Origin of the sequence: Duganella sp. CF458 (genome assembly GCF_900113115.1) — a bacterium.
Taxonomy (GTDB): Bacteria; Pseudomonadota; Gammaproteobacteria; order Burkholderiales; family Burkholderiaceae_D; genus Rugamonas.
The window spans coordinates 1-115,343 of record NZ_FOOF01000008.1 but is presented as its reverse complement, the minus strand read 5'-3'; the positions used below and the strand labels follow the sequence as shown (position 1 = coordinate 115,343).

The window sequence follows — 115,343 nt, the reverse complement described above, 5'->3', positions numbered from 1 at the left end:
TTGAGAGTGAACGCTGCATGCAAGGCCGGATCGTCGTGGTATTGATTGCACCCGCCAAAGGCCGTATCGTAGGAGATCGGCTTCGTCACGAAAGGCAGGGGTGGCGTCACCTTGACGTTGAACATGCCGAGCTCCCAGCGGCGCTGGCCCACCACCGCAAAACTCTTGTGCCAGTCGCCGACGCGCAGGCCAACCGGAACCCGCAGTGCAGGACGGCCCTCCGGGGCGTACGCACTACCAGTCAACAACACATCGCAAAGCCGCTTGTGCGGCGCGAAATCGGCCTCGTCGAGCGGCGCGGTCAGGCCGGGCGCGCCGGTAAACGTGTCGGCCATGATGAGCGGGACCTGTTCCTCATGCAAGCGGGCCACGGTTCCGTCGTGCGGCAGGGTAAAGGTACCCTTGACCACTACCACCAGCGATTCCCGCCCCGAGGGTTCGGTGCCCATCGTATAGCCTGCTACCATGTCTGTGGCATTGATCACTTCCATCACATTCCGTCTCAGTTCAGGTGAACCGAGCCGCCTTTGACATGGTTCGCGCCCGATGAGCGGCTCAGGATATAGCTGCCGCGGATCAGCACCTTGCCGGCGCGGGTCAACGTGATGCTCGCCTTACCACAGCGCAAGACCAGTTCCTCCTTGGCCGACACAATCAGGCGTTCCCCATCCGCATCGACTTCGACCTGGCCCGGCTGCTCATCGAGCGGCCAGCCCTCGCTGCCGCGCAGCAGTCCCATGATGATCGGTTGCGCCGGATCGCCTGCGGCAAACACCAGGACCACTTCGCTTCCCACCTGGTGGGCGCGCAAGTCGATCACCGATCGGGCGCGCATGGCGGCACTTCCAGCTTGCCCTGGATAGAGCACCAAGGGCGTGCGCCCGTCGTCCGCCATGCCGATCAGCTCTCCTATCACCACGCCTGCCTGGGGCCGGAGCGCATGCGCTCCGGATGCCCCGCTTTCGCGCGCCATCAATTCGCCGGCAATCACGTCCCTGCCACTCATATTCAACCTCCGTACCGGATAGTTAGCCTGCCTGTCAGTTCTGCAAAATCTTCGATCCCTTCATCACGATATCGCTGGTTGCCTTGGCGTTGATCTTGCCCGAACCTTCGACCGTGATGTTTTTTCCTTTGATGTGAACCGTTCCATCCTTATGCATGGTGATGCTGGAATTGCCGGTCTTGATCGTGATGGTTTCGCCGGCTTCGATGACCAGGTTCTTGCCAACGTTCAGTGCGTCGTCATCCCCGACCGACGTCGCGCGCGCATTCTTGATGGTGCTCGTTTGCGATCCGCCGACGCTCTCGCTCATGTTCGCGCCTACATCCAGGCTCTGGTTGGCGCCCACGTCGACCGACTGGTTGATGCCAACGTTTACCATCTGGTTGGCGCCGACCGTTACCATTTGCATGGCACCGATCGTTACTTCCTGCGCGGCGCCGACAGTGATCGTTTCGTTGATGCCCACGGTGTGCGTGCGTTGAGCAGCCACCGTCGCCGTCTCACAAGAGCCGACCGTGATGGTGCGATTCGAGCCGATGGTGATCGTCTCGTTAGTCCCAACATTCTCGGTGCGGTTCGCGCCTATCATGATCGTTTCGTTGACGCCGACCGACTCGGTCCGGTTCGCGCCGATGGCAATCTTCTCGTTGCTCCCCACCTGCTCAGTGCGGTCGACGCCGACTGTGATCGTCTCATTGTTCCCGACGGTTTCGGTACGGTCATGCTTTACTTCGGTCGTCTCGTCGTTGTCGACCGTCTTGCGGCGGTCATGTCCGACAAAATGGGTCTCGTCGTTCTCGACCTCGATATCCTGGTTCTTTTCAGCGTGCAGGTAGACCTGCTCCGCGCCCTTCTTGTCCTCGAAGCGCAGCTCGTTCGCATTGGCACCCGTGCCGGACTTGGAGGACCGGCTCAGGATCCCGGTCTGGGTCATATTGGCCGGCAAGGCATAGGGCGGCATCTGCTCGGCGTTGTACACCCGGCCGGTGATGATCGGACGGTCCGGATCGCCTTCCAGGAAATCGACCACCACCTCTTGGCCGATACGCGGGATCGAAACCATGCCCCAGTTCTTGCCGGCCCAGGGATGCGAGGGACGGATCCAGCACGAGCTGTTCTCGTTCTTTTTGCCGTAGCGGTCCCAGTGGAACTGTACTTTCACACGGCCGTACTTATCGGTGTAGATCTCGTCGCCGGACGGGCCCACCACAATCGCGGTTTGCGGCCCCTGCACGAAGGGCTTGGGCGTGCTGCGCTGGGGGCGGAATTGCTGGCGGCTGGCGAGCGCGGTGAAACTGCAGTGATAGCTGGCACCGGGAGCGGCTGCATCCTGGGTTTCGTAGGCGTTGTATTCCAGCTGGTGGACGGCGGCCGACACCAGATACTCGCGATTCTGGTCGGCGCGCGCCTGGCCGGTCAGCTTGAATACATGTCCGACACTCAGGCCGCGCGCATTGGTGTCGCCGCGTGCCAGTTCAAAGCCGCTTTGCAACTCATCGATCCTGGCCTGCACGTAGCGATTGCCGTCCGCCGCCTGCACGTAACACCCGGGATAGTCATAGATTTCGTAGTCGGCCAGCACATGTTCACGCGTCACCTTGGTTTTCACCGCCAGGTCCACCGCCGGCCGTTCGAAATCGAAATCCGTGATCACGCAGTGACCAGGATGAATTTCCCGGGCATAGCGCCATTGCTTGACGTACTCCTGTTCGGGACGCACTACCCGGTCGGAATCGATGAATGGCAGCGTGTCGCAGCCGGCGGCCGGCTCGTGGGCGCTGTAGGCATCGACCAGCACCAGCGTATGGCGCCCTTCCGCATGCGTGAAATAATAGTAAATCCCTTCGTTCTCCATCAAGCGGCTGACGAAATTGAAGTCGGTCTCGCGGTATTGAACGCAGTAGTTCCATTTATGGTAGCTGTCGCTCAAGTTGCTCTTGACGTCCGCCACCGAATGATCGTTGAACACCTGCTTGATGATGTCGGGAACCGTCATGTCCTGGAAAATGCGGCAATCGGCCGTCCGGCTCAGGAACCAGAGCCAGGGCCGCACCATGGCGCGGTAGACATGGTAGCGGCCCGACATTCCGGACTGGGCAAAGCGCGTCACGTAGCCGTTGAAATGGCGCACGCCATCGCCCTGCATTTCCAGTTTCACCGTCACGTTCTTGCCCAATATCTGGTCGAGATTGATGTCGCCCTGTTCGCTTAGTAGATCCAATTCGAACTCGCTCAGGCGCGACAACTCCTCGCTCGCATGCATGCGATGGAAGAGCAGTACGTCTTGCCCTAATGGCGTTACGATCTCGATCGCCCTGCGCATTCGGCACTCCCGGCTCAGTCGAAGCGATAGTCAAATTCCCCGTCCCGTACGGAGACCGCGATGCGGGCGATCCGCCCTTCCCCGATGCTGCGCGACAGCAGTTCGGCGCTGATCCTTGGCAGCATGGTGTTGGTCAATATCGCGTCGACCACGCGTGCCCCGCTTTCCAGTTCGTTGCAGCGCGCCGCGATCAATCGTGGCACCTCTTCGTCGTAGCTGAAAGCGATGCTGTGCTGTTCGGCTATGCGCTGGCCAATGCGATCGAGCTGCAGGCGGATGATATTGCCCAGCATGGCCTCCGACAGCGGCGCGTAAGGCACCACCACCAGTCGCCCGAGCAGGGCTGCCGGAAACACCTTCAGCAGCGGTTCGCGCAGGGCCTTGGCAATGCCATCCGCGGCCGGCAGCAATTCGGGATCCTTGTAAAGCTGCATCAACAATTCCGAACCGACGTTGGAAGTCAGCAGGATCAAGGTGTTCTTGAAGTCGATGTGGCGCCCTTCGGCATCCTCCATCCATCCCTTGTCGAAGACCTGGAAGAAAATCTCGTGCACATCGGGGTGCGCCTTTTCCACCTCGTCCAGCAGAACCACGCTGTACGGCTTGCGGCGTACCGCCTCGGTCAGCAGGCCGCCTTCGCCATAGCCGACATAGCCCGGCGGCGAACCTTTCAGGGTCGACACGGAATGGGCTTCCTGGAATTCGCTCATATTGATCGTAATGATGTTTTGCTCGCCGCCGTACAACGCCTCGGCCAGGGCCAGGCCCGTTTCCGTTTTACCGACACCGGATGGGCCGCACAGCAGGAACACGCCGATCGGCCGCTCTGGGTTATCGAGTTTGGCGCGGGAGGTTTGCACCCTGCGCGCGATGGTATCCAGGCCTTCCCGCTGGCCCACGACCCGCTGGTTCAGCGTATCGGCCAGTTTGAGCACCGCCTCCACTTCGTTCGCGACCATGCGTCCGAGCGGAATGCCGGTCCAATCGGCGGCCACCGACGCCACCGCCTGGGCATCGACGGCAGGCAGGATCAGGGGAGCTTCGCCCTGCAATCCGGCCAGTTGCTGCTGCAGCGCATGCAATCGGTCCAGAGCGGCTGCGCGGCCACCACCGCCTTGGGCATGCTCCGCCTGACCATCCACCGCAGTGCCGCCGGCGCGCAGCGTGGCCCTTAGCGCAAGGATCTCGTCGACCAGGCCTTTCTCCACCTGCCAGCGCGTCTGCAAGCCATCGAGGCGGTCGCGCTCTTCCCGCAGCTTCTGCTGCGCGCTAGCGCGCCGTTCCACCGCATCGAGGCCGATCGCCTGCTCCCGGCCGATGATGTCGAGCTCCGTTTCGAGGGCCTCGATGCGCCGCCGGCTGTCCTCCACGCCGGCCGGCGTGCCATGCTGGCTGATGGCCACACGCGCGCAGCTCGTATCGAGCAGGCTGATGGCCTTGTCCGGCAGCTGCCGTGCCGGAATGTAGCGGCGCGACAAGCGCACCGCGGCGTCGATTGCTTCGTCCAGCAGCTGGATGCGGTGATGTCTTTCCAGGGCGCCGGCCAGGCCGCGCACCATGAGAATGGCCTTTTCCTCATCCGGCTCTTCGACCTGGACCACCTGGAAGCGCCGCGTCAGCGCCGGATCCTTCTCGATGTATTTCTTGTACTCCGCCCACGTGGTCGCACCGATGGTGCGCAAGCTGCCGCGCGCCAACGCCGGTTTCAACAGGTTGGCGGCATCGCCGGTTCCCACCGCGCCGCCGGCGCCGACCAGGGTGTGCGCCTCGTCGATGAACAGGATGATCGGCCTGGTCGAAGCCTGGACTTCATCGATCACCTGGCGCAGGCGGTTCTCGAATTCACCCTTCATGCTGGCGCCGGCCTGCAACAGGCCAATGTCGAGCATCAGCAGCGATACATCCCGCAGCGGCGGTGGCACGTCGCCGCTGGCGATGCGCGCCGCAAAGCCTTCCACCACAGCGGTCTTGCCGACGCCGGCCTCGCCGGTCAGTATCGGATTGTTCTGCCGGCGGCGCATCAGGATGTCGATGATCTGGCGCACTTCAGCGTCGCGGCCCGTGACCGGATCGATCTCCCCTTGGCGGGCACGCTCGGTCAGGTCCACCGCAAAGCGCTTCAATGCGTCCTGTTTTCCCAGTTGCGCCGGTGCCATGGCCCCGCTGGACTCACCGGGCGCCGCACCCAGGCCGCTGCCGTCGCTGGCCAGCAGCTGCTGTTCCGGGGAGCCGGCAACAATCGCGGCGAAATCTTCGGTCAGGCTGTCCAGCTTGATGCGCTCGAACTGGACCGAAATATGCAACAGCGCGTTGCGCAGCGACGGCGTTTTCAAGATCCCCACCGCCAGGTAGCCGCTGCGCACGCGAGATTCGCCGAACATCAGGGTTGCATACACCCAGGCCCGCTCGACCGCATGCTCGATATGCATCGACAAGTCGGAAATGGAGGTCGAGCCCCGCGGCAGGTGGTCGAGGGCGGCCGTCATGTCGGCCGCCAGCCGCGATGCGTCCAGTTCAAAGTGGCGCACGATCCGGTGCAGGTCGGAGTCCGCTTCCTGCAGTATCTGTTGCAGCCAATGTTCCATTTCGACGTAGGGATTCCCGCGCAACTTGCACAGCACTGTCGCGCCCTCGATCGCCTTGTACGCCAGGCTGTTCAACTTCCCAAACAATGCAATCCGGCTGATCTCACCCATGGCGTTTTCCTTTTGACGATAGGCCCGCCTGCAGCCGCTCCGGGTCCAGCACCAGGTCCCGCGCATCCTGCTGACGTTCCCGGGTACCGAGCCAGGTGCTCCAGCCCAGGCGTTGGTGCTTCCCCAGCCGCGCGGCAGGAACCTGCTCGCGCTTGAGCAACAGGCGCACATCCCAATCCAGTTCGAGGCAGAGATACTGGCGCACCCAGGACACCAGCTTGCTCAGCGCCGGTCCCCCCGGCAGGAACTGTTCCAGCTGCGCCAGATCCAATGGACCAAGGCAAAGCCGGAACTTGTATTGCCGGTCCCATACGCGGCGGCCCAGCACCGCACCCTGCCCCACTGCCGCCTGCAGCGGCACGCGGCGCCCGCCCAGGCGGGTGCGCTCTTCGACCGGCAGTGCAAGCCAGTGGCCGACATAGGGCTCCAACGTCACAGGCACCCGGAAATAGCCGCTCAGCAGGGCCACCAGGCCATCGCTGTTGCGGATCTGGCGCGACAGCAGCCCGGCATAGAACAGCTTGGCGTTATCCTGTACGGCATCGCGCTCGCGCAAGCTGGCATCGCCCAGGCCGCACAGGGCGCCGACGTACAGCGAGAAGCGGTCGTCCCTGGGCCGGTCCAGGCTGACTGTCGGTTGCGCTTGCGCCCAGGCACGGTAGAACAGCGCCAGGAAGCGGTGGTGGAACAAGTCCAGGAAGCGCGTCAGCGCAAGGTCTCCCGCATGCTGTTCACGGCTGCGTGCGAACTCGGTCAGGTGCAGGGGCAGCGGCCCGTTGGGCCCGAGCAGCCCGAAAAAGCGCACCGCCAGCCGGGGTGCCGGCGCACCAGGCGCAAGACCGAAGGACGACAAGGTGGCCGGCGCAAAGTCCATGGCCGCTTCCTGCGCCAGGCGCAACGGCTCATCGGCCGGCCGCAGCGCCTGGCCGATGCGCGGCAATTGCGGGAACAGGCATTCGACGCGGCGCAAGGCCTGGAAGAAGTCGTGCCGGTACGGCGCAGTCTCCAGCGCCTGGAAATAGGTCAGATGATCAAGCCGGTCCCGCATCTGGGCTCCCAATGCATGATGTCACCGCGCCCGCTCGAGCGCAGCACGGTTTCGGCGAAGGAATTGATCGATACGTAGCGAGCGAAGAACTGCTCCATGACGCTGCCGAACAGGAACGCGCTGCCGCCCTGGAAGCCCATCTCGTCGACCTCCAGCTCGATCCGCAATCCGCGTCCGAATGAAATCGGACCTGCGCCACGCAGCCGGCGCACCACCGGCGCCGCCCGCACGGCTTGCAGCGCATCGATCTGGCGTTGCAGGCTGCCGCCCGTCGCGCTGGCGTACAGGGCCAGCATCTGGCGCAAGGCCTGCGCCCCTTCCCCCTCGTCAGTGTTCAGCAGCGACAGGTAGTTCAGCGACAAATGGCTGATGAAACGCCAGGCCGCCGCGCCTTCCCAAACCGGGGAGTAAGGCTTCGACGGTCCCTTGGCGCAACGAATCCCGGCAACCGGTGCCGCATGGTCCAGCACAAAGTCGGAAGCGCCCATGCCGAGGGGCAGGTGCAGCGGGAGATCGCGGTTGGTACACAAGGTCGTGATGGAGAGCTGGCGCAAATCGTGGCGATATGGCGCTTCGTCCGGATCGACCAGCGAGATGAAGACTTCGCTGCCGACATAGTTCGAGCGGAATCCAGTCCTTTTCTGCGTTTCCGACAAGACGCGCGGCTCGCGCTGGGTGGTGAAGTAAGCGTTATGCCGCCGGCCCTCCGCATGATAGGCCGCGTAGAACGGTGCGAAGCTGCGCTCGCTGTCGCTACCGACGCCATGGCCCGTCACGCTGGTCACCTCGTAGACTTCATAATCCATGGGCCGGGTGCGGTCGGCCACCACATGGTAGTCGTGGCTGCCATCGCTCAGGTGCACACGGTCGGCCCGCTTGGGAAACAGGTTGATGGCCGGCGCACAGAACAGGGAGAAATGGGAGGCATCGACCACGTTTTCCAGCCCGGCATCGCCGCGCTCGAACAGCAGCACCAGTTCCAGCTCCTGGCCCGCGTGCCGGCGCACGGCCGGCCCCAGCCCGTGCAGGTCGACGAACAGAAAACGCTGTGGAAAGGCGAAGTATTCCTGCAGCAAGCGATAACCCTGGAAGGAGCGTAAGCTGGCCGGCAACAACGCCTCCTCATCGCTGTAGCCCAGCGGCCGCACATGGGCCGCCGGAAGAAACGCATGCCAGGACCATGGATGCCCTGCAGGTGCGGCCAGCACCCCCACGCAAGAGCCGAGGCACAGCTCATGCAGCTTGTAGGCGACGTCGTCGCCGCCGGACAGGTAGATGGGCAGATGCTCAAGCCGCAATTGCTGGAATGGCAGCCCGGCGGTAGTCCTCAGCCGCAGCCGGACGCCGCCTTTGATGCGCTGTGCGACCGGCAGCGACGACAGTGGCAGTTCCGGCGCAAACGAAAAATAGCTGGCCGATGCTACTTCGATCGGCCACAGCGCAACATCGTGCGCTGTACGGAACTCGCAGGCGACATGGTCGCCATTGCCCGTTGCACCACGCAGGATGCTGCCGCGGGCGATACGCACGCCCTGCGCCAGGTTGGTGTCGTCCGGCTGGGGCCGGAACTGCCCCATCAGCATGGCGGGCGTGGGCGCCAGGAAGTTGGGATAGACGATTTCCTGCAAGCGGCGGGTAAAGCGTGGAAACTCGGCATCGAGCTTGAGCTGTACCCGCGCCGCCATGAATCCTACCCCTTCAAGCAGGCGCTCCACATAAGGGTCGCTGACTTCGATTCCATCCATGCCCAGCCTGGCGGCGATCTTGGGGAATTGCCGCGAGAATTCCGCACCCATTTCACGCAGGTGCTGCAGTTCTTGGTTGTAGTGGCGTAGCAGGCGGGGATCCATTTCAGGCGCCCTTGCCAAGGTCGACCAGCTGCACCACGCCGGTCTCCAGGTCCACTTCGGTGCGCAGGCATAGTTCCAGCGGCGCCGGCTGCGCCCACAAGTCGCCCCGGATTTCAATGCGCACGATGTTGTGCTGGTCCAGCATCGAATCGAGCGCCAGCGCCCTGACCTGCAGCGAGGACGCCATGATGCGGGGTTCGAAATCGAGGATGGCTTGCATGATGCTGCGCTCCATTCCCATCAGGTCCAGGGTGGACGCGGTTTCGCCCGACATCGCAGGTAGCCCGAAATTGAGCACGGAGCGCTGCACATGCTCGTAACGCGCCAGGCCGGTATCGACGCCCGGTCGCACGGCATTGAACAGCCAGGCAAGATCGCGCAGGACTGCGGCCCGCAAACGCTCCTTGCCAAGCAGCCGGCCCGCTTGCGTTTCCTGCTTCTGCTCCGGCGCATCGTCCACCAGGCGGTCCAGCAGGGCCGGTTGCAGCCGCTCTTGCGGCGTGAGTTCGGCCATGTGTCATCCTATCCTGATGCAGCGTATATCCATCAGCGGCAGCTCACCGGCATCGGTGGCGAGCATCCGTTGCCCCAGCCCCCGATACATGCCGGGCGCCGTCTCCAGCCACTCGGTCCTTCGCCCCAGAAGCAGTGCCCCATCGCCGCACGACTCGGAACCGGGGTAGCGGGTGGGGATCAGGCCAGCCGCTTCGCCGCCGTTGGTAAAGGCGAACTGCGCCGGGGTCCAGACCACATCGCGCAGATCCTCCGGCGCCTCGAAGGCAATCTCCTTCAAATGGGAGAAAGGCAACCAGTAGTACTTCCCGTTGATCACGGCCTCCAGCACGGGCCCCAGCCGCGGATCGGCATCGGCAATCCAGCTGAAGGACTGGCCGTCAATGGTGCCGCCGGAAACGGGGGCGCGCTCGAAAGCCATCTCGCGTAATTGCGCCGCCTGCTGCAGTTGGCCGCGGCCTGCCTGCAAGGAGGATTCAATCAGCAGGGCCAGCCATTCCTCGGGCTGGCCAAACACCATGGGCGATGTACTGCCGTCGAAGACGCGGGACCGCTGCGCTTCGCAGCGGATGGCATCGCCATACACCTGGGCCATCGCCAGCGCCGAGGCATCGAGTTCGGCCGCCACGCCCAGCTGGGTCAGCGCCCGGTCCCACTGGCCCAGCACCAGCAGGAGCTGGAACAGGAAAATCCGCAGCTTTGCATCGCCGGGATAGAGCCGTACAGACTCTTGCAACAATTGCAGGGCCGCGGCCGGATCGCCATTGCGCAGGCTCTGTTCGGCGCCCTCGATATCCCTCATGTGTTTCCCCTGGCGCAGCGCTTCAAGATTGGCCCTCGTAGATGTCCATTTCAAACGATGTGCTGCCGCGATAGCCGCCATCGGCGCCCTGCGGCTTATATTCCACCAGCAGTTTGCTGAACGCGATGCTCAGCTCTTCGGTCAGTTCGGCAAATTCGCCGGGCGGGCTCGATTGCAGGCTGATGGCCGCAATGCGGGCTTTCGTCATCCGCAGCGTGAAATACTCGACCGGGTCGGCGCCGCCGGCCTTGCGTACCGTCAGCGCCGCCTCCTTCAGCACTTCATTGCTGCGCAGTGCCGCCATCAGGGCGGTACTGGCGCGGTCGACCCGCTTGACCACCTTCAGCTCGCGCACCGCCGTCTTGCCGGTCGCCTGGCCATGCATGAAATTGCCTTCCATGCCCCAGGACCAGGCCAGCACATCGATCTCGTCCGCATGCGACGTGTCCTGTGCTTCGCCCTTGATGGCGCCTTGCCTGGCGCCATCAACCTTCAGGAACATATCGCCTTGCGCCATCTCCTCTCCCCGCCTGGCCACTAGGCCTTGATGTTCTTCGCGATATGCCAGGCGGCTTCCACCGCCGCTTCGCCCGCGCCGTCCGATTTCTGCGGCGTGTACTCCACCTTGAATTCGGCAAAATTGAGCCTGATGTTCTCGGTCAGCCGGTCTTCGCCGCCGCTGCCGCCGGTTTCAATCGACGACACCAGCACTTCCTTCATCGTGATCTTGATGTATTCCAGCGGCTTTTCACCAGCCTTGCGAATGGTCAACTGGGCTTCCTTGTGGTGCTTGCCGTTGCATGCGGCCATGATCAGGTTGGGCGAGGACTTGTCGACGAACTTGGTCAAGTTCAGGTCGCTCACACTGACCTTCCCGGCACCACCGCCGCCGCCGGAGTGCATGGTGCCCGACTGGCTCAGGCCCCAGGTCCATGCCAGCACATCGATTTCGTCCTTATGCTTGTCGTCGCGCGACTCGCCTTTTATATCGTCCAGCTTCAAAAACATATCGACAGCCATGGCGTTTCTCCTTGAGTAAGTGCGTGTCGTTCAGGTCCAATACCCGGTTCATGCCGCTTTAGCCGACGGCAATTTCGAAACCAGGCTGAGCGACACGGTCAAACCTTCCAGCTGAAAATGCGGTCGCAGCGAGAATTTGGACGTGTAATAGCCCGGATTGCCCTCCACTTCCTCGACCACCACTTCGGCGGCGGCCAGCGGCTTGCGCGCCTTGGTGGTTTCCGACGAGTGCGCCGGATCGCCGTCGACGTAGTTCATGATCCAGTCCTGCAGCCAGCGCTGCATGTCTTCACGTTCCTTGAACGTTCCGATCTTGTCGCGCACGATGCACTTCAGGTAGTGCGCGAAGCGGCAGCAGGCGAACAGGTAAGGCAGGCGCGCCGCCAGGTTGGCGTTGGCGGTGGCGTCCGGATCGTCGTATTCGAAGGGCTTTTGCAGCGACTGGGCACCGATAAAGGCGGCGAAGTCCGAGTTCTTGCGATGCACCAGCGGCATGAAGCCATTCTTCGCCAACTCGGCTTCACGCCGGTCGCTGATCGCAATTTCGGTCGGGCATTTCATATCGACCCCGCCATCGTCGGTCGGGAAGGTATGCGCCGGCAAGCCTTCCACCGAGCCGCCCGATTCAATGCCGCGGATGCGCGAGCACCAGCCGTACAGCTTGAAGGAACGATTGATATTGACGGCCATCGCGTAGGCCGCATTGGTCCAGGCGTATTTGCTGTGGTCGGCGGCGCCCGTATCCTCCTCGAAATCGAATTCCTCGACCGGGGACGTCTTGGCCCCGTACGGCAAACGCGACAGGAAGCGCGGCATGGCCAGTCCGATGTAGCGCGCATCCTCCGATTCGCGCAGCGAGCGCCAGGCGGCGTATTCCGGCGTGGTGAAGATCTTGGTCAGGTCGCGCGGATTGGCCAGTTCTTGCCACGAGTCCATCTGCATCACGGTCGGCGAGGCCCCTGCGATGAAAGGCGAATGCGCCGCGGCCGACACTTTCGCCATTTCGCCCAGCAGTTCAACGTCCGGCGGACTATGGTCGAAAGCGAAGTCGCCGACCAGGCAGCCGAAGGGTTCGCCGCCAAACACCCCATACTCTTCCTCATAAACCTTTTTGAACAAGGGGCTCTGGTCCCATTTGGTGCCTTTGAAGCGCTTCAGCGTCTTGCCGAACTCCAACTTGGAAATATTCATGACGCGGATCTTCAGCATCTCGTCCGTTTCGGTGTTGTTGATCAGGTAGTGCAATCCGCGCCAACTGCCTTCCAGCTTCTGGAAATCGGGGTGGTGCATGATCAGGTTGATCTGCTCGGTGAGCTTCTCATCGAGCGCCGCGACAATCGCTTCGATCGATTTCAGGACATCGGTGCCGATCAGTTTGGTTTGTGCCAGGGCTTGCTCCGCCAGGGTGCGCACAGCTTCTTCGACAGCGGACTTCGCTTCATCGCTCTTCGGCTTGAACTCTCTTTGCAGCAGGGACGCGAATTCGTTCTCCGCCAGTGCGACGCGCTCGGATTTTTCGGCGATCAGTTCGGTATCAGACATTTGCATAGCTCCGGTAAACAAGGCGCGATTGATGGGATGCTCAGCTTGCCGCGCCGTCAGCCGGCGTGCCTGGCTTGGCATTGGCCGCCAGCGACTTGAGCAGTGCCGGATCGCGCAACACCTTGGCGATCAATTCTTCGGCGCCGGACTTGCCGTCCATATAAGTCATCAGGTTGGACAGTTGCTGGCGCGCTTCCAGCAGCTTGTTCAGCGCATCGGTCTTGCGCGCCACCGCGCCCGGAGAGAAGTCGTCCATGTTCTCGAAGCTGATGTCGACGCTGATATTGCCTTCGCCGGTCAAAGTGTTCGGCACCTGGAATGCCACGCGCGGCTTGATCGCTTTCATCCGGCTATTGAAATTGTCCACATCGATATCGAGGAACTTGCGCTCGTCCACCGGCGCCAGCGGTTCGACCGGCTTTCCGGACAGATCCGCCAGCACGCCCATCACGAATGGCAATTGGATCTTCTTCTCTGCACCGTACAGTTCCACGTCATATTCAATCTGCACACGCGGGGCGCGATTACGGGCAATGAATTTCTGACTGCTGTCTTTTGCCATGAGCTGCTCCTATCTATCAGGTCTTCTTAACGCCAGCAATATCCTGGATCCGGCCCAGACTGTCAGGGGCAAGGTCCTGGATGATTTCCACGAAACTCTTGTTCATCAGCCTTTGCGCACGCCGGATCAGCAAAGGCGCCGGATTGCCAGGCTCGGTTCTTTCGAAGAAAAGGCAGATCTTCTCAAGCTGCCGGATCGCGTCGTCACGATCGCGTATCTCACCTTGTATCGCCGGGTCTTCCGTGACGGGCTGGTCCCCGCCGCGCGGCGCGATACCCATTGCGTCGTCGTACGCCTGCGCGACCGCCTTTAATACTGCCAGCAGCTCGGCCATATCAGGCGCCGCCGCCGGATCCAGCTTTTCAAGAAGCAGCGCTCGAATTGCGTCGATGCCGGAGATGCCATGGCGCGCAGCCTCGAAGGCACTGGAATCCTTGGAAGCGGCGACTGTTATCGCCGCCGATATCTGCGCCAGCTGGGGCGCCGTTTCGGTGCCAGCTGGTTTGAACTTGCCTGTCGCAATCAACAAGTCCCGCACGCTGACCCGCCCCATCGCGCCGGACGGCACGATTAAGGCATTGCGCACATCGGCCAGCAATGCATTGCTATCGGACAGGAAAGCAAGCGTATTCAGTCGCACGGCAGGATCGTGCTCTCCTTCGATCTCAAGCTTCGGATGCACGTCGTCCCAATAGCGCTCGAGCATGGCGCGCACCAGCGACAAGCCTTCACTCAGGCCGCTTATGCCTTCAGTGCGGACCAGGGCGCGCGTCAGTAAAGCCGCCACCCGCAAGTCCTTGGTGCGTGAGAACAGATTGAGCGACTTTTGCTTCAGGTCCGACCAATCAGGCGGCTCGGCAGGAATGACATTGTCGCCAAGGCGTTGCTCCGCCTTGCCACCTGCAATGCGCTCAAGCTCCTGGTACAAGGGATCGTATTCAAGATAAGGTCCGCAAGGTGGGTGTTCAGTCACTTCCGCAAGCAACTCATTCATATCAAGCACGCAGTAACCCCCCACCTTCGATCGACACTACAGCGATGATCATCAGCTTCCTATAAAGCCTATAGGTAAAGCAGATTCTTCGAACATCCGTTGCGCAAATTGCGTGGCGTCTTCTGCAATTTTATCTCCGAAATATCATTCAAATCTCTCGCTTTGTCACCTCACTTTCCTGCACTCGAAACGCGACTAGTCGTTATACTTCCGCATAAGAGAATCAACCAGTCATCCAGGATCAACATGACCGACCACTCTTTCAGCGACAGCGATCAGACCGTGCTGAGACCCGGACGCGTGTCGCCGCATGCACTTGCTCCGGGCACCATGCTGGCGGAGTTCGAAATCAGGAGTGTGGTTGGCCAAGGTGGATTTGGTATCGTCTACCGCGCATACGACCATTCGCTCGGACGCGATGTCGCGGTGAAGGAATACATGCCGGTTTCGTTTGCAGGCCGGCAGGACAATACCCATGTGACCATCCTGTCCGAACACTACGCGGAGGCATTCCGCGTCGGCCTGCAAAGCTTCGTCAAGGAGGCGCAGCTGCTGGCCAAGTTCGATCACCCATCACTGGTCAAGGTGTACCGCTTCTGGGAAGCCAATGGCACCGGCTATATGGCGATGCCGTTCTACGATGCTCCCACCCTCAAGCAACTGCTCAAGCTGGAACGCACGCCTTTCACCGAGGAAGCCTGGCTGCAGAAGTTTCTTGGCCAGATCCTCGATGCCCTGCAAGTGCTGCACGATAAGCGCTGCTATCACCGCGACATCGCGCCCGACAATATCCTGATGATCGAGGGCCGCACGCCGTTGCTGCTCGACTTCGGTGCGGCTCGCCATGTGATCGGCGACGTCACGCAAACCCTTACCGTCATTCTGAAACCGGGTTATGCCCCGATCGAACAGTATGGCGACATGAACCACATCAGTCACGGACCCTGGACCGATCTGTACGCACTGGCCTCGGTGGCGTATTACATCATCACGGAGTCGGTGCCGCCAGCAGCCATGTCGCGCCTGTTGTCGGATTCAATGGTTCCCTTGGCTGTCAGCGCCAAGGACCGCTATAGCGCGCCGTTCCTTACGGCGCTCGACGCAGCGCTGAATTTGAGGCCGGAGCATCGGCCGCAAAGCGTCAGCCAGTTCCGCACCATGCTGGGATTGGAGCCGGTGCTGGATCAGGGCCCGGTTTCCATGCCATTCGCACCCGCTCCAATCGTTGAGACGCCGGCCTCTGTCGGACGCAGCGCGCCTGTTTCGATCCGGCCAACTCAACCGATCCAGGGAGTGCCCAACGCAGATGCGGAATCGACGATCGTTCCATTGGCGCGACCGATAATGCAGGCGCCGCAGGCCGACACGGAAGTTGCTTCCGAGGTCCCGCCGCCGAGCAAGGCGCGCTGGCCGAAGGTGGCAAGAATGTTCGGTGTATTCGTCGTACTTTGCCTGATCGCTGCGGCTCTGTTCTGGCCCTCACCCAAGCCGCGGCCACCAGCGCCCGTTGCAATCAAAGAGCTGCCAAAGGCGGCTCCCCCTGCTGCCCCCATGCCCGCCGCAGCTGCGCCAGCATCATGCACCCTGAAGTTCGACGATGGGTCGCTTGCTTGTCCCGCCATGGTCGACATTCCAGAAGGAAGCTACCGCATGGGAGCCATGCCTGGCGATACGCGAGCTGCCGGCGAAGAATTCGGCGCTGTCACCGGGAAGATCGCAGCTTTCAGCATCGCTGCGCAGGAAGTCAGCGTCGATCAATGGCAATTATGCGTTGCCGACCGGGCCTGCCCGCCCATCAAATCACAGGCAACTGCGCAAGGAAAACTCCCGGTCACGCAGGTGAGCTGGGATGCCGCCCAGCAGTTCGTCGCCTGGCTTTCGAGTAAGACAGGCCTTTCGTACCGTTTGCCGACCGAGGCGGAATGGGAATACGCGGCACGCGCCGGCGCCAGCACCGCCTATCCCTGGGGTGATGCGATTGGAGAGGATTACGCGCACTGCGGGCAATGCGGCAGCCACCTGCCGATTACCGGACCCGCTCCCGTTGGCAGCTTCAAGGATCATCGGGGCCTGTACGACATGGTGGGCAACGTATTCGAGTGGGTCGACGATTGCTGGTACGGCAGCCATGCCGACGCCCCCAGCAAGCGCGACCAAAGCGAATCCGCCTGCCGCAAGAAAGTGCAAAAAGGAGGCGCTTATGATTCCGTCGAAGCGGATGTCCGTCCCTCCGCCAGGACGTGGGACGACCGGGCCAACTCCGATGTGCGAGTCGGCTTCCGCGTTGCCCGCTGACCCTGTCCCATCGTTTCAGTGAGGCTTTTAATGAAACGCACTCATAGCTGCTTCATCTTCGTGCTCGCCGCCTTGTCGGCATGTACGCAAATGCAGTCCGCGCAACAGCCAACGCCGGCACCTACCGCCACCGAGCCGGTTACGCCCGCAGTGCCGCCCCCGCAGCCAGTGGAGAGCAAGCCTGAGCTCAATACAAAGGAGTTCGAGGAGGAGTCGCAACGCCTCCTGTCCATGCAAAAAAGCTACTTCAGCGTTTTCCGGATCGACGAAGCCAGTATTGGCCTGAAACCGCGGCAGAACGCAGTCGGCGTGTTCGACCTGCAAAAGCCCCCGCGCGGCGAACGTATGCGCCTGACCGTATCGCAGCAGGCAAAGAAGCCGGCCAGGCTTGCAGTCGGCACCTACACGGTGGTACTCGACACAGTCGTCGACTACATCGAAATCCAGACTTGCCAATCTGCCGCTTGCGCCGGGAAGCGGCAGCGTATCGTTCGATCGCTGCCTAAACAACTCCAGATCCAGATCTCACCACAAAACCAATACTTCGGCAGCAAGGACTTTTCCCTGGCCGAGCTTGCGAATGCCGAGGGCAAGGACAAGAACTACAAGAGCATGTACCAGAATGTAGTGGTCACCGTCAAACGCATCTCCGTGGTGCCGGTGCCTCCGGCGCCGGCATGAAATTAACGTGAGGTGATCCCATGTTCACAATTGCAGGAACCCCATATACGCTGTCGGAAGTGGCCAATCTCATCAAGAACGACGACAGCGCTGTTTGGCATCCAAAGTACATTTACTACCTGCCGAAGATTGAAAACTCCGGCTCGACAAGCTTCCCCAACCTGACCACATTGATCATGAACCTGGCGAGCTACTGCGTGAAGGAAAATTCGCTGGACGCCATCCAGCTACAGCGCACGCGTGGCACGGCACCAAGCGGGAATGTCGCCATCCGCAAGGGGGTAATCGATCGCAGCAAGGTTAACGAGGCGGATCGGATTGCCATCGCCCATCTCATGGCGGGCAATGAAGTGGGCAATGGCATCTCCAACAAATCGCGACACACGACCGATCCCGAAACGGGCAAACCCAAGGCATACAACGTATCAGTCAAAGAGTATTACGTTAACGGCGCGGACGGGCGCAGGGCCACCAAGCGCACCGAGGGTACCAAGGTAACCTATTACTATTCGGATAGCCACACCAATAACACCTATCAGTATCAGCTTCTGCTCTAAGCGAAAGCGGGCACCAAAGTGCCCGCCCGTTTCATTCCGGATCAGTCTTACTTGAGGCCCTCGAGCGCCGGACCGATCTGGGACACCAGCAGCGCCCTTTGCTTGGCGCGCACCCGTACGCCGTTGCCAATGCGCTTGGCATCGACCAGCGCGTCGGCCGAGAAATGCTCCTTGACGTAGGCTTCCATCTTGTCCGCATCGGCCGCGTTGACCGAGCTGGCGACGATGGCCGGATACATGCGGTTGCCCGCTACCGAATCCTGGTTCTTCAGCAGCGCCTCGCGATGCTCGACCGCGAAGGCCCAGGCCTGGTCGACGTGTTCAGCCGAGGCCACGCTTGGCACCACCATGCTGGTCAGCTGGATCGGCAGTTCCGGCAACAGCGCAATCCGCAGCGTGCGCTCGGACAGCTTGGGGTCGATTGCCAGCGCCAGGGACCGTGCGAAACGGTTGCGCTCTTCCACCGACTGCGCCTTCAACGCCAGGCCCTTGAGCGCGTCGTACGTCCCCTCGTCGGCGTAACGTCCCACCACCGACATCACGAAGCCCAGCGAGGAAGGCGGCAGGCTGGCCGGATCTGCCAGGTAGCGCTGGAAGCGCGCACGGGCTTCCGCGATCACCTTCTCGTCGCCCGTGCGGGCCAGCACGCCGGCCAGCGCGGTGCGCAATTGGCGATCCTCGACAGATTCGCCCGGCTTCTCTTCCCAGCCCAGCGCCTGGAATTTGGGCAGCACCAGCGCGGCGATGTAGCGCCCAAGCTTGGCGCGTTCCGGCGTGCCTTGCGCCAGGTTATAGAGATTGCCCAGGTTATTCAACATCGCACCCCAGGCGGCAAGGCGCGGCTCGTCCTTGAACTGGCCGGCCAGGGAAAGGTAACGGGAAAGAGGAATACGCTCGCTCACCACCATGGCCCAGGCGTCGCCCAACAGCTTGACGCGGCTCGCGTCCGGCAGCTTGGTGGCCATTGCAGCCAGCGCATTGAAGCTGGCGTCGTCGTACTGCACCCGGTAGTACCCGACACTGTCCGGATCGACGATCAACTGGCCATCGCAGCCGGCGCGGGTCACTGTGGTGCTGGCGCTCGACAGCATGGTGTACTCCGCCTTGCCGCCGACCGTTCCCAGGGCGACCGGAATGTGCCACAAGCGTTGCGGAACGGGGCTGCCGTCCAACACGAATGGCTGCTGCGTCAAGGTGATCTTGCGTTGGCCCTTCTCGCAGCTCTGCGCGACCTTCACGACCGGTACGCCGGCCTGGGTAGTCCAGTCGGAGGCCAGCGTCGCGACAGGCTTGCCCGATGCCTTTTCCAGCGCCGCCCACAGGTCGGCAGTCGTGGTGTTGGAGTACTGATGCTTGGCCATGTAGGCCTGGATGCCTTTGCGGAACGCCTCCTCGCCAAGGTAAGCTTCGAGCATGTGCAGGAAAGCCTGGCCCTTGCCGTAGGTGATCGCGTCGAACACGCTGTTGGCCTGCTCTTCGTTTTCCACCTTGGTCTGGATCGGGTGCGTGGTGGCGCGCGCATCAAGGTTCATCACGCCTTCGCGATCAACCATCGCATCGAGCTGGACGCGCCATTCGGGATGGAAGCTGGCAGTGGCTTTGGCCGCCATCCAGGAGGCAAAGCCTTCATTGAGCCAGAGGTTGTCCCACCAAGCCATGGTGACAAGGTTGCCGAACCACTGGTGGGCCATCTCGTGGGCGGTGACGGAATAAACGGTCTGCTTGGTGCTGTCCGGGTTCTTTTTCGCGTCGTATAGGAGGGCCGCCTCGTTGTAGACGATGCCGCCCCAGTTTTCCATCGCGCCGTTCATGCCGGGGATGGCGATCTGGTCCAGTTTGGCCAGCGGGTAAGGAACGCCGAAGTAGTTGTTGTAGTAATGCAGGAGCTCTTTGGAAGCATCCAGCGCAAATTGGGTAGACCCTTCCTTGCCGATGGTGGAGACCACGCCGATTTCGACGCCATCCTGCGTGGCCGCATTGCGCGCCATTTCACCAGCAACCAGCACGAACAGATAGCTTGGCATCTTCGGAGTGACACCGAAAGACACGCGTTGCAGGCCGTTCGGCAGGGTTTCCTGCTTTTCAGCCGGCGTGTTCGAGAAGGCCTTGAAGCTGGCGGGGACATCCACTGTCAGCTTGAACTTCGCGCGGAAAGACGGCTCGTCCCAGGTTGGCAGCAGGCGGCGCGCATCGGTCGGTTCCATGGTCGTCGCCAACAGGGACTTGTCGTCCGCACCGTTCTTGTACTTCAGGTAGAACAGGCCGCGCGGTTCGCGGTTGACGACGCCGCGGAACTTGAGCGCGAGCGTATATTTGCCCGGCGCCAGCGGCTTGGCCAGCTTGAAGCTGAGGGTCTGCGCCTGCTTGTCCAGCAACGGTTCCAGTTTGGTTTCCGCCAAGCCCATGCCGCTCAGGCTCGCCGCGTCGATTTCCATGTTCATGGCATTCAGCATGATGCTCGAAGTGGCCTTCCGGACCTCGATCTCCACCGACTCGGAACCGCTGAAGGTATTGTTCGCCACATCCGGCACCAGGTGCGCCGTATATTGAAGCGGGATCACGTCCTTGGGCAGCTTGCCCGGCGTGGCGGCAAAGTTGAAAGGTGTTTCAGCCTGGGCGCCCATGGCGGCCAGCGACAGTGCAAGTGCGGACAGCGGAAGTCTCATGGATTCTCTCTTTTGAAATGGCACGGATTGGCCAGCTTGAATTCTATGGAATGGGATGGAGCTGCCGTCCCCGGTATGCGACAAACGGTCGAATTCCTTCCTCGAATTGCCAAATATGCCACTCGAGCGGGTTGGCAACGGTAACATTTGCTTACCGCCGAAACAGTTTTTGCGTCACCGTATTCCCCTTCCCGGCCGTTCTGGATGTAAGCGCCAATCATGGCGAATTCAGGAAAGAAGAAAATGGAAAACAGCGCACGCACCAAGACTCACCCAATGATCATCCTTGCCGCCGCCTCGGTAGCAATCGTAAGCCTGGCTGGCGCCGCATCGATTGCGGGCCTCCTGCCAAACTCCAATGCGAACACGATGCCTGGCGCAGTCGCCGCACCGATTGCCGCCGCCGCGACGCCGGCTACCGAGGTAGCGCCAGTGCCTGAACCCGAAGTACGCAAGGTGGCGGAACGCAAGCCGGTGGCACATAGGACGTATGCGCCAGCCCCGCACGTGGCGGCAGCGGAACCGCAAGTGTCGTCGCCATCCACAGCGCCTGCGCCCGCACCCACACCCGCACCCGCGCCTGCACCCGTAGCGCAGAACAGCGCGCTGGGCATCGGTATCGGAGCCGTGGTGGGTGGTTTGATCGGTAACCAGGTAGGCGGCGGCAATGGCCGTAAGCTGGCCACCGTCGTCGGTGCAGTCGGTGGCGGTTATGTCGGCAACGAAATCGCCAAGCGCAACCAACAGCAACAACAGCAGCAGCAGCAGCAGCCACCGCAACAGTAACGAAACCGGCTTTGGTGCGCCACATCATTTCTTGCCGAAGCCTATAAGCAGGTCTTCGGCAAGAAGGGCTCAAATATGCAGCGCGTGCCCCAAGGCGCGCAGTGCGGCCTCCTGGATCGCCTCGCCCAAGGTCGGATGCGCATGGATCGTGCCCGCCACATCCTCGAGCGTCGCACCCATCTCGATGGACTGGCCAAAAGCGGCCGATAGCTCCGACACTGCCTTGCCGACCGCCTGCCAGCCGACGATCAGATGATTGTCGCGCCGTGCCACCACCCGCACGAAACCGTCCTTCGATTCAAGCGACATCGCGCGCCCATTGGCAGCAAATGGGAACATGGCTTCAACGCAATCGATCCCCTGCGCACGCGCCGCCTGTGGCGTAGCGCCAACCACCACCACCTCGGGATCGGTAAAGCACACCGCCGCAATGGCCGCTGGACTGAAATGCCTGCGCTTGCCGCTGATGATCTCGGCCACCATCTCGCCTTGCGCCATGGCGCGGTGCGCCAGCATTGGCTCGCCGGTCACGTCGCCGATGGCCCACACATCGCGCATCGAGGTGCGGCACTGGTCGTCCACCTTGATGAAGTGCCCATCCATATCGATGCGCAGTTTTTCCAGGCCGAAGCCGCGCGTGCTCGGGCGCCGCCCAACCGCAACCAGGACCTGCGCCGCAGGCAATGCCGACTCCGCGCCGGTGGCATCGCGGATGCGCACCGCATTGCCCTCCCCGTTCAGGCCGAGCACGGTGCAGCCAAGGTGGGTTTCAATGCCCAAGCCCTTGAGCGCAATCGCCACTGGGCGGGTCAGCTCCGTGTCGTAGGCAGGCAGGATGCGTTCCTGCGCCTCCACCACGTGCACTTCCGCCCCAAGCTTGGTATATGCAGTACCCAGTTCAAGACCGATATACCCGGCACCCACGACGACCAGCCTGCCCGGCACAGTCTTGGGCGACAGAGCTTCCGTTGCGCTGATCACCGGCTCGCCGAACGGCATGAAGGGCAGCTCGGTGGCGTGCGAACCTGTCGCCAGCAACAGGTGCTCGCAGCCGATGCGCTGCGGGCTTTCGCCGTCGCGGATCACTTCGACGGTCTTGCCGTCAACGATGTTGGCCCAACCCTTGACGACACGCACGCCGTTTTTCTTCAGCAATGCGGCCACCCCGCCGGTCAAGCGCCCGACGATGCCGTCTTTCCAAAGCACGGTCTGGCCGATGTCGATGCGTGGCGCCTGCACCGAAATGCCAAGCGCCGAACCGCTGGCGAAATGGCTGGCCTTTTCGAATTCCTCGGCCGCATGGATCAAGGCCTTGGATGGGATGCAACCAACGTTCAGGCACGTGCCGCCCAATTCAGCGGCTTCCACCAGGGTGGTAGGTATGCCAAGCTGGCCGGCGCGGATGGCCGCAATATAGCCGCCAGGACCGCCGCCGATCACCAGCAGCGTAGTGGTGTGTTGATTCATCGATTACTCCACAAATAGCATGGCCGGGCATTCGAGCAAGCCGCGGATGGTTTGCACGAATTGGGCGGCATCCATTCCATCAACCACGCGGTGATCGAAGGAAGACGAAAGATTCATCATCTTGCGGATAACCACCGCGCCTTGACGCACCATCGGCCGCTCCACGATCTTGTTGACGCCGATGATCGCGACTTCCGGATGGTTGATCACAGGCGTCGTGACAATGCCGCCAAGCGGCCCCAGGCTGGAGATCGTGATGGTCGAGCCGGACAACTCGTCGCGCGTGGCTTTACCGGTACGTGCGGCATCGGCCAGGCGCCCGATCTCGGCAGCGCTGGACCACATGTCGCGCGCCTCGGCGTGACGCATCACCGACACCATCAGCCCCGAATCGGTCTGGGTGGCGACGCCGAGATGGACAGCGCCATACTGTGTGACGACGCCGGCATCGTCGTCGAAGCGCGCATTCATCTGCGGGAACTGGCGCAACGCAACCACCAGGGCTCGCGCCAGCAATGGCAGAACGGTCAGCTTGCCGCGCTCCTTGCCCCATTGCTCGTTCATGCGCACGCGCAGGTTTTCAAGCTCGGTGACGTCAACCTCCTCGACGTAGGAGAAGTGCGGTATGCGGCGCTTGGACTCCTGCATCTTCTGCGCGATCTTGCGGCGCAAGCCGATTAACGGAATGGCCTGCTCCGCGTGGTTCTCACGGTATCCGCCCGTTGCCGTGGACGGCGAGCCGCCTTGCACGCCGCGCGCGGCATAGGCCTCAAGATCCGTGCCCAGGATGCGGCCAGCCGGGCCACTGCCGTGCACGAACTGGAGCTCGACGCCCATATCCCAGGCGCGCTTGCGCACGGCTGGCGAAGCAAGCGGACGTTCGCCGGCTTCGCGTGCCACACGGGCCGGCGCCGATGCGGGCGCACGCGGCGCCGCCGGGACGGGCACCGGCACCTCTGCCTGCGTCGCCTTGGCAGGCGTCGTGGGCGCCGCAACGGCGGGAGCGGGACTTGCGGCAGGCGCCGGCGGCGGTGGCGCTGCATGAGCAGGAGCCGCGCCTGCTTGCGCCTTCAGGTTGCCCGCGCCCTCCACTTCAATATGAATCAAGTCCGCCCCGACGGCCATTACATGGCCCGCCGCGCCGCCCAGCATGGCCACGGTGCCGTGGACGGGCGAAGGAATTTCGATCGTGGCCTTATCGGTCATGACATCCGCCAGGATCATGTCCTCGGTAACGGCATCGCCCACCTTGACATGCCACATGACCAGTTCAACTTCCGCAATGCCCTCGCCAATATCAGGCATCTTGATGACGTGAATACCCATCTTATGCCTCCACCGTACGTTTGAAGGCCGCGCCAACCCGCGCCGGCCCCGGGAAATACGCCCATTCCTGCGCGTGCGGATAAGGCGTATCCCATCCCGTCACACGTTCGATCGGCGCTTCCAGATGGTAGAAGCAGTGTTCCTGCACCAGCGACAGCAGTTCGGCCCCGAAACCGCAGGTGCGGGTGGCCTCATGCACCACCACGCAGCGGCCGGTTTTCTTGACCGACTCGACGATCGTCTCCAGGTCCAATGGCCACAGGCTGCGCAAGTCGATGATCTCGGCGTCGATTCCGGTCTCCCGCGCAGCCGCTTCGCATACCCACACCATGGTGCCGTAAGCGAGCACAGTGAGCTGCTTGCCCGGCCGGAAAATAGCCGCCTTGTCCAGCGGCACGGTGTAATAGCCCTCCGGCACTTCGCCCAAAGGGTTCTGCGACCACGGCACTACCGGCTTGTCGTGGTGGCCATCGAACGGCCCGTTATACAGTCGCTTGGGTTCGAGGAAGATCACCGGATCGTCATTCTCGATCGAAGCGATCAACAAACCCTTGGCGTCGTAAGGATTCGACGGCATGACGGTCCGCAAACCGCATACGTGGGCGAAGACCGCTTCCGGGCTTTGGCTGTGGGTCTGGCCCCCGTAGATGCCGCCGCCGCACGGGGTCCGGATGGTGATCGGCGCGGTGAAGTCGCCCGCCGACCGGTAGCGCAGGCGCGCCGCCTCGGACACGATTTGGTCGTATGCAGGATAAATGTAGTCGGCAAACTGGATCTCGATGCACGGCCGCAAGCCATACGCGCCCATGCCGATTGCCACGCCGACGATGCCGCCTTCGGAAATCGGCGTATCGAACACGCGCGATTTGCCATATTTTTTCTGGAGGCCCTCGGTGCAGCGGAACACGCCGCCAAAGTAGCCCACGTCCTGGCCGAAGACCACGACGTTATCGTCCTTCTCCATCATCACGTCCATCGCCGAGCGCAGCGCCTGGATCATGGTCATGGAGGTCTTTACAGTGTTTTCCGCCATATCAGATCCCCAGTTGCTGACGTTGCACGCGCAAGTGTTCCGGCATGTCCTTGTAAATGCCATCGAACATCTCCGCGGGACTGAAGGTATGGCCGCTGGCCATGGTGCCGTATTGTTCGGCCTCTTTCTGCGCCGCCAATACTTCCGCCTCCAGGCGTTTCTGGGTTTCCTCGTGCTCCTGTTCGGACCAGGCGCCGGCTTTGATCAGATACTGCTTCAGGCGCACGATCGGATCGCCCAAGGGGAAATGCGACCAATCGTCGCCGGGACGGTACTTCGACGGGTCGTCCGAGGTCGAATGCGGTCCGGCGCGATAGGTCACCCACTCGATCAGGCATGGTCCAAGGTTACGGCGCGCCCGGTCGGCGGCCCATTGCGACGCCGCATACACGGCCAGGAAATCGTTGCCATCGACGCGCAGCGAAGCGATGCCGCAGCCGACGCCGCGCGCTGCGAAAGTGGTGTCTTCGCCGCCGGCAATCGCCTGGAAGGTCGAGATCGCCCATTGGTTATTCACCACATTGAGAATGACCGGCGCGCGGTACACGTGGGCGAAAGTCAGGGCGGTGTCGAAGTCCGCCTCCGCCGTGGCGCCGTCGCCAATCCATGCCGAAGCGATCTTGGTATCGCCCTTGATCGCCGATGCCATGCCCCAACCCACAGCCTGGATGTATTGGGTGGCCAGGTTGCCGGATATGGAGAAGAAGCCAGCCTTCTTCACCGAGTACATGACCGGCAATTGCCGGCCCTTGAGCGGGTCGCGCTCGTTCGACATCAACTGGCAGATCATGTCCACCATCGGATAGTCGCGTACGACCAGAATGCTTTGCTGGCGGTAGGTCGGGAAGCACATGTCGTCAACATTGAGCGCAAGCGCCTGCGCGGTCCCGATCGCCTCCTCGCCAAGGCTCTGCATGTAAAACGACATCTTCTTCTGGCGCTGCGCCATCAGCATGCGGCTGTCGAAGATGCGGGTTTTCATCATGGCGCGCAAACCCTTGCGCACGACTTCGATATCGATTTGCGGGACCCAAGGCCCGACTGCATTGCCCTCGCCGTCGAGTACGCTGACCAGGGAATACGCGAGATCGCGCGTATCCATGGGAGCCACATCGACTTCGGGACGGCGCACGGCGCCGGCCGGCGATAGGCGCAGATAGGAAAAATCAGTTGCACAACCTGGACGTCCCGTCGGTTCGGGCACGTGCAGGCGAAGTGGTTCGCCCTTGCTCATTCAGATTCCTTCAATTGCGATGGTGACGCAGGATCAATCCCGGCGGGCCTGCTGCGGGTAGCGGCGGCCTGCCTGGACTTTGGAACCGCCCGCTGCGGATCGCAAAGCGGGCACGAAAAAACATTTCCTCAAAAGCAACGCTAGGGTAGCACGCTTTTTCGTGCCGAAGGGTCACAATTAAAGTTTCACCAATGAACTGCCGTTAAGTGGAAATGAGTTCCATTTCCTCACTCTCCAACTGCCAACCGGCCAGTCGCTACGGCGCCCCCACCGTCAGCCGGGGCAGCAATCCTGTCGTTGCCAGGCTCGACACGCCAGCGGCGTCCGCGCCCTCAACCATCGTCACACTGAGTCCGGAAGCGCTTGCCGCTGCCGCGACGCCCATGTCGACCAGCCAACGCTACCAAGACCTTGGGGCGGACATGCTCAAGCAGCTGGGTGCCGGTGCGGCCGTTCCGGTGGATCATGCCAAATTGCCCGATACGGTCGATAACAGGTTCACGCTGAGTATCACGACACGAAGCGGCGCGCAGGTCGACCTCACCCTGGCCAATGTCGATGACGACATGATCTATCAGGTCAGCTCAAGTGCAGAGCTGGATGACGATGAGCGTAAAGCCCTGACCAACCTGGCGGCGAGCTTCCAGGCCGCCATCGATGGGATGACGGGGCCAACCCCTCAAGTCCGTTTGAACGGCCTGACCCAGTTTGATAGCAAGTTTCTGGAGTCAATTGATTTCCATGCAGAAGTCGCTGGCCCAGATTCCACATCGCAGGCCTTGGATTTCCACATTGACGATTCGATGCGGAGAGTGAGCATTGGGGGCCCTGAAGGGCAAGCTGAAGTGAATGTGGACACCAGCACCCTGGAGCACCTTGGTACAAGGAAGCAGCAGGCAAAAGCGATCAACAGCTATCTGGCCCAATTCGACCAAGCCGTCTCGCGTGGACATGGCGACAAGAAGCTGATGTCCATGTTCAAGGACGCCTTTGCCGATATGAACCGGACAGCCGTCGCCGAAGAGCGCGACGATTTCCTCCGCACGCCATCGAAGTGGCAGTTGAACTCCGACGACCGCTCTGCGCTGACCGGCCTGTCGGATTTCAGCGCTTCCCTCAAGCAGACCCCAAAATCCAGTAACCCTCTCAAGGCTTGGGAACAGGACACGTTCTCCTATGACGTGTCACAGGCGACCAAAGTGGAGGGCACAAAGCCCGACGACCGCAAGATTAACCAAACGCAGCAATCGCACCTTGGCGCTCAGTTCCATACGGATATCGGAAAATCCAGCCCGCCGTGGTTCGACGGAACCTTGCAGACCCAAAACTATGAATACCATGAGATCGACGACAATGCGCTCAGCAATGTCTCGCTCAATTACAGGCTGGGCAAGCTGAAGAAGGCAAGCCTGGAGCAGATGGCGAGCCAATCGGAGAACGTGAAGACGATCATCCTGGGCAAGCTGCAGTCGGAAAAAACCATTCCGAGCCAGCAATCGCTGCTGCGTGACCTGCTGCCATCGCTCACCTCCTACGAGCACATCAAAGGTGAAGACACGCTGAACGAGAACATACCCCTGCTCAGTTCACCTGGCGAACTCGTGGCTCGCAACCAGCAATTCTAAGGCTCCTCCGTCGCGCGATGCTTGACCAGGAGACGGTGCGGGCCGGCTCCTTTCACGGACAGCTTGTCGAACGGGTTACGCAGCCGGCAACGATCGATCGAGAGGCATCCGCAGCCGATGCAATCGTCAAGCGTGTCCCGCAACTTGCGAAGCTGGGCAATGCGCTCATCCAGTTCCACCCGCCAATTGGCGGAAAGCCGTTCCCAATCCGCCCGGCCGGGAGCCCCCGTTGCGGGTAAGGTGGCCAACGCAGTTTGAATGTCCGCCAACGATATGCCCACCCGCTGGGCGACACGGATAAAGGCAACGCGCCGCAGCACGTCCCGCGAATAGCGGCGCTGATTGCCTTCAGTTCGAAAGCTGCTGATCAACCCTTTTGTTTCATAAAAATGTAGGGTGGACACGGCCACGCCGCTACGGCCGGCCACTTCACCGACCGACAGGTTGCGAGAGATTTCAGCTTCCTCAGTCATGACGTTCATTGCCCCCTTGACCTCAATTATACTTGAGGTTTTAGACTGCTTCTGCCGCGAGCAATTCGCACGCATTAAACAGGAGCTTTCTAGAAATGCCGGTGAATATCCAACTCAAACACACCATTGTCTGGTGCGCCGACAAGCGCAAACCAGCAGTCTTCCTTACCGAAATCCTGGGGCTCCCCGACCCGTCCCACCTTGGATCGATGCTCGTGGTTCTCACCGAAAACGAAGGCTCGGCCGCTTCCGAACATCACGCCTTTCTACTGAGCGAAGAAGAACTCGACCAAGTCTTCGCACAGGTCCAGGGCCGGAGACTCAAGTACCGGGCCTACCGCCAGGATGCAGGTCGAGGGATATATTTTGAAGACCCCGACGGTAATCTGCTCGAGGTCATGACCGGGCCTTGCTCGGCCACAGGAGTTGAGCGCCCACCCTCGGCAATCATCAAGACTGATCTTGCGGACGATATCGCGCCAGGATCGACTGGATAATGCCGCGCGCCTTGAGGGCATCGATCGCGTGGTTCAGGTCCTTGATACCAATCCTGCCTTGCGCGGGGACTGCACAATAGGTATCGAAATCCGTGATCTTCAGGTGGTTAGAGGCCAGCCGCGCCCGCTCTGGATGCGCCTTGCGCTGGTAATCAAAATAGATACGGTTCGTAAAAATGAAATCGAAACGCCCGAGCAGCAACTTTTCCAGGTTCTGGCTGTCGTTCGCGGCATTATCACGCTCGACCTTGGGCTGCAGGTGCTCAACCTCGGGGTAGCGGTAGCCCCGGATCGTCCCCACCCGCACTCCCGCGATAGCGTCCAGCGACGCCGGCACGGGTGTTTCACGACGCATGGCGACAATCATGCGGTTCGAGATGATCGCGTCAGACCAGAGAAAGGTCTGATTATCGAGCCACTCGGGACGCAAGTCGCATAGTACGTCGGCGTGCCCCCGCAACAGCGCGCCTTCGACCCTGGTACGCGGCAGGATCAGGTATCTTGGCTCCAGGTGCAATTGCGCACTGAGTGCATCTCCGAACTCCTTCAGTATGCCGCCCCTCAATTCTTCACCGCGAATGTCAGTCATGGGCATGCCGCTGCCGTTGGAAATCGCCATCACCAGCTCGGATGCAGCGACAGGCTTTACACATAGCAAAATGACGAGCAGCAAGTGTCGCGCAAGAGACATCGTGATCCGGTCACGTTTCATCAAAGTGCCATACATCAATTCAAGCATCCTTTCGTGCCTTGATTGTTCGCCGCCGGGGCCTTCGCAGGACAACCGCCCTTGAACCTGGCTGATCGATGATAAACCCAATGCGCTTTTTTTTAACCGTGCCGGGGTGGATTGCATGTAAAATGCGCACCAAACGTGAAAGGTGCCCTTCTGCTTGTCGGCTGAAGGGTGAAACGGGAAGCCGGTGACGTGCGGGATTTTCATCTCGCACCAGTCCGGCGCAGTCCCCGCTGCTGTAAGCCTGACGACTTTGATCAACCGCCACTGTGCAGCGCACGGGAAGGCACGATCAGGGAAGGATGAAGGTAAGCCAGAAGACCGGCCAGTCACGATGAATGTCCAAAGCCCGGGGTGTGGCTTTTGGCAGAAACGTATTTGCCGTTTCCATTTATAGCTTGAAGCAATCGCACTTGGTCGTTGTGCGCTCGCGCGTTCGCAATGCGCTCGCGTCATGCCGGCCGTTGCGCTGCCGCGTCACGCGTTTACTTACTGCAGAAATCCTTCCATGTTCTCATTCCGCCCAGCCAATTTGCCTTCCCTGCACCCAATCGTTGCCGCCATCGCAGTGCTTTACAACTCCGGTGCGTGGGCCCAGCAAACCGACATCATGCCAACCGTGACCGTGCAAGGAGCCATGGAGTATGAGGGATTGGGACTGGCGCGCCAAAGCGCTACGGCCAGCCGGTTGAACCTGACAGCGCAGGAATTGCCGGCCAGCGTTGAATCGCTCAGCGCAGACACAATGCAGGCGCGTGGCGACCTGCAGGTCAAAGATGCCATCACACGCACAACCGGCCTGACCGACACCAGTTCGCCGGGTAACGGCGTCGCCTATTCCGCGCGCGGCTTCGCGGGCAACGGCTCTATCGCACTGCTGGAGAACGGCCAGCGCCCGCAAGTAGGCTCCGGCACGGCCACCTATCCGTCCGACCCCTGGGGCTATGAATACATTGAGGTGCTGCGCGGTCCCGGTTCGGTCGTCTACGGCAGCGGCACCACCGGTGCGACCATCAATGCCATTCGCAAGGCGCCGCAGCGCCTCACCAGCTTCGAGGCAATGGCCGGCATCGGCGGCGGCAAGGCGCTGCGGGGCGGCGTTGGTGCCACTGGCGCCTTCGGTGAAAAAGGAGCGTTCCGCCTCGACGCCTATGCCGATCGCAGCGATGGCTTCATCGACCGCGGCCAGTCCCGCCACGGCAAGATCCTTTCCAGCATGGCTTACGCGCTGGCGCCGAACCTGGATGTCGACCTGTCGCTTGACCACCTGGAGCAAGAGCCGCAGCGGTACTTCGGCACGCCACTGGTCGGCGGTCGCATCTCGCGTGAGCTTCGCGACCAGAACTATAACGTCGGCGACGCAGACATCTCGTTCAAAGACGATAAAGCGGTCGCCCGCCTCACCTGGCGCGTCAACCCGGCGCTGAGCATCAGTAATGAATTGGCCTACATGAAGGCACATCGCAACTGGCGCAACGTGGAATACTATTCCTACGACACGCAAGCCAAGTTGGTCGAGCGCAGCGACTACATCGCCATCCAGCATGATCAGGAACAGACCGGCAATCGCCTTGAAGCGCGCTGGAACGCGAGTTCCAACCGCATGGTCGCCGGCTGGGAAGCGGCCACCATCAACTTCACCCATACCAACAATTCGCCTTACGGTGGTTCATCCACCGTGGCGCCGATTGGATTCAACCCGGGCGTGTTCGACAGCCCCGATCCCCTGCGCCCGAATTTCAACACCGATACCACAAGCCATGCGCTCTATCTGGAGGACGCCTACACCATTTACCCAAGCCTGCTGCTGCTCGCTGGATTGCGCCACGACCAGTACAAGGTCGAGCGCGTCAGCCTGCTGGGTGCCGCTGGTTTCACCTCCAGGCTGCATTCGAATACAGTACGACTGGGTTTGACATGGACACTGGCCGCCGATACCGCGCTGTATGGCCAGGTCAGCAGCGGCAGCGACCCGGTATCGAGCCTGCTTTCGCTGAACCTGGCCAACAGCCGCTACAAGCTGACCGGCTCGCGCCAGGTCGAGGCGGGCATCAAGCAATCACTGGCGAGCGGCAAAGCTGAATGGACTGCGGCGCTATACCGCATCAGCAAAGACGACATCATCACCCGCGACCCATCCAATCCAGCGCTGTCGATCCAGGGCGGTGAGCAGTCGTCGCGCGGCGTCGAGCTCAGTTCCAGCGTGAACCTCACGCAAGAGTGGCGTTTGGAAGCCAACCTGGCCTACACCGACGCCCGGTTCGACCAGTTGATCGAAGGCGGCAATGTCTCGCGCGCCGGTAACCGTCCGGCCGACGTACCAAAGATGTCGTCCAACTTGTGGCTTAACTACCGTAGCAACGGCTGGCGCATGGCAATCGGGGCGCGCTATGTGGGTGAACGCTTTATCGACAACGGCAACACGCAGGCGCTGCCGGCTTATACAACGATGGATGCCTCGCTGGGCTGGAACGTCAACCGCAACGTCCTGCTGCAACTTAACTTGCGCAATCTGGCCGACAAGCTGTACGCCAGCACCTCGTACAGCGACAGCCAGTACCTGTTGGGCGACCGCCGTCACGCCGAGCTGACCATTCAGTGGCGCTATTGACCATCAGCGCCATGGGATCGTGGAAACGCCAGCTACACCTGCTACACCGCTGGCTCGGAATCGGTGTCGGCTTGCTCGTAATCCTGTGGTTCGGCTCCGCCATCGTGATGATGTACGTGCCGTATCCAGCCCTTAGCGGGCAGGAACGCATGGCGTGGCTCGCACCGTTGGATCTCGCGCGGGTCAAGGTGAGCGCCTGGGATGCCTGGCAGTCTGCCGGGCAGGCAGGCATTCCAAGTGTTGTGAAAATCAGCACCGTAGCGGGCCGGCCAGCCTACCACTTCATGCGCGAGGGCCGCTGGTGGTCGGCCTGGGCCGACACCGGCGCCGCGCTGCACGTCACGCCGGACATGGCCCAGGCCTCGGCCAGGGCGGCCGCGCTTGAAGCCAAGAGCTTGACGGTACAGGCGATCGAGCTGGATCAGTGGTCTTTTGGTTCCATCCGCGTGCATCGGCCACTGTACCGGGTCGAGGCGGACGACACGGCCGGCAGTGTGCTGTACGTATCAGGCCGCACCGGTGAACTGGTAAGGGACACCACGCGCAATGAGCGCGCCTGGAATTGGGCCGGTTCCGTCATCCACTGGATCTACTTTACCCCACTACGCGAGCATGGACAGCCATGGCGGCAAGTGGTGCTATGGACTTCCGGCGCAGCCTTCGTGCTGGTGATGGCCGGCATGATCCTTGGCATCCAACGCGTGCGGCTGCGCCAGCGCTATGCCGGCGGCCGACGCTCACCGTATCGCGGTTGGCAGGCATGGCATCACTGGCTTGGCCTCGGCATCGGTACGGTGACGCTGACGTGGCTGTTCAGCGGCTGGCTTTCAGTCACGCCTTTCGACTGGCTGTCATCGCCGGGCGTGACGGCGAACGACCGCTTAGCCTTCGCAGGTGGTCCGCTGAGCCGCCAGGATCTGTCGGTCGATCTGGCGCAAACCATCCACGCCGGCGACAATTTTCTGGAGCTCGAATGGCGCAGGGTCGGCGGCAAGCTGTTTTTCGTGGCCCTTGATCGTGCCCGGCAAACTTTGCTGGATGCCGGCAGCGGCGCAGTGCTGCCGCCTATTCCAGAACAGGTACTGGTACAGGCCGTGCGCGCCACACGACCCGGCACACCGGTGCTGACGGCCGAGGTGATCGATACAGGCGACAGTTACTACTACAGCCATCATGGAGACCGTCAATTCCCGGTACTGCGCGTGCAGTTCCAGTTGAATGATGAGACCACGTTCTATGCCGATCCCGCGTTGGGCCAACTGGTTGGGCATGCCGACCGTAACAGCAAATGGAATCGCTGGCTGTTCAATGGTTTGCACCAGCTCGATTTCGCAGCGGCAATGCGTTCGCGGCCGATGTGGGATGTCCTGGTTGTGTCACTTTGCATGCTCGGTGCAATGCTGAGCATGACCGGGCTGGTTCTGGGCATCCGCCGCCTCAGGAGGGTACCATCCCCAGCAGCTATAATTGGGCGTGCACGGCAGAACCTACAGAAAAGCGAATGAGCAATATCGAACTACCTTTCCGCGCAACGACCAAGGAAGCCTGCGCCTGGCTGGCGCAGCAGACCGGCGCACCCTGGACCCTTGCCCGCCTCCTGGAAAACGGGCTGACGCCAGTAGTCTGGCTTGACTACGATCCTGCGTACCCTGAGCTGTTCGGGGATGCCAACGGCGGTTACGCGGCACCGATCTTCTTCCAAGACGATGTCGCCCGCCTGGTGGCCGGCAGTGAAGACGTGCTGATCACGTTCACGAAGGACGCCTACAAGCTTCCAGCCAGGCTCCCCGAGCCGGGATTTCGTCGCTCACTCGACGAACTGCGCTTCCTCAAAAAGGACCTCGAGCGCCTCGCCGGGAAGCTGAAGCACGAGGCAAGCTCCGCGCAGCAGCAAGCAAAGGGGACCGGCGCGAGCGAATCCCAGTTCGGAATCAGCAAGGCAGAGGTGCTGCTTGCATTCGCCGCTTTCGTGCGCCTGGACCTGGCTCGGCAACTGGATGAGGCTACAGGTATCTTTGGCGACGATGGCGCCCGCGTCAAAGCAAGCGCCCGAAAATCGAAGCGAAACGCGGTATGGAACCCAGTCACTTTGGCGTTGGGCCTGCATGACGTGTACCGTGTTCCGCTCGGCCCATTAAAGCGCACATTCAAATCGCACGACTTCCTCTACGCCTGGGAAAACGATTGGGAAGAGTCCCTGCGTTTGCTGGGCAAGTGAGCATTTCCAGCCGCGAAATCACCCAAATAGTGTATGCTGCCGGCATGAATCAAGACACCGACATCCAGCTCAGCGGCCCGTTCAAGGCAGTGGACGGCAGTGGCCGTACCATCGACATCAAATCCATTCGCATCTTCGACGAAGGTTACGGCGTGATCGACCTATATGTCGATCTGGCCGCACCGGCTGCCGATGGATTACACAAAGATCTCAAGCTGATCGCCGAAATCAGCGCTCGCCTGCGCGTGCTAGGCTACAACGGCCCTGATCTGGCACCAGGCGATCCGGTGATCCAGGAAAAGCGCTTGATCGTGCTCGACACGCCAGACGAGTTCCTCGCCTTTGCAGTGCGTAAGGGTTTCAAAGACCTGACTTCCGAATTTGACGACGAGTAAACACAAGGCAGGCGCCAGTCCCTTCCAAGTCCCGTTCTCAAGCCTCCGGAACGGACGTCGCCATTTGCACCACCACCTTCCCTTTCGCCCTGCCTTGCGCAAGGTAGGCCAGTCCCTCCTTTGCCTGGGCGAAGGGAAACACGGTATCCACCACAGGACGCAGGCGTGACGCGGCAAGGTGATCGCCGATATTTGCCAGTTGCCGGCCATCCGGACGCACGAATAGGAATGAGTAGCTGGCCTTACGCCGCTTCGCGAGCCGGATAATTTTCCCACTCAGCAGTTCGAACACGAACTTCATCGCGAAATTCATCCCACGCTGCTGTGCGAAAGCGGCGTCCGGCGGGCCGACCAACGATACGATCTTGCTGCCCGTCCCCACGACCTGCAGCGACCTTTCCAGCTCGCCGCCACGCAGCGTTGCAAGGACTACGTCGTAGTCGCGCAGCAGCTCCTCGAACTCCTGTTTTTTATAGTCGATTACTTCGTCGGCGCCGAGCTGGCGCACAAAGTCCACGTTGCCCGTGCTGGTCGTCGTTGCCACCTTGGCGCCAAGCAGTTTCGCCAACTGGATGGCAAAGCTGCCGATGCCTCCGGCGCCTGCCGGTATAAACACCTTCTGGCCCGGCTGCAACCGGGCCCGTTCTGCGAACGCTTGCCACGAGGTCAGGCCAACCATTGGAATAGAAGCCGCCTGCACAAAATCGAGGTTGTCCGGTTTAAGCGCTGCAGCGTGCTCCGGCACCGCTGCATATTCGGCAAGCGTACCGACGCCAAGGTCAAAGGTGCTGGCAAAGACCGCGTCGCCGACTTTGAATCGAGTCACCGCACTGCCGAGCTCCACGACAACACCCGCCAGGTCGCTACCCATGGTCGCGGGCAGTTGGAGTTTGATGATCGGTTTGAAGCTGCCCGTCGCAATGATGTTATCGACGGGATTGAGGCCTGCCGCGTAGACCTGGACCAATATCTCGTCCGGCTTGATTGTGGGCCGCGGAAGGTCCGCGAACTCAACATTATTTGCGCCGCCGTAGCGCTTCAAGACTAGTGCCTTCATTTCCATATTCCTTGTTTATCAGCGAGATGAACCGAACGCCTGAATGGCGCTAGGCCAGGCTTAGGTCCTTGCGTAGCCCGGCGTCCACCAGGCCGGTCGGCGCGAATGAGCGCAGCAGCCGGAGGCGCCTTGCCAGGGTTCCGGCGGTGTAGCGCAGTCGCGGCTTGCTTGCCAGCGCTGCTTTCAATATGGTCTCCGCTACCACACCTGGTCCTTCGGCACCGGCCATCGCTTCCTGCACGCGGTGCGCGACGGTCTTCCGCACTTCAGCGTAGGCTTCCAGCTTGGCGTCCGGTTCCAGCAGGTTGGCATCGAATGGAGTCTTGGTGTACGCCGGTTCGATCACGATCGAACGGATACCCCAATTACGCAGCTCGTGGTCCAGCGATTCCGAATAGCCTTCAATGGCGTGCTTGCTGGCCGCATAAAGCGCGCCATAAGGCATAGGGAGGAAACCCAGCACGGATCCAATGTGCACGACGCGGCCCTTCCCTCGAGCCCGCATATGGGGCAACACGGCGCGCGTCATGCGGACCACGCCAAAGAAATTGGTGTCGAAAATTGCCTGCGCCTGTTCGATCGAGCTTTCTTCCGCACCCGCGGGGGCCACGCCAAAACCCGCGTTATTGACCAGCAAATCGATTTGGCCCTCCATGGCGAGCACCGCCGCAACTGCAGCTCGCACCGAATCGTCGCTGGTCACATCGAGCGGCAGCATTTCGTATTTGCCCTTAGCCCCTTGGGCACCACGGCGACTGGTGCCGTATACCTTGAAGCCAGCCTCCGACAGGCGCGTTGCCGTCGCCTCACCAATGCCGGACGAAGCGCCGGTAACCAAAGCAATCTTTTTCATAACGCCAGTTTCCTCTCAAATCGAACACACAATATGACACCCATCATATTCAATGGCAAAAAAAACGGGCGTGGCCATTGCGCCCCCTTCACTCGGCGGCCGGTAAAAACTGCTTCAGCGCGGCTGCACAAAGCGCCTGCGACAGCTTGGGATCGTCGACCGCCCGCGCCACCATCGTTGTGCCGATCAAGCCGCAAACCAGGGCCATTGCCTGCTCGTGCGCCTGGGGTTGGCCCCAGTCCGGAAGTTGACGCGCAAACAAGTCGATCATTTCCTTGATGTGGATGGTCGCCACACGCCGTACCTCCGGCGCCTGCCTCGGCATCTCCGATCCTAGTGCCGAGACTGGACAACCAGTCTCAATAGCCCCTATGTGCTCAGGGGACAGGTAAGCCTGCATCATGGCCTGCAACGCTTGCCCGGGGGGAGCCGCCGCCGCCACGCGCGCCGCCAGCGCCACCGATTCGGCGCCCGCCCGATCCCCCGCTTCAGCGAGCAGCGCATCGCGGGAATCGAAGTGCGCATAGAAACCACCGTGTGTCAGGCCGGCTTCTTTCATGATGTCGGCCACGCCGGTGCCACCGTAGCCGGTACGGCGAATGGCGCGCGCCGCGACTTCCACGATCCGTTCGTGCGTTTCTTCTTTACGACTTGGCAACTGTTGTTTGATGGTCTTCTTCCTCATGACGACCATCATATATCAAATCCGCGAAAGCTGCAGGAAAATGCGGCCGCCTTACGGCTTGAAGTAATTGCGATCCGCCGGAGCCTCGTGCAACGTAAACGTGTGCTGGTAATCCGGCGGATACACGTCAATGATGCGATAGGTTCCGGAGGTCAGCCAGCTTCCTTCCGTCCAGCTGCCATCGGTGTTCAGTTTCTTGTAGATGGTCTGGCTCTCGATGAAGACCCTGCCCCAGAACAGCCACTTCCCGTCGATGTTGTGCACGTAATAGACCCGCACCGGGTCCAACTGAAAGATGCGGGCGCTCGGCTTGTCCTTGAATTCGAACACCCTGTCCCCGATGTCCTCCAAGGTGATCGGCTTCTCCCGGTGCCGCGACAGATTCAGCAGGTCTGCCGGGAAGCCCTGCTCCGTCGTGAGTTGAAGGGTATCGTTGATTTCCACATAGCTTCCCATGTCAGCTCCTTGATTTCGGACGGCCAAAGCGTTCAATAAGATTGTCGAACCCGCGCTGGTAAAACGAGCTCAGTGCGTCTTCCTTGTAGCGGAATGTCGAGGACCAATGCACCATGCAGGTCCGGTCGGGAACGATTTCCAGCACGCGAATTTGCGCGTGGTACTCCTTCACTTGCTCGCCCCACGCCCCGGCTTGCCATTTGTAGCTGTACCAGCGATTCGGGTTATCCATCGTCACCAGTTCCTCGGTGGTGGTAGGCTGCCCCGGGAAGGTCAATACCCGACGCAGCATGGGAATCTCGGTCTGTTCCGGGTCGACGGCCGATTCCGTGATATCGGGATGCCAGTGGTGGATGGTGTAGAAGCCACCGACCACCGCCCACACCGCGTCGGCCGACGCGTTCAGTTCGACCGTACTGACTACATGGCGCAGGTCGCCCGCCTGCTGGGTTGTCGATTGCATGCTGTCTCCTCAAAGAGTGATCAGGCGGAAGCAAGGGCCGTAATTGCCCCGGCCATTCGGTATCGGAATCTGCATCAGGGGCCGCGCTGTTTTTTCCAGTTCGAACATCAACTCGATGGCGCGCCACATCGCGCCCTGCCCGCCCTCGCCCCAGGCGCTTTCCAGCAGATGGATTGCCTTCGAATAGGTACGGTCAAAGCCAAGCAGCAGGTCGCCCACCTCCTGGCTTACTTCATCGGCGCGATAGCCGCCTTCCGGCACCTCGGCCATGGGCCAGACATCCGGAAACGCCAGCGGTCCACCGAATATGTACTTCTTGTTGACAGGGTCGTACTCGATCTTGCGCCGCTCGCGCACTTCCCAGAAACGGTAATAGTGCGATAAGGACGCCAGGCCCTTTTCGGAAGGATCGAGGTGCACCGCGCCCTCGCCTTGCGTCTTGATCCAGTGGATGGCACTGGTCACCTTTTCCGGCGCATCGACGACAAACCAGGACAGCGGCCCCGCGACCTGATGATCCGGCGTCATCTCCGGCTGCAGGCTTTCGAATTCATGGGCGATCGCGTCGTACAAGGCGCCGATGGTGCTGGCGTGCGTTCCTTCGTGATCATGGGCATGCTTGTACTTGCTGTCGTACGTGCCGATGTCCATCGGATCTTCCGGCAGTTCGATCTCCATGAAGTCGTCCAGCGTGGAATCGCTCAGGCCGGCCAGCCCAATGTGAAGTTCAGGATGCACACCGCCTGGCAATGCACATGGATAGTGCAGGCCGCCGCTGGTGGTGTCGTAGAGATGCGGCGTTCCTCCCAGCGAGGCAAGCATATTGCAGGCCAAGGCCATGTGCAGCATCTCTTCCTGCACCACGTGCCGGATCGTTTTGGCCACGGGATCCAGGTTGTCCTTGATCGACCACAGGGTGCACAGGTACGGGGGCAACGTCGCGAACTCCAGCATGACCGCCTGCTGCAGTGTTTTCTTCAGCAGTGCCAGCCGCTCCCCAGGGCTGATTTTCACCTCGAGTTCCGCATGCATCAGGCACGCTACATTCTCCTTGATGTTGGGATTGCGGGCACTAAGAACCTGGCACACACGGTCGTGCAGACTGCTGGCTGGGGCGGTAGTCATGGCTGGGCCTTGTTGATTGGGTGAGCAAGGAAGTGGTCGGACAGGCGCATGGACAGCGCCGTCAACGTCAACGTCGGATTGACCGCGCTGCCACTCGGGAAGACGCCGTTCGAGCAGAGGTACAGGTTGTCGGTAGCGAAGACTTTCAAGTCGCTGTCCGTGACGCCCATCTCCGGCGTGGCGCCCATCCGGCAGGTGCCCGTGGTGTGGTGCGCGCCCGGGTCTTCCGTCTTGGCGTACACCACTTCATAGCCCATCTTGACGATGACTTCCTGCATCAAGTCCAGATTGGCCTGCGTATTGATGTTCTCCTGCTCGGTGCGGCTAAAGCTGACCGTCGTCAGCGGCAAGCCGAACCTGTCATAGCCCTCGGCAATTTGCAGGCGGTTGTCGAACTTTCCCTTCTCCTCCATGAAGGCCTGCAGCTCCATCTCCATTGGCCCGCTGACGATGGCATCGACTTCTTCGGGCGTTTTCCCGGCGATCATCAGTTGCGCAATATCCGTATTGGGGCGCACACGATCCTTGAACAGGAAGATCTTGCCGATCTTCTGCCGTTCCGGCGTATCGTAGCTGCGTGACATCAGGGTCGGGAAATCGTACTCCTGGAACCATCGGTTCGGATTGCTGGCAGTACGGCCGCGCACCTTGAGCATGGAGTGCGAAATGATGAAACGCCCAAGCAAGTCATGGTCATTGCCCACGCCTTGCGGCCAGTAGTCGTTTTTCGACTTCATCAGCAGCTTCGGCGTTTCGTAGGAGCCCGAACAGATGACGTAACGGCTTGCCTGCACGGTGTAATGCGTGCCGGTCACGTTGTCGATGCAATCGAGACCGTCCACTTCCGCCTTGCTGCGCATACGCACTTCCGTCACCGGCGTGTTGGCGCGCAGTTCGAAGTTCACAAAGCGCTTGTTATCTGTCATCTCTGTCAGTACGTTCTGCGCCGAGAAACGCGCACCGAATGGACAGTACTTGCAGGTACCGGTGGTCAGGCATTTACGGTAGCGCGCAATCGGCATCTTGCCGGGCTTGATGCCTAACGCCTGGAAGGCTTCGATCATCACCCCATCCGCCGCGGTCCAGGCGAATGGCGGTGCCGGATAAGGTTTGCTGCGCGGAGACCAGTCCTCCGCGTCGTCACCGCAAACGGACAGGAATTCTTCGGCCTGGTTGTAGTAGTCTTCCAGGTCGTTGTAGCCGATGGGCCAGTCGGCGCCTTCGCCGGTATTGGTGTACAGCTGGAAGTCTTCCGGCTTGAAACGCAGGCTCCAGGCTCCCCAGTGCATGGTGGAACCGCCGACCGCCTTCACCCGTGTACCCGCGGATAGCCAGTTCACGTTGCCGGTGGACGGCACCTCCCAGTCCTGGTCGTACGTAAAATCGTAGGGCGTACGATTCAAAGTGATGTAGTCCCACCATGAGCGCCGGTCGCGCGACGGTATGAACGGGCCGGCCTCCAGCATCAGGATGGCGGTTTCGGGGTCGTCTTCCAGCAACCGCTTGGCCAGGCTCACGCCAGCCACGCCGGATCCCACGATCACATAATCATAGACACGGCTGGAAGTCATGAGTTGTTCTCCTTCGGTTCGTACTGCCGCACCAGCGCATGCTCGTTGTAGCGCGAACCCTTCACATAGCCGTGATAGTTCTTGCCGCCGAAGTGCTTGAAGCCGCTCATCATCACTTGCAGCTTGATGAATTCATCGACCACGTAACGCTTGGCATGGGCCAGGCGCGTGCCTGGCGGGCCGGGTGGGATCCCGTTCTCCAGGAACAGCTTGCGGTATGCCTGCTGCTCGCCATACATGGCCACCAGTTCCCGTACCACGTAGATGGCGTTGATATACTCGCCGGTGTAGCTGGGGGCCAGTTCAGATTTTTGCTGCAGCATCTCCAGCCACGAACTTTTCAGGTTGGACGATTCGTAGCGCACGTTCTTCCAGATCACCGCAATCTGCTTGAAGATCTCCCAGAGCGCTTCCTTGTTCGCGTGCGTCAACGCCTGGCCATCGCCGGGCAGCAGGCTGGAATCCACTTTGGCCTGGCATACCGGCCCGCCGATCAGCTCCATCACCTTGTCCATCGTCTCCCTCCGGTCTTATTGTTGCGGGATGTGCATGCCCTGCAGCAGTTCACGCTCGGTCACCTTGGCGAGGTTCTCGCCGTAGTAAGTGCGTATCCAGCTATCGTCCGGTGCCAGGTACGGCACGTTGTCGCCAATGCCGGCGCTGGCCGCTTTGCCAACTGCTTTGTTCGCGTTAACCTTCGAGTAGCGTTTGGCGACATCACGGAAGCGGAAATGGCTCCACAGGCGCATGAACTCCCCGAGGTAGATATCAGCCACGCTGCAATTGCCCCTTACGATCAGCATGTTCTCGTCGTTGTTCGTCGTCGAGGCATCGCTGAAATTGGCTGAGCCACTGATGACGGTCGGGTTCGCCCCCATTGGATCGACAAAAAGGTATTTGGTGTGAACATAGTTGACGAAGCTGTTCAAGCCACTGAGCTTTTCACCCAGCCAGCGATGCAGGGCCGAGTCGCCGATCACGTTGGTGTCGAGCACCTCGCCGATAGCGATCAGGTTGTTACGGACAGCCTTGAACTCGTCATATGTCGGTCCGGGCTTTTCCAGCAACACGTAGCGCATATTCGCGGAATTGCGCGCCAGGACATCGGCGAAAAGCTTGTTGACTCCGAATGCCGCCGTAAAGCCTGCCAGTTTCTGCGCCTGGTCGATGTTCCCCGAATACCATTGCAAGGCATTCAGCGACGGCCTTGGGCTGAACACAACGTGCACGCCAGAGGACAAGTCGCCCACCGGATCGGGTGTCTGCTTCAGGTTCTCAGGGCGCAGTTTCACGGCCGGCGTATCCACGGCCAACTGCTCCCAATATTGCAGATACTTCGCCGCCACCTCCGACAGGCGTGTGATATGCACCACGTTCGACTGCCCATAGATTCCGCCATCGGTGAAGTTGGTCGATCCGGTCAGTACTTCAACCGGCTTGCCATCTTTGAGCAATACAATGAATTTGTTGTGCGAGATATAGCTAGGGTTAGCCTTACGCGGGATCATCAATGCTTCGATGCCCGCTTCCGCAATGGCCTTGTTGCTGGTTTCCTGTGGCTCTTTCTTGCGGCAGTCGTAAACGATTTTCACATCGGCGCCACTGGCAGCGGCCGCGCCAAAGGCCGCCAGCACAGCCTTGTGGCTGAATTCATAGGCTGAAGCCCGGATCGCAAAATGCTTGCCTTTTGCCTTGCCGATGAAGGCGATGATCGCTTCCTCCACCCCACGCGACAGCCACTTGTACGCCTCAGGACCCGCCTGCGCCGGGCTGACGTTGCCGAACTTGCGTGCATATGCCTGGCTGCCGGCTACGCCACGATTGAAGTAGATGGCGTGGGCGCCGTTGTCTTCGTTCTCCGTGGTTACGGGTACATCGACCGCATCGCCGTACTGCAGGTTGCGGGGATCTCCATAGACCGGCACGACCCTGTAGATGTAGTTGTTGCTCGCCTTGGCGGTATAGTCCCCCCAAAGGAACCCTTGCACCGGATGCTCCAACGTCGATACCAGGGTGCCTGGTGCCGGATTGGGCTCGGTCGCTTCAAAGGTCTTGAAACCCTTCAGCCAATACTGTTCGCGCGCCGTCTTGTCCGTCCGATGGATTGCAAAGCCCAGCAAGCCTTTGCGCGCTTCATCGCTCACCTCCATGCCGAGTAAAACGACATAGGTACCCGCCACTGCATTGACGGTCAATGCTTTTGGTCCTTCCTGGGATACACGCATTCTCACCATACACCTCGCTATCGCAATAGGAACGTCTGCAACGAATCCGGATAGAAGCATGGGAAGCTGGAGCAGCTCAGACTTTCCAGCGAGCATGCGGGATCTACTCTACATGCGCAAAATGACAAAAAATTGCACACATTTTCACAGTCGCATTTTTACGTCGGCTTGTGATCTGGAAGGACGGGCGAGCGCATCGAATGGAACCCGGGGAGCGCTCATGTTACTCATGAGTGCCTTTGGAAGCTTCCGATCGGCTTCCAGAACAACTTCGCCTGGAGTCACCATGAAAACCAGTCCACTTACGACTGCCCCCATATTCGACGCGCATCCAGCTCCTGCGGCGCCGCAAGCGAATACCGCGGCGACAGTGCAATTACCCAATACCACTGCCGGACATGCCACGCATGCCAATGCGGGCCGGGCAGGTTTTCAGCAAAGCCTTCTCAGGGCATCAGGCGCGGAGCGTGAACTCGCCAGTTCCAGAGACAAAGTCAAAGAATTCGAGAAGGAGCTCGCAAAGTCGGAGCGCCCTGTCGTTCAGTTCCCTCCTAGCGCGAGGGGTGATATGAACGCCTATAAATACACGGCCTTCCTTGACGAGAAAGATCGCCCGCTCACGGTATTCGAGTATTTCAAGAATCCGCGCCCGGGATCCGAGCAGGAAGCGTTCAACCGCAATCTCGATGTCATCAAACAGCATCTGGAATCGTTAGGCGACAAGTTCCAGGAAGGCCGCGACTACATTTTCGGCACCCTGCAGGATGTTACCAAGTACAAAGCGTCGGTGAGCGAGGAGAGACGGAAGCACTACCAGCAATATGACGGTGTGATGGCGAAGCCCGAGGTCCGAGAAAGAGCCCACGAGATGTTCAAAGCGAAGATTGCGTCGGAACCTGAAATCAAGGCCTATCTCGCGAAAAAATTGCCCTCCGTCGACTTCACCGCGGCGCATCACACGCGAGAATCGAGGCTAATTGTCGTCAATATCAACAAGCGGGCGCACCAGGAAGAATGGAATCCCCGCGAGTACCGCCACACGACGCCTGACGATGCAGTCATGCGCGGGATGATAGATGAAGTCTACAACGCACAGAATTCGATCGGCGGAAAGGACAAGCTTGACATCAGCTTCGTGGGTAGTGCGTTCAACGAGCAGGAGCAAAAGGTGTGGAGCGACTACGCCAAATCAAAAGGCGTCAATGCGCACTTCTTTAACGATATGGTAGGCGAAGGTCTCGACCGCAACCAGCAAAGGGCGGCGATGTTTGCACTGACCGACCGATATAAGGCAACGACCTATCTGGGTCATCAGTCTGGAGTCAATGAAGATGCCCAGATACTTCCGCGAACTAACGTCTACAGCCTCAGCGAGTACCTGGGCCAAGGCCAGGTAGGGATCAGCCGCGTCGAGGCCAGGCCGCAGCTGGATACTGTGAAGACGAGCGATCTGGGCATGGCAACAGGTGCAAGCAGCATGGGCAACTTCTACAGCCTGCGCAATTCAGAACTTCTGACGACAAAAGGCATTCTGGCCGCCATTCAAATCAAGGTTAACCTCACAGCGAAGCACAGTTCGCTCGAAGATCTCATGAGTAAGCTCGATAGGAAGAACAACCCGGACATGACCGATGCCCAGGCCATCGACAAGCTATTCAACATGATTCTTACGGATGCTGGAAAGATGAATGACGGCAAACCCTCGATCAATCTTAGCGACGAAGTTCGGGACGATTACAAGAGAGCGATCGGTGTGATCGTGCAGCGCGAGAAGTCTAAAGAACAGGGTTTGAGCGCGGAAGCCAAGCAATACTTTGCCAACGCCATGAAGCAAGAGCTGACCCGCCATGACCAGCAGGATCCGGTCGGGCAGCACGAGGACAAGCTTACGTCGCACAATGCAGGACTACGGCCCTACACACTGGGGAGAAACCAGATTGATCATAGACGGCCTACGGAAAATCACGACGACTACCTGAAATCGGTATTTCCGCCGGATTGAACCGCCCTCGAGAAAGTCCCGTCGCAGGCCAGCTCAAGTGCAATAGTTCAGACTTGATCTGGCAATACGCGTCAGACTGCCGACAGCTTCCGCCCCTTTGCGGAAGTTCGTGCTGAGCGCCGACCCGAATGAGATAACAGACGCAATAAATGCGTCTATTCAAATGTTAAAGAATTGAAGAATCGCTCTTGAAATTTGAGGGATTCTTTCTGGTCTTTATCGGTTACGACGCCCAACATAAAGGTCCCACCTGGTACCCTGAACCACAATCCGTGGGTGACTTTTTCACCGTTGCTGCCAGGTATTTCGCCCAAAGTAGAAACTGCATCAGCGCCCTTGAACGTCAATGTTTTAGCATCAGGCTTTGTGATGGTGGAGTCAAAAGTCCCGCCCATTCCTGAACCGGGACCCGAGCGCTCAAAAACCGCTAAAAACGTAGAGCCATACCGGTCAGTGCCTCGCAACATAAACGCAGGCTGCTCCCCACTACCCTTTGTAATATCTTCAAATGAGCCGGGCATTTCGATTGAAAAATGGCCATCAGTAGAGCGCACTCGCGACCAACCATCTTGCGTAGCCGTGAGTGCATCATGGGGATATTTCTTGTCCGCGTACTCCTTTCGAGTTACTGGCATTGATGGCATTGCCTGTTCGGCAGGCTGCATGAAGAAAAAGCGGCGACCACGTCCAGACGTAAGCTTGGTGCCGTAAAAACGCATCCGCTTTCCAATAATCTTATCTGCAGGCTTTCCCCATAGGGTAGTTATCGCATTAGGGAAGCACGAATCCGTTTGTAGCACCGCGGTGAAAAACTTCGGAGACTTCTCACTTTCAAAAACAACCTTGGCATTTTCGATGCTAACGTCAATACGGCCAGGTGTAGAGTTCATTTTGAAAGTATTGTTAACATCCCCTTCAATTACCCAATCTGCTCTACTTGCAGCGTCTTGCGCCGACTTAACGATGGCGGTGCAGCTCGAATTATTCTGACCGACGGCGGAATGGGAGGCCGTAAAGAACAGCGAAGCCAGGGCTACATACAAAATCTTCAAGAACTTTTCCTATTCTGAGGTAAACTATATAAAGAGGCCGCAATTGGCCGACCTCAGTCAATTTGTGGCTAATTCGATTTCGCGCTTTACGTCATCGGGGACGTTCAGCCAGGTCGTAGCACTGTTCAACTGCAATCGCAAATCTATTTCGTTTTCAAGCTCTTCAAGAACATAGGCGAACCAATCGGGGGAGCGTCCACGACTTTTCATGTTGAACAAAAAAGCGCCAAGATTATTGTGCCATTCGATGCCTACCAAAGTATAGTTCACGGTCTGAAACCAGGGTTCGCCACCGCCCAAGATCCTTACTCGCAGCATCTGATCAAAGCACGTAACTTCAACGGTCTGTACGGTTTCTAAAGTCATTAGGTTCGTGATTGCTCAGTGGAAGTCCGTTATTGGCCGGATTCTGCCTGCGGCATCAACGTTTCAGCTCAGTGGCGGCCGTAGGCCGTCCACTGGAGCGCCTTGTTGGGCTGTTAGCCGCACAAGACCATGACGAACTGCGAATTCTTCGCATAGTTCCGCAAGCTTATCTGGGTCCGCCCAGAATTGCCGATCTAGTTCATCCAAGCGCTGCTGCCTCGAATCGCTAGATGTGTTCGCCAAGAAATCTCTTCTCGCCGATGTATTTTCAGGTACGTCTTTGAAACCGAAAACGATCTGCTTCGCTTTTTGAAGTAGAAGTAGACTTCCTAAGGCTCCCATAGCTTCCAGTCCGCGCAGCGCCGCATGATATGTGGAGGCGGAACTATTGTGAAAATACTGATCAAAGCCACCGTTGTACACTTCGCCAGAAAGGCAGCCGACTGCCCAATACTGTAGTTCGTGCTCAGATAACGAATTCAGCCCAGCTGGGGTTTTGTAAACCATGTCGACAAGATCGCGCCAATAAATGCGGATTGGGTCAGTTGCGTCAAGCTCGCGCTCGCGCTTTGCTGCAATCTTTGACGCTTCAATTTGCGCTCGAGTACCTGATCTACAAGGCATGCAACGTCCTCCATTTCGTTCCGCAGTTTCCTGCAAAATGAGAACGCCGCAATCAGAACATGGAATCTTCATCTGGTGTTAGGCTCAACGTGTTATAGATCGCAAAATACCGAGTTAACATGGGCGTCTGCGATATCACATCCCTTGTTTTTGACCAAGGAAACCCTTCAACGGCGGGGCTTCTTTAGTATTTACTGCGTTTCCATACAGGTTTAACAAAATCGACAAAAGTCGCAGCGACCTGGTGCGCACCGATTTTGACATATTTACAACCAACTGGGGAGGGAAGCCGAGGGCGCAACGGCAGTTCCTGGCCGGAATCGGTCCAAACGAACTCTAACTCATCAGACATTCTGTGTCAGGTCAGGGCTGAGTCACTGCAGCTTAAGAAAATCCCACCACATGGTATAAACTTGACATCATTATCAAGTTCAACCCATGCGTTTGCTACTTCATGCGAAAGGATATTTCTTGAAACTGCCGTCCGCCCCTATGGCTCGCCATTTCATTGCCGCCGTGTTTTCCCTATCTACGCTTTCCTTCACCGCGGCCGCCTTTGCAGGTCCCGACTGGGCTATCGATGTCGCCGGTGGCGAAGACCATCCCCTGATCCAGCGCTACAACAATTCCTGGATGATGGCCTACAAGAAGATCAACTTCGACCAGACGATTTTCCCGGGCAAGCTGGGCCTGAACAGCGAGAATAATTTCGTTGAGCCGGTCGCGGTGGAAGGCCAGATCACGCGCATGGTGTATTTCGCACCGCTCGGCAAGACCCCGCTGGAAGTGCATCGCAACTACGAACAAGCCCTGAAGGCAGCAGGATTCAAAGCCATCATCAGCTGCACGCCGCGCGACAAAGGTTGCGAACATATGCGCTACGGCTTTGACGATCATTACGGCGACATGAAGGAAGCCGATTTTCGTGCCAACCGGGCACGTCACCCGGAAAAATCCGCGCTGAACAGCCAGATGCATTCCTTGGGCGGCTCCAATATGCTCGGCACGGATGATATCTACTTCACTTACGGCACGTTGACAAAGGATGGCAGCACCGTCCACGTGATGCTAAATTCCGGCAAGGTGTATCGCACCGACTTCACTACCACTTACATCGAGATTGCCGAACCGAAAGCGATGCAAGGCGGCCAGGTGACCGTCAATGCGGATGCGCTGAAGACTGCCCTGCAGTCCAGCGGCAAGATCGCCTTGTACGGCATCTACTTCGACACTGGCAAAGCGGAAATCAAAGCGGCTGAATCCAAGACACAGCTGGATGAAATGGCGAAACTCTTGAAGAGCCAGCCGGCACTCAAGGTGTACATCGTGGGCCATACCGACAACCAGGGCAACCTTGACGCGAACCAGGCGCTGTCACAGCAACGCGCACAAGCGGTTGTTTCCGCGCTGGCCAAGCAATACCAGATTGCCGCCACGCGCCTCGCGAGCAAAGGCGTAGCCAGTCTGGCGCCTGTCGCATCCAACGCGGACGACGCCGGACGTGCCAAGAACCGCCGGGTGGAGCTAGTGGTTCAATAATCCCGTGCGGCGGCTATGCGGGGCGCGCCGCTGCCAAAACAACTGATGGGAATAGCGGCTCACCGCCGCATAGGTCTCGTCGAGACGTTGGCCATAGCGGGCGGCTACCGCCCGCATCTCGGTGAGGTAGCTCTCACGCGCATCGTTGGCGCCGTCGATGTAACGCTCGATTGCCCGGCCGGCACTCTCGGCCGTGGCAAGGGCATTGAAAAGCCCCTGCGACGCAATTGGATCAAATGACAGCATGGCGTCGCCAATTGCAAAAAAGCCTTCCGGCAGTCGTGCAAGAGCACCTGGATCCAGCCCTCCCCCACCGGCAGGTTGCGCGTGCACCGGAAAATCCATGACTGCCGGCTGGATCGCGGCCAGCAGCTGATGGCGACGCGCCTTGGCCAGTAGCCGAGCCGGATCACGCAGCGCTTTCAGTTCCGAGTCATCGCCATCCAAGTGAAACGCGAGCACGCGTTGCCCGGCCGGTACGCGCACGCTATACCACCAGCCATTGCTGTCGGCACAGATGCGGGTGGAGTGGTCCTCATCGCATTCGTCCACCGGCAGGTGTGCGTAAAGGCAGATCAGCCGGTCTTTTCCGCAACGAGCCAGCCCAAGCTGCCTGGCGGCAGCCATACTCCGTCCAGTGGCATCGACCAGCACCGGCGCCCGATGCGTCCGGCACAAGGGCCCGTCACACTCGAAGTCGACCTGCCAGCGCCCCGCGTCAAATGACGCGGTCAAATGCCGGGCGCTGTCGACCAGGATGGCACCGGCCTCAATGGCGGCCGCCCTCAGGCTTGCATCGAAACGCATTCGATCGAGGTGCCATCCCGCTCCATGCGGGTCGCGAATGGGATCAAACCATGTTGGCGCTTCCGAATCCCATTGGGACACCATTGCACCGCGCGCCGCATGGCCTTGCGCAAGAAAGCTGTCATGGATCCCCAGGCGCCGCAACAGCATATGCGCGGCGCCCGGCAGTGACTCACCTATTCGTTGTGCCCCGCTCGCTCTCGCTTGCGGCCGATCCAATAGGAGCACACGGTGCCTGGGCCGCAGGCGCCTGGCCAACGCCGCCCCGGCCGGCCCCGCGCCCAAGATGATCGCATCCCACTCCGGCGGCGAATGGTCAGTCGGAACCGGCATCACTCCACGGGCTTGGGTGTTCCGCGGCGCGCAACCTGGCGCATCCGGCTGTCGGTGGCCTTGCGTTCGGTCTCGGACAGCGGCTGGCCACCGCGATCTTCCACCTGCATCACAGGAGGAAGATCCGGGTCGTTAAGGACCCCCTTGCGCAGCTCGACTATGCCTTGCCGGTCGAAATGATTCACCATGGTTAGCAACTGCTGTTCGTACCCGGCGCCCAGCGTCCGGTCCCAGTCAGCGCGGTCGTTGAAGGCTGCCAGGCGTTGATCGCGTCCCAATTCCTGGTCCACCACCTTGTTGTAGTTCTCCACGCTAAGCACCTGGTTCGGCACGCGCGCCGGCCAGAATGTAGGAAGGTAAGGGTCATACTGCGGGTCGTAGCCGGACCGGCAGCTCGCAGTGTCGGTCTGCCACGGTATCGCCATCCAGCGGGTGATCGAACCTGCGGACTGACCGTACAACGGTCCGTTAAACGAGCACGCTTCGGCTGGAGTGAGCGTCTTGCCATAGTCCGGCTCAGGATCGTCCTTGGCACGGTGGTGCCAACGATAGGGTTCGCTGTACATCGAACCATGGCGCACCGGCCAGGTCATCTCGCAGCCGGGATGGAAGGCGTCGGCCAGGCAGAACTCCATTGCTGCGCGGTCAAGCATGGCTGGCTGCTGTTCCAGCGGCACATGATCGATGTCGGGGTCGAAGTCAAATACAGCGCCTGGATCGCAATCGGCGATGAACTTGCCCTCCGCCCAACGCCCAAGCATCGTCAACTGGGTGGTCGTCAGCGCATTCATGGCGCGGGGAATCGGCGGCATCGGCACATCCATCGCATCGCCATAAATCCATGGCCACGGCTTCATCGACGCATCCTGGTACTGTGGGTTGCGGAAGGCGTTGGCGACGGTCATGCGCAGCTGTGCGTAAGTGTCGCCCTCCTGGGAAAGCTTGCGCAGGTAATCCGGCGCAAGGAAATGCTGCGGCATGCCGTAGCCAAAACCGGCTGCGAAGCCGGCATTCATCCACTGCAGGTCGCACATGGCCTTGAAGATCGGCAGAATATCGTTCTTGAATGAAGGCCGATCCGGCACCGGCAGTTGTCCCGACTGGATGGCGACATCTGTCATCACGGCATACATGGTGCGTACCGATTTTTGTTGCGGCCCGTAGTTGGGCGGTGCCACGACCACCCAAGCCGGTGCCACACGCAGTTCTCGTCCGCCCACCCGCACGCGCGCGCTCACCGGACCATCACTGGTGTCGTCATACCAGCCATCGTTGTTGGCGAATGTCGTAGGGGCGCTGTCGTCGAACGAGGCCGATTTGCCATGCCCGCCAAAAACCCATAGCCGGCCGCCCGGATCGGTGCGCAATTCCCCCAGCGGCACCTGGATACTCATGAAGCTGCCGCTATCGAAGCGGTACCGGTCGCCCGAGCCAGAAGGTTCGGAAATGCTGCGGGGACCGGGCGTGATCGATAAGCTGCTGCGTTCGACCACCGGCACTTTCGCATTGCGGCGCGTGGAAGGAGTCGCCGTCGCAGCGTCGGGGATGTCCAGTGCAACCTCGAAGTTGTACCAGGCCGCTTTATGATTGGCCAGTTCGACGGTCCATTCAATCTCGATGCCGTCCCGCATATCCAGCTCACATACCACTTGCCCCTGGCCGTCGTAGCCATAGATGCGGAACTCCGCCACCTCGCGTTTAAGTGCTCCAGTATCGTCACGGTAGAAGTTCGCTGGCTTGGGCTCCGGATTCACCACTTGGGGTCCGATATAGAATCCGTCCTCCTGTTTGGAATTGCCTACCCGCGCAATGCCAACCGACGGGTGAATCTTCGCGTACACAACCTCGCTTATTCTGTCCACGACGCCTCCGTTCAGATGATAGGAATTTCCGGCCTTCTACGCGATTCTAGTTTCATCGCAAGGCGTAGAACCTATTCAATTGTCACGGCGCGTGCGGATACCGGTCGTCACTGCCACGCCTGATAGAACGGGGTTTTCAAGCGCACCGGCCGCACGTCGAGACGCGCATCGAAGATCGAATAATCGTTGTTGTCCAAGCCCTCGTTGTCCCAGCCATGCGTATGTTCATCGCGCCGCAGCATGAACTCGAAACCCAGCTCGGGGGCGGGATCGGCCACCGGAGCATCAGGCAGGTTCTCGAGGTCGAACGCAATTCCCCGCACATGGTCGCGCGGTCCATCCACCAGTTGCGTCAGTGCCCGCAAGATGGCGTTTTCACCGAGGATGTCTGTAAAAGCAGGACGGAGGAATTCCAGCTCCGAAACAAAGCCCGGCTGGCGGAACTTGATTTCGCCCCTGGCCTGTTTGGCCGCAAGCACCTGCCCCTTCAATTTGGCCAGGTCATAGCGATCGCCGTTATCGAGATAGGAAATCCGCACATTGCGCACATTCACGGGCCCTGGCTCTTGAGTCGCCTGGCGTAAATCCACTAGCAGCGCCCCGCTCCCGCCGACAACTTCGATTTCGCTACCGTGAATAATTGCCGCGGTATTTTCGTCCACGCCCAGACCCACCTTGTAACCTTTGGCCAGCATCAGCGCCAGCATGCGCCCCACCCTGCCTCGCTTAAGGAAATGCTGGTCAATGAACAGCTGGTCGCCAACAAAACCCAGCCCGCGGTCGATCTCCTTGCCATCGCGCATAACGCCCTTCATCACCTGCACGGAGTTCATCGCATCGCGAAACATCGTGCTGCTCATGATGGCGGCTCCCGCACTGCTGCCGGCGATCACGCCACCGCGCGCCTGCAACTCGCGCACCGCCTGCAGTACGGGCGATGCCACGCCGTCCGGATTCAGTACATCGGCAGTGCGCTCCTGGGCACCACCGGTAAAGAACACGGCGCTAGCAGCGCGGATCTTGGCCAGGTTGGCTGGGTCGGCCGCTGCCCGGCGCGCGGACTCCAGCGTCTCGCCAGTCCAGCATGGCGCGATCTTCAGCAGTTCCGCCTGCGCGCCACGGCGCCTTAGTTGTTCTACCGCGTCCGCGCCCGACTTTTCAGGATAGGACGATGCAGTGGGAATCACCACAAACCGTGCTGCGGGACCACCGGCAAGTTGCACCAGCCGCTGGCGTACTACCTCGTTATCGTTGCGCACGGAACCGCCCATAGGTATCACCGTGCCAGCCACGGGCTGAAACGCCAGAGATTGCAAACTCTCCACAGCATGGGCAGTGGAACCCTGCGTCAGAGCGCCCAGTAGCGCCGCACATCGCAGGACTATCGACATGGATTTCACGAGCAAGCTCCTTCAGCACATTGGAATTGACGACTATGTTGCCATTGATCCGATATTGACTTCGTTGCAACTATGCAACAAGCAAGGTCCGGCGCGCGCAAATCGTACAAAGTTGCATACACTGAAACTGTTTCATAAACCTAAGAGGACTGATCGCATGAAAATACTTGGCAAGCACAAGGCGTCGGCGTTCCGCCGCACCCACTGCACCCATGCTGTATTACTCGCGCTTGGCAGCATGGGCGTGACCGCTTATGCGCAAACCATGCCGCGCGTGGAAATTACCGGCTCCAGTATCAAGCGCATCGAGGGTGAGGCAGCTTTGCCAGTCGAAATCATCAAGCGGGAAGATATCGAAAAGACCGGCGTGACCACAGCCGCCGAACTGCTGCAAAAACTCTCGTCCAACGTAGGCGGCCTGACCGACGGCGCAAGTGTCAGCGACGTCATGGGCGGCCAGCGCGGTTTTAACGGCGCCAACCTGCGTGGCCTGGGTGTATCGAGCACCCTGGTGCTGTTGAATGGACGTCGCATGGCCAACTTCGCCAGCCCTGGCGACAATTCCGGCGTCGACCTGAACAACATCCCGGCCGGCGCCATCCAGCGCGTGGAAGTGCTGAAAGACGGTGCATCCGCGATCTACGGTACCGATGCCATGGGCGGCGTGATCAACTTCATCACCCGCAAGGACTACCAGGGCGGCGATGCCAGCTTCTATGCGCTGGCTACGGACGAAGGTGGCGGCGGCAAGAAATCGGCCTCGCTGTCGGGCGGCTTTGGTAATTTGAGCACCGACCGCTACAACGTGTTCGGCGCACTGGACGTGCAGAAAACGGACCGCCTGGCCAGCTCGCAACGCAAATTCATGCAGGAATACAGCCTGCCCGACCGCCTTTCGCCACAGCTATCGAGCTACTCCTTCCCGGCCAACGTCGACCTGACTTCTGCCCAGTTGGCGACCCTGAACAGTTCGGGCTACCTGAAAGGCTCCGGCCCCGGCGGCACCTGGGCGCCATCGCCCGGCCGACGCGTCAACTTCGGCAAGGAGTCCTGCGTGAACGGCAGCCCGAACGTGGTACGCCCGCTCGGTCCCGGCGGCACGGAAGGCTGTTCCTTCAACTATATGGGCGATTCGGAAGTCTATCCAGACTCCAAGAAGCAAAGCTTTATCGGCCGCGCCACCTTCCAGGTAGCCGACGCGCTCGAAGTGTTTGCTGAACTTCTGCTGAGTAAAGCGGAAACCAGCTATGCCGCTTCACCCGCCACCTCGGGCAGCATCAATGGCACCGACAACGGCATCTTTCTGCCCGCCGACCTGCAAGCCAAGACCGGCATCGTCACCCCGGTGAACTTCCGCTTCCGCCTGACGGACGCGGGCCGCCGTACCTCGGCAGTGACCAGTAAAGCGTCGCGCTTCGTACTGGGTGCCACCGGCAAGGTGGGCGACTGGGAATACGATACGGCGTACAACCACAGCGTCAGCAAGGCCACCGACCTGGATATCGATGGCTGGGTTTCGCGCAGCAAAATGCTGGCTGGGATTGCCAGCGGCCAGTACAACCCGTTTGTCGCGGCCACCGATGACGCGGGCCGCAGGTTCATGGACTCGATCAAGATCCACGACGCCGCGCGCATCTCCAAAGGGACCAGCGACAGCGTCGATGGCAAGCTGACCCGCAAACTGATGGAATTGGGCGGTGGCGATGCCATGCTGGCTGTAGGTGCCGAACTACGGCGCGAGAAGACCGAGTTCAGCGCCACCGATGCACTGCGCACCAACGACGTGCAGGGTGACCGCGCCAGCTCCGACGAACTGCTGGCCGATTCGTCCAACTCGCGCGACATCGCCGGCCTTTACATGGAAATCAATGCGCCGTTCAGCAAGGAATGGGAAGGCCAGTTCGCCATCCGCCACGACCGTTATAAAGGCGTGCACGATCCGCTGACCAACATCACCACGCCGAAACTGACCACCACCAATCCGAAAATCGCTGTCAGCTACCGTCCCAGCAAAGAGGTACTGGCGCGGGCCTCCTACGGCACCGGCTTCCGCGCACCGTCGATTGCCGAACTGTTCCTGCCAGTGCGATCCGGTACCACGGCCAGTTTCGTGAATGACCCGGTCTCGGGCGAGATCGCCCAGTTCGATCTGGACCGTTACGGCAACCCACAGCTGAAACCGGAAAAATCCAAGCAGTTCTCGGCGGGCCTGGTACTGCAACCTAGCAGGAACTGGGACGGCAGCCTCGATTTCTGGATCATTCGTAAAACCGACATCATTTCGGAAATCGGCGAGCAAACCGTGTTCGACAATCCGATCTACTACAACGATCCGGAGATCGTGGTGCGCGACGAAGACGGCTTTGTGTCATTCCTGCAGTTCAAGAAAGAGAACCGCGGCAAGCTCAATACTTCCGGTCTCGATATTGCGCTGAACTGGCATGGTGATGCGACCTCGTTGGGCCGCTTCAGCGCCAGCTTGAACGGCACGTTGATCACCAAATATAAATTCCAGTCCGATCCCAATTCGCCGATGACGAATGGGCTAGGCGTCTTCCGCGACGACAAGGCCGTGCAGCGCTGGCGCCATAAGCTCAATATCGACTGGACCCAGGGCCCGGTCAACCTGAGCCTGGGCCATACCTTCTTCTCCGGCTATCGTGACCAGAACATCGCGGGCCTGGCCGATCCCGGCTGGAACGACCGTGACGTGAAAGCCTACTCGCTATGGGACCTGACGGGCAGCTATTCGTTCAACAAGAACCTCAAGCTGCGCGGGGGCATGATCAACCTGTTCGACACGCCGCCGCCATTCACCAACCAGTCGCGCTACTTTGAAGTGACATGGGACCCAACCTACGGCGATCCACGCGGCCGCTCGATGTTTGCCCACTTGCAGTACAAGTTCTGATCCGCCCCTCGGGTGCCCTGTCCTGCCAGGTGGCAGGCTGGGCGCCTCCTCTCTCCCGCAAGAAAACACGCGCTATTGCGGATCTCAGCCCATCCGACGATCTGGCCTTGCAGTTCGCGGAGGTCACACGCACAACCCGGCGCTTGGCACGTCAGTTCTTAACAGCTCTTCCTGGGGGCTTCAGCTGAGTTTTCTTACGACGACGTTCACGTTTGATGGCATACATGGCTTTATCCGCGTCAAGCAAGTAATCGGCCAAGCTCATACCAGAGTCTGGATCGCACCGAACTACGCCTGTGCTGATGGCGACCTCATACCCGCGGTCCAGCGCGCCTTGGTTGAACTGTTGCAGGCGGGTAGCGATGCGCTCGATGATACGGTCGGGACAGTCATCTGCCACAGTGAACGCAGCAAACTCATCCCCACCCAGGCGTGCGATAACGTCGGCTTGGCGGAAAGATTCCTTAAAGACGGCAGCCGCGTCGCGTATGAGCTGATCGCCTGCCTCATGTCCGCGTACGTCATTGACGCTTTTCAGATTGTCTACATCGGCAAATATTACTGCACACGGCATCCGTCCACGCTGTGCAATCCGGAAACTGCGTTCGGCATCGAGGAAAAAACCGCGCCGGTTGTTTAGTCCGGTGAGCTCATCTGTCAGGGAGAGCTGTCGAAGGGATCGCTCCGCTTCATCACGTCTATCCAGTTCGTTCGAATAGGAGGAGTTGGCGTCCGCCAGCGCACGGGCTTGATTTGCCACCTCCTTCTCGAGGTAATCATTCCGATAAAACTTGCTCATTGCCGCCCCCGTCAGCTCGGCAACATCCCGCACGATCGCCAAAGCGGAGGAAACCACGCTCGCCTTCATACGTTCCGGCCACGAAACGACGACGATCCCCACTCCGGCGGGATAAGGGAACTTTCCCCACACATGATGGTTCTCGCTACCGTACCCCTCGAACGGCGATGACTCAACTTCACTGCTCAGCAAGGTCTGCGCGAAGTCGCTGAGGCCCGTATGATGACCAAGTGGTTGACGTTGTCCCGTACCGTCAAATTCAATAGCGAGCACTTCGTCATGGCTTTCCAGCATGATGATCAGTGCGCCAGGATGAAAAAGGCGCGCCACGCCGGTACCAATACTGTGCAACGCATCCAACGAATCGGTGGTGGTGATCAGGTCCCCTGCCAAAACCAGTAGGTGGCGGAGTTCTGTCGTGGTGAACGAAGGATTGTTTTTCACTCAGATTCCTTCGCAGTAGAATTCCGGCGTTCGCATCCTGAAGCGTTATCACTGTATTGTAGGGACTTCTGATGAATCCGGCGCTTAGTACGGCTCACATGCGTAACAGCTGCCATCATCGCCAAGTGCGATGGGCAGCTGCAGCGGGGCAAGAACACCCGGCTCGGTCGTTAGGTCGACGACCGTCGCAACCAGCGCCCCAATGGCAATGCGGAGTTTCTTCTACGCCTTCGAGAAAGTAGTGATTGCGTTCAGCCAGGCCTCTGCCTCAAAGTACACGTTTTGCTCCGGGAATCCGCAACATAAACCGCCCGAGCAGGAAGCTCAACAACACGCCAACTAATCCGGCAATGGCGAAGCGCAGGCTGTTCGGCAGCACGGGATCCGCAAGCAGCAAGCCAAGAGCGACTACGACAGGTGGATGCAGAATGTAAGCCGCGTAGGCGGATCCTGCCCACGCGGAGTGCCGCGCCCCACCCACGCGAAAGCGCCAAAGCATACCTAAGATAATGCCCCAGGCCACCAACGGTTCCCAAAACGCATACGCAAGCGCGGGAAGCGTCCATCCCCCCGACGTGTCAAACGGCACGCCACGCGCAGCACCGGCCAACAGACCATATACGAACAGGAGCGGTGCACAAATCCAGGCAGTGATGCGCCAAGGTCTTGCGGTGCTTCCTTCGATGCGTTCTAGCCAACGGCTTCGTGCCGTCGCACAGCCTGCCGCGAACAGCACCACATAGGACCCGAAATAGCCGATCTGCATCAGCCAGCGTTCCTGCCCCACCGGTACCCACAGGCGCAGTAGAAAGGACAGCATGCCAGTCACGATAGCAGCAGCGATCAGGTGCGTCTGGCGTGGCACTATGCCCTCGCTGCTTTGGGCGTACGGCATGACAACCCGCCAAAGAACATAGGCAAAGCTGAACAACAATAGGGCCAGTGCAAACCACAGTGGGCCGATATTGAAATGCCCCCCGAGCATCAGTTCCCCCCAGGACTCGAAAAACGACGCGCCGCGTGCGGTTTCGGCCAGTGCGACGGTCAGCGGCCCTAGCACAAAGCCGAAAACCAGGATCGGAATTCCGAGTCGAACGAGCCGCTCTTTCAAGAACTGGCGCGCGCCTTTACGGTCGTATGAGGAGACGCAAAAATAACCAGCCAGCAGGAAGAAGAATCCCATGAAGAATGCCTGGTCGACCGAGACGAAGATGGCGAACGCAATGCGTTCAAGCAGATGCGCGGTGGGCTACTGCAAATACCAGCCGCCGGGCGCGCCAAACATGATTGCACTGTGGTGCAGGATAACCAACGCTGTCAAGACCAGCCGGATCTGGTCGAGGAAGGCGGTACGTGGGGACGCCATTGCGGGTGTGTCTATGCGCGCCGCTACCGCCGCTGTGTCAATCGCTTGTGTCATCGCAGTTCAAGGAAAGGTAAAGTTGGGGCCCCATGCCAAGCTTGGCGTCCGCACGCGAACGACTGCCGCGTAAATAAGGCCCCACGACAATAGCTTTCATGCTAATAGGCGCTTCTGCTTGAAAATGCGTACATTGTCACAGCGCGACATCCATCGTTCAGAGGAATCCCTCGTTGGCGCCAATGCGGGTAGACTTGGCCAATCCCGCGCCGCTGGACGAGTGAGCAGCCATGGAAATTTACGCCCGCCATCACGGCTATCGCCCAACTGCAATTCCCCATGCTTTCGTCAAACTGGATCCTTCTTGCTGGCTTATTGCTCATCGCAATGATGTTGAGTGGGACGTTGCTGGCGCGCCTTCCGCTGAGCGGCGCCATGATTTATCTCGCAGTTGGCTACCTGCTTGCTGTTGCAGGACTCATCGCACCGGATCCGATCCGCCATGCCGAGACTCTGGAATTGCTGACGGAGGGCGCCCTGCTCATATCGCTCTTCTCGGTCGGACTTAAACTGGAACTTCCGCTGCTGGACCGCCGTTGGCTCGCCCCTTTCCGGCTAGCCTTCGCCGCGATGGCATTTACCGTAGCGCTGATCGCCGCCATAGCGGTCTATGGCCTCGGTTTGCCGGTTGGCGCCGCGATCCTGCTTGGCGCAATCCTGGCGCCTACCGATCCCGTCCTTGCGTCGGCAATTCATTCCGAGCCAGGACCGACGCCTGATCCGACTCGTTTTAGTCTCGCCGGCGAAGGCGCACTCAACGACGGCACCGCGTTTCCTTTCGTTCTACTTGGCCTGGGGCTCATGCAACTTCATGATCTCGGGGAATCCTGGTGGCACTGGTGGATCGTCGACCTGCTCTGGTCCACCACCGGCGGAATACTGATCGGGGCGGCCATCGGCGGCATGCTCGGCAAGCTTGTGATCTACCTCAGGACACGGCACCAAAGTGCAGTTGGACTGGATGAATTCCTCTCACTGGGCGTGGTCGCTGTCTCGTTCAGCCTGGCACAGCTGGCATTAGCCTCCGGCTTCCTGTCCGTCTTCTTCGCCGGCCTTGCGCTGCGGCGTGCGCGCGATTTCCCAATCGCCGGCACGGCGCCGATCAAGCAGGCCGCGAGCCAGGAAGCTCTCGCCACCAGTGCGGCAACCCATTCGCATCATGCGAGTGGCGCCATGACCCGAGCCGTGCTGAGTTTCAATGAGCAGTTGGAGCGCCTGGCCGAGCTGGGAATCGTGTTGATGATCGGCGCCATGCTGCCTTCCATCGTCCCGTTCGGTAGATTGGGTTCATCCCAGCCATCTTCCTTGCCGTGCGCCCTGCTTCGGTCGTGCTTGCATTCACTGGCGCGCGATTGCCGCCCCACCAGCTGGCAGCGTTGAGTTGGTTGGGTATCCGCGGCATCGGGTCGGTCTATTACCTGATGTTCGCCATTCGCCGCAACATAGACGATGCGCTCGCTCAACAACTCGTCGCGTGTACCCTCGCTGTAGTTGCGACATCGATCATTGCGCACGGCATCACGGTTTTGCCACTGTTGAAATGGTACACATCGCGTAAGCGCGGTCCCGTTGAATGACTTCCTTCACGCTATTAGCATGCGAGGCCCGGCCCGATCTTAGCCCCCGCAGAATGTTCGCGAAGCGTCCAAGGACTTCTGCCATGCGGTGCTATCATCAACGCGTCCCTCCAGGCAAATGTCAACGCTGAGGAAAACATAAGGCCCGACAGCTATGACTTCACGCCGCCTTCCCGACTTCATTCGGGACCGCATTGAGACCATCCTTCAGGAATGGGAGGACTTTGCGCGAACTATAGAACCTCCAGCACTGACGATGGGCGATCATGAGCTCCGCGATCACGCGCACCAGATGCTGATGGCTTTTGCCGACGATCTGGAGACTCCACAAACCGACCCCGAGCGCGCTGCCAAGTCGAAGGGGAACGGAGTACGCGACGAAATAGACGCTGCCGCCGAAACCCACGCCGAGGCCCGCCTCCTTTCCGGGTACACCGTGATCCAACTGGTATCTGAATACCGAGCATTGCGTTCGGCCGTTTTGGCTTTGTGGGCACGGGAAGCGAAGGACTTCAAACCGTCTCATATGGCCGAGATGACCAGGTTCAATGAGGCTGTCGACCAGGCGCTGGCAGTTTCCGTAGCGCGGTACGAAATGTTGGTCAAACGTTCCCAGAATATGTTTCTCGCAATTCTAGGCCATGATTTACGCAATCCTCTCGGTAGCATCATGGCCGGTGCCACATTCATCGCCCAGGATACGGAAGTTCCGTCCAAATGTGCTGAGGTTGCAGAACGCATGCTGAACAGCAGTAAGCGCATGCGTAGCCTGGTCAATGATCTCATCGACTTTACCCGTGCCAAATTGGGACCGGGAATGCCGCTCCAGCCCACAGACAATGATTTGGTCCAAATTTGCGAGCAGGTGGTCGATGAGATCCGCACCTATCATCCCGACCGAAAGGTCCGGCTCCATGCCCCTTCTACGCTGGCCGCGATCTTTGATGGAGATCGGGTAAGCCAGATGCTATCTAATCTTGTGGGCAACGCTATCCAGCATGGCGATGCGAAGACGCCTGTCGTGGTCAAAGTGACGAAGGAATCGGACACGGCACGCATATCGATCAATAACAAGGGGGTGCCAATCCCCGTCGAGCAGATACCCACGGTTTTTGATCCGCTCGTGAGGGGTGCCAATAGCGAAAGCAAGCCTGATGAGCATGGGAGCCTCGGGCTTGGCCTATTCGTTTCAAGGGAGATTGCGAACGCCCACGGAGGGGACGTGCTAGTATCCTCGGATGCATCGGAAGGTACCACGTTCACAGTGGTTCTTCCACTAGACAAATCATAACGCTGGGTCAGGAACCTGCAGAATCAGGGTATGGGTGTGAATGCTGAGCTTACCTCATGTACAGCCGTCCGCTTCAGGCGACACAGCCCGGCTTTCGCTCCAGAACAGAGCGTCAGGTCGGCAGGAGCCCCCAAAGGTGCGGTCAATAAAGTTCTCATCGTTGACGACGAAATAGGTGTGGCCGACCTGGCCAGTATACTGCTCGGCGATCACGGCTTCGAAACGTTGGTCGCCCATTCCGCGCCAGAGGCACTTCAGCTATTAGGTGAAAATTCCGATATCAAGGCTGTCTTCACTGACGTGATGATGCCGGGAATGTCGGGCCTGGAACTCGCGAAAGTGGTCGAGGAAAGCTACCCCGGGGTCAAAGTCATTCTTACTTCGGGCTTCACATCTCTCGCTTTGTCCACCTCACATCCGTCTTACAGACTGTTCGTGGCGAAACCTTATAGGATCGAGCGGATAGTAGAGCTGCTGTCCAGCTAACAGGCGCTCTTGCAGGCTCGCTTGCACGTTCAGCCATGATCGGGGTCACACCGTCGTAGTGACGGCAATGGCGTGATCGCCTCGGAGACTGATTGGTCATGCGTGGGTGGTCGGCGCGACAAAGGCCTGTCGAGGACTCTCGTGATCACGCCTGCGGGAACGCTCCGGTATTCCATATAATTTTGCGCCAGCGAGCGGTTGCGGACGGACAAGATGTTGACGCCGCGCGCCACCGCTTTTGCGGTGCCAATATCAAAGCGCCTTTGGCGTTCGATCACTTTCATCTTCACTCTCCATCTATGGTCGCGGCGCAGGTAACGCTAAGTCCGCTGATGTTTCATTGCCTCGGCCTCACCGCACGCAATGCGTTCTTCACGCGTCGCTATCGGGTCGCCGCCATCGTGGGCCAAGCTGGCCGCACGTTCTGCGTCAGCCCTTTCGTTCGGTGCTACAGGTCCGTCCGGAGTTTTCACTACCGAGTGTACGCGGTTCTCATTTATACGCCGTTTCCCTTCAAAGGCTCGGTAAGACGTTGTCACTCCAATTCGCTTTAGACGTTGGGCTGGCGCTCCCCAGCCCCCGGCGCCAGGGGCACAAGCTAGTCATCCATGCACTCCGCCGGCCAGGATGTCCAAACGGGAGGGCTGCCCGTCCAGCGACAACGTCTACTTGCTACCGATACGAGGCATCACTTCGATGACAGCGCCTGCAGCAGGGCCGATGCGCTTTTTCACCTCGGCCCCGCGCAGGAACGGGATCTCTTCCAATATCGGTTCAATGACCCGGAGCAATTGATCTGCATCGCGGCCATAGAAATGGAGGAAGACTGCACTGCCGTCTGGCGCGGCGTCATTGCCGCGATATTCGCCAGCCCCCGCCTTGGCCAGCACTTTCCGTATCCTGTCCACCACCTCAAACACCCGGCTCAGGTCACACGAACCGTACTGGAAATGGATGATCAGCACCTGCTCCGGGCGATGCCTTGCGTCCGCAATCAAGAGCTCGCCGGGATAGCTAATGCCGAGAAATCCGGCAAGCGAAGCGAAAACTTCCATGCTGTCTGCTCCTTGTTTGGACCGGGCCGCTGTCAATCGGCACGGGCGGTGAAGGCGGCGGCTTGCGCCTCGCCTGGTTTCTGTCCGAGGTAGGGAAGCAGGCTGAGCAGGCCTAGAATCGCCAGCGCCACCCCGACCCACAGCGGCGAGAGCAAACCATGGCCGGCGGCGATCCCCAGCCCGCCGACCCAGGCGCCGGCGCTCAGGCCAATATTGATGACGGAGGTGTGTACCGTGTTGACCAGCGGCCCGGGATGGGCGATCCGCATCACGCGCGCAATGATGGCCGGATTCATGGACATGCCGACCAGGCCGATCACGACCAGCAACGCCAGGCTGGCGCTCTGCAGGTGGGCAAACACGGCGAACAGGGCCAAGGCGATGCTCAGGACCACCATGCCGCCGGCCAGGATGGGAATGGTGTACCGGTCCGCATAGCGCCCCACCACGCCATTGCCCACCACGTTGGCGATGCCGTACACGCCCAGCAGCCAGGGAATCGCGCTGGTGGGGAAGCCGCTGACCATGGTCAGGATGGGCGCGAAATAGCTGAAGGCGGCGAAAATCGCGCTGATGACCAGGGCGCTGGTGGCATAGGCCGCCCACAGTTCGCGCTTGCGGAACTCGCCCAGTTCCCGGCCAAGGCTGATATCCATGGACGCCTTGGAATGGGGCACCAGCAACGTGACCAGCAGCATGCACAGCAGCGTCAGCGCCACCACCAGCCAGAAGCTGGCCCGCCATCCCACTTGCTGATCGATGAACGTCGTGAGCGGCATGCCCACCACCGACGCCAGCATGAGGCCGCCGATCACGACCGCTGCGGCGCGGCCGCGCAGCGGCGGGCTGACGGTTTCGGCGCAGATGGCAAGCGACACCCCGAAACAGGCGGCGCCGGCCACGCCGGTGAGCAGCCGCGCCACGGCCATGAGCTCATAGCTGGCCGCCGAAGCGGCCGCCGACTGGGCGATGGCATACAGGCCTAACAGGCAAAGCAAGCCCTGTTTGTTCGGGATGCGCAGCTTCAGCATGCCGAAGGTGACCAGGGGGCCGCCGATCACCATGCCCAGGGCATAGATGGAAATCAGATAGCCGATGCGCGCCACCGGCTCGCCCAAGGCGTTGGCCAGCGACGGCATCATCCCCGCCACCATGAATTCGGAGGTGCTCAGCGAGAACACCGTCAATCCTAAAATATAGACAAGCAAAGGCATACAGATCTCCTGCAAAAGTCGGGCTCATGCAAGCATGAGCGGCAAGGATGGGCGAACAGCGCCGGATCAGCCTGGCGGCGCCATGAAGACGCTGTCCGGAATATCGCCGGCCAGGAAGTTAGGGAAGTCGCGCACCGAAACATGCTGCGCGTCGTGGCCGGTCACCATGCGCAGCAAGCGGCTGCCGCCGGCCTGCAGGTAGAACACCGACGGCGCCCTGCCGTCCTGCTCCACCACCCAGGCGTCGGCGGACTGGCCCAGCACGGTGTGGCAGCCGTCATGGCGGGCCGCGCCGTCAACCAGAATCGCCTGCGGCAGGAACAGTTCCTGGAAGGGCGTTACCGTATCGGGCAGGGCCGACTCGTACAGCCGGACGCCGGCCGCCGCCGTTTCCCTGGCATAAGCCACTTTCTGCTTGCGGCTTTGGCCGCGCCGGGCGTCGCCGATTTCCGACATCCACAGCCGGTGCCCGGTGTCCCGTTCCGACCAGGGATTGAACAAGCCGTCGATGCGGCAGATATTGCGGCCATAATCGAACCAGCAATAGCCGGAGGTGATCTGGTCGTCCTCCAGCATCGGCAGCCAATACGAGATATAGGCACTGCTCCATTGCTGCGGCAGCAGCGGCGGCGTGGCGTGGATGGGCATCGGCGTCTCCTCAACGGCCCAGGGCGTAGCCGAGGCTGGCCATCAGTGCATCCTGCAGCGGCGGCAGATCCTTGCGCCGGGCATCGAAGCTGGCAGTCAATTCCGCGTTGCTCAGCCCCATGCGTTCAGCCACGGTTTCGAACCACAGGCGGCTGCTGTCGGCATGCTTCTTGAACAGCTGCGCCAATGGCAGCGCCCGGGCGTTGAAGTTGGCCAGGGCGGCAGCCGGATCGGTGTCAGCGCTGAGGGTTTTCACCAGCAGCAGGGCCAGCACCACTGCCATGGTCGTGCCGTGGCCGATCGAGAAGTGGCCCGATTGCAGCGCATCGCCGATCAGGACGAACTTGCCCTCGCAGGCGCGGTCGTGACCGAGGGTCATGAAATTGCGCCAGCCTTGGCCGGGCTGGCTGACCAGGGCGTGACCGCCCAGTTCGGCCTGGAAGACCTTGGCGATATAGGCAGCGGCATCGCGCTCGGAGCGCATTTCCAGCTCGGCCCGGGCATACGCCGGTTCATCGCATTCGACCACGAACGTGCTCATCGTGTCCGAATACCGGTAGGCGTGGCCGATGAACATGCCTTGCGCATTGCTGCGGAACACCAGGTTCATTTGGTCGAACAGCTGGGTGGTGCCGTACCAGATGTACTTGTTGCGCCCGAAATCGATCTGCGGCGCCAGCGACGGCGGCAGTTCCAGTGTCTTGTGGTTGACGCCATTGGCCACCACCACCAGGTCGTACTCGGCTTCGAGCTGGGCCTGGCTGGCCGGCGGCGTTTCGTAGCTGATCGCGATGCCGGCCGCCACGCATTTGGCCCGCAGCGCCTGCACCAGGCCGCGCCGCTCCACGCCGCACAGGGTGACGCCGGTGCTCATCAGATTGGCCTGGTCCTGGTGCACCAGCTTGAATTCTTCCAGGTACTGCGGATTGAGCCGCTCCGGCTGCTCCAGGTAGGACAGGGGGTTGGCCGGATGGCGCGGCGGCCGTCCCGGCAATACCACGCCCCAGCCCAGCACTTCTTCCTGGGTGTTTTTTTCCGCGATACGGATGTCCCAGCCAGGCTGGGCTTGCTTCATCTGGCTGGCAAAGATCAATCCTGCCGGGCCGGCGCCAATAACGAGAATCTTCATTAATTTACCCTTCCAAGTTTGTACCACACGTTTTGCTTCTTCTGGATTTGCTGCAGTTCAGCGTAAGGAACCGATGTGAAATACAGTTTCTCTGCCATGTCGGGCGGATAGACCCGCGGGAATCTCTGGTGCATATAGCGGGTGTAGCGCGCCTGCAGGAAAAACAGGAAGTTCGGATTGCTCAGCACCTCGTAGTTGGCGATCGCCATCTCCTGCATGGCGTCGGCCTGCACCTTGCGCTGGCGGGTGAACTCGGGCAAGGCCAGCTCCAGGGCATTGCCATGCTTTTCCAGCAAGCCGACGAAGACCTGCACGTCTTCCAGCGCCATATTCATGCCCTGCCCAAGGAAGGGCGCGGTGGCATGGGCCGAGTCGCCGATCAGCAGCACATGGCCCTTATAGTGGAAGGTGCTGGAGCGGACGTTGATCAGGTCGTTGCTGGGCAGCGCCATGAACTGGTCCAGCAGTTCCGCGCGGCTGGCCGGCGGCAGGTTGCCGAAGTAACGGCCGAAAAACCCGGCCATGACTTCGCGGTCTTGAGTGTTCAGGCTGGGCGCGCCGACATACGGCAGGCAGATCGCGAAGCTGATACTGCCGTCCGGGATGGTGGCGGCGCGGCCGGCAAACACCCCCTTGGAATCCATACCGAAGAAGTACAGCAGATCCTTGCGGAAGCCGAGCGCTTCGGCATTCGGCAGCACCATGGTCTTGTAGCCGTGGCGGAAAAAACTCTGCTTGAATTCGAAGCGCCGCATGCCGCTCTGCATGGCACGCCGCACCGCCGAGTGGGCGCCATCGGCACCGATAATCAGGTCGCCATGCAGATGCTGCACAACGCCGTCCGGCCCCTGGACCAGCACGGTTTTGCGCTCCAGGTCGACATCCAGGCATTTGTGCTCGAATGAGTATTTCACCTGGTGCCTGGCCGCGTATTGATTGAGCAGGCGCTGGAAGGCGTTGCGGTTCAGGGACAGCGGGAACAAGCCTTCGAGCGGGTGCAGCTCGCGCACTTTGTATTGGCCGCGGATGGAAAACGCCATGCCGACCACAGGTTCACCGCACTGGCTCAGCTCCTGCATGCTGATGCCGGCCGCCAGCACCGCTTTGATGCCGCGCACGGTCATGCTGACGCCGATGGCGCGTGAGCTGATGGGGTCGGCATTGGCCGGGGGTTCCTGCAGCGGGTCGGCGCGCTTTTCGATCACGTGGACATCGTGTCCGCGCCGCGCCAGATAGATGGCGGCCAGACTGCCTGCCAGGCCGCCGCCGACGATGATAATTTTATGCATATCAAGCCTCTCTAGACATCGTTCCCTGAGATAAATCGGTCAATTGCTGATTAAAAAACTCCAACATTTCGATCGGCGCCAGGCCGACCACGCCGGCTTCCAGGCTGCGCCCGTAGCGGGCCAGCGCCAGGCATTTCTGCGCCAGCTGCGCGCAACCTTCGCCGTAGTCGGCACTGACCATGGCGGCGGGCGGCGCCGGCAACGGCGGGCCGGCGTTGCGTCCCGGCAGGCCGGACGGCATATTCATCAGCGCCGCCGACAAGGGCCGCAGCACCCCGGTCATGATGTCGATCGAGGCGTTCATCAGGCGCGAACGGCGCAGGCTGCCGGCGGGTTTTTGCGCGAAATGGTGGGCCATCAACAGGAAGGTCAATTCGTAGCCTCCCTGGTACAGCCGCATCAAGGCGAGCGCATTGGTGTCGCTCACCAAACCGCCTTCCGCACCCGCCTCGAGCAGCGGATTCTTCAGCGCCGGCAGGGCTGGCTCGAAGGGCTTGCCGAGCGCCGCGAACTGGCCGGCCAGGGTGCGCAGCCGCTGGAAATGCGAGGTGGCGAAATGCGGCGAATCGAGCGCCACGCCCTCCCCCTGCCCGGTGACGAAGTCGATCGCGAACAGCGCGCTGTCGCGGTCGCTCACTGCGAGCTGATAAGCGGGATAAGCGCGGTTGGTCAATTCCTTCAAGAACAAATGGTGTTCGCCGCCGCCCTGCCCGGCGCCCGCCGCGAACAACTCAGGCAAATCGGCCAGCGCGCGCCGGATCGCCGCGTAGAAGGTCGCCACCGATTTGCCCGGCGTGGGCAGGTAATCGGGCCACTCGAAGCGCACGAAGCGGGCCAGCGCGTGCTCGGAAAACGGTTCGAAGGCAAATTCCGTGTCAAGGCCAAAGCGCTGGCGCGCCTGCTCGCCCAGCAGCGGACAGCCAGCGTAGAAAGGCTCGCCGAGCGCCATCAGCACATTATTGACCACCAGATAGTGGATCATTTCTTCGTGGGCGATTTCGAGCAGGGTGCCGCGCGCACCGCTGTTGCGGCGCCGGTCCGCACCGCCGCTGGCCAGCTCCAGCTCGGCGGCCAGCCAACGGCCGGCGGCCACCAGTTGCACGCCTTGCTCATAATTGGGGATGGAATAAGCGGCATAGAGGTACTGCAGCATGAGCGACAACTCGAGGTCGACGGCTTTTTTCAGCTCCTCGACCAGCTCGGCCTTGCTGCCGATGGCCGGCGCTGGTGCGGGACCCGCCGTGGCCGCCACGCTGTTCTTGGCGGCGGCTTCGACCTGGGTCAGGTACTTCAGGAACAGGCGCGCTTTCGGCTGCGACAGTTCGCGCGTACTCGGCATGTAATAGCTCTTGTCGCGGTTTTGCGGATCGCACATCTGCCACATCAGGCGCGCATAAGTATCGCACTTGCATTGGTCCGCCAGGCTGAACACCTTGTCCGCCATGAAGGGATAGATCAGCTCGTAATAGCCCATCACATGCCGGTAGAGGAAGGCGTAGTCGACCTGTTCGGCCGGGACCTCATCCAGATGCCAATCGTCCGGCAGCACGCGCACGCCGATATGCTGGCGTTCCAGTCCGTCGCCGAGCACGATGCGGGTGGCGCCGGGGCGGCGCCCCGTGACGCGCAGCTCTGCGTAGCCAGGGCCGTGCGCCGAAGCTTGCAGCTCCAGGGCCAGCATTTCGCCCTCTTCAGCCAGTGGCACCAGCGCGGGATGGGCCGCCAGGGCGCCGCGGAAACGGCTTTGCAGCGTGATCGTCTGCGGATAATCGAGTCCCTTCTCGCGATTGGGCGACTCCAGGTACAGCTGGTTGCTGTCGGACTGCAGCACCCAGTCGGCTTCCTCCCACTGCCCCAGCGCGCTGCCCAGGCGCAGTCCCCCGGCGGCCGCGGCCGCATGCTGCAGCGGCACGTCGAAGACCCCATGATGACGCCAGTAATCGAGATACAGCGCCTCGGGGATGTGGGCAAGCAGCCTGCCCGCGCCATCCTCCAGCCGCAAGTCGCCCAGCGCCTGCTGGGCGCCCAGCGCATGCGTCGGATGCTGCTCGGAGACGGCGCTGGCCGCACGGGTGGTAAACGGAATGGCGGTCGGCATATTCAACGACACCCGGTCCGCATGCACTTTCACCAGCACCGGCCCCAGGCTACCCTGGCGCGGCAGCAACAGGCGACCGGCCGGATAGGTGGCCAGTTCATCCCGGCGCCACAACCCGATGCTGCCGGCCAGGTCGTAGAACACCGGCGCATCGGGTTTCAGCGGCGTCGACATATTGAACAGGGCGTACTGGACCGTCAATCCCAGCACATCCTCCGCGGCCAACGCTTGCTGCAAGGCGCACAGGCTGGCGGGTAGCGGCACTTCGGGGTTGAATAGGAAATGCGGGGCCTGCTTGGCGAGCGAAAATTGGAACAGCCGCGAGCGCCCGAATTCCTCGTCAAGAAAATGGCCGCTGCGCTCGGTGATGTGGCCGTGGCCCAGCCAGCGCACGGAATGCGCCTGCTCCATCTCGGCACTGAACAGGCTGGGGGTGTGAGGCCCCGCCTGCTCACCGCTCAGCGTGAATTGGCCGGCGTAAATCAGCGTGGTATCGGGCTGGGCCGGATTATTGTCCACCCAGCGGGCGCGGTTGAACGTGGTGCGCAGGTAGTCATTGTAGTGGCCCCACAAGGCCAGCTTGGCGCCGACCAGCGCATCCCCGGTATCCACGCTACCCTCCCCTAGCTGGACACCGGTGATCCTGGTGTTTTCCCAGGAAAAGTGATTATTGCCGCACGCATTGTAGCCGGCGGCCTGGCTGAAAATGCCCTCCGGATCGGGCTTGCCGGCGGCATTGAAGCGCGGCGGCAGCTGTTTCAAGTGAGCATGAAATTCCGACGGCGCCCGGCTCAGATCGAAGGGCTCGCCCGCCATCGATACCACATTGGTGGCAATATCGATGTGCCCGTGCGTATTGCGGTTGGCGGTGGGGACATTGGCGCGGGCAAAGCCGCGAAAATGCAAACGGGGGAAATCCAGGACGCTCATGCGCTCTCCGCCACCGGAGTAGCGAGCGTATCGTCGTCGCCGGCTTCTTCGGGCCGCCGCTGGTAGCGCTCCTGCAAGAGCTGGCAGGCATGGCGCGCGCTGGTCAGGCTGCCCTCCATCCAGCCGCAGTGCGAGGTATACGCGTCCGAGCAGGCGATGATGCCGCTCGGATGCACCAGGGCAGTCGGATGCTTGGCTTCGGGTTCCAGGTAGAACTCGACGCCATGCGGCCAATGTTTATAGAAATGCGACTGGATCGGCGGCAGCGGCTTGCCCATGAGCGGCAACGCCTCCTCCAGATGGCGGCGCACGCGCTCCAGGTAAATCTCCTCGCCCTGCTCCACGCTGTCCCGCCAATAGAGGGCGCTTTGGCTGTCGGTATAGAAGAGCAGGTATTTATCGCTCTTGAAGTAGATCTTGCGCAGGGGATTATTAGCCATCAGCATTTTGTCGCTCAGCCCCAAGCACTGGAACCAGCTCTTCTCGAACGTCAGGAAACCCTTGAACAAAGGCAGGGAATCGTACTGGAAAGGACTCCAGGCGGCCGGGAAGTCCAGGTTCAGGCCCGCCATGGCGGTGGGGGGCATGGCCAGGATCACATGGCGCGCACGCTGCATCTGGACTTCGCCCTTGTGGCTGAAGGTCAGCAGATGATCGGCGCCGGACTGTTCCATCGACAGCAGGCGATGTTCGAGGCGGAACTCCACCCCGGCGGCCAGGGCCTGCCGTTGCAGCTGGCCCAGCAGGTGGCCATAGCCATCGGTGGCATAGCGCCATTCATTACCGGCGTTCTCGGTGCAGTTTTGCGTTTCCGGATGCTTCTTGATGATGTCGTAAGCCATGGCGGCCGTGACGATCGGCAGTTGCAGCGCGTCGTAACCGGTGGCATTCAGGATGCGGCTGGCTTCGGCGGCGCCCAGATACTGGCTGAGGAAATCGAGGAAGGATTCCTGCGGATGCTCTTTCACCATGGGCTGCAGGCTCAGCAAGGTTTCTTTCAGCTCTTGTTGCTCGCGCTCCTGGGATACCACGTCAGTGAAGGGGTAGACCGCGTGCGGCAGCCCGCTGTCCTGCATGAGTTCCTGGAAATGCGGATGGAGCTGTGGCGAATAACGGGCAGCGCCGAGTTCGGCGACTTCCTCATCGATTTTGCGCGACTGGATGCGGCCGCCCACGAAGCCATTCAGGTCGAACACCTTGATGCGCAATTGCTGGCCAAGGCCGGCGTTGATCAAACGGGTCGCACAGGTCAAACCACCAATGCCAGCGCCAACGATGCAAATGTCGGAATAGTTTGTCATCTAGAAATCCTTTTAGCTAGTCGAGACCGTTAACCAAACTGCCCACGCCGTGTTCCACTAGAAGCGACAGGCGCGCAACGTCCCCGCCCGCTGTACACGGACGTGAAGCAAGAATGGTTGACTATGGGTAAAGCTTTTCGGTACTTCGAGCCTGGGGTCCAATGCTTTCAAGGCAAGCGAGTCCTGCCTGATGACTGCAAATTCACCTGAGAGTGGTGGTGCCCCGTCCCGGCACCGCAAAGTGCCGCTGGCAACGACTGCCCGGGGTCTTACTTACTTGTAACTATGACGTTGCAGTGCTCAGCCCCCTTCAGCGCTAGCATCTCTGGGCGGTGTCTGATCTGGATCAAATTTGTCTAGACAATATCTGATAGCAGTAACTGGAGTTTGACAAAAATCAAACGAATTACTGAATGATCCATTTTTCAATAAAGGTGGAATGAAACCGAATTTCATTTTGCGCAACAGCGTCTTTAGCACCATTTCGCGCGGGCTGCGACAACGCGACCTGCGTGGCCGTGGCGCGTAGTGCGCGAGGGTCGAGATACATGCATTCCGCAAGGGAATTGCGGCAGGTCAGCGGGCCGAACTAAAGAACTACAATCTTTCAATGCAAGCGACTCCGTTTTTGCGCGTACATTTGTTCGTCTGCCAGCAGGACGTAATACGACAGGGTCCGCTCCGCGCAGGAATCGACCAGCACGACGCCGGCACTGATCGAAACACAATACTGCCGCTCCTGCATCAAGTTGAATGCGCGCAGGTTGGCTTCAATACGCGCCAGGATGACCTCCGGCCGCTCGTCGTCAAGGGTGAACGCGACAAACTCGTCGCCCCCGAGGCGTGCCACAACATCGGCATGGCGAAACGATTGGCGGAACACCAGCGCGGCATCCCGGATCATGGCGTCGCCAGCCTCGTGACCCAGTTCATCGTTCACTCGCTTGAGGCCATCAATGTCAGCGAAGATAACGGCGCTCTTTGTGCGCTTGCGCCGCGCAAGCTTATAGATCTGTTCGGCCTGCTGGAAGAAGCCGCGCCGGTTGTACAGGCCCGTCAAGACGTCGGTCAACGATAGCATCCGCATTTCGCTGACCGCCTCGTCCCGTTGCTTCAATTCTTCGGCATGGCTCACTGATGTGTCAGCAAGTTCCTGGCGTTGCGCGCGCAGAAGCCGTTCGAGTGAAGTCTGCGACTCGATTTTTCCCAGTGCCGCGCCAGCCAACTGCAGAATGTATGAGAGCGAGCGCCTGTATGAATTCCGCGCTGTTGTATCCACATCATGATTCCAGCCCACTGCGAGGACCACCGCTGCCGCGTGCGCCGGCACGGCCAGCACCAGCGTGCGCAACCCTTCGTCCTCACGCGGCTGTTCGCCGTTAGGCTGTACTTCCGCAGCGCCTACCACAGCGGCGGTCGTGCGCACGGCGGCGCGGTACAGCGGATGGTCCGCGCCGGCCGTATGCGCGATACCGTGACTGTCGAACTCCACGAGCTCCATCCGATCGCTGCGCAAAAGCAATAAAGCTGAGTCGAACCGGACCGCTTCCGCTACCGCGCGGCCGATCAGTGCCAGCGAACCTTGCGCCTCGTCTGTCTGGAGCAGGTCGCGCGCCAGTTTCAACAGGATACGCAACTGGGCCGGTCCGAGTTGCCGTGTTTCCTCCCGATGCTTTCTCACGGTGCGTCGCCCTCCATGCTATTCCTCCGCCGTGCCTGGTCGGCGGCGCGGAGGACGGAGTGATAGAGCAACCAGGGCGTGTCGACGACTCGCGCCACTAAGCCAGCAGGAACGCGCCTGTATTCCATGGACTTCTGCGCCCGCGCCCGATTGCGCACCGACTGGATGGTGACGCCGCGCGCCACTGCCTGCGCCATACCAATGCCAGAGCTTCTTTGGCGTTCGTCCATCGCTGCCCCAATAGGCAAAGTTCGTTGATGCTGCATGGCTTCGGACTCCATCGGATCGCCGCCATCGACACTCTGCCGCAGCGCGCGGAAAGAAAGTTCCAGTCCCGAATTTCCAAGGTGCTTCTGCTGAATTGCAGCCTGCACTGAGTGTGGGCCTATTCCCGCGCACGTGTCGGTCTTCTTTCCTGCCCATATTGCCATTACCCTGATCTGGGGCGACCTCGATATGAAATCCCGATGGCCCGAGCATGCAGGACGTGCTAACGTCGTAGTTTGGAAAACTGATGCTATGCGAGGACACCATGGATACCACCTATGCCGACCGCCGGCTCAACCAGGTCCAGTTTCGCCACCTGCAACATGCGCTCGACCTGCTGCGCACCCACGGCTGGCGCTATGCGGTCGTGTACTTGCGCAACCACCGGATCGCCGAATCCACGCTCCAGCGTGTGCTGTTTGGAGAGTGGCAGTGCCATCGTGTATCGGCCAACAAACTCGTCACCCGGCAGAGCTGACAAGCGTTTTGTAGAAATCGTTAGGGGTTCGCTGGAAAGGCATGTATATAGGACTTACCGCGTATCCAGCACCGCTAGAGAATTGCCGGTCTCTCTCCTGTTTCGCCACCATTGGCGACTCCCGTCTGATTCCCTCACTTGTTGACCCTGCTCGTTGCCGCATATCGCCGGAAACGGCCTGACTCTACATTTCTTGAGGACTTATCATGACTACGCAAACCGGAATCGTTAAATGGTTCAACGAAGCCAAAGGCTTCGGCTTCATCACCCCGGACTCGGGTGGGCCAGACCTGTTCGTCCATTTCCAGGACATTCAGGCGACTGGTTTCAAGTCGCTCGCTGAGAACCAGCGCGTCTCGTTCGAGCGCAGCCCTGGCCCCAAAGGCGAAAAGGCCACCAACGTCAGTCCTTCCTGACAATCCGCGCAGCCTTCGACGGGCGGCCAAGCTGCGACGCCGGCGAAGCCCGCCCTGACGGCAGGCGTTAAAAAGATGGAATCAACTGCGAGGCCTCACGGAAGGTGATCGAGGCTTCATGCCTGAGCATTCCCGCATTTCCGTTTGCTTTCGTCCGCGCGTGTGCTGGACCTTCAACCGTTTCTCCCACCAGCCATAGTCTGACAAGGTTTCCTTTGCCACTTCCACGCATCGCAAGTAATCGGGAGCGGCCTTGGAGCATGGCGGGACCGGCGGTTCAATGCCATGGGCGATGCAATAGCGTACCGCATCCTCCAGGTCGCCCTCGTTGAGCAGATCCCGGCAGGCAGTCGAGTGAAGCAGTGCAAGGTTCATGTCTCTATCCATAACTCGCCAAATGCCTGGCAAAGCGCTGCAGGGGACGCGGGCCGGAACGCTCTGCATTCGCGCACCAGGCCCGCAAGCCTGTCAGAAGTTCCTCTTGCGTTGCCGGCGAACGCTCCCATATCTTCTCGAGTGCCTGCCGCGCCACGTGCATGGCATCGAGCCGCGCACTTTGCACTGTCACCTGCTCCAGGTCCGCCCTTTGCGCGTGCGTGAGCCGCCACGGTGCATGGCGCAACAGGCGCTTCGTCCGGACCAAGGTCGCATGCGGGACCAGTTTCGCCAGGCTTGCACGCTCAGCCTGAAATACATCCAGCGTCAGGACCGTCAGCTCGCGCGTCAATATCGCACGATTGCCCAATACCAGCTTCAAAGTCGCCAAAGTCGGCGCGAACTGTCCTGCGCATCGCATTAAACGCTGCGGGGGGTGCCGGAGCGACGCCAGCCGCAACCAGAGCAACATGCTGATATACGCCCAGCCGATATCCAGCTCGAACCAGCGGACCGAAAACTTTGCCGAAGTCGGAAAGGTGTGATGATTGTTGTGCAGCTCTTCCCCGCCGATCAGCAGGCCAAACGGAACGATATTGGTTGCAGCTTCCTTACAGTCGTAATTGCGGTAGCCGGCATAGTGACCCAAACCGTTGACAACACCGGCGGCCAGCAACGGAATCCACATCATCTGGAAGGCCCACAGCGTCAGGCCCGGCGCCCCAAACAATCCCAGTTCGATCAGCAGCAGCAAACCCACGCCTTGCCACGTATACCGGCCATAAATCCGTTGTTCCAGCCAGTCTGCAGGACCACCACGACCGAAGCGATCCAGCATGGCAAGGTCGACTGCCGCGTCGCGGTAAAGTTCAGCCCCGCGCCACAAAACCTGATGGATACCGAGCACGATTGGACTGTGCGGATCTTTCTCCGTTTCGCAATGGGCGTGATGGCAACGATGCACCGCCACCCATTCCCGTGTCACCATCCCCGTCGTCAGCCACAGCCAGAAGCGGAAGCAATGTGCCATGATCGGCTCCAGCTTCAGGGAGCGATGGGTCTGGCACCGATGCAAATAGATCGTCACCGTGACGATCGTCATGTGCGTAGTCACCAGTCCGATCAGCAATAGCTGCCACCAGCTTAAGGCAAGAAGACCCTCAGCCACCCACTGCGGATACCTCTCCATACCGGTGCTCCTTGACGATCCTGGGCCTACAAGTTCGGGTGGTCGGCAGCAAACGCGATCGCGTCACACAATTGGTCATACCGATAGCCTCCATATAGAAAATGGCCCTCGATATAGGCGATGCCATGTAGTTTCATCATGCTTTCGTCTTCGTCGGTTGGGTGATACGCCGCCACCCAACTCGGTCGGAACCCATCATCGCGCAAGAAGCCGGCTTTGGCGTGTTCTGCGACTGCATAATGCAAGGCATCCCGAAACACATCGTAATGGTGCTGCCGAAACGCGTACCGCCTCCCATCGAACGAGATCGCATACCGTGCCGCCAGGCTTTCATCCGATTCCTGCTGCGTACTTATGTCGGGCGTGCTTTCGATGATCTTTCTCCCTAACCTATCCCTACCCCCATTCAATACGAGGATCTGACGCCGGGCTTTTGACATCGCATCGGTGTTGGCCTCCGCTCGGGAACCGAACGCGTCTTCCGGAAAAACAATCGTTCGCCTCATGCTGTCCGGCCATTGAAGGCTGGTGCAATCCGGCGATGGTGGCATATGTTTGAGTATGGCTGTCGAGGCGTACTTCACTCCACCGTCCTGGCACCTGAACTCAGCGCACCTGAGCAGGATATTCCACCCCTGGAACCACGTTGTTGCATGTTGGCGCACGGCGCACTCCTTCGCTCGCGGTCAGGAACAGATTCGGAAGGGAGAGGCAACGAGCAAGCTTTCCTTCCCCGCGCGGCACGACAACGGCGTGCCAGACGCAAGTGCAATACCATTTCACGACGATGATCGGCTTTGACGCGATTGCGCTGTCACGCTGCAATGCTGAGGAAGACCGGCACAAAACCTGATGTTGGCTGGGTACCTGCTACCCAATATACCCCTACAAGCGAGATTCACCTAATGAATTCGGCGTCGCGCGAATCCGCTATCACCCGGTGATCGCAAAGCCATCACGCAACGAGCGAAAGCCGGACCATCTCACGCAGCGGAATCCTGTGAACGGTCCCTTATGGCGTCGAATGTTTCATGGCTTCTGCCTCACGCGCGGCAGTGCGCTCTTCAAGCGCAGAGGTTGGATCGCCACCGTGGTCAACCCGCCCTGCGGCGCGTTCCGCATCATCGTGCGCGCCTTCGGTTTCATCCCTCTCGTTAGGACTTTCGGTAGCGGGCGGCTCCAACATGTCCCGCAACATAGCGCGCAGTTCTGCAACGTCGGGCGGCAAACCGCGTCTTCGCCTTAGATGGACATAGTGTTCGAGTTCAGATTCCTGTTCGGGACTTAGAGGCAAACCGCGAAAGGTGAACTCCGGTCCATTTTTACTCATGACGGTCTCCTGATCGTTGACTCATAAAGAGTGTACGCCTAATCCTCCGAACGCATCGGCCCGCTGGAGAGGTTCGTCGATCCATCGTCGCCCCAGTTATCACGCAGCCAGGACGAGCCGTGCAAACGGACCATTGCTGGATATACTGGAATGGTGGATTCGATCGCTGGGACAAACCGATGGAAAGCATGCTGCAGTGGAAAGCCTCCTATTGCCGCTCAGATGGAAGCACCGGACTGGTCTTCATTGCGCTGCCCAGCGAACCACTATGCACTGACCTGATGGACTCCATTCTTCAATGGGATACGTATCACATATTCTTTCAACTAGACGCGCCGCCAGAAACCGATCGGTTTGCGCAAGCGATCGCATTCTTTGCGCTTAATCACATCACAAACATGCGCGTGAAGTCGCTTGATGACCAGATAGACTCATCGTCCGACGCCTAGTTCCCGGCAGCAAACACGTCAGTACTCCGCGTCGTGATGCCGCATCACTTTGGGAGGATGTTTGGAACTGCTCGAAGCAGAAAACATTGCCGAGTTTCGGAAGATTTTACGAAGGAATCGCTTGCTTCGTGCAGACTTTTCTCTCAGCGCTACGGACACGACAGATCCGAAGACCGATGAAGTGGCGGCATTGCAGGGCGAAAACGGTGCGGCGAGAATCGACTGGACAGACCAAACAATACCTGATCAGTGACAGCACCTCGTGGCTCGACCTGTTTCGCAATGACATCGAGGCCGGCGCGTTTATGGGACTTTGCAAGTGCGCTATCCGACAAATTAGGAGCACAAGACCAGCCATTGACGTGCGCTCTGTCCCAGCCTATTCTGCCCATCGAACCTGGCTGCACAGTACGGAATTGTTGCCAGCGCCGATGCGCGCCAGACGCCGACACGAACCTGGATGCATAGCAACTAGTGCGTCACGCCTCGAGTATCCCGGCAGGGCTGAAGCGCAGGCGGCAATCACGGAATACATCGAGATTTTCTACAACCGTCAACGGCGCCACTCGCGCCTTGGCTACAAATCGCCAGCGCGCTTTGCGGCGGAATTCAACAAAGAAGCGCTGGCAGCTTGAGACGAGAATGTCCACCATTGACAGTACACCTCAGTTAGCTACTCATGACACTCTAGGCGAGCGCCGCCTTACTTAGGACGTCCTCTGCCCATTGACTGAGGCTCTTGCCATGCGCGGCGGCGGCGATGGCGACGGCCTCGTGGATCGGCGGATCCACCCGCAGAGAAAACTTACCCGAAAAACTCTTACGCGGCTCGACGCCGTCCTCAGCACATGCGTCAAGAAAAAGTCTTAGCGAAATCTTCCCTTCTCGTAGCAAGCCCTTGACGTCCTTCGCGTAAAAATCGGCGCCCCCATTCAGGCCGAGAAATTCGCCCCGGAACATTTGAATCAATAGCTAGCAACATGTACCTTCACTACTTGTCCTTCCTGTTTGCCGCCGTTCCCCTACGAATGCGGACGGCGACATCATGTTATGGGCGCGTAAGGGCGCCCGATGTGCCATCCGCGTACGGGTCGGCGTCCGACACTGACATGGCATGGTGGGCTACGTCGACCAGCCAACCACGCGACGCCAGTCAAGATCGAAGCCACCTGCGACAATGAGCCAATCTTCCCTGGCACCGTCGTCCCACCCTCCGCAGGCCATGGCCGCCGACAGTAGCGCTGATACCTGCCGTGAGATGTGGAATGTTCTAGCGGTCGCTAGCACAGCGAGACACGTCAGCGCCGCCAAGCGAAAAGCTGCGAATGGGCGTACACTGAATTCTCCGCTTTCGTGGCAATTTGTCTGATGCGGGCGCTGCAGGAACAGCGACGACGCAGCTAGTGTGTTGGCATGGCAACTTATCACTACTATCGACGTGCGACAGGCACATTTGGTTCTGGCCCAGGCTCTATCCGGTTCAATGGGCGAAACTACCTGTATCGTGGCTACGCGTACGAGAACTTTGTCGACGCCTACAATTACGCGCAGCTCATGCTCATTCACCCTTCCAGTGCGCCACCTTCAACACAGGCTGTACCCGCGAAGCGAGTTTCGTCACCTTCAGCCGACGATCTTCTGCTGATGCAGCAGTTCGGTATCGTATTTATTGCAGGACATTATTTCTATGGTACTTATCGCTACGATTGCCTGGGCGACGCCTGCGCCTTCGCCCGCCTCGCACCTGGACACGACGTTTGCCAACACAACCTGAAGATCGCGCACTCTGCGCATCATTTGAATCTACTTCACGCGCGCCACATGGTCGACGGGAAGGGAAAAACCCTGAAGATTCGCCCCACGGGGCGCATTGGGCACTACGACATCTTTCCCGAAAATGCCCCGACGCCCCTCCTGTTCAAACGTAACCTGCGGCGCAAATGAGCAGACACCGGGCGAACTTCGGCCGGGTATAGGGCAACGCCGCTACGCCTTGCCCAATCTCTCGTTAGCATCCGGCTTTTTCATCATGCGTCACCTCGATACGTGCGGAGCCCATGACACGATTCGTGTAACCTAAATTTCCAGCCCATTAAGCCATTTCCTCTCTCTAGCCCGTCGCGAAGGAGTCGCGATGACGCAAGGACAGAGCCATGAATCACATCAAAGCCCGGGTGCTGCTGGTCGACGACAACAAGGATGCCGTCGACATGGTTTCCCAGTTTCTGAGTCTCCATCACATCGACCATAGGGTCGCCTATGACGGCGCTTCAGCGGTAGCCTTGCTCGCCATCTGGCCTGCGGATATCGTGTTCCTCGACATCCAAATGCCTGACATGGATGGTTATGAAACCGCGATTGCCATGCATGCCCTTCCCCAATGCGCTGAACTTCCCATTGTTGCATGGACCGGTTGGGATGGCCCCGGTAGTCGAGAAGCCATGGCACACGCACACATGGTATCCCGCCTGACGAAGCCCGTAGCTTTGGAAGAATTGCTTGCGTTGATCGCGCTTTGGCAGCAGAGTCTCGACCTAGTAGAGATCGCATGCCGCCTTCTCCCGGCGCTCGTCTTTCGCCCGCAAGCAGCGTTACGTCCTCCCTCTTCGCGCGATCGGTACCGCCGGCAGCCCCGGAACACAGCGCTACCGCATGTTGCATTAACCAGTGCCGCGCCCTACCACTCTGGTCACTGAACGCGGGGAGGATCTCAAGCAGGCATTTCGATTCCGAGCGCATCATCGATGCGCTCCTTCGCACGATGCAGGCCGAGCACACTCGCCGAGCGCATGGTCCAGGCAATCACTGTTACTTGGTATCGCGTCGGGATTGGATCACCGACTTTCCTGATGCTCAATCGGCAGTACCATTTTGCGCTAGGCTTGCCCAAAGTCGCCCTGACGGTCGAACAGTCAATTTCGTAACCACGATAGCGTTGCACATCCGGCTCCTTCGTGACGTCGCGCCCCATTGCTGCGGGACTTCTGGCCCTCGTCGAACGCCACGCTCACACTATCGAGCACCTGCCCCCCGTGTCTCGGCGCAGGCGCCACGCGACTGCCACATGGGTTGAATGCATCCGTCTCGGCACACGATGTACGCCAGGCCCGCGTACCTTGGAATCGTTCCTTGGACGCTGGAGCACTGCGGGACCCATCTCGCCAAGACATCGCCAGGCCGGCGCCAGCTGGCGTAAGTGATCGCATCAGCGTGTGGCCGCACCGGAGGGCGACCGGGACTTCGCAACTGATTTTTCCTGCATTTCAGCTTGCCTGCGTTCACGCGTACTGCGGACCTTTAATCGTTTCTCCCACCAACCGTAGTCTGACAAGGTTTCTTTTGCCACGTCCACGCACCGCTCGTAGGCGGTGGAGAGCCTAGTGCATGGCGGGACCGGTGGTTCAATGCCTTGGGCGATGCAATAGCGCACAGCGTCCTCCAGGTCTCCTTCATTGAGCAATTCCCGGCACGCCGTTGAGTGGATCAATGCAAGATTCATATCACTACCCATAACTTGCCAATTGCCGGGCAAATCGCTGCAAGGGGCGCGGACCCGAACGCTCCGCATCCACGCACCAGGTTTGCAGGACTGTCAGGAGTTCTTCCTGCGTTGCCGGCGAACGTTCCCATAACTTCTCCAGCGCCTGCCGCGCTACATGCATGGTATTGAGTCGTGTGCTGTGTACGATCACCAGTTCCAGCTCCACCTTTTGCGTTCCGGTGAGCCGACACGGTGCGCGCCGCAGCAAGCGCTTCGTCTGGACCAACGCCGCGTGGGGGATCATCTGCGCCAGTCCCATGCGTTCAGCCCGATACACGTCCAAAGTCAGGACTGTCAGTTCGCGCATCAGCACTGCACGATTGCCCAGTACCAGCGTCAAGGTCACCGGAGTCGGCACGAACTGCCCTGCGCATCGCCTCAAGCGCTCTGGCGGCTGGCGCAGCGTTGCCAAGCGTAACCACCGCAACAGGCTGATATAGGCCCAGCCGATATCGAGTTCGAACCAGCGAACCGAGAATTTTGCAGAAGTCGGGAAAGTGTGATGGTTGTTGTGCAGCTCTTCCCCGCCAATCAGCAGGCCAAACGGAACGATGTTGGTGGCGGCCTCCTTGCAGTCGTAATTGCGGTAGCCGGCAAAGTGCCCCAAGCCGTTGACAACCCCGGCGGCCAGGAACGGAATCCACATCATCTGGCAAGCCCACAGCGTCAAACCTGGCGCCCCGAATAAGACCAGTTCGATCAGTAGCAGCAAGCCGACGCCTTGCCAAGTGTAGCGGCCGTAGATCCGTCGTTCCAGCCAATCAGCCGGTCCCCCACCGCCGTAGCGATCCACCAGCGTGGGGTCACTTGTCGCGTCCCGGTACAGTTCAGCCCCACGCCACAGAACCTGGTTGATCCCGACGACCACCGGGCTGTGCGGATCCTTCTCGGTTTCACAATGGGCGTGGTGGCAACGATGCACCGCCACCCACTCGCGCGTCACCATCCCTGTCGTCAGCCATAGCCAGAAGCGGAAACAATGGGCCACGAGCGGGCGCAATGTCAGCGAACGATGCGTCTGGCACCGGTGCAGGTAGACCGTCACCGCGACGATCGTCACATGCGTCATCACCAGCCCGATCAGCAGCAGCTTCCACCAGCTCAACGCAAGCAATCCTTCGGCCATCCATTGCAGATACTGCTCCATACCGGCGCTCCTTCGCGACCACGGCCCTACAAGTTCGGATGTTCGGCGGCAAACGCGACCGCGTCACACAGTTGACCGTATCGATAGCCACCGTAAAGGAAGTGGCCCTCGATATAGTCAATACCATGCACTCTCATCGTGCCTTCGTCTTCGTCGGTGGGCCGGTATGCGGCCACCCAGCTCGGTTGGAACGCCTCGTCCTGCAAGAAGCCTTCTTTGGCGTGTTCCGCGATCGCATAGCGCAAGGCATCCAGGAACACGTCGTAGCGGTGCTGCCGGAATGCGTACCTTTTCCCATCGAACGAGATCTCATATTGCGCAGCCAGGCTTTCATCGGACTCCTGACGCGCATCTGTGTTGTCCGCACTGTCCATAATCTTTCTCCCACGGCTATCCGTGCTCCCATTCATTACCAGGATTTGACGTCGGGCCTTCGCCATCGCATCGATATTGGCGTCTTCACAGGAGCCGAATGCGTCCTGCGGAAAAACAATCGATCGCGTCATCTTGCCCGGCCACTGAAGGCTCGTGCAATCCGCCGTCGGCGCTCTATGTTTGAGGATGGCGGTGGACGCGAACTTCAGCGATCCGTCCTGGCACCTGAATTCGGCACACCTCAGCAGAATTTTCCATCCCTGGAACCACGATGTTGAATGTCGGCGCATGGCGCACTCCTTCGCTCGCGTTCAGGAACAGACTCGGAAGGGCGTTAGCAACGAGCAGACCCACCTTTCCGGCGCGGCACGACATCAGCGTACCAGTCGCAGAAATACACCACTTCACGGCGTTGAGGGGCTTTGACGCGATTGCGCTGTCACGCTGCAATGCTGAGGAAGACCGGCACAAACTGAGAATGTTGGCTGGGTACCTGTTACCCACTATACGCTCACAAGCGACGTTCACCTAATGGTTTCGGAATCGCCTACACTAATACACATAGCTTGCAATGCTGGTCGACACTCTCATGCACCATCGATGTGTCGATGGTGGAACATTACTGTCACTCCTCCGCGCAGCACCCGCAGGCCGAGCCCTTACGACGTTGAATGCTTCATCGCTTCGGCCTCACGGGCAGCCGTGCGTTCTTCGCGCGCGGTGATCGGGTCGCCGCCGTTGTCGACCAGGCCGGCAGCGCGTTCCGCGTCGGCATGTGCGCCGTCCGCTTCTGCCCGCTCACCTGGATTCTCGCTAGCGGGGGGCTCCAGCATGTCGTGCACCATGGCGCGCAGCTCTTCAACATCCGGCCGCAAGCCGCGCTTTTTCCGTTGGTGAATGTAGTGTTGAATTTCAGATTCCTGTTCGGCGCTCAGTGGCAAGCCGCGGAAGGAGAATTCCGGTCCAGAATCTTTCATGACGGTTCTCCTGTTTGGTGACTCACACTGAGTGTACGCTTAAACGGGCGCACGCGTCGGCCTCTTGGAGATGGTCGTCGATCCACTCCCGGCCCCATGCCTTGGCATAGGACACCGCTTCCGCCGCCGCGCTCGCCACCCAGAGGTCATGGAATGCATATTCGTCCAATGCCTGACCACATTCACGGCTGATGATGACCTGTGCCACGAAGCACGCGTTACCCTGTTGAACGGGTTCGCAGTCCAGGAAGAAACCTTTATACCGGATTGCATTGGTAATGGCCATCATCTGCCTCCGGCCCAGTAACGTTGCTGTTAGTCGTATGGTAGTCCGAAACGGGCGGAGATGCCGGGATACCTCATGCGAACGGAATGCCTGCCAACAGGCCCCACCAATTCCGGCCGGCGCTTGCTGTCTATGCTGCACCCACCATGCAAACGATGCTTTGTCAGGAACGTTTGCCTGCAACCCGCCGGCCAGGCAGTGGCCTGGCAATGGACTGGCGCTCGCGCGTTTGCCACACCGGGCGGACAAATACCTTTTTTACCAAAGGCAACAGCAGCCCGGCCAAGTGCGCTGAATTGTAGGCAAACCGTTCACCAAACGCGGCCCTGGCAGCCAAGGCTGCCGAAATCTTGACCGCAGTGGCATGATCGAATCGACGTGACATCCTAGCAATCTACACCCATCGCCCCATTCTCGTCGCCAACCAGTCGCTCATTTCCAACAACTTCCCGTCGTACTCACCAACGTTGCCATGTATCCGCGACGGCACGCGACGCTTCAATGCATGGTTTGGTGCAGGTGTGCCCTGGCGCAGGCCAATGCACGATGCTTGATCCTGCACCAACTGCATCGCACCGCCAGGGCGTCGCAGGCATCCACCTTTCAGCGTAGGAACGCCGTGTTCGAACATGCCGCTGCGCGGGACCTTGCCACGCGCCGCGCGCAAGCGAACCGACGTCGGGTGCGGACAATGGCTGCTGCCGACGGTCTCATGTGCGCCGCCATGCGCATTAGCTTCGCGCACGCGGTCGCCCGGACCCAGTCGGTCACCCTTCAAGCCAATTCCGGTTAGACACTGGGATCATTTGCCACCGGTTTGAAGACGCCGACTCCCGCATACAGAAGCTGCAAGCGCCTGCACCACAAACCAACGCGGGGCCGGCGCAACATGGTATCCCGCAGGTGCGAGGCATGGCCACTTTTCTACCAGCACGCTCTTCCTACCTTCTGCATCGCGCATACCTGGATCGCGCCACCACGCGACTGTGATCGCACATCAGCCAATCCCACGCGCTGAAAGCGCCGCTCTCCGATCAAGCCTCCGTGACGGTCTTGCCACCAGGCGCACCATGCACCACGTCGGCCACAGGGCGTACTCGCTCCACGCGAACATTGACTGCTTGACGTTTGCTGAAACGTTGCACCTCGTTGCAGGGAGCATGACGTGGTCCGGCTCACGCCCGCGCTAACACAGGTCGCTTACCAGCAGGCGCAATATAGAATCCCAATCGCTGGAGCATACGCAATGTGCTAGTCTGGTAAGTTCGCAGTGCGGATCCCTTTTGGACATGGATTGCGTTTGCTGGATAGGTCGACTTGGGCTCATTGCTGACGACTTCCAGATCCAAACTGCATTTCCATGTACAGGGAGGGGTATCATGAGAACCATCTATTCTGATCGACGGCACGACGTCCAGCAGTTTCGCCATCTGAACCATGCGATCGAACTGGTACGTACCCATGGCTGGCGCTATGCTGTCGAATTCCTGCGCAACCAACGCATTGACGAATCGACGTTGCAGCGGGTGCTCTTTGGCGAATGGTGCAGGCGTCGCGCCTCGGCCAATCATTTGATCATCGCCCAGCAATTGCGCGCTCGCCATCATTGAAACGTTATCTGCTCCGCGCTCCCCAGGCACCGGTACATGTCGCGCCAACGCGCCGCGCCACAACAGACTGTTTATTTCACGGGATGCCGCTCGTGCCAGGTCATTAACGGCTGCACCGTGATCCCATGGGCGAGAATCGAGGCAGCCACCGTACCCAATGTCAAACTCACCAACTCTGGTGCGAACACCTCGGCGACGCCGTGATTCAAGGCAAACACCAGGTAATAAAAGGAGCCAATCCCCCGAATGCCGAGCCAACCGACCAGGACCTGCCTGTACAGGGGCACGCCGGCACCAGCCATCCCAAGCAAAACCGACGCCGGGCGCACGACCAGGAACATCAGGGGTACAAACCACCACAGGTTGATGAAGCTGCCAACCGAGGGCAACATGGCGCCAATCATCATGACCATGCCAAGTTCGGCGATCCGTTCAAGTTGTTCATTGAATCCGAGGACGGCCCGTGTCATGGCACCACTGGCGTGATGTGAATGGGTCGCGGGATCTTCTGCGTCGTGCCCGTGCGCACTGGGAATCCGGGGCAGCGGCATCGTGCCCGCCAGCGGAAAATTGCGTGCGCGCCGCAACGCCAGGCCTGCGAAGAAGACCGACAAGAAGCCTGATGCCAGGCAGCTCTGGGCCGCACCAAACGCAACGGCGATCACGCCAAGCGATAGAAATTCATCCATGCCAATCGCGCTGTGGTGTCTGGTACGTAAGTGGATGACCAGCTTCCCCAGTAGCGCGCCGATCAACGTCCCCATCAACATGCCGCCGATCGTCGACCACAAGACATCCACTAACCACCAGGACCATCCCCAGTCGCCCAGATCGTGTAGTCGCATTATCCCTAGCCCCAACAAGACCAACGGAAACGCCGTGCCATCATTGAGTGCGCCCTCCCCGGCCAAGCTAAAACGCATCGAATCATGTTCATCCCCTGGCCGGGATTGGACCGCCGATGCCAATACCGGGTCAGTAGGTGCCAGAATCCCCCCAAGCAAGACTGCCATACCAGGCGGCAACCCCATGCCAAACATCCCGATGGCGGCGATCGCGCCTACCGTGACCACCATCGACAGGAAGGCAAGGCGATACGGTGCGATCCATCGGCGATCAAGAATCGGCACCTCGAGCTTCAATCCAACAGAAAACAAGGAGATCAGCAGCGCGGCCTCAGCGACCAGTTCCAGCGGGGCACTTTGCGCAATGGGGTCCAGATCCAAGACGCCAAAGCCATACGGGCTGAGCAAGACGCCAAGCCCCAGGTAGATCATCGCGCCACTAAGCGGCAAGCGCGTCACCAGCGTTCCGATCAGCATCATCGCGATCAGAATCAACCCGCCCAGCAACACCCACGTTGCGATCGACATCGAAGCCTCCCCTCAGGCACGGACGCGTGGCGCGACGGTACTCCCGCCCGCCATTCTCCGCCGTCTCACGCGCCATCGTTCGCGTCCGTCAGGCAGACACCAGCAAACATATTTACCCGCAACCAACCACGCGGACGCCGTGCCCGGCGCATTCACTGAACGTCACTGCGCAAGCAGCACGCCTAGGTGTACAAGCTGGCGACCCCGTCCACGGTGGCCTGCGCGTCCCGATGGTTCCACACGCGTGGCGTAGTCGCTTGCGTTGGCCGGCAATGCAGCCAGATACCTGCGGATGGCGTCGGGACCGCCATTATTACCAGCCCAAGACCAACTGTGCAGCAAATGCCGCTGGAGCTGCACCTTGCTCCACTATACGCTCCGGCAAAACAGTTCACCTCGAACCTTGCGAAAAATGCGCACGCACCAATCCAGGCACCAACGTTCGTTGGCGCATTCGGCCTTGGCACCCATGCCACCCAACTTTGGCATCGACGCCAGCGACCTGTTATGCGCGGAAGAATGGGTCCAGGCAACCGAAGCACTCCACACGTATAATGAATGCAGGTTCTGCGCTTGCCAGCCATTGGCGCCTTATGAATGTTGTACTCCACGGTGCACCCGCCCCCAATGCACCAGTCATTACTAGCGCGCCGCGACTGCATTTTCTTGCGTCGAGAGGAATCAATGGAACACATGCTGCAATGGAAGGCTACTTACTGTCGGTCAGATGGCAGCATCGGCCTTGTCTACATGGCGCTACCCAGCGCACCAATGTGCACTGACTTGGTGGACTCCATTCTTCAATGGGATACTGATCGCACGTACTTGCAGGTGGATGCACACCCAGGGACCGATCGCCTCGCGCAAGCAATCGCATTCATTGCACTGAATCACATCACGAGAATGCATGTGAAGTCACTTGATGACGAGCTAGATTCTTCGTCGGACGCCTAGTTCGCCGTTGCCAGCGGCAGCAAACCATGTGCCGTTGGCCTAGGCCGCGAGCCGCCACCGATGCGGCGCACATAGGTGCCTCCGCGCTGCGGAAGCGGGCGCCCGGTCCACCATTCGACGGTTCGATTGCGCGCTCCATTTCCGTCAGGTCCCGGGGCCAGGAAGGACACCGGCATGTTGCGCGATTTCCTAACGAACGATTGCACGGAATTTATTGCGCGCTACCGAAGCATGATTACCCCACATCAGCCCGCGACTGAAGACCAACTGCTGCATGGCGTGTCGCTGTTTCTGGACCAGTTGGTTCACACGTTGCGCTCGGTGCAACCGGAGTACGCTTTCGGTAGCGATGCGTATGGCAGCCGACATGACGCAGGTGCCGTGAACGCGGACATCGGGACGCCGGCAAGGCTACACGGCGAAGACATGCTGGGCCTGAGATTTACCGTGGACGAAATGGTCCCCAACTACGGCGACTTGCGCCAAGTCATCACCACACTCGCGGTCGAGTGTGCTGCGCCTTTCTCGGTCGACGAATTCCGTACGCTGAGTCGTTGCCTTGATGATGCCATTACACATGCTGTCACCGCCTTTAGCCAACAACATGACGTCGTTGAATCCGACCGGCACGATGCCGCGGAAAACAAGCGCATGGACTTCTTTTTTATTGAACTGCGCAACCTCCTCGGGACGGCGAAATTGGCGTTTGCAGCCTGAAAAGCGGGCCACTTCCCACAACCCGCTGCAACTTGCAGCATTCTGAACCACAGTGTCGACGGAATGGAAAGTCTGATCAACGGCACCATTGATGTCGTCCACGACGAGTACCTCCACCACCAAAGCGATCTGTTTTTACTCGCCGAGTTCGTCGCCGAAGTGGGACCGAGCGCATCACTGGTAGCTTTCGCGAAGGAAGGCCGGCGGCAGGTCCTGCCGCTCGATCGGCAACTGGCTATTCAAGGGCATCGCCCGATGTTGCTCGGCACCGTCGTCCATCTGCTGCGGAACGCGTCCAACTATACGCATGTACGTTCCAGTCGCTTGAGCAGGGCAGCTTAGACCGCTCCGGCCTCGGGCTTGGCCTCACGATCGCGACGCAATTCGTTGCAGAGAACGGTGAGCGCCTCAGCGTGCGTGACCTACCGGATATTGGCTGCGTGTTTACGGTCAGTCTCCCGCGTCACACCATGTCGAACTAAACGCATCACACACCATGCAGAGCAAGCTGGCCGATGTGACTTCCCATCGGTACAGCGGCGCTTAGGCCTATACTGAATAGGCAGGATCAAATTAGGAGGTTGTATGGAACTGATCGAAGCAGAAGACGTTGCCGAATTTCAGAGGATCTTGCGCAGCAATCGCTTGATCCGTGCAGACTTTTCTCTCAGCGCTACGGACACGACGGATCCCAAGACCGATGAAGTGCCGGGATTGCAGGGCGAATTGACCGTGCGGCGCAAATCAACGGGGCAGACCAGGCAGTACCTGATCAGTGACAGTACCTCATGGCTCGACCTGTTCCGCAATGACATCAAGGGAGGTGCATTTGTTGGCCAGGATTGTCTGCAAGTGCGTCATCCGGCCAGTAAGCCGCAGAAAACCAACCATTGATTGTGCGCCGTCCCCGTATGGCGACCGCCCACATCGCTCCTTGCAGTGCTCCTCGCAATGCTGCGGGGGGGGGCAAGAAGCCCTGTGTTGTCGTCACGCATAATGGCGTAGTAATAGCCGGTCGTTGTGCAATACTTTACTCATGCGAAAGGAGTGCGCAATGAACGAGAAATCCGAGATCACGCGGCGTGAAGACGTCTGGACCGCCGCTATTGTGCAATACGGCATTGTCCTGAGCTCGATCGTCGGGATTGCGGGCGCTCAGCGCTATTTACTGTCTCGCTGCATTCCCCTCCACGTCATCGAGCGCGTTCTCTGTGCCCCCATCGATGCTCGCCGCACGCCGATGCGTGCCAAGGTACCTACCGAGTAGCGCGCCCCGTCGAGCCCATGCGTTCACGCTCCGGATCGGACATCCCCCCATTCTGGCCTGCTGTACTAGTGTGGCGCCCGTCCACGCTGCCGCTTATGGCGATACATTTCCTCATCCGCTCGCACCAGGTATTCGGAGAGCGTTTCCTCGCTGTGGATATCGCATTGGATCACGCCAATGCTCAGCGACATCGTGAGGCCACCTTTTCTACCTGCATTGAACTCAGCGATCTTGGCGCGGATGCGCTCGACAATGGTACGCGGCGTCGCGTTGTCAAACGTAAATGCCGCAAATTCGTCGCCACCAACGCGCCCCACCACGTCCGCGTGCCGGAACGCGCTGTGGAAGATGTCGGCCGCGTCGCGAATCAGTTCATCGCCGGCAGCATGACCCAGTTGGTCATTAATCAGCTTCAACCCGTCCACATCAGCGAAGATTACTGCGCACGCCAGTTCCTGGCGGCGGGCGATCAACAAGCATTGTTCCGATTTCACCAGGAAGCCCCGCCGATTCTGCAGGCCGGTCAACTCATCTTGCGCAGCCAGCTCACGCGCTTCGACCTTTTCATGCTCGCTCACCCGCAGTTCCTCCATGTGACGCGATTGTGTCGCAGCAAAGGCGTGGTATTGCTCCTGCACTTCTTCTTCACGATGTAACTGGTCCAGGAGGTTGTTGAGACGGACACCGGCCAGTTCCGCGATGCGGGGAAGGAACGCGAGCGCTTGCTGCTGCACTGCCTGCTCCGGCGACACCTGCCAGCTCAGCGCAATATAGCTTCCGTTGACATCATCCGAGAAGGGGGCCGCCACGTGGCTTCCGTTGTCCAACGTGAATGCATGTAAAGGGAGGGGAAGCGTGCCGCTTCCCATTAGCTTGCGCACCTCGCTGCACATGCGATGGTTGAGTTCCAGGCAACTGCCTCCATCTGGCGTATCGAGGTAGAAGCAGCTATCGCTATGGCTGATGAGCAAAACCGCGTCCGGCCTCAGCGCGGGTAAGCCTTCGGCCACCGCGCGCAGCGCCGCTTCCACACTATTTGCGCACAACAGCGCCTTGGCGATCCGCAGAAGCGCCAGCAGCTCACTTTTGCGTGGCGGGCGGGTCGCGCCAGTGATCGCCTGCGCGGCCGTCCGAACACGCCTTCGCCTTGGCAGCACTGCCCCGTACGCATCGGACATGATTTCGATCTTTTCCATTGTTCATGCGCTCAAAGTTCGAGCATCCCGTACGGCATGGAAAGGCCTGCTCACTGCCGTTGGGCCAACCTTTGCAGCGGTCACGCGACGGACTTGCTGCCACTCGTCGCTGGTCAAACCCGTCACAAGGTCACTCCTTCGTCTAGTATCAGCATGCAAGCCAGGCACGCGTTTCCGTTGCATGGGCTTCCACAGTAACACGCGCCGAGCCCATGTGCCGATGGCGATTCCTATCAGATCTTTCAAGATGGTAGGACTTCGTCTTGATTGCCGACTTTGTGTAAATAGCGCTAGGTGTGGCGCGCAAAGCCTTGTATATTGATCTTACCGCGTATGAAGCACCGCAAATGATTGGCGGTCTCTGTCCTGTCTTGCCCGTGCCTGGCAACTCCTGTCTGATTCCCTCGCTTGTTGACCCTGCTTGTTGGCGCGCATCGCCGGGCAAGGCCCGACTCTCCACATCTATTACGAGGTTCTATCATGACTACGCAAACCGGTATTGTTAAATGGTTCAACGAAGCCAAAGGCTTTGGCTTTATTAGCCCCGACACAGGCGGTCCTGACCTATTTGTCCATTTCCAGGATATCAAGGCGACGGGATTCAAATCACTGGCAGAAAATCAGCGCGTGTCATTCGAACGCGCCCCCAGCCCCAAGGGTGAAAAGGCCACCAACGTTACGCCCGCCTGAACAAGTCGACCACCGAACCGCCGCCGCAGTGCCGGCGTGAGCCCCAATCCTTCGAGATCGTGCACCCGGATCAGATTGTTCATGCGCGCTAGGGCAAGACCTTCCGCCGATGCGGAAGCCCATGTCCTGCAGTGTCCGTCGACAGGCGCAGCGTGCACAATCGGGGGGGGCGCGACAGCACCACAGGCCAACGGAGCACACGCTGGCCACTTTCTCTGCGAAGCGCTATGGCGCCGCTTGCAGTAGTGCGCTCGCGCGCCCGCGCCCCAATATGAATCGTGTACACGCATAGGCTACTGGGCCAGCGGCCCAAGTCAGCTCGCAAACACCTGTGAAGCCACGCTTGCGAAGATCCGTGAGGTTCGCGGGCTGTTTACACTGATGCAGGTCCGTGATTCACGGTGGAAGCCATGTTATGGTGGGCTCTTTTAGGGGAAAGAACATGGAACTCACGAACCCGAGGCCTATTTTTCTGAACGATCCCCGTGGATGGCATTGGTCCTTAAGTTGGAGGAACGCCAGTGGAAAAGAAATTCACCGCGTCGAGTCGGACAGGACTTTCGCCACTGAAGTCGAGGCCAGAACTGACTTCAAAGATCGGGAAGCCCAACTTCTTAGTGAGCGCCACCGCGTTGAATGATTTGATGATTCTTACCCGCCGAACCATCCTGGGGAGCGCATCGTTCTACCCAATGACTAAGGAAATGCAAATACACCCAAGGAAAAGTACAAGGCCCTCCTTAAGGTTGCTTGGGTGAAGAGAAGACGTGGCCAGCAAGAAGAGATGCTGATAGGAAAACGATGTCTACCGGAAGTGCAAGGATGGCCGAAATAAAATCTGGCAAGGTAGCAGTCCGATCTACGACCAGCTTCAATAAGAACTTCGCGACCAGCAAAACTCCCGGCAGGGCAATTTCAATCCACGGCATTGCTTGAAATCCTCATTATGGCGCGATGGTACCTGAGCGATCTAACGAGTTACATATCGCAAAATAGCAATATAGCATGGATAGTTGCGAAATAGCATGTCATCGCATTCGAACCGGGGCCATGATGGTTAGTTGCTTTTGAGGGAACGCTTCTGGCCGAATTTGACCAGAGCTTGATCAATCTCCAATCCAATGTTTTCGCATTTGACTAAGGAACTCGTTCGTCACAGGAAATCCAGGACTGGACCCAATCACCGAGTCGATCCCGCAGTTTGGGCACAATGCTGTCGTCCCGGCATCAAGCTCTAGCTCAGGCGGAGTGCCATCCGGCCAATCAACCCAGTCTCGGACTTCGCTCGGAATAAAGTTAGCGAGGCTACTCGCCATAGGGAAATAGGCGCTTCTAACCGGACCCGGCCAGTGATAATTGGATAGAATCCCCATTTCCAAATTGAGATAACGTAGTCGAAGCCCATCCTGTCACGCCTATCAGCCACCATGGCGATAACTCGCGCGTTGCCGATTGCTATCGCTGTTCTCGCTGCCTACACCGCTTGCGGACCGGCTTTGGCTGGCACATTGCCGGGAAATTTGCTGTCGATGTCTCTCGAGGACCTAGGCAACATCGACGTCAGCGCCAGTTCGTTGCTCCCTTCGACCTTGTTGTCCACGGCCTCGTCAATCCGCACAGTTTCCCGGGGCGAATGGGAGCGCAACGGCGCCAGGCGCCCTTTGGAAGCATTTGATGGCACGCCTGGTGTCTTCGTCATGCCGCATTCTAATGGCAATCAAGTACTGGCCATTCGCGGCTATGCGCGCCTGACCTCCTTTACCGGGGTCGCGGTCACCCTCGATGGGGTGCCGCTCACAGACCTGTATCGATCATCCCCTCAGTACAATTTCCCGGGCATCAATCTTGGCGTCATGTCGCAGATGCAGTTGATTCAGGGGCCAGGATCCGCGCTCTATGGCAGTGATGCCTTCCATGGCGTGTTAGCACTTCGCACTGCCGAGAGCGACGAGCCAGGTCAGCAGGTAGCAGCGACGGCGGGAAGCAAAGGATATGTCGAGGCGGCCGCACGCCACGCACAAGCGTTCGGCGAAGACAGCCACTGGAGCCTGGCATTCTCCGCGAATGGCCAGGGCGACCAGACACGTACCGCAAGCCGTCCTGGCCCGACAGGTAGCACACCGATCTCGGTGATGCGCGAGAACCGCTTCCTGGCCCAGACTGCGGTACTCAAGGTATCGAGCGGCGACGGTGCGGGATGGAAATTCAGTGGCGGACTCTACCTACATCGCTACGGTGCGGACAACTTCCAGGGCCTGGGTTCGCGCCTGGCTGGCGCGCAAGACCTGGGAGGCCTCGACACCCGCTTTGCCATGTTGCAGGCTGGCTTCAAGAAGCAATACAGCGACCAGGGTTCGCTCGATCTGAAAGCCTATGGCTGGCGGGTCGACAATGACCTCGCCGGCCGGCTGCAACTGCCAACCGGCCCAGTGCAACGCGACCTGTATAGCCGGCAGGACCGCCTGGGCCTGCAGGCCATCTATCGCGATGCCGCCCCGGGATGGCGCACCGAATGGGCCTTGGCCTTAGCAACGGAACAGTTGAACGTGCGCGATGTCCATGTCGTGATGCATACGTTGACGGGTGCCTTGCTAAGTGACAAGCCCAATGCCGCGTCGGATGCGCGCCGCAACGTCCACAGTGCGACCCTGGAATTGAATTCGCGCCTCGGACGACATTGGAGCGCAGTTTACGGTGGACGGGTCGACCAGTATTCTGATTTCGGTCGTCATGCATCACCTCGGCTTGGGCTCATCTACCGCCCCCATGATGACGCGGCACTGAAGCTGTTATATGGCCAGGCGTTCCGCGCGCCATCGGCGGCGGAGCGCAATGGCACGGCCAACACGGTGCTCGGCAATCCTGACCTGAAGCCTGAAGTGATCGACAGCGTGGAGTTGGTGGCAATCCAACACCTATCCACGCTTCATTGGCAGGCCAGTCTTTTCAAGACCGCCTGGCGTGATGGTATTGCGATCGTTTTCCGACCGGAGATGCGCATCAATCAATTCCAGAACGTCGAGCGCAATCGTGCTCACGGTGCGACGGCCAGCGTCACATGGCATCACAACGACTGGCAGGTCGAAGCCGGCGGCGCATGGGTGGCAAGCCGAAACGCCAGCACCGGTGCACCGTATAGTATTTATCCTCAACGCTCCGTGAACGTTTCCGTCGCGAGAAGTCTGTTTGACGGCATAGCCCGCATCAGCCTGGCACAGCGATGGATGAACGGATTCAACGATATTCCCGCTGGTGACGTCTTTGCGCCAGAACGTCTCCCGACATACGGGCGCCTGGATCTGTCATACCGTCACGCTGTCTCGAGGTCGCTGACGCTTACGGCGGTGGTGCGAAACCTGCTGGACCGCGATAGTCGCGTCCCATCGCCCCTCGGCTCGGTCGGGGGCATTCCAGATGACCGCATCAACGCCACTGTGCGTGCGGCCTGGAGTTTTTGACCTCTGGCCTTATCGGCTTTCGACCATCTCCTGCCCGCAGGGTTCAGAACGCCCGGCCGGGCTTGTTCACGCGCACGGAGACAGGGCACTGGTACGCTACGATGGTCACTTTTGTTGTGCAGTCACCAGGTCCGACAAGCGCTGCCCCCTGCCAGACCAGCCTCCTCGCGGCCCGTCGGCGCGTTACCGAACAAGCATCCTGGTCGCGCGAGCTCATTTCGCGTCAATGCGATGCCGCGAATGGCCCTATTCCAAAGAGTTCGGTATGGCCAAAGCAAGCCCTGTAGTCGATCAATGAAATGACGGAGGGATCGACGCGCAGAAACAGTACGCCTTGCCAGGGAGTCCGCCCCGTGCCCGTGAAAAACTCCTCCACTTCAGGAAACCGGTGCAGCAAGAGTTGGGCGACATGATCGATCTGCTCAATCCCCTGCACGAAAGTCGCCGTGCCGGCAAGCGATAGGCCCTGGATGTCTTTCCAGTCCGCATACGGTAAATTGATGGTGGCAGACACTTTGTCATTGTGTTGAATATTGTCTGCCTTCTGGCTTCCCAGGCCGACCACTGCGTAGATCTTCAGCCCGTCATGCACATAGTTGACAGTAGTCGCTTGCGGATATCCGTCCGGGCGGATCGTCGCCAGTGTCATATCGCGGCCCTGCCGTAGGATGTCGAGCACGCGTTCGCGCGCTTCTGAAGTGAGTTGCTCCATATTGCCCTCCCGATGGTGTCTTGCCTGAAACACGAGGCACATGCATACCATGACGTTCTCTCCTCGCGTCTTTCATGCTACGCCTAATGCCACAAGGGTGCGCTAATCCCTGGCAACAAGGCGGGCGAAGCGAGATGTGCGTCGCCCGACAAGCCCGCCCACAGGAAGTCGGGAAGCGATCGTGCTTGCGCACCAGGTCTTGCCAAAGCACGCCCCGGGGCACCGGATTCTCAACGACGAGAATCATGAAGGCAGCCCGCATTGCAACAGACGTGTCTCTTCTTCGCCCCGGGGATTCGCGTGCGACAATAGCATTCGTACAAACCAAAGACACTGCTGATGATCAAACTTTTTGTCGCAATGACTGGAATCGGGTTCCTGCTGGCTGCCTGCAAACCTGCAGTCTCCACATCAGCACGCGATGTTCCGGCGGCGATCGAGCAAACTGCAACGACCTTGCTCCAATCAACATTGCTGCACGCCACCTCGATCGCAGTCGTCTATCACGGCAAAGAATTCATCCTGCACGCTGGCGAACTGCAAACCGGCAAAGGGAACCGGCCCAATGACTCGACACTGTACGAGATCGGCTCGGTCAGTAAGACCTTCGCCGGGTTGATGCTGGCCAATGCAGTTACCGAGGGTAAGGCGACCATCGACGATCCACTCCAACGGTACCTGCCGTCCGACTATTCAAATTTACAGTACCGCGGCGAAGCGATCCGCATACGCCACCTGATCACGCACACCAGTGGCCTGCCGGGAATGTTGCCGCTGCATGTGAATACGATATTGAGGGATTTCACGGAGCATTCGGCACCCGGGAAGCTCAATCTTGCTTACGCAAACTACGGGAAGCCGCAATTCTGGAACGACCTGCACGAGGTTCATATCGAGGGCCCGCTCGGCAAGAACTATGCATATTCGAGTGCAGCGACTGAATTGATTGCACACACGCTTGAACGAATCTACGGCGAACCGTACGAATTACTGCTCGCGAAATTCCTGGCACGCGAAGCCAACATGCACGAAGTCTGGCTGCGCTTACCTGCTGATGCTTCCCGTCGGCTGGCGCCTGGCTACCACAGCGACAACCCTGTCGCGACGACGCCGATGCCCCAACTTCCCTGGGGCGCGGCCGGTAACCTCAAGGCAACGATCCCGGACATGCTGAAATACCTGCGCCTGCAGTTGAGTTCACAACCAGCGGTCATCGAGTCGCACAAACCGCTCGTGCATTTCAAAGATGATTTCAGCATCGGCTACTTCTGGAACATCGGCCAGAATCGCCAACTGGGCACCCATTACGTCCACCACGGCGGCGTGCCGCGCGCCCAATGCTACATTTACCTCGTGCCCAAGTACGATCTGGGCGTCTTCATCATCACCAACCAAAGCGGCGACGCTACCGCGGATGCCATGGAAGGCGCGCTTGCCCACATCTTCGATACGGTGGAGTCATTAGAACGCGGCAAATAGTCGGCATTCAACCCGATCCTGCCCACAGTTTCACGACTTTTCGCGCTTCGCTGGACTCGTCCAGGCGCCTTCGCAGGTTGAGAATGCTCGTCGTTGTCCCCCGATAGAACTGGTGTATCTCCCTCAATCCGCTGGTGCAAGTTCGGTCGTCTGAACCAGGCCATCGTCAGCAACTGAAATGTCCAACACGCGCGACCTGGCGTTTGCCCGTTGAACCATCTCGACCAGGACCACCTTGTTCGGGCCGCCCGCCACCAACCGGCGGATCGCACGTTGCGTCACGACGTACTCACCACAGCTATGCAGCCGCTCCGAAACAGTCAAGGCTGAACACTGCAACCCGAAAGGAAGTTATTGCCTGAAGCACTCGATAGTCGCGTAGGCTGCTAGCATCTTCTCGTGCGCGATTTTCACTCGATCAAAAAGGTCACTGGCCACCAGGTTGTATACGTCGATCTTGACACATTGAGCCAGTTCATGGACCACCTGGTGCTCCTCAGCAAGCGCTGCTTCGAATTCGGCATACGCGCGCAATCCTTCAGCGCGATAGATTGGCATATCACCTCCGTAGTAAACACCTGACCTCTGACACTCAACCAGCTTCGCTATTGCTCCCGATCCGACGTTCGACGCGGTCCGTAGTTAATCACGCGGACGACTACCTTCGGGGGAACACGATACGTCCGTAAGAACGCTCCACTGATCCGAAAGCCTCGGCTGAAGTTCAGCTCAAAGCCCTTTCTCACGACCTCGGCAAGCGGGAGGTCAATCCGGCGCTCAATGTCCATCTCGGATGCTCTTCGACGGGTGTTTGGTCATCGCTGCGGTTATTTTCATTCTTTACGTGCCGCCTGATCGAGAGGATATGAGCGGCAGCAGGACGGTGGCAGTACAGCCTGCGCCGGGTGTTGGGCTGTCAATTCTCACTGAGCCGCCATGCATTTCCACCAGAGAACGGGCCAGTGAAAGACCAATACCCGAACCCGCCCGCGAATGATTCTGCGGTGCGCCACTCTGCGCAAACATATCGAACATGAAGGGAAGAAACACGGATGCGATGCCAGGGCCGTTATCCTGGATCGCAATACTGGCGCAATCGCCACTACGCTTGACGAGCACCGAAATCAGTCCCTGCGAGGGCGTGAATTTGACGGCGTTCGATAAGAGATTAAAGAACACCTGAACCAGTCGTTCATGGTCGCCGCATACCAGCAGTGGATCCTGCTGCACTTGGGCAGTCAGTTGTTGCTGCCGGGCTTCGGTCAACGGTCGCACCATTTCCAGTGCTGTCACCAGCGCGTCGGACACCCTGACATCATGCAGGTCGAGCGCCAGTTTTCCATTCCTGATGCGCGTGACATCATCCAGTCCGTTGACCATGTGTACCAGGTAGTCAAGCTGCCGGGTCAGTGTCCGGCGCAGCCGCGGTAAGCTATCGTCGCTTGCCGCCAGCGCACCTAGAGCCGTGGCGACCAGCTTGATCGGGGCCAACGGGGCACGCAGTTCATGGGCCAGCACGGCAAAAAAGTGGTCCTGATTCGTCAGGGCAACTTCCGCCTCGGCCTGCAAATCACGTGCGCTCAACGCGGCACACAGGAGATGCAGGTTTGCCTCGCGCAGACTCGCGATCAGTGCGCTGTCGCTGGGTAGTCCAGTACCAGGCTCACCATCACGCGGTTCCATCCGAGTCCCCGATTGGCGCTAGCGAACTAGCATCCTGCCACGATATTCCTCCCACAGTGGAAGTCAAGCGCTATTCCCTTACCTGTTGCCAGCCAGCGCCTGCGCGAACTCCGCTGCTGGCAACGGGGGCGACAGGTGAAATCCCTGACCGGTGTCACAAGCGTGCTCCCTGAGGAAGTCCAGTTGCTCCACCGTTTCAATGCCCTCGGCAACGACATGATGGCGCAACCGGTTGCCAATACTGATCACCGTATCGACCAGCACATCGTCGGAACCGGGATGGATGTCCGCGACGAACGTCTGGTCGATCTTGAGGGTGTCGATCGGGAAGCGCCGCAAGTAACCCAAGCTGGAATAGCCAGTGCCGAAATCGTCGATGGCAATGCGGATTCCGGCCGCACGCAAGGTCTCAAGTTTCTCGATCGTCGCAGCACTATCGCGCATCAAGGTGCCTTCCGTGAGTTCCAGTTCGAGCGATTGAGGAGGTAACCCGCTCTGGTTCAAGGTCGAAAAGACCGTCGGCAGAAAGTCGGCGGATTCGAATTCCTGCCCCGAGATATTGACACTGATGGTCTCCAGCGCATAGCCGGCGTCCTGCCACGACTTGGCTTGCAGGCAGGCTTCACGCAGTACCCAGCGATCGATCTGCTTGATGATGCCGCACTCCTCGGCAATACCGATGAATGCCTTGGGCAGCAGCAGCCCCTTGGTTGGATGGTGCCAGCGAATCAAGGCTTCTGCGCCGGCAGTACGGCTGCTGGCAAGATTGACCTGTGCCTGGTAATACAACACGAATTCGTGTCGCTCCAGGGCATTGCGCAGGCTCACCTCCATGTGATGCCGCGCCATGGCACGCACATCCATGGGGGGCTCGAAGAACGCAAAACTGTTGCGACCATGTTCCTTGACGCTATACATCGCAATGTCGGCACTGCGCATCAGCGCCTCAAGATCCGCGACGTCGTCCGGATAGATGCTGATGCCAATGCTGGCGCCAATGTGTAGCACGTGCTGCGCGATGGTGTACGGTGCGGTCAGCAGGTGATGGATATGGGTGACGCGGGCCGAAACATCCTCCGCGTGCGCCACATCGGCCAGCATGGCGACAAACTCGTCACCGCCTTCGCGGCATACGGCGTCCGTGCCGCGCACGCTGGCAGCCAGGCGCTGTGCAACGGCTTGCAGCAACAGGTCACCCACGCCATGGCCGAGGGAATCGTTGACCACCTTGAACCGGTCAAGGTCAATAAAGAGCAAGGCCAGCTTACAGCCATGCGCCCCAGCATGTGCAATGCGATCGGCAAGCTGCTTCTTGAACTGTCGGCGATTGGGCAGGGTGGTGAGGTGATCGTGATGCGCGAGATGCACCATCTCGGCCTGGGCGGCGTGCAATTGTTCCGCCAATTCTCGCGCATTGACACTCGAGATGACCAACTGTCGATTGGCTTCCTGCAGTCGGCCAATATGGTCGCGCAATTCATCTTGCAGGCGCGCGTTCTCGAGCGCGATCAGGTCGGGCATGGGAGATGCCTTGGATCGCCGTTGACGGCGTCCTGCCTGGAGTGGTGCTTGCGCGGCGACAACTGGCTTGCCGGTGTCTAAGCGCCGGTCTCGCCTGGTCTTCCGCCGTTCCTCCCAGGAGTCCATACCTCCTCCTATGGTTCGGAGGTATCAGTCCGCTGCGCCTTGATCGGGCAACCCGACAAGATGCCCTCGTATTCACTGAGCCCCGGACCGATCACAATCTTGTCGTCCGCAATATCAAACAGGCGAATGGCCTTGCTGTGACCGCTTCCGCGCACCTTCACGACCGAGATCACGCGCCTGAATTCGCCCGCCATTTCAATATAGCGCTGCATGATGATGGCGTCCGCCAGGAACGCGTTGCCGTAGGGGCTGAAGCGCAGGTCCGTATAGCGGTCCTCCAGTTCCGTGGTCATCAATACCGTCACGCCCATGCTGGTCAAGACAGCCACCAGGCGGTACAGCGATTCGCGGAAATCATCCTGGAATGCCGGCGCCAACGCGAGTTCGAACCCCGACAGCGAATCGATTACCACGCGCTTGGCGTCGAGCGCGCGGATCATGGTCACCATTTCGTACAATGTTTCATCGATCGAGAGGTCGAGCGAATGCGTATCGATGACGCCGATTCTACCTGCCTGGACCAGATCATCGAGTTTCTGGCTCAGCAACTGGCTGGGGCTTTTCTCGAAGGCAGCAATGACGCCGGTCTCGCCGTTGCGCACGCCCTCCGCCAGGAACTCGGTCGCCAGCACGGTCTTGCCAGAGCCCGACGGGCCCACCAGCAACGCCGAATAGCCGACCGGAATGCCACCGCCCAGCATCTGGTCCAAGTCGGCGACACCGGTCGACAGGCGCCGCTGTGCAGCAGGCGCATGGCGATCGCTTCTTGGCGCCAAGCTGCGCGAGACCACGGCGCGCGGGAAGATGTGCAGGCCGTCCTTACTGATTCGGAACGTGTGCGAACCTGGACTATTGGCCTGGCCCCGCATCTTGACGATCTGTATCTTGCGCACGACCGAGTTGCGCTGTGCACTTTGCGACAGCCAGAATATGCCGTCAGCAATGGTGTACACCGGGCCAGTCTGTGACTCGTTCTCGACGTACTCGCCAATCAAGAAGGTCGTCGCATGCCAACTGGTCATCTGCATCGACAGGCGCTGGACAAAATGCTGCAAATCGGCCGGCCCTTTGTCGTTGTAATCACTGGCCTGGACGATGGAGCGGAAGGAGTCCACGAAGATCAGGCTGGGCATAAAGGCCTTGGTTTCCTCCGCAATACGCGCCAGCACCAGGTCATAGTCGCCAGTCAGGATTTCATCTGCGAGGTTCACAAACTTGACGGCTTGCCCGGCCTTCTTCAGATCAAAGAAGGAAAATTGCTGCTGGTAACGCAGCATCTTCATCGTAGGTTCCCCCAACACGGTGAAGAATATGGCGCGGCAATCCGGTCCCGCCAAGGAAAACATGAGTTGGTGCGCCAGCGTCGTTTTCCCGCATCCAGGTGCGCCTGCGATGAGGTTGAACGAGAATTCCGGGATACCACCTCCGAGCAATTCGTCCAGGCCGGGGATACCCGTTGCCAGGCGTTTGATGATTACCTTATTGCTCATGTTTGCTTATCCTCGCCCAAGGTGCCTAGGGCATCGCCCCCCCACGCCGCACGCAAAATGCCATCGGTCAGGGAGTCGCCAATTAAAGAAGCCACGAGGTCAACAAAACTCGACAGCAGGAACGTGCTCGCCGCCAGTGCGTCCTCGTGGGTACGGGTTGCCAACTTCGCCCGTAAGGTGTCCAGTTCTCTCTCCGCGCCGGCGGCAGGTTCCGCGTTGATCCATTGAAATGATTGGCCAGTCAGGAAGACGGTTCGCTCAAGGAGGAAATTGAAGCCATCTTCGCTAACCAGCGACGCGACCTGTAGGCGCAGGGGTCGCAACAATGTGACAAGCGCACTGCCCGGCTCGCCAGCTGGCAGTGAAGAAAGTAAATCCTTGATCTGTTGGCGCCGAGCCCCAGGGTTTTCCATATCAATCTGAATACACAGCGAATTTGATCCAATCGGACATTGCATGCATTCAGGCAGGACAGCGCCAAATCAGTCCTGTGCAAATGGCTGGAAGTCATTCGAGAACGGTTGCAATGTTAAATCATATACCATCACCCACTGGACGCGATAGAGCCGGCTTGCGCGACGCCAGTTTGTGGTGGTGGCCAAGGTGCTGACCTACTTGACGCTGGCACGGCCAATTTTCTTTCCTGTCGGTAAAAACCCCTCCGGTTAAGTACCGCATGGACCGTGCAATTTCCTCCCGGCACACTAACATCGGCGTGAATGTAGTCGAGCAGTGCCAAGCGCCCCCCCCTGCTGCGCTGCCTGAACTCGCGCGGCATTCGCCGTACCAGCAAGGCCCGCGCCACCGTGCCGCCCATGGAATCGCGGTCTTTGCGAGACCAACACGGCAGTATGCATCCTGGGCGACTAGAGCACCGCCAGCGATTGACCAACCAACAGACTGGTCGCCTGGCCCAGTTCATAGGATTCTGCCAGCACAGCGGCCAGGGCCGATGGTCGTGCCTGACGAATCATCCGCGGCTGCCATCTCATACCACTAGCCCCATCGTCCCGTCGCTACATGCGCGGCAGGCCGTCCTCGTTGACCTGAATGAACTCGCCCGGCTCCGTCGCCAACTGCACGCGATGATTGATGCCGCGATGCTGGTACGTGACATCCCAATATGCTGGCATCGTGCTGGCGACTTCTTCGCAACGGCGCACATCTTGGCCATAATTACCGCGGCCATCGCCTCCCATGTTCGATCCGATCGCTGCGCCGGCCAATGCGCCGCCGACCGTCGCGATGTCGCGGCCCGTTCCTCCGCCAACCTGATGCCCCAAGACGCCACCAAGCAAGGCTCCCACGATGGCGCCGCCGGCAGTATTCATATCGTTTGACCTTGCAACCTGGCGCCGCTCTATCCAGCAACGTTGCTCAGGTGGCCCTACCACCGCACGTACTGAGGTGACTCGGGCATCATACCTCCGCTCGTGCGGGCGCTGGCGGTACTCATATTAAGGCTGCGGCAATGGTGTGGGCGCCATGCGGGCATCATGCGCGTAGCCCCGCACCGGCCGAACTGAAGAAATACGATCATTCAATCCCATGCCAGCAAGTGAATCATAGCTCCCTTGCTGCAAAACTCTACATAGCCCATGGAATTCGGCATCTTCACAGACTTCCCAACGCCCGCGCTCAATCACGGCGGATGAAGCGCGATCATTGAAACCGACGCGACGTAAGTCGTCGGCAATGTCGGAAATGGAGACGGCGCGACCACGCCAGCCTTCGCCTTGATACAGCGTGATTTGCGCCACTGCTTGCGCGCAGATCATCAACCCGCAAGTTGCGAGTACGGTGTCAAGTAGGATGTTCATTGTCATCTCCGGTTCAACGAAGCGAACGACTTCGCTGTGGTCCATTTTGTCCAGCCAAGCAAGTGGATTGACCAAGCCAGATCGCGGCCCGCCTGCCTGCATGCAGTCAGCACCACGAAGCCGGTTGGCAAAGGCCAGCATGCATGCGCCTGGTAGCCAAAACCCGTGCAGTGATGGGTGACCGGGCCTGGCGCCCCATCGGCGGACCGCCCATACCGACGAAGATCATCCGATGCCAAATGCAGCGTCAATATGCTCACGCGCATACAGCAATCCAAGCATGCGTGCCGAGTCAATTGTCCACGTCGTCACCGTGACCTCATAGTGCTTGACCCGCCCTTCATCGACACGCCTGATGCTCAAATAGCACCGCCACCTTGCAGTGGGCTTTCCCAATGAAGATCGCTTGGCGGCGCAGTTGATTTCATGGCTGCGATAGAGTTCCATGGCTGGCTCCCTTGTGACACTGCATTGCATTGCTTCAGGTATCTTTATGATAGTGGCGCGCCGATCGAATCGTTGTAGGCGCACATGCCCTGCGCGCGTCAGCGAAGCAGCGCCCGGTGCACGAGCCGGACGAAGCGCGGCTTGCCCCCACGGGTCACCTAGAGCTAATACTTCAGCAGCTCTGCCAACCACTCCTGCGCCCGCTCCATAAGGGGACGCCGCTGCCATTGGCTAAGCGTCACTTCCTTGGAATTGCGCAGGTCTTCCTGGAAGGCGCTGGCCATCTCAGCACCAAAGGTATCGCCGATCACGATCACGTTCAATGCGTAGTTGTGCACGAAACTACGCTGGTCAATATTGGTCGACCCCACCGTTGACCAGACGCCATCCACCACTGCAGTCTTCGCATGCAGCACCGAGCGTTTCAGCTCGTGGATTCGCCCCCCTGCTTCCAAGAGTTGTGTGTAGCTGGACCTGCCGGCGTGGCGCACGAGGCCGGCGTCTGAAATGCTGGGAAGCACGAGTTGCACATCCACACCCCGCGTGCTGCGTTCGTCAATGCCGACAGCGTCTGCTTATCCGGCACAAAATAGGCGCACGTGATGTAGATTGACTGCTTCGCCTCCTGCAACGCGAGGAGTAGCGCCTTGTAGATCTCAAAATGTCCATGCGGCGCGCTGGCGAGCACCCTGACGACCTTATCCCCCATCACGACCTGCTTCGGGAAATAATCCGCCCCCCTCAGCTCGTCAGCATCCTGTTCCAACCATGCTTGAACAAATGCCCACTGCAAGGCAGGTACGGCGGGTCCCTCGATCTTTAAATGGGTATCGCGCCAGCCTGAATCGTCCCTGCCGTTGGCACGCTGATCGAAGCGCGCACGAAATAGCGAGCTGTTGGCATAGGTGTCACTGATGTTGACCCCGCCGGTAAAAGCCACCTTGCCATCGATGATCAATAGCTTGCGATGACCGCGGTTATTCAGCTTCCAGCCACTGCCGCGCAGCTTCGCGGGATTGACGGGATTGAAGGCCAGTAAATGAATGCCGGAAGAACGCATGCGCTCAAAGAAGGCCTGCGGCACATTGATCGTTCCCACGCTGCCGTAGATCACGTTGACGACGATTCCTTCGCGCTGCTTCAGTATCAACAGATCGGCAAATCGTTCACCTTGCTCATCCTAATCAAAGACATAGGTTTCGAAATTGATGCTGTTCCTGGCAACCGCAATGGACTTTGCCATTTCGGCCATGGCCACTGGCCCATCGAGCAGAAGCTCAACCTTATTGCCAGCGATCAAAGGAACACCTGTGGCCGCCTCTTCCAGGATGGCCAGTGCCTTGCTGTCCAGTGTTGATGAAGACCAGCGCTTTTTCAGCAACCGCTCCGTGCCAGGACCGGGCAATCTGCCATGTGCGTCCCCGACCAGAGCCGCCTGGGCCGCCACCGCCTTGGCGTCGTCTAGTGAGACTGTGGGGAGTCCGGCACAAGCGGCCAGTGTCGCGCCCGCCAGCAGGGCCGGCAGGGCGATCCTTAGCGCATCGGTTTTCACATCCCCCCCTTCTCCTGCAAACAGGCTATTGTGTATCGCATCCATCCACTGCTCTGTTCGATTACCAACATATATCCGAAGGCTGGGATCATCGGCGAAGACGTCAATGCCATATCCGGATTTCTTCTCTATACTGGTAGAAGTAGGATCACCTTTTGAATGCTTGGCCATGGTCGTACCTGGCCAACTTGCGGCGACTCCGGGTAAGCATTGTCTCCAGTGCTCCAATGGCACTGTGAGGAAGGCCGCTATGTTGCATGAATTCCTGACGAACAATCGTACTGAGCTCATCGCCCGCTGCCGAGCAAAGGTTGCCATGCGAGAGCACTCCGCAACGGCCGAGCAGTTGCAAAACGGCGTGCCGATGTTTCTCGATCAACTGACGTGTACACTGCGGACGGAACAGGCGCACTGCGCACTCGAAGACCAGGCTATGTCGGCCATCCCCGAGTGCGGCGTGGCCCGGGGAGAGCTGGGTGCATCGGCGGCATTGCACGGGCAGGACATGCTTGCGCTGGGATTCACGATCGATGAAGTCGTCCACAACTATGGCGACTTGTGCCAGGCCATCACCGACCTTGCTGTCGAGCGCGACGCGCCGTTTTCCGTCGATGAATTCAGGACATTGAATCGTTGCCTCGACAATGCGATTGCCTACGCGGTGAGTGCCTTTAGCTCCCAACATGATTTCATTGAATCAGATCGCCACAATGCCGAAGAAAACAAGCGGATGGGTTTCTTTGTCCACGAGCTACGCAACTTGCTGGGCACCGCCAAACTCGCCTATACTGCCTGCCGGACGGGGAACCTCAACCTGGGCGGTGCCACTGGCGCTGTCCTGGAGCGCAGCCTGGACGGCTTAACCAGCCTGATTCAGAACGCCGTTTCACTCGTGCGTCATGAGCACATCGCAGGCGTGCGGGATATCTTCTCCCTGGCCGACTTTGTTGTGGAGATCGAAGCGGCAACGGCATTGACGGCGGTGGCAAAACAATGCCAACTGAAGATCTTGCCTGTCGACCCGCAATTGGCGATACGGGGCAATCGGCCGATGCTGCTCGCTGCAGTGGTGAACCTCCTGCAGAATGCCTTCAAGTTCACGCATCTGCACTCCGAGGTAACATTGGCATGCCATGCTGTCGATGACAGTGTCCTGATCGAAGTCGCCGACCAGTGCGGCGGGCTAGGCGCCGACCTGGCTGCACGCATGTTCCAGCCCTTCGAGCAAGGCGGTGCCGACCGCTCGGGATTGGGACTGGGCCTGACCATCGCCCGGCAGTTTGTCGTCGCGAACAGAGGGCAACTGAGCGTACGCGATCTGCCTGAAGTTGGCTGCGTGTTTACCATTGCGCTGCCTCGCCTTGCAATACCTCCCATCCCCGAATAAGTGAAGCCCCCCCACGCGCACTGTGCTATTACCTGACTATGAAACAGTACATTCGTTTAAGCAGTCCCATCGCAGAAGTCGTGGCCACGGGGCTAGATGTCGACATGCTGTGGGGCAGCGTCAACGCATGGGCACATTTGCGTCGGCACCATGTACCACCTGACGTCGCGTTGCGCATCCTCTCGAACGCAGGCGCCCGGCGGGGCTCGGATGCCTCACACCCGGCCCAGCCCAGCGAGCAGCTCAGGGCCTTGAAGCAGATGGCGAATTCGCGCACAACCGGCACGACAACTCGCCGCAACAAGGCCATGTCCCAAGTTGTGGATGGTGCCATCCACTTATCCATCACCCGGGGCAATCAATATGCCGAGGCGCTTCTGAAACTCTATCCGGTCTCGGCCCATCTGATCATGCGCGTGCTGTTTGATGCCGAACATCGTCGCCGGCTCGCCCCCCAACCGCCGCCGGAGCCCGGAAAACCGTAACCGTCTAGACGCCGCGATCCCTGGTCTGCTCACGCGGCCCGTTCCCTGCTCCGGATGCCACCACGTCTCGTCAGGGCACCATTTGAAAGATCGTCAAGGACATCGCGTCGTGCTGGGACTTGCCAAACTTTGGGTGTACCCAGCAATGCCACATCCACATCGTGATGTCGAACACTCCGAAGCCCGGCGCGGATGATGGGAAGATTGCGTGCCAAACGCGCTAAAATATCTCGTCAGAATGGAACCGGTAGATCTGACGTTGGTCCGGGTCGCGTTTCGTGCACCAGCAGGCTGGCTCAGTGCACGCATGGGCATGAAAGGGTTAACAATGGAAATTGCTGTCCTTTTCGGGCTCATCCTGCTCAACGGCATGTTCGCGATGTCCGAGGTCGCATTGATGACGGCCCGCAAGGCCCGGCTCAGCAAGCTTGCGGACAACGGTGACAGCGCAGCGGAGATAGCCCTGCAACTCGGCGCCGATCCCAACAAATTCATGTCCACCGTCCAGATCGGTATTACGTCGATCGGTGTCCTGAACGGCATTGTCGGCGAAGCGACCCTTGCACGGCCGTTTGGCCAATGGCTGATATCCCTTGGCATTCCCCTTGGCTGGTCCCACAACGTATCAACCGCCCTGGTCGTCCTCACGATTACCTACTTTTCGATCGTGCTAGGCGAACTGGTTCCCAAGCGCTTAGGCCAACTGCATCCAGAATCGTTGGCGCGCATCGTTTCGCGTCCCATGGTGATTCTGGCAGGGCTTGCCAAGCCATTCGTCAAACTGCTGTCAGCGTCCACACAATTGGTGCTGCGCGCCCTTGGTGTGCGACAGACCGGAGCACAGCCGATCACCGAAGAGGACCTGCACATGATGCTGGAAGAGGGTTCCGAAACCGGCGTCATCGAGGTCCACGAACACCAGATGGTACGCAACGTGTTCCGGTTAGATGAACGGCAACTGGCGTCCTTCATGGTGCCACGCAACGATGTCATCTACTTTGACCTGGACGACGAGCTGGCCACCAATATGGCGCGCTTCGACAATTGCGAGCACTCCCGCTTCCCTGTGCTTAGTGGTGGCTGGCATCGGGTAAAGGGTATCGCCAGCGCGCGCCAAATGCTGTCGCAAGCATTGCACGGTACCCCACTGGACTTGGGCACCCAGCTTCAGCAGCCCGTCTTTGTGCCGGAGACCTTGACCGGCATGGAGTTGCTGGAACACTTCAAGCAGACAGGCACTCATCTAGTCTTCATTGTCGACGAGTACGGCGAAGTACAAGGTATCGTCACACTGCAAGACGTGCTGGAGGCCATTACTGGCGAATTCAAGTCCTCGCGCGCCGAAGACGGCTGGGCGGTGATGCGAAAGGACGGCAGCTGGCTTCTCGATGGATTAATTCCGGTTCCCGAACTCAAGGACCATCTGTCACTTCTGAGCGTTCCCGAAGAGGAAAAGAGCCGGTATAACACCCTCAGTGGCATGGTCATGCTGTTGCTCGGAACGCTTCCTCGAACAGGCGACATCTGTCACTGGCAGGGGTGGGATTTCGAAGTAGTCGACCTGGACGGTCTGCGCATCGATAAAGTACTGGCGACACGACACCCGCTCGAGTCCCGCGAAAAAACAGCTCAGATGTAGTAGTTCAGACTAACGCTTGACTCAGCGCAAACGTTAGTGAGATTCGATCGTCGTGACGGGGCGACTCAGTAACTCAACAGCATGCCTCACAGGGTACAGCGTCCAGTGCCACCGACTGAGGCCGGCACACCGGTCGCTCCGCTGCTGCAAAAATCGGACTATGCTAGAGCCATGTAATCAGAGCGTCCTCGGGGCACATCCAGGTCCATCGAGACCATCGTCATACGGTGTACTGCCGCGTACGCCTAATTCCCCAAGGCTGGCGGTTCGATCGACCGTCCGGGAGCGACCATGCGCAGTGCATTAAAGAATCAACGGGCCAATCTGGCAACGATCGCGGCGCTGGCGATGTTCAGCCGGGGACTGGAACCCGAGTTCCCTCCCCCTGTTCTCCAGCAGCTAGCCCACATTCCATTGGCGCCGCTCGAAGCCACCACCGGTATCGTCGACCTCTCAGACCTGCCTTGGTTCTCCATCGACAATGACGATTCACATGACCTCGATCAGCTGACGGTCAGCGCATCACTGCCAAATGGTGTCGTGCGCGTGTCCGTCGCCATCGCCGATGTCGACGCCCTTGTTGCCAAAGGGACGCCGATTGACCAGCATGCCCGTCACAACACCACTTCCGTCTATACGTCGGCCAGGATTTTCCCCATGCTGCCGGAGCTGCTCTGCACCAACCTGACCTCACTCAATCCGGACGTGAACCGGCTCGCGATCATCAATCAAATGGACTTCAGTGCCGATGGCGTCCTGCTCGGATCAACAATTTTCCGAGCGACAGTGCGCAACAAGGCACAGCTTGCTTACGACGCTGTATCGGCGTGGCTGGAAGGGCCCGAGGCCCTGCCCGCGGCAGCACAACGTGTTCCTGCTGTCGCCAGCTTGCTGCGGCAGCAGGATGCTCTGGCACAAAAGCTGCGCCTGCTGCGGCACACCCAGGGTGCGCTCGAGTTCGAGGGATTTCAACCGCATGCACTGTTTCATGGCGACCGGATCACCGATATCCGCCTGCAACCTCACAACCGTGCACGACAGTTGATCGAAGAGTTCATGATCGCCACCAACGAATGCATGGCGGATTATCTCGCGGCCCAGGGTGGCGCCTCACTGCGGCGCGTGGTACGCTCGCCCGAACGCTGGGCACGCATCATCGAGGTGGCGCAAGGCTACGGGGCAACACTGCCGGCGCTCCCTGACGGCAAGGCACTGCAAACGTTTCTGGCGCGCCAGCATCAACGTGATCCCCTGCACTTTCCGGACTTGTCACTGATCATCGTCAAGCTGATGGGCTCGGGTGAATATGTCGTCGAGAAACAGCATGGCGCACCCATAGGTCACTTTGGACTGGCCGTGCAGGACTATATGCATTCGACGGCGCCAAACCGGCGCTTTCCCGATTTGATCACACTGCGCCTGGTGAAAGCGGCATTGGCGGGAATCCCCGCTCCGTACTCGGATGCTGAACTAGCCGAATTGGCCGCGCATTGTACGGCCCAGGAAGACGCCGCCAGAAAAGTGGAACGGCAGGTACGTAAATCCGAGGCGGCCCTCTTGCTCCACTCCAGCGTTGGACAGCACTACAGTGGGATTGTCACAGGAGTCAATAGCCAAGGTGCCTGGGTGCGGATCCTGGCCCCACCAGCCGAAGGCCGGCTGACGGGCGCATTACCCGAACTGAAGATGGGCCAAACAATTCGTGTGCAACTGGTGTCAACGTCGGTTGAACGTGGTTTCATCGACTTCGCCGTTGCCCACGCGATGTGACCGTGCTCTTCGGCAGGTGCTGCTTCGAATTGGGCATCTGCACGCAATCCGCTGGAACGATCAATCGGCAGCTCATCTCCACAGCAAGACAAGCAACTGCCAATGTTGCCTGCTCGCGCGCGCTCGTCGATCCCATCTGCGTGAGCAACATCTGTCGCACGCCCCTCCTGATGCCAGGGCTGGCGTCGATTCCGCATGCTGTCGAGTTCAGTTGGCATTCATTCCAGTGGTCAATGCCGGGCTTGAACAAGGATTCCTATAATCCATCGCAAACCCGCTAAGATGAAAGTATGTCCGGTCATTCTCGTTGAAGAGGCTCCGATGAATCACCATAGCCCACTTGCACTGGTAGACCAGACCAGCGTCATCGATGGCCATTCCTATCGCGTATCCACGCAAGCAGTGCTGGGTGGGGTTCGGGCACAGTTGGTCTGGATCGGCGTCCCCAAAGATCGACAACGCCCACCCAACGAAACCATCTGTACGCCCACGCTGCGCAACGCACGGGCAGCGATCCTTGAAGCGCACGCCCTGGCACTGGAGTATGTCCTAGCATGGCGGCCTCCAGGTCCTGCATCGTGACAGGAATTCGCCACCGCACGACCTTTCACGCCCCTTCCGCGACCGGCATAGCAGGAACAGGCACGGTGCATCCGCAATCGCCGCGCGAACTAAGGCTCGCTAGTACCCCGACCGTGCGCCTCAAATTCAACGTGGCCAATCCGCGGCGCCAACTGGAGGCGGCGTCGGGAAGTTGCCGTCTCATCGCGGACATCCATTCTCTGTCACGATTGTCGATGTGGGCGATTGCCATGGGATGCCTTCGGAATGTCCGACGTTCGCCAAGCGGACTCTGGCGAGCGAAGAAGCGGCGTGCGCCAGGCGTACCTGGGAATCTCCATACCGAGCGCTACCAGGCAAAATCCGGTTCGATGCCCGGTCCAATTCGGGGGACCGATCGTGCATGGAAGCGATTCGTGCTATCGTGATGGTGTTGAAACCATCTGGGGCAGCGTCATGTCATTCTCTCCAGAACGCCGACTGCAGTACGCGAAAGCAACGGCCATTGATCATGCCATTGACCTGGCCTGCACGCATGGCTTGTCTTTTGCCTCGGCGTACCTGCGTAACCAGAGACTACGCAACGACACGATCGCTCGTGTCCTGTCTGGCCCCCGGGACCAGCATCGCCAGCATGAATGTGCCAGCATACCGCCCGAGTTACCATATACATCAGAAGCCGGGGACGCCAGCGAGACGCCTGTCCGACAGCTAAGTTACAGTTCACGCCTAAAATTTGGGCACCTGCGTTGATGCGACGACCGCATGGCTGACTAAGAAATCAATGCCACACCATGCTTGCGAAACCAAACGTCATCCGTCGAGCTGACATTGCCGCCAGTATGATTGTAATTAATGGTCAGTTCTTCATGGATTTCGATGTCTCAGGCGGCAATGAAATGGAGCTGCTGCTCTTAAGCAAGCGCAACGTGCCTCGGATTTGCGGGATTGGCGTGGTTGTACATGCTGCCCCAACCAAGGGCTAAGCAACCCGCGGGTTCCCCCTTTGTCAAATGTCCCCAATTGAACAACAAACGCTTTACCTCCTCGGGAAACTGAGCCCAGTGCGGGGAAAGCAGCGCAACTGGGCAAGCCTCCACGAGTTCACCAGTCGATATCCGCCGGCTAGCGAACACGCCCCTGCCTTTTGAAGAGCCCGTGTCCTTGATGTAGCCGAGACAAGCCTTGATGTTCGTCATACCTACAGGACCTCCCGCTTTCCATGCATCGCGCGTGCAACCGCAACGCTCCGCCGTAGAAAACATCACAATGTTCGGCGGTAATGCTGCAGCACCATGGCACGCCGGCCACGCAGCGATCTCACAGTCTCCCCCTATTATGGGCCTTTCGATCGACGGCGCGTTGCCTGCTTCTCTTGAAGAATCAGTTTCCTTCGCTTTACCACACGAATCTGACTGCAAAGTTGCTGCCAGAAAGTGGAGTGTAATGTGTCATCGCGATGGTGAAACGCTTGTCTAACCGCTGCCGGCCGAATTCCCCTGCTTGGGCAACTCCACCTACCGAAAGAATCGAGATGGTCCGGTTCAAGCGGTTTGCGCCCTACGATATCAGGCACGGAATGCCAGTGTGATGCGTGAGTATCGATGATATGGGTGCGCGTGCGTACCGACGACTTCGACCATTCGGCGCATAGTGAACTCATTGCATCTGACCGAAGTATTCGCCCTGTTGAATACACAGCCCGATTGGCTCTGCATATTCTTTGAAGGGAGCTTCTTATGGACGAATATTTGTCAGCGCCAGCTCGTGACGACGCCGCGTTGCACAACAATGATATGGGCGTGTCCGAACAGGTTCGTCTTGATGCTGCACTGGACGAAGCATTGTGTTGTACTTTCCCGGCGAGCGATCCCGTTGCCCTGGACTTTGCCATGACCTCGCATGTCTCAACGCGAGCCGAACTCATTAGACGGGCATTTCCACGGAGGTCATCATGAACCCGGTTACATCATTCTTAGTCGGCGTCTGCCTGCTGGCGAGCACCGGCGCCCTTTACTTGGGAGCGCCGTACGTTGCCTTGCTCTTCTTCGCCCTCGGCGTTCTCATCGCACTATCGCTGAAGATGGCCAATGCGTGGGAAAAGTTTGTTATTTTGAGGCTGGGTAAGCTGCAGAGCGTCAAAGGGGCGGGCCTGTTTGCCATCATTCCGATCATCGATAGCGTGGTTGCGATCATCGACGTACGTATTCAGACCACTGCCTTTAACGCCGCCGAAGCGCTCACCCGAGATACCGTTCCCGTCAATGTCGACGCGATCATTTTCTGGCATGTACACGACGCGGAAAAAGCGGCGTTGGCGATCACGCATTATCGGGAAGCAATCGATCGCGTCGCACAAACGTCGTTGCGTGAAATGATCGGTGCATCGCTGCTGGCGTCACTGTTATCTGAACGCAAAGAGGCTGATGCGCTGCTGAAGGATGTCATTGCCCGGAAGACGGCGGCATGGGGTATATCGGTCAGTTCCGTCGAGATCCGCGACGTAGCAATTCCTGTCGCTTTGCAAGACGCAATGTCTCGTCAGGCACAGGCAGAGCGCGAAAAGCAGGCTCGTGTCATTCTCGGCTCTGCCGAAGTAGCGATTGCCGGCAAGTTTGTCGAGGCGGCAGACATGTATGCAGGGCATCCTGCAGCATTGCAGCTGAGGGCGATGAATATCATCTATGAGACAACAAAAGAGCGCGGCGCCACAGTCCTGATTCCGAGCACGATGATCGATAGCTTGAATCCGCCCGCAACCATGGAGCGGCCAGCAAGGGTTGAACGAAGGGCATCGGGTCCAGAGGTAGCTATGAGCAAAGTTGCGGCCTGTATAGTGGCCCCCGAATTTGAGACGGTGGTTTAAGCTGTCGTCCGCGAAAGGATGATAGCAAATGAGTGAAGGCAAAAAACGCAGGGTGCATACG

General features: G+C 59.6%; 106 protein-coding genes, 1 pseudogene and 1 riboswitch (1 of these 108 running past the window's edge). Of the genes and pseudogenes, 37 read left to right on the top strand and 70 right to left on the bottom strand.

All coding sequences use genetic code 11. The features are described from left to right. The 13 genes in view from BM269_RS13910 to tssA are tightly spaced (at most 48 nt apart) and all read right to left on the bottom strand, a layout consistent with a single transcriptional unit that may run on beyond the window. Positions 1–491, bottom strand: the beginning of a protein-coding gene (locus BM269_RS13910) for a DUF2169 family type VI secretion system accessory protein (RefSeq protein ID WP_090437615.1). The gene continues 625 nt to the left of window position 1, outside the view; the window shows 491 of its 1,116 coding nt (coding positions 1–491); the start codon lies at positions 489–491; its stop codon lies beyond the left edge, outside the window. Between the two features lie 11 nt (positions 492–502). After that, entirely contained in the window at positions 503–1,006 is a 504-nt protein-coding gene (locus tag BM269_RS13905; protein ID WP_090437614.1) for a DUF6484 domain-containing protein, read from the bottom strand. Between the two features lie 34 nt (positions 1,007–1,040). Continuing rightward, positions 1,041–3,329: a type VI secretion system Vgr family protein gene (locus BM269_RS13900; RefSeq protein WP_090437613.1), complete on the bottom strand. Its 2,289-nt coding sequence runs from the start codon at positions 3,327–3,329 to the stop codon at positions 1,041–1,043. A 14-nt stretch (positions 3,330–3,343) separates the two neighbouring features. Then, the gene (gene tssH, locus BM269_RS13895) at positions 3,344–6,025 is read right to left on the bottom strand and encodes a type VI secretion system ATPase TssH (protein ID WP_090437612.1); all 2,682 of its coding nucleotides are present in this window, start codon (positions 6,023–6,025) and stop codon (positions 3,344–3,346) included. Beyond that, entirely contained in the window at positions 6,018–7,073 is a 1,056-nt protein-coding gene (gene tssG / locus BM269_RS13890) for a type VI secretion system baseplate subunit TssG (RefSeq protein WP_090437953.1), read from the bottom strand. The genes tssH and tssG overlap by 8 nt, the downstream gene beginning before the upstream one ends. Further along, the gene (tssF, locus tag BM269_RS13885; protein ID WP_090437611.1) at positions 7,049–8,923 is read right to left on the bottom strand and encodes a type VI secretion system baseplate subunit TssF; all 1,875 of its coding nucleotides are present in this window, start codon (positions 8,921–8,923) and stop codon (positions 7,049–7,051) included. Before tssF ends, tssG begins: the two co-directional genes overlap by 25 nt. A 1-nt stretch (position 8,924) precedes the next feature. Continuing rightward, positions 8,925–9,437, bottom strand: coding sequence for a type VI secretion system baseplate subunit TssE (tssE, locus tag BM269_RS13880; RefSeq protein ID WP_090437610.1), 513 nt, complete (start codon positions 9,435–9,437; stop codon positions 8,925–8,927). Positions 9,438–9,440: 3 nt separating this feature from the next. Further along, complete coding sequence (locus BM269_RS13875; protein ID WP_170860374.1) at positions 9,441–10,238, bottom strand: type VI secretion system accessory protein TagJ; 798 nt, start codon at positions 10,236–10,238, stop codon at positions 9,441–9,443. A 22-nt stretch (positions 10,239–10,260) separates the two neighbouring features. Next, positions 10,261–10,755: an Hcp family type VI secretion system effector gene (locus BM269_RS13870; RefSeq protein WP_090437609.1), complete on the bottom strand. Its 495-nt coding sequence runs from the start codon at positions 10,753–10,755 to the stop codon at positions 10,261–10,263. Between the two features lie 20 nt (positions 10,756–10,775). Continuing rightward, the gene (locus tag BM269_RS13865; protein WP_090437608.1) at positions 10,776–11,258 is read right to left on the bottom strand and encodes an Hcp family type VI secretion system effector; all 483 of its coding nucleotides are present in this window, start codon (positions 11,256–11,258) and stop codon (positions 10,776–10,778) included. Between the two features lie 48 nt (positions 11,259–11,306). Further along, positions 11,307–12,800: a type VI secretion system contractile sheath large subunit gene (tssC, locus tag BM269_RS13860; RefSeq protein WP_090437607.1), complete on the bottom strand. Its 1,494-nt coding sequence runs from the start codon at positions 12,798–12,800 to the stop codon at positions 11,307–11,309. A gap of 40 nt (positions 12,801–12,840) precedes the next feature. Further along, entirely contained in the window at positions 12,841–13,362 is a 522-nt protein-coding gene (gene tssB, locus BM269_RS13855) for a type VI secretion system contractile sheath small subunit (protein ID WP_090437606.1), read from the bottom strand. Positions 13,363–13,378: 16 nt separating this feature from the next. Then, entirely contained in the window at positions 13,379–14,356 is a 978-nt protein-coding gene (tssA, locus tag BM269_RS13850) for a type VI secretion system protein TssA (RefSeq protein WP_090437605.1), read from the bottom strand. Between the two features lie 246 nt (positions 14,357–14,602). On the opposite strand from tssA, the gene BM269_RS13845 reads away from it, so the two are divergent. From BM269_RS13845 to BM269_RS13835, 3 genes are read left to right on the top strand one after another with little or no spacing between them, the layout of a single operon-like run. Beyond that, entirely contained in the window at positions 14,603–16,651 is a 2,049-nt protein-coding gene (locus BM269_RS13845; RefSeq protein ID WP_090437604.1) for a bifunctional serine/threonine-protein kinase/formylglycine-generating enzyme family protein, read from the top strand. Positions 16,652–16,681: 30 nt separating this feature from the next. Beyond that, the gene (locus tag BM269_RS13840) at positions 16,682–17,332 is read left to right on the top strand and encodes a hypothetical protein (RefSeq protein ID WP_090437603.1); all 651 of its coding nucleotides are present in this window, start codon (positions 16,682–16,684) and stop codon (positions 17,330–17,332) included. A 20-nt stretch (positions 17,333–17,352) separates the two neighbouring features. Beyond that, positions 17,353–17,889 (top strand): hypothetical protein, encoded by a 537-nt coding sequence (locus tag BM269_RS13835; RefSeq protein WP_090437602.1) that lies wholly within the window; start codon positions 17,353–17,355, stop codon positions 17,887–17,889. A gap of 47 nt (positions 17,890–17,936) precedes the next feature. On the opposite strand, the gene BM269_RS13830 is transcribed toward BM269_RS13835, so the two are convergent. Then, positions 17,937–20,555 (bottom strand): M1 family metallopeptidase, encoded by a 2,619-nt coding sequence (locus BM269_RS13830; RefSeq protein WP_170860373.1) that lies wholly within the window; start codon positions 20,553–20,555, stop codon positions 17,937–17,939. Between the two features lie 243 nt (positions 20,556–20,798). Between BM269_RS13830 and BM269_RS30050 the strand changes: the two genes are divergently transcribed. Further along, positions 20,799–21,341, top strand: coding sequence for a glycine zipper 2TM domain-containing protein (locus BM269_RS30050; protein ID WP_090437600.1), 543 nt, complete (start codon positions 20,799–20,801; stop codon positions 21,339–21,341). A 69-nt stretch (positions 21,342–21,410) separates the two neighbouring features. On the opposite strand, the gene lpdA is transcribed toward BM269_RS30050, so the two are convergent. Genes lpdA through BM269_RS13805 form a run of 4 tightly spaced genes read right to left on the bottom strand, consistent with a single transcriptional unit; the run spans position 21,411 to position 26,401 of the window. Beyond that, entirely contained in the window at positions 21,411–22,808 is a 1,398-nt protein-coding gene (gene lpdA, locus BM269_RS13820; protein WP_090437599.1) for a dihydrolipoyl dehydrogenase, read from the bottom strand. Between the two features lie 3 nt (positions 22,809–22,811). After that, complete coding sequence (locus BM269_RS13815; protein ID WP_090437598.1) at positions 22,812–24,134, bottom strand: dihydrolipoamide acetyltransferase family protein; 1,323 nt, start codon at positions 24,132–24,134, stop codon at positions 22,812–22,814. Between the two features lies 1 nt (position 24,135). Further along, positions 24,136–25,167 carry an alpha-ketoacid dehydrogenase subunit beta gene (locus BM269_RS13810; protein WP_090437597.1) on the bottom strand — a complete coding sequence of 344 codons (1,032 nt, stop codon included), beginning with the start codon at positions 25,165–25,167 and terminating at the stop codon, positions 24,136–24,138. Position 25,168: 1 nt separating this feature from the next. Beyond that, positions 25,169–26,401, bottom strand: a complete 1,233-nt coding sequence (locus BM269_RS13805; RefSeq protein WP_090437596.1) for a 3-methyl-2-oxobutanoate dehydrogenase (2-methylpropanoyl-transferring) subunit alpha — start codon at positions 26,399–26,401, stop codon at positions 25,169–25,171. Positions 26,402–26,613: 212 nt separating this feature from the next. Between BM269_RS13805 and BM269_RS13800 the strand changes: the two genes are divergently transcribed. Further along, on the top strand, positions 26,614–28,026 hold the full coding sequence (locus BM269_RS13800) for a hypothetical protein (protein WP_139232743.1): 1,413 nt from the start codon (positions 26,614–26,616) through the stop codon (positions 28,024–28,026). Here the strand turns inward: BM269_RS13800 and soxR are convergent. After that, positions 28,023–28,508, bottom strand: coding sequence for a redox-sensitive transcriptional activator SoxR (gene soxR, locus BM269_RS13795; protein ID WP_090437594.1), 486 nt, complete (start codon positions 28,506–28,508; stop codon positions 28,023–28,025). The genes BM269_RS13800 and soxR overlap by 4 nt on opposite strands. An 86-nt stretch (positions 28,509–28,594) precedes the next feature. Between soxR and BM269_RS13790 the strand changes: the two genes are divergently transcribed. Next, positions 28,595–28,996 carry a VOC family protein gene (locus BM269_RS13790; RefSeq protein ID WP_373994391.1) on the top strand — a complete coding sequence of 134 codons (402 nt, stop codon included), beginning with the start codon at positions 28,595–28,597 and terminating at the stop codon, positions 28,994–28,996. Here BM269_RS13790 and BM269_RS13785 read toward each other — a convergent pair. Then, on the bottom strand, positions 28,950–29,852 hold the full coding sequence (locus BM269_RS13785) for a substrate-binding periplasmic protein (RefSeq protein WP_229204645.1): 903 nt from the start codon (positions 29,850–29,852) through the stop codon (positions 28,950–28,952). The genes BM269_RS13790 and BM269_RS13785 overlap by 47 nt on opposite strands. A gap of 6 nt (positions 29,853–29,858) precedes the next feature. After that, positions 29,859–30,077: riboswitch (cobalamin riboswitch) on the top strand. Positions 30,078–30,240: 163 nt separating this feature from the next. On the opposite strand from BM269_RS13785, the gene BM269_RS13780 reads away from it, so the two are divergent. The 4 genes from BM269_RS13780 to BM269_RS13765 all read left to right on the top strand — a co-directional run bounded on the left by BM269_RS13780 (position 30,241) and on the right by BM269_RS13765 (position 34,956). Then, positions 30,241–32,343, top strand: coding sequence for a TonB-dependent receptor (locus tag BM269_RS13780; RefSeq protein WP_170860372.1), 2,103 nt, complete (start codon positions 30,241–30,243; stop codon positions 32,341–32,343). A gap of 71 nt (positions 32,344–32,414) precedes the next feature. Continuing rightward, positions 32,415–33,848 (top strand): PepSY domain-containing protein, encoded by a 1,434-nt coding sequence (locus BM269_RS13775; protein WP_170860371.1) that lies wholly within the window; start codon positions 32,415–32,417, stop codon positions 33,846–33,848. Then, positions 33,845–34,561, top strand: coding sequence for a hypothetical protein (locus tag BM269_RS13770; RefSeq protein ID WP_090437591.1), 717 nt, complete (start codon positions 33,845–33,847; stop codon positions 34,559–34,561). Before BM269_RS13775 ends, BM269_RS13770 begins: the two co-directional genes overlap by 4 nt. Continuing rightward, entirely contained in the window at positions 34,558–34,956 is a 399-nt protein-coding gene (locus BM269_RS13765) for a hypothetical protein (protein WP_307153299.1), read from the top strand. The genes BM269_RS13770 and BM269_RS13765 overlap by 4 nt, the downstream gene beginning before the upstream one ends. 37 nt (positions 34,957–34,993) lie before the next feature. Here BM269_RS13765 and BM269_RS13760 read toward each other — a convergent pair whose 3' ends face one another. The 9 genes from BM269_RS13760 to BM269_RS13720 all read right to left on the bottom strand — a co-directional run bounded on the left by BM269_RS13760 (position 34,994) and on the right by BM269_RS13720 (position 43,487). Continuing rightward, positions 34,994–36,013, bottom strand: a complete 1,020-nt coding sequence (locus BM269_RS13760) for an NADP-dependent oxidoreductase (RefSeq protein WP_090437590.1) — start codon at positions 36,011–36,013, stop codon at positions 34,994–34,996. 49 nt (positions 36,014–36,062) lie between these two features. Next, complete coding sequence (locus BM269_RS13755) at positions 36,063–36,866, bottom strand: oxidoreductase (protein WP_090437589.1); 804 nt, start codon at positions 36,864–36,866, stop codon at positions 36,063–36,065. A gap of 88 nt (positions 36,867–36,954) precedes the next feature. Next, positions 36,955–37,563, bottom strand: coding sequence for a TetR/AcrR family transcriptional regulator (locus BM269_RS13750; protein ID WP_090437588.1), 609 nt, complete (start codon positions 37,561–37,563; stop codon positions 36,955–36,957). Between the two features lie 39 nt (positions 37,564–37,602). Further along, a complete protein-coding gene (locus BM269_RS13745; protein WP_090437587.1) occupies positions 37,603–38,007 on the bottom strand; it encodes a hypothetical protein in 405 nt (134 codons plus the stop codon). A gap of 1 nt (position 38,008) precedes the next feature. Continuing rightward, complete coding sequence (locus tag BM269_RS13740) at positions 38,009–38,470, bottom strand: SRPBCC family protein (RefSeq protein ID WP_090437586.1); 462 nt, start codon at positions 38,468–38,470, stop codon at positions 38,009–38,011. A gap of 9 nt (positions 38,471–38,479) precedes the next feature. Beyond that, entirely contained in the window at positions 38,480–39,595 is a 1,116-nt protein-coding gene (locus BM269_RS13735) for a ferritin-like domain-containing protein (RefSeq protein WP_090437585.1), read from the bottom strand. Beyond that, positions 39,592–41,166 carry a GMC oxidoreductase gene (locus BM269_RS13730; protein ID WP_090437584.1) on the bottom strand — a complete coding sequence of 525 codons (1,575 nt, stop codon included), beginning with the start codon at positions 41,164–41,166 and terminating at the stop codon, positions 39,592–39,594. The genes BM269_RS13735 and BM269_RS13730 overlap by 4 nt, the downstream gene beginning before the upstream one ends. Continuing rightward, positions 41,163–41,681 carry a hypothetical protein gene (locus BM269_RS13725; protein WP_090437583.1) on the bottom strand — a complete coding sequence of 173 codons (519 nt, stop codon included), beginning with the start codon at positions 41,679–41,681 and terminating at the stop codon, positions 41,163–41,165. Before BM269_RS13725 ends, BM269_RS13730 begins: the two co-directional genes overlap by 4 nt. 15 nt (positions 41,682–41,696) lie before the next feature. Continuing rightward, complete coding sequence (locus BM269_RS13720; RefSeq protein ID WP_090437582.1) at positions 41,697–43,487, bottom strand: phospholipase D-like domain-containing protein; 1,791 nt, start codon at positions 43,485–43,487, stop codon at positions 41,697–41,699. 190 nt (positions 43,488–43,677) lie between these two features. Here BM269_RS13720 and BM269_RS13715 point away from each other — a divergent pair, with 190 nt between their 5' ends. Then, positions 43,678–45,393, top strand: a complete 1,716-nt coding sequence (locus BM269_RS13715) for a hypothetical protein (RefSeq protein ID WP_090437581.1) — start codon at positions 43,678–43,680, stop codon at positions 45,391–45,393. Positions 45,394–45,548: 155 nt separating this feature from the next. On the opposite strand, the gene BM269_RS13710 is transcribed toward BM269_RS13715, so the two are convergent. From BM269_RS13710 to BM269_RS13700, 3 genes are all read right to left on the bottom strand, one after another. Further along, positions 45,549–46,445, bottom strand: a complete 897-nt coding sequence (locus BM269_RS13710; protein ID WP_090437580.1) for a hypothetical protein — start codon at positions 46,443–46,445, stop codon at positions 45,549–45,551. Between the two features lie 57 nt (positions 46,446–46,502). Further along, positions 46,503–46,811, bottom strand: a complete 309-nt coding sequence (locus BM269_RS13705) for a hypothetical protein (protein WP_090437579.1) — start codon at positions 46,809–46,811, stop codon at positions 46,503–46,505. Between the two features lie 63 nt (positions 46,812–46,874). Continuing rightward, positions 46,875–47,507 (bottom strand): DMP19 family protein, encoded by a 633-nt coding sequence (locus tag BM269_RS13700; protein WP_090437578.1) that lies wholly within the window; start codon positions 47,505–47,507, stop codon positions 46,875–46,877. A 420-nt stretch (positions 47,508–47,927) separates the two neighbouring features. On the opposite strand from BM269_RS13700, the gene BM269_RS13695 reads away from it, so the two are divergent. Beyond that, entirely contained in the window at positions 47,928–48,974 is a 1,047-nt protein-coding gene (locus tag BM269_RS13695; RefSeq protein WP_170860370.1) for an OmpA family protein, read from the top strand. On the opposite strand, the gene BM269_RS13690 is transcribed toward BM269_RS13695, so the two are convergent. The 3 genes from BM269_RS13690 to BM269_RS13680 all read right to left on the bottom strand — a co-directional run bounded on the left by BM269_RS13690 (position 48,960) and on the right by BM269_RS13680 (position 53,367). Further along, positions 48,960–49,931, bottom strand: a complete 972-nt coding sequence (locus BM269_RS13690) for an NAD(P)/FAD-dependent oxidoreductase (RefSeq protein ID WP_139232741.1) — start codon at positions 49,929–49,931, stop codon at positions 48,960–48,962. The genes BM269_RS13695 and BM269_RS13690 overlap by 15 nt on opposite strands. 182 nt (positions 49,932–50,113) lie before the next feature. Then, the gene (locus tag BM269_RS13685) at positions 50,114–51,955 is read right to left on the bottom strand and encodes a LodA/GoxA family CTQ-dependent oxidase (protein WP_211482694.1); all 1,842 of its coding nucleotides are present in this window, start codon (positions 51,953–51,955) and stop codon (positions 50,114–50,116) included. 128 nt (positions 51,956–52,083) lie between these two features. Then, the gene (locus BM269_RS13680; protein ID WP_090437575.1) at positions 52,084–53,367 is read right to left on the bottom strand and encodes a cyanophycinase; all 1,284 of its coding nucleotides are present in this window, start codon (positions 53,365–53,367) and stop codon (positions 52,084–52,086) included. Positions 53,368–53,533: 166 nt separating this feature from the next. Here BM269_RS13680 and BM269_RS13675 point away from each other — a divergent pair, with 166 nt between their 5' ends. Next, complete coding sequence (locus tag BM269_RS13675; RefSeq protein ID WP_170860369.1) at positions 53,534–56,287, top strand: TonB-dependent receptor; 2,754 nt, start codon at positions 53,534–53,536, stop codon at positions 56,285–56,287. Between the two features lie 151 nt (positions 56,288–56,438). Here BM269_RS13675 and BM269_RS13670 read toward each other — a convergent pair whose 3' ends face one another. After that, positions 56,439–57,530, bottom strand: a complete 1,092-nt coding sequence (locus tag BM269_RS13670) for a GGDEF domain-containing protein (protein ID WP_090437573.1) — start codon at positions 57,528–57,530, stop codon at positions 56,439–56,441. A gap of 268 nt (positions 57,531–57,798) precedes the next feature. Then, positions 57,799–58,713, bottom strand: coding sequence for an acyltransferase family protein (locus BM269_RS13665; RefSeq protein ID WP_090437572.1), 915 nt, complete (start codon positions 58,711–58,713; stop codon positions 57,799–57,801). Between the two features lie 516 nt (positions 58,714–59,229). Here BM269_RS13665 and BM269_RS13660 point away from each other — a divergent pair. The 3 genes from BM269_RS13660 (at position 59,230) to BM269_RS13650 (ending at position 62,304) form a co-directional block, all read left to right on the top strand. Continuing rightward, entirely contained in the window at positions 59,230–60,330 is a 1,101-nt protein-coding gene (locus BM269_RS13660; RefSeq protein ID WP_229204644.1) for a cation:proton antiporter, read from the top strand. Positions 60,331–60,681: 351 nt separating this feature from the next. After that, positions 60,682–61,818: a sensor histidine kinase gene (locus BM269_RS13655; protein ID WP_090437571.1), complete on the top strand. Its 1,137-nt coding sequence runs from the start codon at positions 60,682–60,684 to the stop codon at positions 61,816–61,818. Between the two features lie 30 nt (positions 61,819–61,848). Continuing rightward, positions 61,849–62,304, top strand: a complete 456-nt coding sequence (locus BM269_RS13650; protein WP_090437570.1) for a response regulator — start codon at positions 61,849–61,851, stop codon at positions 62,302–62,304. Positions 62,305–62,333: 29 nt separating this feature from the next. Here the strand turns inward: BM269_RS13650 and BM269_RS13645 are convergent, their stop codons facing one another. The 10 genes from BM269_RS13645 to BM269_RS13600 all read right to left on the bottom strand — a co-directional run bounded on the left by BM269_RS13645 (position 62,334) and on the right by BM269_RS13600 (position 74,023). Next, a complete protein-coding gene (locus tag BM269_RS13645; protein ID WP_229204643.1) occupies positions 62,334–62,588 on the bottom strand; it encodes a hypothetical protein in 255 nt (84 codons plus the stop codon). A 381-nt stretch (positions 62,589–62,969) separates the two neighbouring features. Then, positions 62,970–63,359 (bottom strand): hypothetical protein, encoded by a 390-nt coding sequence (locus BM269_RS13640; RefSeq protein ID WP_090437569.1) that lies wholly within the window; start codon positions 63,357–63,359, stop codon positions 62,970–62,972. Positions 63,360–63,391: 32 nt separating this feature from the next. Beyond that, positions 63,392–64,573: an MFS transporter gene (locus BM269_RS13635; RefSeq protein ID WP_090437568.1), complete on the bottom strand. Its 1,182-nt coding sequence runs from the start codon at positions 64,571–64,573 to the stop codon at positions 63,392–63,394. 66 nt (positions 64,574–64,639) lie between these two features. Further along, on the bottom strand, positions 64,640–65,221 hold the full coding sequence (vioE, locus tag BM269_RS13630) for a violacein biosynthesis enzyme VioE (protein ID WP_090437567.1): 582 nt from the start codon (positions 65,219–65,221) through the stop codon (positions 64,640–64,642). Positions 65,222–65,231: 10 nt separating this feature from the next. Next, positions 65,232–66,350: a flavin-dependent violacein biosynthesis monooxygenase VioD gene (locus BM269_RS13625; protein WP_090437566.1), complete on the bottom strand. Its 1,119-nt coding sequence runs from the start codon at positions 66,348–66,350 to the stop codon at positions 65,232–65,234. Next, positions 66,350–67,639 carry an NADP-dependent violacein biosynthesis oxygenase VioC gene (locus BM269_RS13620; protein WP_090437565.1) on the bottom strand — a complete coding sequence of 430 codons (1,290 nt, stop codon included), beginning with the start codon at positions 67,637–67,639 and terminating at the stop codon, positions 66,350–66,352. The genes BM269_RS13625 and BM269_RS13620 overlap by 1 nt, the downstream gene beginning before the upstream one ends. Position 67,640: 1 nt before the next feature. Next, a complete protein-coding gene (vioB, locus tag BM269_RS13615; RefSeq protein ID WP_090437564.1) occupies positions 67,641–70,667 on the bottom strand; it encodes an iminophenyl-pyruvate dimer synthase VioB in 3,027 nt (1,008 codons plus the stop codon). Further along, entirely contained in the window at positions 70,664–71,968 is a 1,305-nt protein-coding gene (locus tag BM269_RS13610) for a flavin-dependent violacein biosynthesis tryptophan-2 monooxygenase VioA (protein ID WP_090437563.1), read from the bottom strand. Before BM269_RS13610 ends, vioB begins: the two co-directional genes overlap by 4 nt. 607 nt (positions 71,969–72,575) lie before the next feature. Continuing rightward, positions 72,576–73,604, bottom strand: coding sequence for a GGDEF domain-containing protein (locus BM269_RS13605; RefSeq protein ID WP_229204642.1), 1,029 nt, complete (start codon positions 73,602–73,604; stop codon positions 72,576–72,578). 41 nt (positions 73,605–73,645) lie between these two features. After that, the gene (locus tag BM269_RS13600; protein ID WP_139232739.1) at positions 73,646–74,023 is read right to left on the bottom strand and encodes a hypothetical protein; all 378 of its coding nucleotides are present in this window, start codon (positions 74,021–74,023) and stop codon (positions 73,646–73,648) included. 158 nt (positions 74,024–74,181) lie between these two features. Between BM269_RS13600 and BM269_RS13595 the strand changes: the two genes are divergently transcribed. Both BM269_RS13595 and BM269_RS13590 read left to right on the top strand, forming a co-directional pair. Continuing rightward, complete coding sequence (locus BM269_RS13595; protein WP_139232738.1) at positions 74,182–74,394, top strand: hypothetical protein; 213 nt, start codon at positions 74,182–74,184, stop codon at positions 74,392–74,394. A gap of 206 nt (positions 74,395–74,600) precedes the next feature. After that, positions 74,601–74,810, top strand: a complete 210-nt coding sequence (locus BM269_RS13590) for a cold-shock protein (RefSeq protein ID WP_090437559.1) — start codon at positions 74,601–74,603, stop codon at positions 74,808–74,810. A 379-nt stretch (positions 74,811–75,189) separates the two neighbouring features. On the opposite strand, the gene BM269_RS13585 is transcribed toward BM269_RS13590, so the two are convergent. The 3 genes from BM269_RS13585 to BM269_RS13575 all read right to left on the bottom strand — a co-directional run bounded on the left by BM269_RS13585 (position 75,190) and on the right by BM269_RS13575 (position 77,704). Then, positions 75,190–76,374 (bottom strand): DesA family fatty acid desaturase, encoded by a 1,185-nt coding sequence (locus BM269_RS13585; protein WP_090437558.1) that lies wholly within the window; start codon positions 76,372–76,374, stop codon positions 75,190–75,192. Between the two features lie 26 nt (positions 76,375–76,400). Beyond that, on the bottom strand, positions 76,401–76,958 hold the full coding sequence (locus BM269_RS13580; protein ID WP_139232737.1) for a hypothetical protein: 558 nt from the start codon (positions 76,956–76,958) through the stop codon (positions 76,401–76,403). Positions 76,959–77,386: 428 nt separating this feature from the next. After that, the gene (locus BM269_RS13575) at positions 77,387–77,704 is read right to left on the bottom strand and encodes a hypothetical protein (protein ID WP_090437556.1); all 318 of its coding nucleotides are present in this window, start codon (positions 77,702–77,704) and stop codon (positions 77,387–77,389) included. Between the two features lie 179 nt (positions 77,705–77,883). Here BM269_RS13575 and BM269_RS13570 point away from each other — a divergent pair, with 179 nt between their 5' ends. From BM269_RS13570 to BM269_RS29075, 3 genes and pseudogenes are all read left to right on the top strand, one after another. Further along, positions 77,884–78,153, top strand: a complete 270-nt coding sequence (locus BM269_RS13570) for a hypothetical protein (RefSeq protein ID WP_139232736.1) — start codon at positions 77,884–77,886, stop codon at positions 78,151–78,153. 61 nt (positions 78,154–78,214) lie between these two features. After that, positions 78,215–78,406 carry a hypothetical protein gene (locus BM269_RS29080; protein ID WP_139232735.1) on the top strand — a complete coding sequence of 64 codons (192 nt, stop codon included), beginning with the start codon at positions 78,215–78,217 and terminating at the stop codon, positions 78,404–78,406. Positions 78,407–78,653: 247 nt separating this feature from the next. Beyond that, positions 78,654–78,788 (top strand): annotated as a pseudogene (locus BM269_RS29075) (IS3 family transposase); the annotation flags it as partial. Between the two features lie 52 nt (positions 78,789–78,840). Here the strand turns inward: BM269_RS29075 and BM269_RS13560 are convergent. Next, entirely contained in the window at positions 78,841–79,113 is a 273-nt protein-coding gene (locus BM269_RS13560) for a type II toxin-antitoxin system HicB family antitoxin (RefSeq protein WP_090437941.1), read from the bottom strand. Between the two features lie 453 nt (positions 79,114–79,566). Between BM269_RS13560 and BM269_RS29070 the strand changes: the two genes are divergently transcribed. Both BM269_RS29070 and BM269_RS13555 read left to right on the top strand, forming a co-directional pair. After that, entirely contained in the window at positions 79,567–80,097 is a 531-nt protein-coding gene (locus BM269_RS29070; RefSeq protein WP_139232734.1) for a hypothetical protein, read from the top strand. A 209-nt stretch (positions 80,098–80,306) separates the two neighbouring features. Next, positions 80,307–80,849 (top strand): response regulator, encoded by a 543-nt coding sequence (locus BM269_RS13555; RefSeq protein ID WP_090437553.1) that lies wholly within the window; start codon positions 80,307–80,309, stop codon positions 80,847–80,849. Between the two features lie 807 nt (positions 80,850–81,656). Here BM269_RS13555 and BM269_RS13545 read toward each other — a convergent pair. The 4 genes from BM269_RS13545 to BM269_RS13530 all read right to left on the bottom strand — a co-directional run bounded on the left by BM269_RS13545 (position 81,657) and on the right by BM269_RS13530 (position 84,482). Next, positions 81,657–82,841 carry a DesA family fatty acid desaturase gene (locus tag BM269_RS13545; protein WP_090437551.1) on the bottom strand — a complete coding sequence of 395 codons (1,185 nt, stop codon included), beginning with the start codon at positions 82,839–82,841 and terminating at the stop codon, positions 81,657–81,659. A 26-nt stretch (positions 82,842–82,867) separates the two neighbouring features. Next, positions 82,868–83,506, bottom strand: a complete 639-nt coding sequence (locus tag BM269_RS13540; RefSeq protein WP_090437550.1) for a hypothetical protein — start codon at positions 83,504–83,506, stop codon at positions 82,868–82,870. 369 nt (positions 83,507–83,875) lie between these two features. Beyond that, entirely contained in the window at positions 83,876–84,193 is a 318-nt protein-coding gene (locus BM269_RS13535) for a hypothetical protein (RefSeq protein WP_090437549.1), read from the bottom strand. 22 nt (positions 84,194–84,215) lie between these two features. Next, positions 84,216–84,482, bottom strand: a complete 267-nt coding sequence (locus tag BM269_RS13530) for a hypothetical protein (protein WP_090437548.1) — start codon at positions 84,480–84,482, stop codon at positions 84,216–84,218. Positions 84,483–85,858: 1,376 nt separating this feature from the next. Here BM269_RS13530 and BM269_RS13520 point away from each other — a divergent pair. Further along, positions 85,859–86,089 carry a hypothetical protein gene (locus tag BM269_RS13520; protein ID WP_090437546.1) on the top strand — a complete coding sequence of 77 codons (231 nt, stop codon included), beginning with the start codon at positions 85,859–85,861 and terminating at the stop codon, positions 86,087–86,089. A gap of 71 nt (positions 86,090–86,160) precedes the next feature. On the opposite strand, the gene BM269_RS13515 is transcribed toward BM269_RS13520, so the two are convergent. Beyond that, positions 86,161–87,462, bottom strand: a complete 1,302-nt coding sequence (locus tag BM269_RS13515; protein WP_090437545.1) for a cation:proton antiporter — start codon at positions 87,460–87,462, stop codon at positions 86,161–86,163. Positions 87,463–88,590: 1,128 nt separating this feature from the next. Between BM269_RS13515 and BM269_RS13505 the strand changes: the two genes are divergently transcribed. The 4 genes from BM269_RS13505 (at position 88,591) to BM269_RS13490 (ending at position 90,400) form a co-directional block, all read left to right on the top strand. Continuing rightward, positions 88,591–89,133 carry a hypothetical protein gene (locus BM269_RS13505; RefSeq protein ID WP_090437543.1) on the top strand — a complete coding sequence of 181 codons (543 nt, stop codon included), beginning with the start codon at positions 88,591–88,593 and terminating at the stop codon, positions 89,131–89,133. Between the two features lie 63 nt (positions 89,134–89,196). Beyond that, positions 89,197–89,475: a hypothetical protein gene (locus BM269_RS13500; protein ID WP_090437542.1), complete on the top strand. Its 279-nt coding sequence runs from the start codon at positions 89,197–89,199 to the stop codon at positions 89,473–89,475. A 243-nt stretch (positions 89,476–89,718) separates the two neighbouring features. After that, positions 89,719–90,027 carry a hypothetical protein gene (locus BM269_RS13495; protein ID WP_090437541.1) on the top strand — a complete coding sequence of 103 codons (309 nt, stop codon included), beginning with the start codon at positions 89,719–89,721 and terminating at the stop codon, positions 90,025–90,027. Between the two features lie 160 nt (positions 90,028–90,187). Continuing rightward, positions 90,188–90,400, top strand: a complete 213-nt coding sequence (locus BM269_RS13490; RefSeq protein ID WP_090437540.1) for a hypothetical protein — start codon at positions 90,188–90,190, stop codon at positions 90,398–90,400. 65 nt (positions 90,401–90,465) lie between these two features. Here the strand turns inward: BM269_RS13490 and BM269_RS13485 are convergent, their stop codons facing one another. Beyond that, positions 90,466–91,596, bottom strand: a complete 1,131-nt coding sequence (locus BM269_RS13485) for a GGDEF domain-containing protein (protein ID WP_090437539.1) — start codon at positions 91,594–91,596, stop codon at positions 90,466–90,468. A 480-nt stretch (positions 91,597–92,076) separates the two neighbouring features. On the opposite strand from BM269_RS13485, the gene BM269_RS13480 reads away from it, so the two are divergent. Next, on the top strand, positions 92,077–92,286 hold the full coding sequence (locus tag BM269_RS13480) for a cold-shock protein (protein WP_090437538.1): 210 nt from the start codon (positions 92,077–92,079) through the stop codon (positions 92,284–92,286). Positions 92,287–93,026: 740 nt separating this feature from the next. On the opposite strand, the gene BM269_RS29065 is transcribed toward BM269_RS13480, so the two are convergent. Next, positions 93,027–93,215, bottom strand: coding sequence for a hypothetical protein (locus BM269_RS29065; RefSeq protein ID WP_139232733.1), 189 nt, complete (start codon positions 93,213–93,215; stop codon positions 93,027–93,029). 498 nt (positions 93,216–93,713) lie between these two features. On the opposite strand from BM269_RS29065, the gene BM269_RS13470 reads away from it, so the two are divergent. Then, complete coding sequence (locus BM269_RS13470) at positions 93,714–95,744, top strand: TonB-dependent receptor plug domain-containing protein (protein WP_090437536.1); 2,031 nt, start codon at positions 93,714–93,716, stop codon at positions 95,742–95,744. A 223-nt stretch (positions 95,745–95,967) separates the two neighbouring features. Here BM269_RS13470 and BM269_RS13465 read toward each other — a convergent pair whose 3' ends face one another. Beyond that, complete coding sequence (locus tag BM269_RS13465) at positions 95,968–96,456, bottom strand: pyridoxamine 5'-phosphate oxidase family protein (protein WP_090437939.1); 489 nt, start codon at positions 96,454–96,456, stop codon at positions 95,968–95,970. Between the two features lie 339 nt (positions 96,457–96,795). On the opposite strand from BM269_RS13465, the gene BM269_RS13460 reads away from it, so the two are divergent. Next, entirely contained in the window at positions 96,796–97,935 is a 1,140-nt protein-coding gene (locus BM269_RS13460; RefSeq protein ID WP_090437535.1) for a serine hydrolase domain-containing protein, read from the top strand. 351 nt (positions 97,936–98,286) lie between these two features. Here BM269_RS13460 and BM269_RS13450 read toward each other — a convergent pair whose 3' ends face one another. From BM269_RS13450 to BM269_RS30120, 11 genes are all read right to left on the bottom strand, one after another. Continuing rightward, positions 98,287–98,493: a hypothetical protein gene (locus tag BM269_RS13450; protein WP_090437533.1), complete on the bottom strand. Its 207-nt coding sequence runs from the start codon at positions 98,491–98,493 to the stop codon at positions 98,287–98,289. 282 nt (positions 98,494–98,775) lie between these two features. Continuing rightward, positions 98,776–99,618, bottom strand: coding sequence for a sensor histidine kinase (locus BM269_RS13445; protein ID WP_090437532.1), 843 nt, complete (start codon positions 99,616–99,618; stop codon positions 98,776–98,778). A 78-nt stretch (positions 99,619–99,696) separates the two neighbouring features. Next, entirely contained in the window at positions 99,697–101,139 is a 1,443-nt protein-coding gene (locus BM269_RS13440; RefSeq protein WP_170860367.1) for a putative bifunctional diguanylate cyclase/phosphodiesterase, read from the bottom strand. A 134-nt stretch (positions 101,140–101,273) separates the two neighbouring features. After that, positions 101,274–102,755: a DUF7125 family protein gene (locus tag BM269_RS13435; RefSeq protein WP_057262650.1), complete on the bottom strand. Its 1,482-nt coding sequence runs from the start codon at positions 102,753–102,755 to the stop codon at positions 101,274–101,276. Further along, on the bottom strand, positions 102,752–103,213 hold the full coding sequence (locus BM269_RS13430; protein ID WP_139232732.1) for a hypothetical protein: 462 nt from the start codon (positions 103,211–103,213) through the stop codon (positions 102,752–102,754). The genes BM269_RS13435 and BM269_RS13430 overlap by 4 nt, the downstream gene beginning before the upstream one ends. A 558-nt stretch (positions 103,214–103,771) precedes the next feature. Next, positions 103,772–104,086 (bottom strand): glycine zipper 2TM domain-containing protein, encoded by a 315-nt coding sequence (locus BM269_RS30045; RefSeq protein WP_139232731.1) that lies wholly within the window; start codon positions 104,084–104,086, stop codon positions 103,772–103,774. 126 nt (positions 104,087–104,212) lie between these two features. Further along, the gene (locus tag BM269_RS29055) at positions 104,213–104,716 is read right to left on the bottom strand and encodes a beta/gamma crystallin-related protein (RefSeq protein WP_139232730.1); all 504 of its coding nucleotides are present in this window, start codon (positions 104,714–104,716) and stop codon (positions 104,213–104,215) included. Between the two features lie 84 nt (positions 104,717–104,800). Next, positions 104,801–105,022 (bottom strand): hypothetical protein, encoded by a 222-nt coding sequence (locus BM269_RS29050; RefSeq protein WP_139232729.1) that lies wholly within the window; start codon positions 105,020–105,022, stop codon positions 104,801–104,803. Positions 105,023–105,186: 164 nt separating this feature from the next. Beyond that, entirely contained in the window at positions 105,187–105,543 is a 357-nt protein-coding gene (locus BM269_RS30130) for a phospholipase D-like domain-containing protein (protein ID WP_307153260.1), read from the bottom strand. Next, positions 105,447–106,172 carry a phospholipase D-like domain-containing protein gene (locus BM269_RS30125; RefSeq protein ID WP_307153258.1) on the bottom strand — a complete coding sequence of 242 codons (726 nt, stop codon included), beginning with the start codon at positions 106,170–106,172 and terminating at the stop codon, positions 105,447–105,449. The genes BM269_RS30130 and BM269_RS30125 overlap by 97 nt, the downstream gene beginning before the upstream one ends. 30 nt (positions 106,173–106,202) lie before the next feature. Beyond that, positions 106,203–106,745: a hypothetical protein gene (locus BM269_RS30120; protein WP_307153256.1), complete on the bottom strand. Its 543-nt coding sequence runs from the start codon at positions 106,743–106,745 to the stop codon at positions 106,203–106,205. A 79-nt stretch (positions 106,746–106,824) separates the two neighbouring features. Here BM269_RS30120 and BM269_RS13415 point away from each other — a divergent pair, with 79 nt between their 5' ends. The 6 genes from BM269_RS13415 to BM269_RS13390 all read left to right on the top strand — a co-directional run bounded on the left by BM269_RS13415 (position 106,825) and on the right by BM269_RS13390 (position 115,282). After that, on the top strand, positions 106,825–107,961 hold the full coding sequence (locus BM269_RS13415; protein WP_170860366.1) for a sensor histidine kinase: 1,137 nt from the start codon (positions 106,825–106,827) through the stop codon (positions 107,959–107,961). A 38-nt stretch (positions 107,962–107,999) separates the two neighbouring features. Then, a complete protein-coding gene (locus BM269_RS13410) occupies positions 108,000–108,446 on the top strand; it encodes a hypothetical protein (protein ID WP_090437529.1) in 447 nt (148 codons plus the stop codon). A 328-nt stretch (positions 108,447–108,774) separates the two neighbouring features. Then, a complete protein-coding gene (locus BM269_RS13405) occupies positions 108,775–110,085 on the top strand; it encodes a hemolysin family protein (protein ID WP_090437528.1) in 1,311 nt (436 codons plus the stop codon). Between the two features lie 291 nt (positions 110,086–110,376). Further along, entirely contained in the window at positions 110,377–111,855 is a 1,479-nt protein-coding gene (locus tag BM269_RS13400) for an RNB domain-containing ribonuclease (protein WP_090437527.1), read from the top strand. A gap of 1,355 nt (positions 111,856–113,210) precedes the next feature. Then, on the top strand, positions 113,211–113,402 hold the full coding sequence (locus BM269_RS13395) for a hypothetical protein (RefSeq protein ID WP_090437526.1): 192 nt from the start codon (positions 113,211–113,213) through the stop codon (positions 113,400–113,402). 968 nt (positions 113,403–114,370) lie between these two features. Beyond that, positions 114,371–115,282: a slipin family protein gene (locus BM269_RS13390; RefSeq protein WP_090437525.1), complete on the top strand. Its 912-nt coding sequence runs from the start codon at positions 114,371–114,373 to the stop codon at positions 115,280–115,282. Positions 115,283–115,343: the final 61 nt, after the last annotated feature.

Excerpts from the sequence above, each read along its gene's own strand:
- BM269_RS13905 (WP_090437614.1), bottom strand. The coding sequence starts at position 1,006 with ATGAGTGGCAGGGACGTGATTGCCGGCGAATTGATGGCGCGCGAAAGC.
- BM269_RS13900 (WP_090437613.1), bottom strand. The coding sequence starts at position 3,329 with ATGCGCAGGGCGATCGAGATCGTAACGCCATTAGGGCAAGACGTACTG.
- tssH (WP_090437612.1), bottom strand. The coding sequence starts at position 6,025 with ATGGGTGAGATCAGCCGGATTGCATTGTTTGGGAAGTTGAACAGCCTG.
- tssG (WP_090437953.1), bottom strand. The coding sequence starts at position 7,073 with ATGCGGGACCGGCTTGATCATCTGACCTATTTCCAGGCGCTGGAGACT.
- tssF (WP_090437611.1), bottom strand. The coding sequence starts at position 8,923 with ATGGATCCCCGCCTGCTACGCCACTACAACCAAGAACTGCAGCACCTG.
- tssE (WP_090437610.1), bottom strand. The coding sequence starts at position 9,437 with ATGGCCGAACTCACGCCGCAAGAGCGGCTGCAACCGGCCCTGCTGGAC.
- BM269_RS13875 (WP_170860374.1), bottom strand. The coding sequence starts at position 10,238 with ATGAGGGATATCGAGGGCGCCGAACAGAGCCTGCGCAATGGCGATCCG.
- BM269_RS13870 (WP_090437609.1), bottom strand. The coding sequence starts at position 10,755 with ATGGCGCAAGGCGATATGTTCCTGAAGGTTGATGGCGCCAGGCAAGGC.
- BM269_RS13865 (WP_090437608.1), bottom strand. The coding sequence starts at position 11,258 with ATGGCTGTCGATATGTTTTTGAAGCTGGACGATATAAAAGGCGAGTCG.
- tssC (WP_090437607.1), bottom strand. The coding sequence starts at position 12,800 with ATGTCTGATACCGAACTGATCGCCGAAAAATCCGAGCGCGTCGCACTG.
- tssB (WP_090437606.1), bottom strand. The coding sequence starts at position 13,362 with ATGGCAAAAGACAGCAGTCAGAAATTCATTGCCCGTAATCGCGCCCCG.
- tssA (WP_090437605.1), bottom strand. The coding sequence starts at position 14,356 with ATGAATGAGTTGCTTGCGGAAGTGACTGAACACCCACCTTGCGGACCT.
- BM269_RS13845 (WP_090437604.1), top strand. The coding sequence starts at position 14,603 with ATGACCGACCACTCTTTCAGCGACAGCGATCAGACCGTGCTGAGACCC.
- BM269_RS13840 (WP_090437603.1), top strand. The coding sequence starts at position 16,682 with ATGAAACGCACTCATAGCTGCTTCATCTTCGTGCTCGCCGCCTTGTCG.
- BM269_RS13835 (WP_090437602.1), top strand. The coding sequence starts at position 17,353 with ATGTTCACAATTGCAGGAACCCCATATACGCTGTCGGAAGTGGCCAAT.
- BM269_RS13830 (WP_170860373.1), bottom strand. The coding sequence starts at position 20,555 with ATGAGACTTCCGCTGTCCGCACTTGCACTGTCGCTGGCCGCCATGGGC.
- BM269_RS30050 (WP_090437600.1), top strand. The coding sequence starts at position 20,799 with ATGGAAAACAGCGCACGCACCAAGACTCACCCAATGATCATCCTTGCC.
- lpdA (WP_090437599.1), bottom strand. The coding sequence starts at position 22,808 with ATGAATCAACACACCACTACGCTGCTGGTGATCGGCGGCGGTCCTGGC.
- BM269_RS13815 (WP_090437598.1), bottom strand. The coding sequence starts at position 24,134 with ATGGGTATTCACGTCATCAAGATGCCTGATATTGGCGAGGGCATTGCG.
- BM269_RS13810 (WP_090437597.1), bottom strand. The coding sequence starts at position 25,167 with ATGGCGGAAAACACTGTAAAGACCTCCATGACCATGATCCAGGCGCTG.
- BM269_RS13805 (WP_090437596.1), bottom strand. The coding sequence starts at position 26,401 with ATGAGCAAGGGCGAACCACTTCGCCTGCACGTGCCCGAACCGACGGGA.
- BM269_RS13800 (WP_139232743.1), top strand. The coding sequence starts at position 26,614 with ATGAGTTCCATTTCCTCACTCTCCAACTGCCAACCGGCCAGTCGCTAC.
- soxR (WP_090437594.1), bottom strand. The coding sequence starts at position 28,508 with ATGAACGTCATGACTGAGGAAGCTGAAATCTCTCGCAACCTGTCGGTC.
- BM269_RS13790 (WP_373994391.1), top strand. The coding sequence starts at position 28,595 with ATGCCGGTGAATATCCAACTCAAACACACCATTGTCTGGTGCGCCGAC.
- BM269_RS13785 (WP_229204645.1), bottom strand. The coding sequence starts at position 29,852 with ATGCAATCCACCCCGGCACGGTTAAAAAAAAGCGCATTGGGTTTATCA.
- BM269_RS13780 (WP_170860372.1), top strand. The coding sequence starts at position 30,241 with ATGTTCTCATTCCGCCCAGCCAATTTGCCTTCCCTGCACCCAATCGTT.
- BM269_RS13770 (WP_090437591.1), top strand. The coding sequence starts at position 33,845 with ATGAGCAATATCGAACTACCTTTCCGCGCAACGACCAAGGAAGCCTGC.
- BM269_RS13760 (WP_090437590.1), bottom strand. The coding sequence starts at position 36,013 with ATGAAGGCACTAGTCTTGAAGCGCTACGGCGGCGCAAATAATGTTGAG.
- BM269_RS13755 (WP_090437589.1), bottom strand. The coding sequence starts at position 36,866 with ATGAAAAAGATTGCTTTGGTTACCGGCGCTTCGTCCGGCATTGGTGAG.
- BM269_RS13750 (WP_090437588.1), bottom strand. The coding sequence starts at position 37,563 with ATGATGGTCGTCATGAGGAAGAAGACCATCAAACAACAGTTGCCAAGT.
- BM269_RS13745 (WP_090437587.1), bottom strand. The coding sequence starts at position 38,007 with ATGGGAAGCTATGTGGAAATCAACGATACCCTTCAACTCACGACGGAG.
- BM269_RS13740 (WP_090437586.1), bottom strand. The coding sequence starts at position 38,470 with ATGCAATCGACAACCCAGCAGGCGGGCGACCTGCGCCATGTAGTCAGT.
- BM269_RS13735 (WP_090437585.1), bottom strand. The coding sequence starts at position 39,595 with ATGACTACCGCCCCAGCCAGCAGTCTGCACGACCGTGTGTGCCAGGTT.
- BM269_RS13730 (WP_090437584.1), bottom strand. The coding sequence starts at position 41,166 with ATGACTTCCAGCCGTGTCTATGATTATGTGATCGTGGGATCCGGCGTG.
- BM269_RS13725 (WP_090437583.1), bottom strand. The coding sequence starts at position 41,681 with ATGGACAAGGTGATGGAGCTGATCGGCGGGCCGGTATGCCAGGCCAAA.
- BM269_RS13720 (WP_090437582.1), bottom strand. The coding sequence starts at position 43,487 with ATGCTCGCTGGAAAGTCTGAGCTGCTCCAGCTTCCCATGCTTCTATCC.
- BM269_RS13715 (WP_090437581.1), top strand. The coding sequence starts at position 43,678 with ATGAAAACCAGTCCACTTACGACTGCCCCCATATTCGACGCGCATCCA.
- BM269_RS13705 (WP_090437579.1), bottom strand. The coding sequence starts at position 46,811 with ATGACTTTAGAAACCGTACAGACCGTTGAAGTTACGTGCTTTGATCAG.
- BM269_RS13700 (WP_090437578.1), bottom strand. The coding sequence starts at position 47,507 with ATGAAGATTCCATGTTCTGATTGCGGCGTTCTCATTTTGCAGGAAACT.
- BM269_RS13695 (WP_170860370.1), top strand. The coding sequence starts at position 47,928 with ATGGCTCGCCATTTCATTGCCGCCGTGTTTTCCCTATCTACGCTTTCC.
- BM269_RS13690 (WP_139232741.1), bottom strand. The coding sequence starts at position 49,931 with ATGCTGTTGCGGCGCCTGGGGATCCATGACAGCTTTCTTGCGCAAGGC.
- BM269_RS13680 (WP_090437575.1), bottom strand. The coding sequence starts at position 53,367 with ATGTCGATAGTCCTGCGATGTGCGGCGCTACTGGGCGCTCTGACGCAG.
- BM269_RS13675 (WP_170860369.1), top strand. The coding sequence starts at position 53,534 with ATGAAAATACTTGGCAAGCACAAGGCGTCGGCGTTCCGCCGCACCCAC.
- BM269_RS13665 (WP_090437572.1), bottom strand. The coding sequence starts at position 58,713 with ATGGGATTCTTCTTCCTGCTGGCTGGTTATTTTTGCGTCTCCTCATAC.
- BM269_RS13660 (WP_229204644.1), top strand. The coding sequence starts at position 59,230 with ATGCTTTCGTCAAACTGGATCCTTCTTGCTGGCTTATTGCTCATCGCA.
- BM269_RS13655 (WP_090437571.1), top strand. The coding sequence starts at position 60,682 with ATGACTTCACGCCGCCTTCCCGACTTCATTCGGGACCGCATTGAGACC.
- BM269_RS13650 (WP_090437570.1), top strand. The coding sequence starts at position 61,849 with ATGGGTGTGAATGCTGAGCTTACCTCATGTACAGCCGTCCGCTTCAGG.
- BM269_RS13645 (WP_229204643.1), bottom strand. The coding sequence starts at position 62,588 with ATGAAAGTGATCGAACGCCAAAGGCGCTTTGATATTGGCACCGCAAAA.
- BM269_RS13640 (WP_090437569.1), bottom strand. The coding sequence starts at position 63,359 with ATGGAAGTTTTCGCTTCGCTTGCCGGATTTCTCGGCATTAGCTATCCC.
- BM269_RS13635 (WP_090437568.1), bottom strand. The coding sequence starts at position 64,573 with ATGCCTTTGCTTGTCTATATTTTAGGATTGACGGTGTTCTCGCTGAGC.
- vioE (WP_090437567.1), bottom strand. The coding sequence starts at position 65,221 with ATGCCCATCCACGCCACGCCGCCGCTGCTGCCGCAGCAATGGAGCAGT.
- BM269_RS13625 (WP_090437566.1), bottom strand. The coding sequence starts at position 66,350 with ATGAAGATTCTCGTTATTGGCGCCGGCCCGGCAGGATTGATCTTTGCC.
- BM269_RS13620 (WP_090437565.1), bottom strand. The coding sequence starts at position 67,639 with ATGCATAAAATTATCATCGTCGGCGGCGGCCTGGCAGGCAGTCTGGCC.
- vioB (WP_090437564.1), bottom strand. The coding sequence starts at position 70,667 with ATGAGCGTCCTGGATTTCCCCCGTTTGCATTTTCGCGGCTTTGCCCGC.
- BM269_RS13610 (WP_090437563.1), bottom strand. The coding sequence starts at position 71,968 with ATGACAAACTATTCCGACATTTGCATCGTTGGCGCTGGCATTGGTGGT.
- BM269_RS13595 (WP_139232738.1), top strand. The coding sequence starts at position 74,182 with ATGGATACCACCTATGCCGACCGCCGGCTCAACCAGGTCCAGTTTCGC.
- BM269_RS13590 (WP_090437559.1), top strand. The coding sequence starts at position 74,601 with ATGACTACGCAAACCGGAATCGTTAAATGGTTCAACGAAGCCAAAGGC.
- BM269_RS13585 (WP_090437558.1), bottom strand. The coding sequence starts at position 76,374 with ATGGAGAGGTATCCGCAGTGGGTGGCTGAGGGTCTTCTTGCCTTAAGC.
- BM269_RS13575 (WP_090437556.1), bottom strand. The coding sequence starts at position 77,704 with ATGAGTAAAAATGGACCGGAGTTCACCTTTCGCGGTTTGCCTCTAAGT.
- BM269_RS13570 (WP_139232736.1), top strand. The coding sequence starts at position 77,884 with ATGGAAAGCATGCTGCAGTGGAAAGCCTCCTATTGCCGCTCAGATGGA.
- BM269_RS13560 (WP_090437941.1), bottom strand. The coding sequence starts at position 79,113 with ATGTTCCGGGGCGAATTTCTCGGCCTGAATGGGGGCGCCGATTTTTAC.
- BM269_RS29070 (WP_139232734.1), top strand. The coding sequence starts at position 79,567 with ATGGCAACTTATCACTACTATCGACGTGCGACAGGCACATTTGGTTCT.
- BM269_RS13555 (WP_090437553.1), top strand. The coding sequence starts at position 80,307 with ATGAATCACATCAAAGCCCGGGTGCTGCTGGTCGACGACAACAAGGAT.
- BM269_RS13545 (WP_090437551.1), bottom strand. The coding sequence starts at position 82,841 with ATGGAGCAGTATCTGCAATGGATGGCCGAAGGATTGCTTGCGTTGAGC.
- BM269_RS13540 (WP_090437550.1), bottom strand. The coding sequence starts at position 83,506 with ATGCGCCGACATTCAACATCGTGGTTCCAGGGATGGAAAATTCTGCTG.
- BM269_RS13535 (WP_090437549.1), bottom strand. The coding sequence starts at position 84,193 with ATGAAAGATTCTGGACCGGAATTCTCCTTCCGCGGCTTGCCACTGAGC.
- BM269_RS13530 (WP_090437548.1), bottom strand. The coding sequence starts at position 84,482 with ATGATGGCCATTACCAATGCAATCCGGTATAAAGGTTTCTTCCTGGAC.
- BM269_RS13520 (WP_090437546.1), top strand. The coding sequence starts at position 85,859 with ATGAGAACCATCTATTCTGATCGACGGCACGACGTCCAGCAGTTTCGC.
- BM269_RS13515 (WP_090437545.1), bottom strand. The coding sequence starts at position 87,462 with ATGTCGATCGCAACGTGGGTGTTGCTGGGCGGGTTGATTCTGATCGCG.
- BM269_RS13505 (WP_090437543.1), top strand. The coding sequence starts at position 88,591 with ATGTTGCGCGATTTCCTAACGAACGATTGCACGGAATTTATTGCGCGC.
- BM269_RS13500 (WP_090437542.1), top strand. The coding sequence starts at position 89,197 with ATGGAAAGTCTGATCAACGGCACCATTGATGTCGTCCACGACGAGTAC.
- BM269_RS13495 (WP_090437541.1), top strand. The coding sequence starts at position 89,719 with ATGGAACTGATCGAAGCAGAAGACGTTGCCGAATTTCAGAGGATCTTG.
- BM269_RS13490 (WP_090437540.1), top strand. The coding sequence starts at position 90,188 with ATGAACGAGAAATCCGAGATCACGCGGCGTGAAGACGTCTGGACCGCC.
- BM269_RS13485 (WP_090437539.1), bottom strand. The coding sequence starts at position 91,596 with ATGGAAAAGATCGAAATCATGTCCGATGCGTACGGGGCAGTGCTGCCA.
- BM269_RS13480 (WP_090437538.1), top strand. The coding sequence starts at position 92,077 with ATGACTACGCAAACCGGTATTGTTAAATGGTTCAACGAAGCCAAAGGC.
- BM269_RS29065 (WP_139232733.1), bottom strand. The coding sequence starts at position 93,215 with ATGCCGTGGATTGAAATTGCCCTGCCGGGAGTTTTGCTGGTCGCGAAG.
- BM269_RS13470 (WP_090437536.1), top strand. The coding sequence starts at position 93,714 with ATGGCGATAACTCGCGCGTTGCCGATTGCTATCGCTGTTCTCGCTGCC.
- BM269_RS13465 (WP_090437939.1), bottom strand. The coding sequence starts at position 96,456 with ATGGAGCAACTCACTTCAGAAGCGCGCGAACGCGTGCTCGACATCCTA.
- BM269_RS13460 (WP_090437535.1), top strand. The coding sequence starts at position 96,796 with ATGATCAAACTTTTTGTCGCAATGACTGGAATCGGGTTCCTGCTGGCT.
- BM269_RS13450 (WP_090437533.1), bottom strand. The coding sequence starts at position 98,493 with ATGCCAATCTATCGCGCTGAAGGATTGCGCGCGTATGCCGAATTCGAA.
- BM269_RS13445 (WP_090437532.1), bottom strand. The coding sequence starts at position 99,618 with ATGGAACCGCGTGATGGTGAGCCTGGTACTGGACTACCCAGCGACAGC.
- BM269_RS13440 (WP_170860367.1), bottom strand. The coding sequence starts at position 101,139 with ATGCCCGACCTGATCGCGCTCGAGAACGCGCGCCTGCAAGATGAATTG.
- BM269_RS13435 (WP_057262650.1), bottom strand. The coding sequence starts at position 102,755 with ATGAGCAATAAGGTAATCATCAAACGCCTGGCAACGGGTATCCCCGGC.
- BM269_RS13430 (WP_139232732.1), bottom strand. The coding sequence starts at position 103,213 with ATGCAATGTCCGATTGGATCAAATTCGCTGTGTATTCAGATTGATATG.
- BM269_RS30045 (WP_139232731.1), bottom strand. The coding sequence starts at position 104,086 with ATGAATACTGCCGGCGGCGCCATCGTGGGAGCCTTGCTTGGTGGCGTC.
- BM269_RS29055 (WP_139232730.1), bottom strand. The coding sequence starts at position 104,716 with ATGCTGGCCTTTGCCAACCGGCTTCGTGGTGCTGACTGCATGCAGGCA.
- BM269_RS29050 (WP_139232729.1), bottom strand. The coding sequence starts at position 105,022 with ATGGAACTCTATCGCAGCCATGAAATCAACTGCGCCGCCAAGCGATCT.
- BM269_RS30120 (WP_307153256.1), bottom strand. The coding sequence starts at position 106,745 with ATGGCCAAGCATTCAAAAGGTGATCCTACTTCTACCAGTATAGAGAAG.
- BM269_RS13415 (WP_170860366.1), top strand. The coding sequence starts at position 106,825 with ATGTTGCATGAATTCCTGACGAACAATCGTACTGAGCTCATCGCCCGC.
- BM269_RS13410 (WP_090437529.1), top strand. The coding sequence starts at position 108,000 with ATGAAACAGTACATTCGTTTAAGCAGTCCCATCGCAGAAGTCGTGGCC.
- BM269_RS13405 (WP_090437528.1), top strand. The coding sequence starts at position 108,775 with ATGGAAATTGCTGTCCTTTTCGGGCTCATCCTGCTCAACGGCATGTTC.
- BM269_RS13400 (WP_090437527.1), top strand. The coding sequence starts at position 110,377 with ATGCGCAGTGCATTAAAGAATCAACGGGCCAATCTGGCAACGATCGCG.
- BM269_RS13395 (WP_090437526.1), top strand. The coding sequence starts at position 113,211 with ATGCTTGCGAAACCAAACGTCATCCGTCGAGCTGACATTGCCGCCAGT.
- BM269_RS13390 (WP_090437525.1), top strand. The coding sequence starts at position 114,371 with ATGAACCCGGTTACATCATTCTTAGTCGGCGTCTGCCTGCTGGCGAGC.